122 protein-coding genes, 1 tRNA gene, 1 pseudogene and 1 riboswitch (2 of these 125 cut by a window edge) are annotated in these 109244 nt (G+C 65.1%); of the genes and pseudogenes, 40 read left to right on the top strand and 84 right to left on the bottom strand.

The genetic code is table 11. The features are described 5' to 3' along the window. The 4 genes from KUV65_RS12160 to KUV65_RS12145 form a co-directional block, all read left to right on the top strand. Positions 1–692: the 3' portion of a glucose 1-dehydrogenase gene (locus KUV65_RS12160; protein WP_222190952.1), read on the top strand. 49 nt of this gene lie to the left of the window's left edge; only the last 692 of its 741 coding nucleotides appear in the window; its start codon lies off the left edge, out of view; its stop codon occupies positions 690–692. Next, positions 692–1033 carry a hypothetical protein gene (locus KUV65_RS12155; protein WP_222190951.1) on the top strand — a complete coding sequence of 114 codons (342 nt, stop codon included), beginning with the start codon at positions 692–694 and terminating at the stop codon, positions 1031–1033. The genes KUV65_RS12160 and KUV65_RS12155 overlap by 1 nt, the downstream gene beginning before the upstream one ends. Beyond that, the gene (locus tag KUV65_RS12150) at positions 1030–2025 is read left to right on the top strand and encodes a P1 family peptidase (protein ID WP_222190950.1); all 996 of its coding nucleotides are present in this window, start codon (positions 1030–1032) and stop codon (positions 2023–2025) included. The genes KUV65_RS12155 and KUV65_RS12150 overlap by 4 nt, the downstream gene beginning before the upstream one ends. Before the next feature lie 107 nt (positions 2026–2132). Then, positions 2133–2696 carry a hypothetical protein gene (locus KUV65_RS12145; protein WP_222190949.1) on the top strand — a complete coding sequence of 188 codons (564 nt, stop codon included), beginning with the start codon at positions 2133–2135 and terminating at the stop codon, positions 2694–2696. Between the two features lie 82 nt (positions 2697–2778). Here the strand turns inward: KUV65_RS12145 and KUV65_RS12140 are convergent, their stop codons facing one another. The 5 genes from KUV65_RS12140 to KUV65_RS12120 all read right to left on the bottom strand — a co-directional run bounded on the left by KUV65_RS12140 (position 2779) and on the right by KUV65_RS12120 (position 5534). Continuing rightward, positions 2779–3354 (bottom strand): F0F1 ATP synthase subunit B, encoded by a 576-nt coding sequence (locus KUV65_RS12140; RefSeq protein ID WP_222190948.1) that lies wholly within the window; start codon positions 3352–3354, stop codon positions 2779–2781. Next, the gene (locus KUV65_RS12135; RefSeq protein ID WP_222190947.1) at positions 3351–3938 is read right to left on the bottom strand and encodes a F0F1 ATP synthase subunit B'; all 588 of its coding nucleotides are present in this window, start codon (positions 3936–3938) and stop codon (positions 3351–3353) included. Before KUV65_RS12135 ends, KUV65_RS12140 begins: the two co-directional genes overlap by 4 nt. A gap of 84 nt (positions 3939–4022) precedes the next feature. Then, a complete protein-coding gene (locus tag KUV65_RS12130; protein WP_222190946.1) occupies positions 4023–4259 on the bottom strand; it encodes a F0F1 ATP synthase subunit C in 237 nt (78 codons plus the stop codon). Between the two features lie 72 nt (positions 4260–4331). Beyond that, on the bottom strand, positions 4332–5180 hold the full coding sequence (locus KUV65_RS12125) for a F0F1 ATP synthase subunit A (RefSeq protein WP_308124661.1): 849 nt from the start codon (positions 5178–5180) through the stop codon (positions 4332–4334). 6 nt (positions 5181–5186) lie between these two features. Continuing rightward, entirely contained in the window at positions 5187–5534 is a 348-nt protein-coding gene (locus KUV65_RS12120) for an AtpZ/AtpI family protein (protein ID WP_222190945.1), read from the bottom strand. Positions 5535–5742: 208 nt separating this feature from the next. Here KUV65_RS12120 and KUV65_RS12115 point away from each other — a divergent pair, with 208 nt between their 5' ends. After that, a complete protein-coding gene (locus tag KUV65_RS12115; protein WP_222190944.1) occupies positions 5743–6090 on the top strand; it encodes an ArsR/SmtB family transcription factor in 348 nt (115 codons plus the stop codon). A gap of 110 nt (positions 6091–6200) precedes the next feature. On the opposite strand, the gene KUV65_RS12110 is transcribed toward KUV65_RS12115, so the two are convergent. Together KUV65_RS12110 and KUV65_RS12105 are read right to left on the bottom strand one after the other, a co-directional pair. Continuing rightward, a complete protein-coding gene (locus KUV65_RS12110; protein WP_222190943.1) occupies positions 6201–7103 on the bottom strand; it encodes a DMT family transporter in 903 nt (300 codons plus the stop codon). Next, entirely contained in the window at positions 7100–7978 is an 879-nt protein-coding gene (locus tag KUV65_RS12105; protein ID WP_222190942.1) for a LysR family transcriptional regulator, read from the bottom strand. Before KUV65_RS12105 ends, KUV65_RS12110 begins: the two co-directional genes overlap by 4 nt. 203 nt (positions 7979–8181) lie before the next feature. Between KUV65_RS12105 and KUV65_RS12100 the strand changes: the two genes are divergently transcribed. From KUV65_RS12100 to KUV65_RS12045, 12 genes and pseudogenes are all read left to right on the top strand, one after another. Continuing rightward, the gene (locus KUV65_RS12100; protein WP_222190941.1) at positions 8182–8772 is read left to right on the top strand and encodes an FMN-dependent NADH-azoreductase; all 591 of its coding nucleotides are present in this window, start codon (positions 8182–8184) and stop codon (positions 8770–8772) included. Between the two features lie 240 nt (positions 8773–9012). Continuing rightward, positions 9013–9531 (top strand): hypothetical protein, encoded by a 519-nt coding sequence (locus KUV65_RS12095; RefSeq protein ID WP_222190940.1) that lies wholly within the window; start codon positions 9013–9015, stop codon positions 9529–9531. A gap of 248 nt (positions 9532–9779) precedes the next feature. Next, positions 9780–11282: a signal recognition particle protein gene (gene ffh / locus KUV65_RS12090; protein ID WP_222190939.1), complete on the top strand. Its 1503-nt coding sequence runs from the start codon at positions 9780–9782 to the stop codon at positions 11280–11282. After that, entirely contained in the window at positions 11279–11827 is a 549-nt protein-coding gene (locus KUV65_RS12085) for a GNAT family N-acetyltransferase (protein ID WP_222190938.1), read from the top strand. Before ffh ends, KUV65_RS12085 begins: the two co-directional genes overlap by 4 nt. Positions 11828–11918: 91 nt before the next feature. Beyond that, the gene (locus KUV65_RS12080; protein ID WP_222190937.1) at positions 11919–12215 is read left to right on the top strand and encodes a chorismate mutase; all 297 of its coding nucleotides are present in this window, start codon (positions 11919–11921) and stop codon (positions 12213–12215) included. Between the two features lie 46 nt (positions 12216–12261). After that, positions 12262–12672, top strand: coding sequence for a 30S ribosomal protein S16 (gene rpsP, locus KUV65_RS12075; RefSeq protein ID WP_222190936.1), 411 nt, complete (start codon positions 12262–12264; stop codon positions 12670–12672). A gap of 114 nt (positions 12673–12786) precedes the next feature. Next, positions 12787–12966, top strand: coding sequence for a hypothetical protein (locus tag KUV65_RS12070; RefSeq protein ID WP_222190935.1), 180 nt, complete (start codon positions 12787–12789; stop codon positions 12964–12966). Next, complete coding sequence (rimM, locus tag KUV65_RS12065; protein WP_222190934.1) at positions 12959–13468, top strand: ribosome maturation factor RimM; 510 nt, start codon at positions 12959–12961, stop codon at positions 13466–13468. Before KUV65_RS12070 ends, rimM begins: the two co-directional genes overlap by 8 nt. Before the next feature lie 217 nt (positions 13469–13685). Beyond that, complete coding sequence (gene trmD, locus KUV65_RS12060) at positions 13686–14423, top strand: tRNA (guanosine(37)-N1)-methyltransferase TrmD (protein ID WP_222191276.1); 738 nt, start codon at positions 13686–13688, stop codon at positions 14421–14423. A 255-nt stretch (positions 14424–14678) separates the two neighbouring features. Next, positions 14679–15029: pseudogene (gene rplS, locus KUV65_RS12055) on the top strand (50S ribosomal protein L19); the annotation flags it as partial. 44 nt (positions 15030–15073) lie between these two features. Continuing rightward, entirely contained in the window at positions 15074–15295 is a 222-nt protein-coding gene (rpmE, locus tag KUV65_RS12050; RefSeq protein WP_222190932.1) for a 50S ribosomal protein L31, read from the top strand. 208 nt (positions 15296–15503) lie between these two features. Continuing rightward, positions 15504–16313 carry a division plane positioning ATPase MipZ gene (locus KUV65_RS12045; protein WP_259550422.1) on the top strand — a complete coding sequence of 270 codons (810 nt, stop codon included), beginning with the start codon at positions 15504–15506 and terminating at the stop codon, positions 16311–16313. Positions 16314–16607: 294 nt separating this feature from the next. On the opposite strand, the gene rpsA is transcribed toward KUV65_RS12045, so the two are convergent. The 5 genes from rpsA to trmB all read right to left on the bottom strand — a co-directional run bounded on the left by rpsA (position 16608) and on the right by trmB (position 23058). Continuing rightward, a complete protein-coding gene (gene rpsA / locus KUV65_RS12040; RefSeq protein ID WP_222190930.1) occupies positions 16608–18287 on the bottom strand; it encodes a 30S ribosomal protein S1 in 1680 nt (559 codons plus the stop codon). Between the two features lie 300 nt (positions 18288–18587). Then, positions 18588–19805, bottom strand: coding sequence for a hypothetical protein (locus KUV65_RS12035; RefSeq protein ID WP_222190929.1), 1218 nt, complete (start codon positions 19803–19805; stop codon positions 18588–18590). A 170-nt stretch (positions 19806–19975) separates the two neighbouring features. Continuing rightward, entirely contained in the window at positions 19976–20587 is a 612-nt protein-coding gene (gene cmk / locus KUV65_RS12030) for a (d)CMP kinase (protein WP_222190928.1), read from the bottom strand. Positions 20588–20807: 220 nt separating this feature from the next. Next, positions 20808–22154, bottom strand: a complete 1347-nt coding sequence (gene aroA / locus KUV65_RS12025; RefSeq protein ID WP_374107072.1) for a 3-phosphoshikimate 1-carboxyvinyltransferase — start codon at positions 22152–22154, stop codon at positions 20808–20810. Positions 22155–22353: 199 nt separating this feature from the next. Then, the gene (gene trmB / locus KUV65_RS12020; protein WP_222190927.1) at positions 22354–23058 is read right to left on the bottom strand and encodes a tRNA (guanosine(46)-N7)-methyltransferase TrmB; all 705 of its coding nucleotides are present in this window, start codon (positions 23056–23058) and stop codon (positions 22354–22356) included. Positions 23059–23279: 221 nt separating this feature from the next. On the opposite strand from trmB, the gene KUV65_RS12015 reads away from it, so the two are divergent. Genes KUV65_RS12015 through KUV65_RS12005 form a run of 3 tightly spaced genes read left to right on the top strand, consistent with a single transcriptional unit; the run spans position 23280 to position 26579 of the window. Then, a complete protein-coding gene (locus tag KUV65_RS12015) occupies positions 23280–24407 on the top strand; it encodes a site-2 protease family protein (RefSeq protein WP_222190926.1) in 1128 nt (375 codons plus the stop codon). Positions 24408–24444: 37 nt separating this feature from the next. Continuing rightward, the gene (gene cls, locus KUV65_RS12010; RefSeq protein WP_222190925.1) at positions 24445–25854 is read left to right on the top strand and encodes a cardiolipin synthase; all 1410 of its coding nucleotides are present in this window, start codon (positions 24445–24447) and stop codon (positions 25852–25854) included. 8 nt (positions 25855–25862) lie between these two features. Further along, positions 25863–26579 (top strand): endonuclease/exonuclease/phosphatase family protein, encoded by a 717-nt coding sequence (locus KUV65_RS12005; RefSeq protein WP_222190924.1) that lies wholly within the window; start codon positions 25863–25865, stop codon positions 26577–26579. Here the strand turns inward: KUV65_RS12005 and metK are convergent, their stop codons facing one another. From metK to KUV65_RS11970, 7 genes are all read right to left on the bottom strand, one after another. Continuing rightward, positions 26580–27761 (bottom strand): methionine adenosyltransferase, encoded by a 1182-nt coding sequence (metK, locus tag KUV65_RS12000; protein ID WP_222190922.1) that lies wholly within the window; start codon positions 27759–27761, stop codon positions 26580–26582. Positions 27762–27767: 6 nt separating this feature from the next. Continuing rightward, a riboswitch (SAM-SAH riboswitch) is annotated at positions 27768–27817 on the bottom strand. A 28-nt stretch (positions 27818–27845) separates the two neighbouring features. Beyond that, positions 27846–29393 carry an apolipoprotein N-acyltransferase gene (gene lnt / locus KUV65_RS11995; protein ID WP_222190920.1) on the bottom strand — a complete coding sequence of 516 codons (1548 nt, stop codon included), beginning with the start codon at positions 29391–29393 and terminating at the stop codon, positions 27846–27848. Next, a complete protein-coding gene (locus KUV65_RS11990) occupies positions 29390–30289 on the bottom strand; it encodes a hemolysin family protein (RefSeq protein WP_222190918.1) in 900 nt (299 codons plus the stop codon). The genes lnt and KUV65_RS11990 overlap by 4 nt, the downstream gene beginning before the upstream one ends. Positions 30290–30334: 45 nt before the next feature. Beyond that, on the bottom strand, positions 30335–30835 hold the full coding sequence (ybeY, locus tag KUV65_RS11985; RefSeq protein ID WP_222190916.1) for an rRNA maturation RNase YbeY: 501 nt from the start codon (positions 30833–30835) through the stop codon (positions 30335–30337). A 97-nt stretch (positions 30836–30932) separates the two neighbouring features. Further along, a complete protein-coding gene (locus KUV65_RS11980) occupies positions 30933–31940 on the bottom strand; it encodes a PhoH family protein (protein WP_261331739.1) in 1008 nt (335 codons plus the stop codon). Between the two features lie 179 nt (positions 31941–32119). Further along, the gene (locus tag KUV65_RS11975; RefSeq protein ID WP_222190914.1) at positions 32120–32455 is read right to left on the bottom strand and encodes a hypothetical protein; all 336 of its coding nucleotides are present in this window, start codon (positions 32453–32455) and stop codon (positions 32120–32122) included. A 5-nt stretch (positions 32456–32460) separates the two neighbouring features. Further along, positions 32461–33051, bottom strand: coding sequence for an OmpA family protein (locus KUV65_RS11970; RefSeq protein ID WP_222190912.1), 591 nt, complete (start codon positions 33049–33051; stop codon positions 32461–32463). Between the two features lie 445 nt (positions 33052–33496). Here KUV65_RS11970 and KUV65_RS11965 point away from each other — a divergent pair, with 445 nt between their 5' ends. Further along, the gene (locus KUV65_RS11965) at positions 33497–33829 is read left to right on the top strand and encodes a hypothetical protein (RefSeq protein ID WP_222190911.1); all 333 of its coding nucleotides are present in this window, start codon (positions 33497–33499) and stop codon (positions 33827–33829) included. A gap of 6 nt (positions 33830–33835) precedes the next feature. On the opposite strand, the gene miaB is transcribed toward KUV65_RS11965, so the two are convergent. Next, a complete protein-coding gene (gene miaB / locus KUV65_RS11960) occupies positions 33836–35161 on the bottom strand; it encodes a tRNA (N6-isopentenyl adenosine(37)-C2)-methylthiotransferase MiaB (protein WP_222190909.1) in 1326 nt (441 codons plus the stop codon). Between the two features lie 5 nt (positions 35162–35166). On the opposite strand from miaB, the gene KUV65_RS11955 reads away from it, so the two are divergent. Together KUV65_RS11955 and KUV65_RS11950 are read left to right on the top strand one after the other, a co-directional pair. Then, positions 35167–36207 (top strand): hypothetical protein, encoded by a 1041-nt coding sequence (locus KUV65_RS11955; RefSeq protein WP_222190907.1) that lies wholly within the window; start codon positions 35167–35169, stop codon positions 36205–36207. 18 nt (positions 36208–36225) lie between these two features. Continuing rightward, the gene (locus KUV65_RS11950) at positions 36226–37404 is read left to right on the top strand and encodes an MFS transporter (protein WP_222190905.1); all 1179 of its coding nucleotides are present in this window, start codon (positions 36226–36228) and stop codon (positions 37402–37404) included. A 54-nt stretch (positions 37405–37458) separates the two neighbouring features. Here the strand turns inward: KUV65_RS11950 and KUV65_RS11945 are convergent, their stop codons facing one another. Both KUV65_RS11945 and KUV65_RS11940 read right to left on the bottom strand, forming a co-directional pair. Beyond that, the gene (locus tag KUV65_RS11945) at positions 37459–37932 is read right to left on the bottom strand and encodes an Hsp20 family protein (protein ID WP_222190903.1); all 474 of its coding nucleotides are present in this window, start codon (positions 37930–37932) and stop codon (positions 37459–37461) included. Between the two features lie 148 nt (positions 37933–38080). Next, positions 38081–38884, bottom strand: coding sequence for a trypsin-like serine peptidase (locus tag KUV65_RS11940; RefSeq protein ID WP_222190901.1), 804 nt, complete (start codon positions 38882–38884; stop codon positions 38081–38083). A 232-nt stretch (positions 38885–39116) separates the two neighbouring features. On the opposite strand from KUV65_RS11940, the gene KUV65_RS11935 reads away from it, so the two are divergent. Further along, positions 39117–39533 carry a hypothetical protein gene (locus KUV65_RS11935; RefSeq protein WP_222190899.1) on the top strand — a complete coding sequence of 139 codons (417 nt, stop codon included), beginning with the start codon at positions 39117–39119 and terminating at the stop codon, positions 39531–39533. A gap of 21 nt (positions 39534–39554) precedes the next feature. On the opposite strand, the gene glcF is transcribed toward KUV65_RS11935, so the two are convergent. The 3 genes from glcF to KUV65_RS11920 form a co-directional block, all read right to left on the bottom strand. Further along, a complete protein-coding gene (gene glcF, locus KUV65_RS11930) occupies positions 39555–40883 on the bottom strand; it encodes a glycolate oxidase subunit GlcF (RefSeq protein ID WP_222190897.1) in 1329 nt (442 codons plus the stop codon). A 3-nt stretch (positions 40884–40886) separates the two neighbouring features. Beyond that, a complete protein-coding gene (locus tag KUV65_RS11925; RefSeq protein ID WP_308124659.1) occupies positions 40887–42011 on the bottom strand; it encodes an FAD-binding protein in 1125 nt (374 codons plus the stop codon). 82 nt (positions 42012–42093) lie between these two features. Continuing rightward, the gene (locus KUV65_RS11920) at positions 42094–43527 is read right to left on the bottom strand and encodes an FAD-linked oxidase C-terminal domain-containing protein (RefSeq protein ID WP_222191272.1); all 1434 of its coding nucleotides are present in this window, start codon (positions 43525–43527) and stop codon (positions 42094–42096) included. 137 nt (positions 43528–43664) lie between these two features. On the opposite strand from KUV65_RS11920, the gene KUV65_RS11915 reads away from it, so the two are divergent. Together KUV65_RS11915 and KUV65_RS11910 are read left to right on the top strand one after the other, a co-directional pair. Further along, positions 43665–44075, top strand: a complete 411-nt coding sequence (locus KUV65_RS11915) for a CopD family protein (protein WP_222190895.1) — start codon at positions 43665–43667, stop codon at positions 44073–44075. Positions 44076–44111: 36 nt separating this feature from the next. After that, on the top strand, positions 44112–44549 hold the full coding sequence (locus KUV65_RS11910; RefSeq protein ID WP_222190894.1) for a hypothetical protein: 438 nt from the start codon (positions 44112–44114) through the stop codon (positions 44547–44549). On the opposite strand, the gene KUV65_RS11905 is transcribed toward KUV65_RS11910, so the two are convergent. From KUV65_RS11905 to KUV65_RS11890, 4 genes are all read right to left on the bottom strand, one after another. Then, the gene (locus KUV65_RS11905; protein WP_222190892.1) at positions 44473–46545 is read right to left on the bottom strand and encodes a hypothetical protein; all 2073 of its coding nucleotides are present in this window, start codon (positions 46543–46545) and stop codon (positions 44473–44475) included. The two genes, KUV65_RS11910 and KUV65_RS11905, sit on opposite strands and share 77 nt — an antisense overlap. Before the next feature lie 2 nt (positions 46546–46547). Beyond that, positions 46548–49307, bottom strand: coding sequence for a DUF4159 domain-containing protein (locus KUV65_RS11900; protein WP_222190890.1), 2760 nt, complete (start codon positions 49305–49307; stop codon positions 46548–46550). Between the two features lie 103 nt (positions 49308–49410). Continuing rightward, a complete protein-coding gene (locus KUV65_RS11895; protein WP_222190888.1) occupies positions 49411–50304 on the bottom strand; it encodes a DUF58 domain-containing protein in 894 nt (297 codons plus the stop codon). Further along, entirely contained in the window at positions 50301–51323 is a 1023-nt protein-coding gene (locus tag KUV65_RS11890) for an AAA family ATPase (protein ID WP_222190886.1), read from the bottom strand. The genes KUV65_RS11895 and KUV65_RS11890 overlap by 4 nt, the downstream gene beginning before the upstream one ends. A gap of 61 nt (positions 51324–51384) precedes the next feature. Here KUV65_RS11890 and KUV65_RS11885 point away from each other — a divergent pair, with 61 nt between their 5' ends. Then, the gene (locus tag KUV65_RS11885; RefSeq protein WP_222190884.1) at positions 51385–52035 is read left to right on the top strand and encodes a DUF1285 domain-containing protein; all 651 of its coding nucleotides are present in this window, start codon (positions 51385–51387) and stop codon (positions 52033–52035) included. Between the two features lie 67 nt (positions 52036–52102). Here the strand turns inward: KUV65_RS11885 and KUV65_RS11880 are convergent, their stop codons facing one another. The 5 genes from KUV65_RS11880 to KUV65_RS11860 all read right to left on the bottom strand — a co-directional run bounded on the left by KUV65_RS11880 (position 52103) and on the right by KUV65_RS11860 (position 57025). Then, positions 52103–52930, bottom strand: a complete 828-nt coding sequence (locus KUV65_RS11880; RefSeq protein WP_222190882.1) for a cobalamin B12-binding domain-containing protein — start codon at positions 52928–52930, stop codon at positions 52103–52105. A 374-nt stretch (positions 52931–53304) separates the two neighbouring features. Continuing rightward, positions 53305–53381 (bottom strand) — tRNA-Arg (locus tag KUV65_RS11875). 72 nt (positions 53382–53453) lie between these two features. Beyond that, positions 53454–54845, bottom strand: coding sequence for a sensor histidine kinase (locus KUV65_RS18205; protein ID WP_222190880.1), 1392 nt, complete (start codon positions 54843–54845; stop codon positions 53454–53456). A gap of 34 nt (positions 54846–54879) precedes the next feature. After that, positions 54880–56298, bottom strand: a complete 1419-nt coding sequence (locus KUV65_RS11865) for a dihydrolipoyl dehydrogenase family protein (RefSeq protein ID WP_222190878.1) — start codon at positions 56296–56298, stop codon at positions 54880–54882. Position 56299: 1 nt separating this feature from the next. Next, positions 56300–57025 (bottom strand): TVP38/TMEM64 family protein, encoded by a 726-nt coding sequence (locus KUV65_RS11860; RefSeq protein ID WP_308124656.1) that lies wholly within the window; start codon positions 57023–57025, stop codon positions 56300–56302. Positions 57026–57217: 192 nt separating this feature from the next. Here KUV65_RS11860 and KUV65_RS11855 point away from each other — a divergent pair, with 192 nt between their 5' ends. The 4 genes from KUV65_RS11855 (at position 57218) to yidD (ending at position 58614) form a co-directional block, all read left to right on the top strand. Next, positions 57218–57703 carry a DUF523 domain-containing protein gene (locus KUV65_RS11855; RefSeq protein ID WP_222190874.1) on the top strand — a complete coding sequence of 162 codons (486 nt, stop codon included), beginning with the start codon at positions 57218–57220 and terminating at the stop codon, positions 57701–57703. Positions 57704–57839: 136 nt separating this feature from the next. Further along, the gene (gene rpmH / locus KUV65_RS11850) at positions 57840–57977 is read left to right on the top strand and encodes a 50S ribosomal protein L34 (RefSeq protein ID WP_025311815.1); all 138 of its coding nucleotides are present in this window, start codon (positions 57840–57842) and stop codon (positions 57975–57977) included. Between the two features lie 23 nt (positions 57978–58000). After that, positions 58001–58396: a ribonuclease P protein component gene (gene rnpA / locus KUV65_RS11845; protein ID WP_222190872.1), complete on the top strand. Its 396-nt coding sequence runs from the start codon at positions 58001–58003 to the stop codon at positions 58394–58396. Next, positions 58393–58614: a membrane protein insertion efficiency factor YidD gene (gene yidD, locus KUV65_RS11840; RefSeq protein WP_222190870.1), complete on the top strand. Its 222-nt coding sequence runs from the start codon at positions 58393–58395 to the stop codon at positions 58612–58614. The genes rnpA and yidD overlap by 4 nt, the downstream gene beginning before the upstream one ends. Positions 58615–58618: 4 nt before the next feature. Here the strand turns inward: yidD and KUV65_RS11835 are convergent, their stop codons facing one another. Further along, positions 58619–59566 (bottom strand): alpha/beta hydrolase, encoded by a 948-nt coding sequence (locus tag KUV65_RS11835; RefSeq protein ID WP_222190868.1) that lies wholly within the window; start codon positions 59564–59566, stop codon positions 58619–58621. A 106-nt stretch (positions 59567–59672) separates the two neighbouring features. On the opposite strand from KUV65_RS11835, the gene ttcA reads away from it, so the two are divergent. The 8 genes from ttcA to KUV65_RS11795 all read left to right on the top strand — a co-directional run bounded on the left by ttcA (position 59673) and on the right by KUV65_RS11795 (position 67808). Beyond that, complete coding sequence (gene ttcA, locus KUV65_RS11830; RefSeq protein WP_222190866.1) at positions 59673–60578, top strand: tRNA 2-thiocytidine(32) synthetase TtcA; 906 nt, start codon at positions 59673–59675, stop codon at positions 60576–60578. A 78-nt stretch (positions 60579–60656) separates the two neighbouring features. After that, positions 60657–62228, top strand: a complete 1572-nt coding sequence (locus tag KUV65_RS11825; protein WP_222190864.1) for a GGDEF domain-containing phosphodiesterase — start codon at positions 60657–60659, stop codon at positions 62226–62228. Positions 62229–62355: 127 nt separating this feature from the next. After that, positions 62356–64179, top strand: coding sequence for a membrane protein insertase YidC (yidC, locus tag KUV65_RS11820; protein WP_222190862.1), 1824 nt, complete (start codon positions 62356–62358; stop codon positions 64177–64179). After that, positions 64179–64916, top strand: a complete 738-nt coding sequence (locus KUV65_RS11815) for an MOSC domain-containing protein (protein WP_222190860.1) — start codon at positions 64179–64181, stop codon at positions 64914–64916. Before yidC ends, KUV65_RS11815 begins: the two co-directional genes overlap by 1 nt. Then, entirely contained in the window at positions 64913–65569 is a 657-nt protein-coding gene (gene yihA, locus KUV65_RS11810; RefSeq protein ID WP_222190858.1) for a ribosome biogenesis GTP-binding protein YihA/YsxC, read from the top strand. The genes KUV65_RS11815 and yihA overlap by 4 nt, the downstream gene beginning before the upstream one ends. Before the next feature lie 60 nt (positions 65570–65629). Further along, positions 65630–66490 (top strand): acetylglutamate kinase, encoded by an 861-nt coding sequence (gene argB, locus KUV65_RS11805; RefSeq protein ID WP_222190856.1) that lies wholly within the window; start codon positions 65630–65632, stop codon positions 66488–66490. 125 nt (positions 66491–66615) lie between these two features. Continuing rightward, positions 66616–67299 (top strand): hypothetical protein, encoded by a 684-nt coding sequence (locus tag KUV65_RS11800; protein ID WP_222190854.1) that lies wholly within the window; start codon positions 66616–66618, stop codon positions 67297–67299. After that, positions 67296–67808, top strand: a complete 513-nt coding sequence (locus tag KUV65_RS11795; RefSeq protein ID WP_222190853.1) for a SixA phosphatase family protein — start codon at positions 67296–67298, stop codon at positions 67806–67808. Before KUV65_RS11800 ends, KUV65_RS11795 begins: the two co-directional genes overlap by 4 nt. A 120-nt stretch (positions 67809–67928) precedes the next feature. Here the strand turns inward: KUV65_RS11795 and KUV65_RS11790 are convergent, their stop codons facing one another. The 30 genes from KUV65_RS11790 to rpmC form a co-directional block, all read right to left on the bottom strand. Then, on the bottom strand, positions 67929–68723 hold the full coding sequence (locus KUV65_RS11790) for an amino acid ABC transporter ATP-binding protein (RefSeq protein ID WP_222190851.1): 795 nt from the start codon (positions 68721–68723) through the stop codon (positions 67929–67931). 14 nt (positions 68724–68737) lie between these two features. Next, positions 68738–70063, bottom strand: coding sequence for an amino acid ABC transporter permease (locus KUV65_RS11785; protein ID WP_222190849.1), 1326 nt, complete (start codon positions 70061–70063; stop codon positions 68738–68740). Between the two features lies 1 nt (position 70064). After that, positions 70065–71603, bottom strand: coding sequence for an amino acid ABC transporter permease (locus tag KUV65_RS11780; protein ID WP_261331738.1), 1539 nt, complete (start codon positions 71601–71603; stop codon positions 70065–70067). Between the two features lie 145 nt (positions 71604–71748). Next, the gene (locus KUV65_RS11775) at positions 71749–72765 is read right to left on the bottom strand and encodes an amino acid ABC transporter substrate-binding protein (protein WP_222190847.1); all 1017 of its coding nucleotides are present in this window, start codon (positions 72763–72765) and stop codon (positions 71749–71751) included. A 240-nt stretch (positions 72766–73005) separates the two neighbouring features. After that, positions 73006–73719 carry an ATP12 family chaperone protein gene (locus KUV65_RS11770; protein WP_222190845.1) on the bottom strand — a complete coding sequence of 238 codons (714 nt, stop codon included), beginning with the start codon at positions 73717–73719 and terminating at the stop codon, positions 73006–73008. Beyond that, on the bottom strand, positions 73716–74396 hold the full coding sequence (locus tag KUV65_RS11765) for an HAD-IA family hydrolase (protein WP_222190843.1): 681 nt from the start codon (positions 74394–74396) through the stop codon (positions 73716–73718). The genes KUV65_RS11770 and KUV65_RS11765 overlap by 4 nt, the downstream gene beginning before the upstream one ends. After that, positions 74393–75433, bottom strand: coding sequence for an RluA family pseudouridine synthase (locus tag KUV65_RS11760; RefSeq protein WP_222190841.1), 1041 nt, complete (start codon positions 75431–75433; stop codon positions 74393–74395). The genes KUV65_RS11765 and KUV65_RS11760 overlap by 4 nt, the downstream gene beginning before the upstream one ends. Beyond that, positions 75430–75807, bottom strand: a complete 378-nt coding sequence (gene crcB / locus KUV65_RS11755) for a fluoride efflux transporter CrcB (RefSeq protein WP_374107077.1) — start codon at positions 75805–75807, stop codon at positions 75430–75432. Before crcB ends, KUV65_RS11760 begins: the two co-directional genes overlap by 4 nt. Positions 75808–75841: 34 nt before the next feature. Then, a complete protein-coding gene (locus tag KUV65_RS11750) occupies positions 75842–77158 on the bottom strand; it encodes a replication-associated recombination protein A (RefSeq protein ID WP_222190837.1) in 1317 nt (438 codons plus the stop codon). Positions 77159–77195: 37 nt separating this feature from the next. Further along, complete coding sequence (locus KUV65_RS11745) at positions 77196–77879, bottom strand: hypothetical protein (RefSeq protein ID WP_222190836.1); 684 nt, start codon at positions 77877–77879, stop codon at positions 77196–77198. A 72-nt stretch (positions 77880–77951) separates the two neighbouring features. After that, positions 77952–78539 (bottom strand): acyl-homoserine-lactone synthase, encoded by a 588-nt coding sequence (locus KUV65_RS11740; RefSeq protein WP_222190834.1) that lies wholly within the window; start codon positions 78537–78539, stop codon positions 77952–77954. A gap of 81 nt (positions 78540–78620) precedes the next feature. Then, complete coding sequence (locus KUV65_RS11735; protein WP_222190832.1) at positions 78621–79127, bottom strand: helix-turn-helix transcriptional regulator; 507 nt, start codon at positions 79125–79127, stop codon at positions 78621–78623. A gap of 292 nt (positions 79128–79419) precedes the next feature. Continuing rightward, positions 79420–79842, bottom strand: a complete 423-nt coding sequence (gene rplQ / locus KUV65_RS11730) for a 50S ribosomal protein L17 (protein WP_222190831.1) — start codon at positions 79840–79842, stop codon at positions 79420–79422. 134 nt (positions 79843–79976) lie between these two features. Further along, on the bottom strand, positions 79977–80993 hold the full coding sequence (locus KUV65_RS11725; protein WP_222190829.1) for a DNA-directed RNA polymerase subunit alpha: 1017 nt from the start codon (positions 80991–80993) through the stop codon (positions 79977–79979). A gap of 115 nt (positions 80994–81108) precedes the next feature. Further along, on the bottom strand, positions 81109–81498 hold the full coding sequence (gene rpsK / locus KUV65_RS11720) for a 30S ribosomal protein S11 (RefSeq protein WP_222190827.1): 390 nt from the start codon (positions 81496–81498) through the stop codon (positions 81109–81111). 15 nt (positions 81499–81513) lie between these two features. Continuing rightward, complete coding sequence (gene rpsM, locus KUV65_RS11715) at positions 81514–81882, bottom strand: 30S ribosomal protein S13 (RefSeq protein WP_222190825.1); 369 nt, start codon at positions 81880–81882, stop codon at positions 81514–81516. A gap of 231 nt (positions 81883–82113) precedes the next feature. Further along, a complete protein-coding gene (locus KUV65_RS11710) occupies positions 82114–82689 on the bottom strand; it encodes an adenylate kinase (protein WP_222190823.1) in 576 nt (191 codons plus the stop codon). Continuing rightward, the gene (secY, locus tag KUV65_RS11705) at positions 82686–84062 is read right to left on the bottom strand and encodes a preprotein translocase subunit SecY (RefSeq protein ID WP_222190822.1); all 1377 of its coding nucleotides are present in this window, start codon (positions 84060–84062) and stop codon (positions 82686–82688) included. Before secY ends, KUV65_RS11710 begins: the two co-directional genes overlap by 4 nt. Positions 84063–84194: 132 nt before the next feature. Next, positions 84195–84668 carry a 50S ribosomal protein L15 gene (gene rplO, locus KUV65_RS11700; RefSeq protein ID WP_222190820.1) on the bottom strand — a complete coding sequence of 158 codons (474 nt, stop codon included), beginning with the start codon at positions 84666–84668 and terminating at the stop codon, positions 84195–84197. Positions 84669–84860: 192 nt separating this feature from the next. Next, on the bottom strand, positions 84861–85049 hold the full coding sequence (gene rpmD, locus KUV65_RS11695) for a 50S ribosomal protein L30 (RefSeq protein ID WP_025311786.1): 189 nt from the start codon (positions 85047–85049) through the stop codon (positions 84861–84863). Between the two features lie 5 nt (positions 85050–85054). Further along, positions 85055–85636 (bottom strand): 30S ribosomal protein S5, encoded by a 582-nt coding sequence (gene rpsE, locus KUV65_RS11690; protein ID WP_222190818.1) that lies wholly within the window; start codon positions 85634–85636, stop codon positions 85055–85057. Between the two features lie 132 nt (positions 85637–85768). Further along, positions 85769–86128, bottom strand: coding sequence for a 50S ribosomal protein L18 (gene rplR, locus KUV65_RS11685; RefSeq protein WP_222190816.1), 360 nt, complete (start codon positions 86126–86128; stop codon positions 85769–85771). A gap of 11 nt (positions 86129–86139) precedes the next feature. Beyond that, entirely contained in the window at positions 86140–86673 is a 534-nt protein-coding gene (gene rplF / locus KUV65_RS11680) for a 50S ribosomal protein L6 (protein WP_222190814.1), read from the bottom strand. A gap of 12 nt (positions 86674–86685) precedes the next feature. Beyond that, positions 86686–87078 carry a 30S ribosomal protein S8 gene (rpsH, locus tag KUV65_RS11675; RefSeq protein ID WP_222190805.1) on the bottom strand — a complete coding sequence of 131 codons (393 nt, stop codon included), beginning with the start codon at positions 87076–87078 and terminating at the stop codon, positions 86686–86688. Between the two features lie 14 nt (positions 87079–87092). Continuing rightward, a complete protein-coding gene (rpsN, locus tag KUV65_RS11670; protein WP_222190803.1) occupies positions 87093–87398 on the bottom strand; it encodes a 30S ribosomal protein S14 in 306 nt (101 codons plus the stop codon). Positions 87399–87418: 20 nt separating this feature from the next. Then, a complete protein-coding gene (gene rplE, locus KUV65_RS11665) occupies positions 87419–87982 on the bottom strand; it encodes a 50S ribosomal protein L5 (protein ID WP_222190801.1) in 564 nt (187 codons plus the stop codon). Continuing rightward, positions 87975–88286: a 50S ribosomal protein L24 gene (gene rplX / locus KUV65_RS11660; RefSeq protein ID WP_222190799.1), complete on the bottom strand. Its 312-nt coding sequence runs from the start codon at positions 88284–88286 to the stop codon at positions 87975–87977. The genes rplE and rplX overlap by 8 nt, the downstream gene beginning before the upstream one ends. Further along, entirely contained in the window at positions 88286–88654 is a 369-nt protein-coding gene (rplN, locus tag KUV65_RS11655; protein WP_011567679.1) for a 50S ribosomal protein L14, read from the bottom strand. The genes rplX and rplN overlap by 1 nt, the downstream gene beginning before the upstream one ends. A gap of 83 nt (positions 88655–88737) precedes the next feature. Then, a complete protein-coding gene (gene rpsQ / locus KUV65_RS11650; RefSeq protein ID WP_038650285.1) occupies positions 88738–88971 on the bottom strand; it encodes a 30S ribosomal protein S17 in 234 nt (77 codons plus the stop codon). A 2-nt stretch (positions 88972–88973) separates the two neighbouring features. Further along, complete coding sequence (gene rpmC / locus KUV65_RS11645) at positions 88974–89183, bottom strand: 50S ribosomal protein L29 (protein WP_222190798.1); 210 nt, start codon at positions 89181–89183, stop codon at positions 88974–88976. Positions 89184–89395: 212 nt separating this feature from the next. Here rpmC and KUV65_RS11640 point away from each other — a divergent pair, with 212 nt between their 5' ends. Further along, positions 89396–90016 carry a 2OG-Fe(II) oxygenase family protein gene (locus KUV65_RS11640; protein WP_222190796.1) on the top strand — a complete coding sequence of 207 codons (621 nt, stop codon included), beginning with the start codon at positions 89396–89398 and terminating at the stop codon, positions 90014–90016. 134 nt (positions 90017–90150) lie between these two features. Here KUV65_RS11640 and rplP read toward each other — a convergent pair whose 3' ends face one another. From rplP to rpoB, 19 genes are all read right to left on the bottom strand, one after another. Then, positions 90151–90564 (bottom strand): 50S ribosomal protein L16, encoded by a 414-nt coding sequence (gene rplP / locus KUV65_RS11635; protein WP_222190794.1) that lies wholly within the window; start codon positions 90562–90564, stop codon positions 90151–90153. 12 nt (positions 90565–90576) lie between these two features. After that, entirely contained in the window at positions 90577–91281 is a 705-nt protein-coding gene (gene rpsC, locus KUV65_RS11630; RefSeq protein ID WP_025311774.1) for a 30S ribosomal protein S3, read from the bottom strand. Continuing rightward, complete coding sequence (gene rplV, locus KUV65_RS11625) at positions 91281–91661, bottom strand: 50S ribosomal protein L22 (protein ID WP_222190792.1); 381 nt, start codon at positions 91659–91661, stop codon at positions 91281–91283. Before rplV ends, rpsC begins: the two co-directional genes overlap by 1 nt. A 3-nt stretch (positions 91662–91664) precedes the next feature. Continuing rightward, on the bottom strand, positions 91665–91943 hold the full coding sequence (rpsS, locus tag KUV65_RS11620) for a 30S ribosomal protein S19 (protein ID WP_025311772.1): 279 nt from the start codon (positions 91941–91943) through the stop codon (positions 91665–91667). Positions 91944–91946: 3 nt separating this feature from the next. Then, on the bottom strand, positions 91947–92789 hold the full coding sequence (rplB, locus tag KUV65_RS11615) for a 50S ribosomal protein L2 (protein ID WP_222190790.1): 843 nt from the start codon (positions 92787–92789) through the stop codon (positions 91947–91949). 123 nt (positions 92790–92912) lie between these two features. After that, positions 92913–93209: a 50S ribosomal protein L23 gene (locus KUV65_RS11610; protein WP_222190788.1), complete on the bottom strand. Its 297-nt coding sequence runs from the start codon at positions 93207–93209 to the stop codon at positions 92913–92915. Then, on the bottom strand, positions 93206–93826 hold the full coding sequence (gene rplD / locus KUV65_RS11605) for a 50S ribosomal protein L4 (protein WP_222190786.1): 621 nt from the start codon (positions 93824–93826) through the stop codon (positions 93206–93208). Before rplD ends, KUV65_RS11610 begins: the two co-directional genes overlap by 4 nt. Next, the gene (gene rplC, locus KUV65_RS11600) at positions 93823–94662 is read right to left on the bottom strand and encodes a 50S ribosomal protein L3 (protein ID WP_222191270.1); all 840 of its coding nucleotides are present in this window, start codon (positions 94660–94662) and stop codon (positions 93823–93825) included. Before rplC ends, rplD begins: the two co-directional genes overlap by 4 nt. A gap of 17 nt (positions 94663–94679) precedes the next feature. Beyond that, positions 94680–94988: a 30S ribosomal protein S10 gene (rpsJ, locus tag KUV65_RS11595; RefSeq protein ID WP_025311767.1), complete on the bottom strand. Its 309-nt coding sequence runs from the start codon at positions 94986–94988 to the stop codon at positions 94680–94682. Between the two features lie 211 nt (positions 94989–95199). Then, positions 95200–96375 (bottom strand): elongation factor Tu, encoded by a 1176-nt coding sequence (gene tuf / locus KUV65_RS11590; protein ID WP_222190750.1) that lies wholly within the window; start codon positions 96373–96375, stop codon positions 95200–95202. Between the two features lie 75 nt (positions 96376–96450). Then, a complete protein-coding gene (fusA, locus tag KUV65_RS11585) occupies positions 96451–98574 on the bottom strand; it encodes an elongation factor G (protein WP_222190784.1) in 2124 nt (707 codons plus the stop codon). 30 nt (positions 98575–98604) lie between these two features. Next, a complete protein-coding gene (rpsG, locus tag KUV65_RS11580) occupies positions 98605–99075 on the bottom strand; it encodes a 30S ribosomal protein S7 (RefSeq protein ID WP_222190782.1) in 471 nt (156 codons plus the stop codon). Between the two features lie 12 nt (positions 99076–99087). After that, positions 99088–99459: a 30S ribosomal protein S12 gene (rpsL, locus tag KUV65_RS11575; RefSeq protein WP_025311764.1), complete on the bottom strand. Its 372-nt coding sequence runs from the start codon at positions 99457–99459 to the stop codon at positions 99088–99090. Positions 99460–99713: 254 nt separating this feature from the next. Further along, positions 99714–100544 carry a putative rhamnosyl transferase gene (locus KUV65_RS11570; protein ID WP_222190780.1) on the bottom strand — a complete coding sequence of 277 codons (831 nt, stop codon included), beginning with the start codon at positions 100542–100544 and terminating at the stop codon, positions 99714–99716. Next, on the bottom strand, positions 100537–101448 hold the full coding sequence (locus KUV65_RS11565; RefSeq protein ID WP_222190778.1) for a DMT family transporter: 912 nt from the start codon (positions 101446–101448) through the stop codon (positions 100537–100539). Before KUV65_RS11565 ends, KUV65_RS11570 begins: the two co-directional genes overlap by 8 nt. After that, positions 101445–102287 (bottom strand): glycosyltransferase, encoded by an 843-nt coding sequence (locus KUV65_RS11560; protein ID WP_222190777.1) that lies wholly within the window; start codon positions 102285–102287, stop codon positions 101445–101447. The genes KUV65_RS11565 and KUV65_RS11560 overlap by 4 nt, the downstream gene beginning before the upstream one ends. Positions 102288–102366: 79 nt before the next feature. After that, positions 102367–102657, bottom strand: coding sequence for an acylphosphatase (locus tag KUV65_RS11555; RefSeq protein WP_222190775.1), 291 nt, complete (start codon positions 102655–102657; stop codon positions 102367–102369). A gap of 183 nt (positions 102658–102840) precedes the next feature. Then, positions 102841–107037: a DNA-directed RNA polymerase subunit beta' gene (rpoC, locus tag KUV65_RS11550; RefSeq protein WP_222190773.1), complete on the bottom strand. Its 4197-nt coding sequence runs from the start codon at positions 107035–107037 to the stop codon at positions 102841–102843. 73 nt (positions 107038–107110) lie between these two features. Then, positions 107111–109244: the 3' portion of a DNA-directed RNA polymerase subunit beta gene (gene rpoB, locus KUV65_RS11545; RefSeq protein WP_222190771.1), read on the bottom strand. It continues 2021 nt past the right edge of the window; only the last 2134 of its 4155 coding nucleotides appear in the window; its start codon lies off the right edge, out of view; its stop codon occupies positions 107111–107113.

Below are 109244 nucleotides of genomic sequence, written 5' to 3'. Positions count from 1 at the left end.
TCGGCGCAGGCATCGCGCGCATCTTCGCCCGTGAGGGCGCCCAAGTGATGGTCGCCGACATCAACCCCGACGCCGCCCGCGCCGTGGCCGAGGAGGTGGGCGGCATCGCGCAAACTGTCGACGTGGCCGACGGCGCGTCTGTCGCGGCGATGACCCAGGCCGCCCTGACGGCATGGGGCAGGATCGACATCCTCGTGAACAACGCGGGCATCACCCACCTGCCGACCCCGCTGGAAGACGTCAGCGAGGAAGAGTTCGACCGCGTCCTCGCCGTCAACGCCAAGTCCGTCTACCTGACCGCGCGCGAGATCGTACCGCAGATGAAGGCACAGGGCGCGGGTGCGATCCTCAACATCGCCTCGACCGCTGGCCTCTCACCCCGGCCCCGGCTGAACTGGTACAATGCGTCGAAGGGATGGATGATCACCGCGACCAAGGCCATGGCGGTGGAGCTTGCCCCCGCGGGCATCCGCGTCAACGCGCTGGCCCCGGTGGCGGGTGAAACGCCGCTCCTGTCCAGTTTCATGGGTGAGGACACGCCCGAGATGCGGGCGAAATTCCTGTCGACCATCCCGATCGGGCGCTTCTCCACCCCCGAGGACATGGGCGAGGCGGCGGCGTTCCTGTGTTCCGACGCGGCCTCGATGATCACCGGCGTTGCGATGGAGGTGGACGGGGGGCGCTGCATCTGATGGCCCGGCTTGCGCGCCTACCGGCCGAGATCACCGTCTTCGCGGGCGATTTCGCCAGCCAGCCGCTGGCCTTCGCGCATCTTTGGGATGTCGCGCCCGAGTTGGACTTCGACCATGTCGAGGTGATCCCCCGGGCGGGCGCCGACAAACGCCTCGCCCCGTATTTCGACCCGGCCACAATCGCTCGGCTGACCGCCATCGCGCAGGACACGCTGATCCTTGTCCTGCCTGCCGCCCATGCGTCCCCCGATTGCCCTTTGGGCGAAACCGACCGTTTGACAGCGCTCGGGTCGCTTCGGGGTCACGTGCCCCACCTGATGCAGAAAGGCACCGCGCCATGATCCGCCCCGGCCCGCGCAACCTGATCACCGATATTGCCGGCCTGAGTGTCGGGAACGCCGAGGACGCCGCGATAAAGACCGGCGTCACCGTCCTTCTGGGGGCGCAGCCCTTTACCGCTGCCGTGCATGTCATGGGCGGCGCGCCCGGCACGCGCGAGACCGACCTCCTGGCCCCCGACAAGACCGTGCAGCAGGCCGACGCGCTGGTCCTGTCGGGCGGTTCCGCCTTCGGCCTCGACGCCGCCTCGGGCGTGGCCGATGCCCTGCGAGAGCGCGGGCGCGGCTTTGCCGTGGGCGACCAGACCGTGCCGATCGTCCCCGGCGCGATCCTGTTCGACCTGATCAACGGCGGCGACAAGGCCTGGCCCGAGAACCCCTACAAGCGCCTTGGCCGCGAAGCCCTTGAGGCGGCTGGCGACCGCTTCACCTTGGGGAGCGCGGGGGCGGGAACCGGTGCCCTGATCGCGGACCTCAAGGGCGGGCTTGGATCGGCCTCGGTCACAGTCGGCGGTTTCACCGTTGGCGCGCTTGTCGCCGTCAACGCGCTTGGGCGGGTGACCGTTGGCGAAAGCGCGCATTTCTGGGCCGCGCCCTTCGAGATGGGGGGCGAGTTCGGCGGCCTTGGTCCCGCGCCTGCCGACGCTTTCGACCCTGCCGCACATCCCGCGCTGAAAGGGGCCGAGCCGCAGAACACCACCATCGCCATCGTCGCCACCGATGCCAACCTGACGCAGGCCCAGGCGACCCGCATGGCCACCGCGGCGCATGACGGGTTCGCCCGCGCGATCTATCCCAGCCATACACCGATGGACGGCGACCTTGTCTTCGCGGCGGCGACCGGGGCCAAGCCGCTGGCGGACCCCGTGGGCGACACGTTAATGCTCGGCCATGCAGCGGCGCTGTGCATGGCGCGGGCCATCGCGCGCGGCGTCTACTCGGCCACCACACAGCCAAACGACGCCAAACCGACCTGGGCCGCGCGCCATGGCTAGGGGTCTGACGCATGACAGGCGCGCGGCGAAGGGCAGCATATCCTGACCTTCTGATGCCCGCGCCTTTGGACTAGACTGCGCGTGACTCAACTTGAAAGGAGCGTCCCATGCGCCGCCTCTCCCTTGTCTTCGCCGCCACCGCCTGTTTCGCACCGCTGTCCGCAGCGGCAGACGACATCACCGATGCGCTGAGCGCCGCCATCACCGCCTATGAGGCGGGCGAGATCCAGGATGCCTTGGGCGAAGTCGCCTACGCGACCCAGCTTCTGAACGAGCTACAGGCAGAGGGCCTGGAAACCTTCCTGCCCCCGGCGCTCGACGGCTGGACGCGCGAGGTCTCGGACGAGGCCGCCGCAGGTCTGGGCTTCATGGGCGGGGGCTCCGCCGCCGAGGCGAGCTATTCCGGCCCGGAGGGGAGTTTCACGATCACCTACGTGGCCGACAACCCGATGGTCGGCGCCATGGCCGGGATGCTGGGCAACGCGACTTTGATGGGCGCGATGGGCCGGATCGAGCGCATCAATGGCGAAAACTTCCTCGATGCCGATGGCGAGTTGTCGGCGCTGATCGGCGGGCGGGTTCTGGTTCAGGTCAGCGGCGCGCCGTCCGAGGCCATGATCGCGCATATGGAGCAGGTGGATTTCGACGCTTTGGGCAGCTTCGACCAATAAGCGAACCCACGCGCGCAAAAAAGAAAACGCCCCGAACCATGCAGGTCCGGGGCGTTTCTTTTTTGGTGTCAGTCGTCGCGTCTCAGTGCAGGCGCGCTTCGACCTCGGTGATCGAGTCGTCGATCAGCTTGTTGGCGTCTGCCGCGGCCATCTTGCTGGCGATCAACTCGCCCGCTGCGGCAACGGCCACCTCGACGGCGCGGTCGCGCACAGCGCGCACAGCCTTGGCTTCGGCGCTGCCGATCTGATCTTCGGCGGCTTGCAGGCGACGCTCGATCGAGCGCTCAAGCTCGGCCTTGGCCTGGTCGGCGGCGGCCTGCGCGTCGGCACGGGCCTGGCTGACGATCCGCTCGGACTGCTCGGCCACTTCGCGCTGCTTGCGCTCGTAAGCGGCGAGCAGGGTCTGGGCCTCTTCCCGCAGCGCGCGGGCTTCGTCCAGCTCTGCCTTGATGCCGTCGGCGCGCTTGTCCAGCATGCCACCGATCAGGGTCGGCACGTTGAAGTAGAACAGGATCGCCACGAAGAACAGGAAGCCGATCAGCACCACGAAGTTGGTGTTGAAGAGCGAGGTGAAGCCATAGTCACCACCAGCCGCCAGCGCGGGGCCGGCGGACAACAGGGCAATGGACAGGATCAGGGCCTTGCGCATGTCGCTCATCCTCTCATCCGGGCCGTGACGGCGGCATTCACCGCGTCGGCATCCACGCTTTGACCGGGCGCGATGGCCGAGACGATCTCGGCGGTCACGTCGCGGGCGACTTCTTCCACCGATTGCGCGGCGCTGGCCTGGATCTCTGCGATCCGGGCTTCGCTTTCCGCGGTCTTGGCGGCAATCTGTTCGTCGGCACGGGCCGTGGCCTCGGCCAGCCCGGCCTGGATCTCGGCACGGGTTTCGTCGGCGATGCGATGCGCCTCGGCACGGGCATCGGCGAGCGCCTGTTCATAGGCCTTTTCCGCTTCGGCGGCCTGACGCTTCAGGTCCTCGGCGGCGGCCAGGTCGTTTGTCAGGGTGCCCTGGCGTTCGGCCAGGACCGACGCGATGCGCGGCAACGCGATCTTGTCGAGGATCAGCCAGATGACGACCAGCGTGACCACCAGCCAGAAGATCTGGTTGGGGAAGGTCGCGATATCGAGCTGCGGCATCCCCGGCCCCGCGCTATGCGCGGCGTCGGCGGCGCCATGGGCGGCATCCGCGGCCCCGTGCGCTGCATCTGCAACGCTATGTTCGGCGTCTTCGGCCATGATGTCCTCCTGGAACCGGGGTTACTGCGGGGCGCGGCGATGTCTCGGCCACGCCCCGGCCGTAAGGAAGGTTCGGAAGATGCCTTAGACGGCGAACATCAGCAGCAGGGCGACGAGGAAGGCAAAGATGCCCAGAGCCTCGGCGAACGCGATGCCGATGAAGAGGGTCGCGGTCTGGCCGGCAGCGGCCGACGGGTTGCGCAGGGCGCCTGCGAGGAAGTTGCCGGCAACGTGGCCCACACCGATGGCGGCTGCGCCGGAACCGATTGCGGCGAGGCCAGCACCGATGAACTGACCCATTTCTGCGATATTACCTTCCATGGTCCTTGCTCCTTACGTTGGAAGTTCGAGAATTTCGGTGATCTGCGCGGGCCGTCCCGGCCCGGGCGCCGATCAGTGATGCGGATGAAGTGCGTCCTTGAGGTAGACGCAGGTGAGGATCGTGAAGACGTAGGCCTGGATGAAGGACACTAGCACCTCGAGGCCGTAGATCGCCATGATCCCGACGATCGGCGCGATACCGGCCACACCCATGACGCCCGCAAAGCCCGCGAACACCTTCAGCACGGCGTGACCTGCCATCAGGTTGCCCGCAAGACGAATGGAGTGGCTGACGGGGCGCACGAAATACGAGATCACCTCGATGATGGCGAGGATCGGGCGCAGCGCCAACGGCGCCGACGACACCCAGAAGAGGCTCAGGAAGCCTGCACCGTTCTTGACGAAGCCCACTATGGTCACCGTCAGGAACACGGCCATGGCCAGAACCGCCGTCACCGCGATATGCGAGGTGGTGGTGAATGACCCGGGGATCAGACCCAGGAAGTTGGCCGACACGATGAACAGGAACAGCGTGAAGATGTAGGGGAAGAAGGGCAGCGCGTCCTTGCCTGCCACGTCCTCGACCATCTTCCGCACGAACCCGTAGGCGAGTTCGGCAATCGACTGGCTGCGCGACGGGATGACGGCGCGGCCGCGGGTGCCCAGCACCATCAGCGCGAGGATCGACAGAACACCCAGCGCCATCCACAGCGTCACGTTGGTGGGCGTGTACCAATGCACCGGGCCATCCCCGAACAAGGGCGTCACGATAAACTGGTCCATCGGGTGGATCGCGAGGCCGCCCTCGTAATCGTCGGCGACGCCCAATGCGAACAGCACCAGCGCGATCGCGATCAGGGCGAAGAAGATCATGCGGCCCATGCCGCTCTTGCCGGTGGTATTGGTGCTTTCGGTCGCCACGTCCCGTTACCCCTTGTCTTGCCCATCCGCCGCGTCTGGTGTCGCGGCCTTTTCAACTTCGCTCCGCTGCACCTCTTCGGCCGAGCGGATCATCGTCTTGACCCCGGCGATGAAGCCCAGGATCGTGAAAACCATCATCAGCCAAGGCCGCGTCCCCAACAGGGTATCCAGGCCAAAACCGATCCCGAACCCGATGCCCAACCCGGCAACAAGCTCGATCACCATCCGCCAGGCCAGTTGCGCCTGGGAATAGTGTTCCTCCGTATGGGGCTTTGCCGGCGCCTGCCGGGCCTTCGCCTTAGCCAGCTTTTCCTCAAGCGCCTTGAGGCGGTCGCTTTCGGATGGCTCGGACATGGCTAAAGACACCCCTTGGGAAGTCGGGCGGAACCTAGGCAGAGGCCGCGCCGGAGTCAACGCGCATTGCAGCGACGAAAAAACGATCCAAATATCTGTTTTTGCGTCTATTTTTCAAATTCGGGCAAATCCGCCACACCGCCAGCCGCCCGAACCCATATTCAACCGTTTGGTTGACGATAAGCCCCAGCCATCGCTAACTGCCCTCATGTCCAGACAGCTCGATCAGGTCTTTGCCGCCCTCGCCGATCCCACGCGGCGGGCGATCCTGTCGATGTTGCTGGAAGATGACATGGCCGTCACCGACGTGGCCGAGCCCTTCGAGATGTCGCTGGCCGCGATCTCGAAACATCTCACCATCCTCGCCGCCGCCGGTCTCATCACGCAGGAGAAACGCGGGCGCGTGAAATGGTGCAAGCTGGAGCCTGACGCCCTGAAATCCGCTTCTGTCTGGATGCAGGGCTTCGGACAGTTCGAGCCCGTCAATCTCGATGCCTTCGAGGCCTTTCTCGAACGCGAACTGGGCAACGGTACGGGCGACATGCCCGAAAGTTAAACGATCCCTGCGAAGCGCAGCACGGCGAGCACGATCACGACCAACCCGACGAGATAGATGATGTTTCTCATGCGCCCGTCATACCGGAAAACGGCGGCTACCGCCACGATTCACTCTTTCAGCAGCAGCGCCACCGCGCCGAAACTCAAGCCAACCCCGACCAGCACCATCGCGGGCGGCACCGGCTGGCCCAGCGCCAGTTCCCACAACAGCACCCAGCTTGGCGTCAGGTAGGTATAGGCCATGACCTTGGCCGAGGGCAGGCGCATGGACGCGTATTGCACAAGGAACACGGTGGTCGAACTGGCGATAAGCGCAACATAGATCAGGGTCACCCAAACCAGCGGGCGCAGGCCCAGCCAGTCGGTCGCCAGAATGTCGCCCGCACCATAGACCAGCAGGATGCCCGCGCAGGCCGAGAGCGTCAGGAAGGTGAAGACCAGCACAGGCTCGCCCCGGTTCAGCCAGCGCACGGCGGGGGTGTAGGCCGCATGCGCGACGCAGCCCCAGAAGAAAATCGCTTCGCCCCGCCCGACCTCGAACGCCGTGAACGCCGCCCAATCCGCGCGGAAGATCACCCATAGCGCGCCCACCGCCCCGAGGCCCAGCGCCGCCACGATGCGCGGGTTGACCCCCTGGCGCAGCATCAGCCAGCCGAACCCCGCGCTCATCACCGGGGTCAGGGTAAAGACCGCCGCCGCCGACACGGGCGGCGCGGTTTTCAACCCTTCGAACATCGTCACGAAATAGACGGCGAAGAACCCGCCAAGGATCAGGTAGCGCCACGGCGCGGCCCAGGCGAAACTCGGCACCCCGCCCCGCGCTCTCACCACCGCCCAGATCGCGGCGGCGGCGATGACGAAGCGAATGGCGTTCAGCGCGGTCGGCGCGATCTCGTTCGCGATCTGCCCGCCAAGCGAGAATGACCCCGCCACCAGCGCGGAAAAGGCCAGCATGGCGATATGCCCGCGCCGCGCCTCTGCCGCTGGTTTGACAACTGCGCTGCCGGTCACTCCACGGGCCAGGTCTTCACCTGTTCCTTGAGGTGTTTGACGAAGGTCTGCACCTTGGCCGTGCGGTGCAAATCCATATGCGTGACCAGCCAGATCTTGGCCGACCAGTCCTCCATCGAGGGGAGCATATCGACAAGGTCATCCGTGCCGCGTTGATCCCACCCGGCGATAAAGCCGATGCCGATCCCCGCCAGCACCGCCTCTTTCACCGTTTCCATGTGAGAGGCACGGAACACCACGGCCCGGTCGGGCACGTTTTCCATAAGCCAGCGGTAGAAGGGCGCGCGGGGCGTATCCTCGTTCGGGCCGATGAACCTGTGCTGCTCGATCGTCTCTTCGGTCAGCATGCCATGTTTCTCGACATAGTCGGAACTGGCCACGAGCCGGATCGTCTGGGTGAAAAACGGCTGCACCACGTTGTCGGGCTGATCGGGCAGCTTGCCGGCGCGGATGGCGACATGCGCCTCGCCATATTCCAGCCGGAACAGACGCGCGTCCGAGATCAGGCGCACCCGCACGTCCGGGTGGCGGTCCTGAAACTGGGCAATGGTTGGCACCAGCAGCGGCGAGAGAGAGGCCAGCGACGTAACCAGCAGGTCGCCCGTCACCTCGTCGCCGCGCCCCCTGATGCGCCCGGCGAGTTGCGTGAACTGGTCATCGGCTTGGCCGGCCACCTGCAACAGGTCCTGCCCCGCTTCGGTCGCGGTGTAACCGCGGGCGTGGCGCTGGAACAGCTTTGCCCCCAGACGATTTTCCAGCGCGTCGATATGACGAATGACCGTGGCGTGATGGACGCCCAGAACTTCCGCCGCGCCCGAGACCGTTCCCATGCGCGCCACCTGAAACGCGGTGCGGATCTCGTCCCAATTGTCCATGAAGCCACCGTGCAGTTGCTCACAACTTGGCCGGAATGTCGCCTGTCCTGTTCGGCGATGCAATAGAGAAGCGCAGAGGGCATAGCCTGGCGAAGATCGTGCGAATTTGCAGAGTCTTCCGCGCCATTACGCAAATTGTACTTTTCTGCGAACGCTTCACATGTAGGGGCATCTCCAACCCATCACCTTCGAGGACCTCCAGGATGACCCAGACCGTGTTGCGCATCGACGCCTCCGCCCGCCGCCAAGGCTCCATCTCGCGCCAGTTGACCGACAGCATCATCAACCGCATCGCCCCCGATGCGGAGATCACCACCCGCGACCTTGCCGATGGCCTGCCCCTGATCAACGAAGCGTGGGTCGACGCCAATTTCACGCCCGCCGATGCCCGCACCCCCGAACAGCGCCAGACGCTGTCCCTGTCCGACACGCTGGTGGCCGAGGTGACCGCCGCCGACATCATCGTCATCGGCCTGCCGATCTACAATTTCGGCGTGCCCGCCACCCTGAAGGCCTGGGTCGATCTGGTCGCCCGCGCCGGCGTCACCTTCCGCTATACCGAGGCGGGCCCCGAGGGCCTGTTGACTGGCAAGCGGGCCTATATCGCCGTCGCCTCCGGCGGGACCGAGGCGGGCTCCGAGATCGACTTCGCAACTGGCTATATCCGCCACGTGCTTGGCTTCATCGGCATCACCGATGTGCATTTCGTGGCCGCCGACCGGCTGATGCTGGATGCCGAAAGCAGCATGAAAAAGGCCAACGCGCAGGTCGAAACCCTCGGAGTGGCCGCCTGATCCACGCAGCGCAGCCAAGGGGCGGGACTGTCCCGCATAGAGGAGTCATGCTCCCGCCCCCAAACCGTGCGCCAAGGACCCTGACAAAACCATGCCCGACCGCAGCGACCTGCGGTCGGCTGACCGGCGCGATCTTCTTCCGGCTCAGGCTGGCATGGCGGATCTTGGCGCCGCTCAGGGCGGTCTCGCGAAAGCCAGATCCCCGTTTGCGCAGGCGCCGCGCTTTGCTAGCCTGCGGCCATGCTCAGGGTCGCCGCCGTCATTGCCAGCCTGTTCCTGCACACCGCCCCCGTCGCGGCGCAATCCTGCACGATCGACTTCATCGTGGTCGTCACGCAGGGTGTCGGCAGCATCCGCCCCGGCGAGGAACTGACGGGCCATGCCAGCTATACCGTCGAAGGCCCCTCTTTCCGGCAGGAGGGCGGATCGACAGCGCATCTTGCGACCGGACAAATGTCCATCGGCGACAGCATCTCCGGCCCCATCTGGACCCTGATGATCACCTCCGAGGGTCCAACGGCCGACCTGATCGGGATCTACGCCAACCATGTCGAAGGCCTCACCGTGGCCGGGATCGAGTTCGAAGGCCCCATGACGATCAACCTCTTCGGCCGCCCCGGCACGCGCCCCGACCCGGCCCCGCCCACACGGCAGGAGGAATTCGACCGCATGGACCTGCGGCGCTCCTTCTCGCTCCAGGCGCATGGGCGCGACATGCTGGCGGGCAACGTCACGCGGCTGACCGCCGTCTGCACCTGATCGCCCGCGATGCTTGACTCGCAGCGCCCGCGCGCGTAACAGCCCGTCAACAACCCGGAACGCGCCAGCCTTCCGGTCCTGAGCCATTCGGCAGGATCGCCCCCCGTCAGCGAGGATTCGCCCACGGGGGTCAAGGTCCGTTTGGGCATCGCCCTTCGGATCAGCCGGATCGGCCCGCAGGGCCTTGGTGCAACCCGGAGCGCCCCTTACCTCAAGGGGGCAACCGAGACGAAAGGGGGCAATGGCCCATGTTCGAGAACCTGTCAGAACGCCTTGGTGGCGTCTTCGATCGCCTGACGAAACAGGGCGCGCTGTCCGAGGATGACGTGCGCACCGCCATGCGCGAGGTGCGCGTGGCCCTTCTCGAAGCGGACGTGTCGCTGCCCGTGGCGCGGCAGTTCATCAAGGCGGTCGAGAAAAAGGCAACCGGCGCCGCCGTCACCAAGTCGGTCACACCCGGGCAGCAGGTCATCAAGATCGTCCATGACGAACTGGTCCATGTCCTGACCGGCGACGAAGACCCCGGCAAACTGAAAATCGACAACCCGCCCGCGCCGATCCTGATGGTCGGCCTTCAGGGCTCGGGTAAAACCACGACCACCGCCAAGCTTGCCAAGCGTTTGAAAGAGCGCGAGGGCAAGAAGGTGCTGATGGCCTCGCTCGACACCAACCGCCCCGCGGCCATGGAACAGTTGGCGATTCTTGGCACCCAGATCGGCGTCGACACCCTGCCCATCGTCAAGGGTGAGGACCCGGTCGCCATCGCCAAGCGCGCCAAGACCCAGGCCAGCCTCGGCGGCTATGACGTCTATATGCTCGACACCGCCGGTCGGTTGCATATCGACGAGGAACTGATCGCGCAGGCCGCCGCCGTGCGCGACGTGGCCAACCCGCGTGAAACGTTGCTGGTGGTCGACGGCCTGACCGGCCAGGACGCCGTCAACGTGGCCGAGGAATTCGACGACAAGATCGGCGTCTCGGGCGTTGTCCTGACCCGGATGGACGGCGACGGGCGCGGCGGTGCCGCCCTGTCCATGCGCGCCATTACCGGCAAGCCCATCCGCTTCGTCGGCCTCGGCGAAAAGATGGACGCGATCGAGACCTTCGAGCCCGAGCGCATCGCCGGCCGCATCCTGGGCATGGGCGATATCGTGTCGCTGGTCGAAAAGGCGCAGGAAGTGCTGGAGGCCGAACAGGCCGAGCGCATGATGAAGCGCTTTCAGAAGGGTCAGTTCAACATGAACGACCTTAAGGGCCAGCTGGAACAGATGCTCAAGATGGGCGGCATGCAGGGCATGATGTCGATGATGCCCGGCATGGCCAAGATGCAGAAGCAACTGGATGACGCCGGCATGGACGACACCGTGATCAAGCGCCAGATCGCGCTGATCCAGTCCATGACGAAAAAGGAACGCGCCAACCCCGCCCTGCTGCAGGCCAGCCGCAAGAAACGCATCGCCGCCGGCGCGGGGCAGGATGTCTCCGACCTCAACAAGCTTTTAAAGATGCAGCGCCAGATGGCCGACGCGATGAAGAAGCTCGGCAAGATGGGCAAGAAGGGCATGATGAAAGGCGGCCTCGGCGCGCTGATGGGCAAGGGTGCGCCCTCTGCCCTCAAGGATATGGACCCGTCCAAGATGGACCCGGCGGAAATGGAAAAGGCCGCGCGCCAGATGGGCATGGGCGGCCTGCCCGGCCTCGGCGGCGGTGGCCTTCCCCCCGGCCTCGGCGGCTTCGGCAAGAAGAAATGATCCCGCATTTGACCGATACCCCGGTCCTCGAGACCGAGCGCCTGCGTCTGCGCGCGCCCAAGTCCTCGGATTTCGAGGTCTTGGCGCCGTTCGTCATGTCAGACCGCGCGCGCTTCGTCGGCGGCGGCGCGGACAAGGATATCGGACACGCCTGGCGCGTTCTGGCGATCATCACTGGCCATTGGCATTTGCGGGGCTTCGGCACCTTCGTTGCCGAGGTGAAGGAAACCGGCACGCCCATCGGCTCGGTCGGTCCTTGGTATCCCGGCGACTGGCCGGAGCATGAACTGGGCTGGACGATCTGGACCCCAGAGGCCGAGGGCAAGGGCTATGCCCACGAGGCGGTGACGCGCGCCCGCGCCCATGCCTATGACGATCTCGGATGGCGCACGGCGGTCAGCTATATCGACGCGCGCAACGACCGCTCGCTGGCGCTGGCCCGCCGGCTTGGCTGCACCCATGACACCGGTGCCGCCCTGCCCGACCGCGACGAGCCGCTTCAGGCCTGGCGCCACCCCGCCCCGTCGCAAGGGGGGCTGCAATGACCCGCTGCCAGCCGCACATGTATGTACAGCCTGTGTACGGGGTGTGTACGCCCTGTGACACGCTCTTTCCCGCCGTTTCCGAGGTTCGCCCATGACCGATGCCGCCACCCGCGCCGCCGAGATCCTGAAGGGACATCGCGAGTCGATCGACCGCCTCGACGCGATCCTGATCTACACGCTCGGCGAGCGGTTCAAGCACACGCAGGCCGTCGGCAAGCTCAAGGCCGAACACGACCTTCCCCCGTCCGACCCCACGCGCGAAGCCGCGCAGGTCGCACGGCTCGAAGACCTGGCGAAACGGGCCGACCTGGACCCGGTTTTCGCCAAGAAATTCCTACGCTTCGTGATCGACGAGGTCATCCGTCACCACGAACAACACCAATCGTAGGGCGGGATTGATCCCGCCTTCGCAAGCCATATCAAGGAGTTACATCATGGCAATGAAAATCCGACTGGCCCGCGGCGGCTCGAAAAAGCGTCCCTTCTACCGCATCGTGGCAGCCGACAGCCGCATGCCTCGCGACGGCCGCTTCATCGAGAAGCTCGGCACCTATAACCCGCTCCTGCCCAAGGACAGCGAAGAGCGCGTGAAGATGGACATGGAGCGCGTGCAGCACTGGCTCGACCAGGGCGCCCAGCCCACCGACCGCGTGAGCCGCTTCCTCGAAGCCGCCGGCGTTCTGGAGAAGAAAGAGCGCGCCAACATGAAGAAGGCCGAGCCCGGCAAGAAGGCGCAGGAACGCGCCGAGGAGAAAGCCGCCAAGGCCGCAGCCGCCGCCGAAGCAGCCGCCGCCCCCGCCGAAGAGCCGGCGGAAGAGGCAGCTGCCGAAGAAACCACCGAGTAATCAGGTGCTTGCGGGGTGCTGGCCCCTGTGCCCGCGCCCCGCTGACCTCGGCATGGTGATATCCTGCCACACCCAGGATCGGCCCGCGCCGATACCCCAGGCCCGGAGGATCGCATGATTCTCGCGGCACTCGGGCTTGGCGCGGTCGGCCTCTACTTCCTGATCTTCGGCGACGCGCCCGCGCGGGTCGTCGGGGTCGTCTTCATCGGCATCTCTGCGGTTTTCACCTTCCTGATGTGGGTCGCCCTCACGCAGGACCGCGCCGCCCTGCCCGGAGAACTGCTTCATGGCTGACAAGGTCTGCGTCGGCGCCATCGCCGGATCCTTCGGTGTCCGCGGCGAGGTGCGGCTCAAGAGCTTCTGCGCCACACCCGAAGACGTCGCCACCTATGGTCCGCTGACGACCGAGGATGGCAGCCGCAGTTTCGACCTCCGCATCACGCGCCCGGTCAAGGCGGGCTTTGCCGCACGCCTTTCAGGCGTCACCACCAAGGAAGAGGCAGACGCCCTGCGCGGCACCCGCCTCTTCGCCCCGCGCAGCGCCCTGCCCAGCCTGCCCGACGATGAATACTACCACGCCGACCTGATCGGCCTGTCGGTACAGGACACCGGCGGCCAGCCCCGCGGCAAGGTCTCCGCCGTCTTGAACCACGGCGCCAGCGACCTGCTGGAACTGCGTGTGCCGGGACAGAAGGGTACCGTCCTCGTCCCCTTCACACTCGAGGTCGTCCCCACCGTAGATCTCGCCCAGGGCCGTATCGTCATCGACCCGCCCGAGGGTCTCTTCGACGACTGATCCCATCTTTATCCCTCAAATATGCCCGCGCGGAACGCGCCAGCGTGCAACGGGGCTCGATGCCCCGTTGCACGCTTCCCCGGGCGACGTCGAAGACGGCGCAAACCCTGCCATTGCGAAACCCGTCGCCCCGCTCTAATCCCTCCCCATGTCCCAGCCGCCTTCGAAATCTCACGGCCGCCTCTCGATCTCGGCCAACCTGACGCCACGCGACTTGATGGCCGACACCAAGCGCCTTCATGGCGCGTGGTGCGCCAAGATCGTCACCCTTTTCCCCGAGGTGTTTCCCGGCGTGCTTGGCGCCTCGCTGACGGGCCGCGCTCTCAAGGACGGGCTTTGGGCGCTGGAGCCGATCGACCTGCGCAGCTTCGGCACTGGAAAGCATCGTCAGGTGGATGACACCCCCGCGGGCGGCGGCGCGGGTCTCGTGATGCGCCCTGATGTGCTGGGCCGCGCGCTGTCGATGGCGGCAAAGGGCACGCCCGACGATCCCACTCGCTGGCCGCGCGTCTATCTCAGCCCGCGCGGCAAACCCTTCACACAGGCCGACGCGCAGCGTTTTGCAAGGGCCGAGGGGATGACGCTCCTCTGCGGGCGGTTCGAAGGCGTGGACGAGCGCGTGATCGAGGAATATGCGCTTGAGGAAATCAGCCTTGGCGATTTCGTCCTCACCGGGGGGGAAATCGCCGCGCAGGCCGTGCTGGATGCCACCGTGCGCCTTATCCCCGGCGTCCTCGGCAACGCGGCCTCGACCGAGGAAGAAAGCTTCTCCGACGGGCTTCTCGAACATCCGCAATACACCAAGCCCGCCGAATGGAAAGGCCGCAAGATCCCCGATGTGCTGCTGTCGGGCCACCATGGCGACATCGAGAAATGGCGCCGGGCCGAGGCCGAGCGCCTGACGCGCGCGCGTCGCCCCGATCTTTGGGCCGACTACCAGAAACGAAAGGGTTGATCGCCCGCCCGCCCCGCCTTATACGGCGCTGGTCCGGGGCCGGAATCGGCCAGCCGGATCGTTGTTCTTTTGGCCGCGCACGCACCTTCGGCGACCGCAAAAGCCGGGACGACACCACAAGGCAAGGATTGGCCGCATCTCCGGCGGGCGCCCCCGAAACGGGATCAAGGCGGACCCGGTCGAAGTCCGGAGCTCTGGGTTGACGAGACACCTTCGCGGAAAAACCGCGAGCATTGATGATAGGAGACGGGTCCAATGGATCTGATCGCACAACTGGAGGCCGAGCAGATCGCTGAGCTCGGCAAGACCATCCCGGATTTCAAGGCAGGCGACACCGTGCGCGTCGGTTACAAGGTGACCGAGGGCACGCGCACCCGCGTGCAGAACTACGAGGGCGTCTGCATCGCGCGCAAGAACGGCAAGGGCATCGCCGGCTCGTTCACCGTGCGCAAGATCTCGTTCGGCGAGGGCGTCGAACGTGTGTTCCCCCTCTACTCGACCAACATCGAGTCGATCGAGGTGGTTCGTCGCGGCCGCGTGCGCCGCGCCAAGATGTACTACCTGCGCTCGCGCCGGGGCAAGTCGGCCCGGATCGCCGAGGACACCACCTACAAGCCCAAGTCGGGCGCCGAAGCGTAAGGAGCGGCGAGATGAAAAAGGATATCCATCCCGATTATCACGTCATCGACGTGAAAATGACGAATGGCGACATCGTGCAGATGCGCTCGACCTGGGGTTCGGAAGGCGACACCATGTCCCTTGACATCGACCCCTCGGTGCACCCGGCCTGGACCGGCGGCACCTCGCGCCTGATGGACCAGGGCGGCCGCGTGTCGAAGTTCAAGAAGAAATACGAAGGCCTCGGCTTCTGAGCCTGACGGCCTCGTCGAAACCAATGAACGCCGCCCTTCGGGGCGGCGTTTTCGATTCACCGGGCGGATTGGACACAAATCCAAGGGAAAGACCCATATCGCGGCCATTATCCCTTACTCCGCCCCGCATGCTGCCGTATATTGCGACATAGCAAACCGGCCCCACAAAATGAGGGCCGGTCCGCCGGGGTCAATCGAGGGTACGCGCGTGGCACACATCATCGTCTTGGGCAATGAAAAGGGCGGCTCGGGGAAATCCACGACCGCCATGCATATCGCCACCGCGCTGGCCCGGCTGGGGCATGTGGTGGGCGGCCTCGACCTTGACCTGCGGCAACGCAGCTTCGGGCGCTACATCGAGAACCGGCAGAACACGATCGCCAAGCGCGACCTGGACCTGCCCTGCCCCATCCTGATGGAATTGCCGAACCTCAGCCCGGACGACCTCGAACCGGGCGAGAACATCTATGACCGCCGCCTCTCGGCTGCCGTGGCCGAGCACGAGGCGCGCTGCGATTTCATCGTTATCGACTGCCCCGGAAGCCATACGCGACTGAGCCAAGTCGCCCACAGCCTTGCCGATACGCTGATCACGCCGATGAACGACAGTTTCGTCGATTTCGACCTTCTGGCGCGGATCGACCCGGACACCTACGAGATCACCGGCCCCAGCGTCTATTCCGAGATGGTCTGGCATGCCCGGCAGTTGCGCGCGCGCGCGGGCCTCTCGCCGATGGATTGGATCGTCGTGCGCAACCGCCTGGGCGCGCAGGAGATGCACAACAAGCGCAAAGTAGGCCGCGCGATGGAGGACCTGTCCAAGCGCATCGGCTTCCGCGTCGCACCCGGCTTCAACGAGCGGGTGATTTTCCGCGAGCTGTTCCCCACGGGCATGACCTTGCTGGACTTGCGTGAACTCGGGGTCGAGCGACTGAACATCTCGAACCTCGCCGCACGGCAGGAGTTGCGGGATCTTGTCCGCGCCTTGAACCTGCCCGGCGTCGACGTCGATTTCTGATCGGCGATCAACACCACGGATCTCACGACATCCTTGAGAGGAACGCGGCCCTGCACCAGGGGCTTTGTCGTGCAGGGCCGGTCCGTCTCGGTCGCGTTCGGCGGGATAAAGGGGACAAACCGAACGCCAGGGCGGGAAGGGACATTCCCCGCGCGCGGCGGAGGGAACACCGGGCGTGTAACACCCATGTGGCAGCGTCGCGCGCCCCGCCCGTTATCCACAGCTTTTTGGACCCCCAACGAAAAAAGGCCCCGCTGCTGCGGGGCCTTTCCAATTTTGCCGTTAGGCGCGGACTTAGTCGTCCTGCTTCAGCGCTGCGCCAAGGATATCGCCGAGCGATGCGCCCGAGTCCGAGGAGCCATACTGTTCGACGGCCTCTTTCTCTTCGGCGATCTCGCGAGCCTTGATCGACAGGCCGAGGCGGCGCGACTTGGCGTCCACGTTGGTGACGCGCACGTCGATCTTGTCACCGACCTGGAAGCGCTCGGGGCGCTGCTCGGCACGGTCACGCGACAGGTCCGAGCGACGGATGAAGGATTTCATGCCTTCATACTCGACCTCGATGCCGCCATCTTCGATCGCGGTGACTTCGACGGTGATAACCGACCCACGCTTCACGCCATCCACGGCCTCGGCGAAGGGATCGCCGTCAACCGCCTTGATGGAGAGCGAGATGCGCTCCTTGTCGGTGTCGACCTCGGTGACGACCGCCTGGACGACGTCGCCCTTGCGATAGTTCTGGATGGCATCCTCGCCGCGACCTTCCCAGGTCAGGTCGGAGAGGTGCACCATGCCGTCGATGTCATTGTCGAGACCCACGAACAGACCGAACTCGGTGATGTTCTTGACCTCGCCCTCGACCTGCGTGCCGACCGGGTACTGCTCTTCGAACACTTCCCACGGGTTGCGCATGGTCTGCTTGAGACCCAGCGAAACGCGACGCTTGGCGGTGTCGATTTCCAGCACCATGACCTCGACCTCTTGCGAGGTGGAGACGATCTTGCCGGGGTGCACGTTCTTCTTCGTCCAGGACATTTCCGAGACGTGAACGAGGCCCTCGACACCGGGCTCCAGCTCGACGAAGGCACCGTAGTCGGTGATGTTCGTCACGCGGCCGGTATGCACCGATTCCAGCGGGTAGCGGGCTTCGACGGCATCCCACGGATCGTCCTGCAGCTGCTTCATGCCGAGGCTGATGCGGTGGGTGTCCTTGTTGACCTTGATGACCTGCACCTTGACGGTTTCGCCGATGGACAGGACCTCTTTCGGGTCGTTGACGCGGCGCCAGGCCATGTCGGTGACGTGCAGCAGGCCGTCCACACCACCCAGATCGACGAAGGCGCCGTATTCGGTGATGTTCTTGACCACGCCGTCGACCACGTCGCCCTCGTTGAGCTTGGCGATGACCTCGGCGCGCTGCTCGGCGCGGGACTCTTCCAGGATGGCGCGGCGCGAGACCACGATGTTGCCGCGGCGGCGGTCCATCTTGAGGATCTGGAAGGGCTGCTTGAGACCCATCAGCGGGCCTGCGTCACGCACGGGGCGCACATCGACCTGCGAACCGGGCAGGAAGGCCACGGCACCGCCCAGATCGACGGTGAAGCCACCCTTGACGCGACCGAAGATGGCGCCTTCGACGCGCTCTTCGCTGGCATAGGCTTTTTCCAGACGGTCCCACGCGGCTTCGCGCTTGGCCATCTCGTGGCTGATGACAGCCTCGCCGCGCGCGTTCTCGACGTTGCGCAGGTAAACCTCGACCTCGTCGCCCACTTCGATCTGGGGCGCTTCGCCGGGGTTCGCGAATTCCTTGAGATCGACGCGGCCTTCCATCTTGTAGCCGACATCGATGATGGCCTGGCCTGCCTCGATGGCGATGACCTTGCCCTTGACGACAGATCCCTCGTCGGGCGTGTCGATTTCGAAGCTTTCGTTCAGGAGGGCTTCGAACTCCTCCATGGTTGCTTTAGCGCACATATGCGTATCGGTTCCTATTCGTTCGATATTGCTGGCCGCGCGGTTGTCTCCGCCGGTCTTGGGATGATCGTTGGTCTGACGCCCCGGAAAACAAAGAGGGCCGGTGAACCCGACCCTGCTCGATCTCTCTGTTTCCGGCGTTGCTCGCCGTGTTGACGTGCGCGCGTATACAGGGGCAAGGCCTGTTGCGCAAGGGGCTGGCGCGGTTCGGCCTTGGTTGGCGGCGCCAGTTGCGCCAAGGCACGCCGTCTCGGCGGTGAGGGCGTGTATGCCAGTTCCTGTGGCGGGTCGGCCTGCGGGTTAGTGTTCCTCCACCGGCTGCGTGAGCAGCGCCAAGCCACATGACCCAAGCCCCAACACGGCCACCAGCCCAAGCGCAAGGGTGTGCGGACCGGGCATGGCCGCCACGGTCACGGCCAAGGCCGCGATCGCAGCCAAACCCGTGATACGCACCGCCAAGGCAGACCGGGGCATCAGCGCAATAATGCCCGCGACGGCCAAGGCACCGGCAAGACCCCATTTGAGCCACGCCATCTCTTCGCTCCAAAAGAATTTCTGGATGTCCGCCCCGACCAGGGCCGAGACCAGGACCGCGGAAAAGGCGATTGCCCAGCCAAACGACCTGTGCACGCGCCCTTGCGACAGGGCGAGGACCACCAACGCGGACAGAAACAGCGGCGCACCAACAAACCAGTTTTCGGGCAGGCCATTGACGCCATCTTCCTCCAGCACGGCCAACCAACGCCGCGATGCATAGGCTCCGGCGGCCGCCAAGCCGACGACAATCAGATATGCGCCCGCCAAAACGGGCGGGCTCAGGCGCAGGCTGAGACGGGGGGCGCCCGACCCCGCCATCGGCCGGTGGGAGAACGTGGCCGCGAAGACCAGCGCCGCTGCCAGAAAGGCGATCATGCCCAACAACTCGGTGGTTTCTTCAGCCGCGGTCCAAAGGGCATGGCCGCTCCGCCCCGGAACGCCGGGCGCTGCCAGTCCCATGATTTCGAAGTGCTCGTAAACGGGGATCAGACTGAAGCAGGCCACGCCAAGCACGATCAAGCCCGCCCCCGCCCGGCTGCGGCGCAGTTGAACGAGGCCGAACCCGGTCATGTAAACGGGCACCACAAGAATGAAGCCCACGATCATCAGCCTCCATGCGGCGTCCGGCTGCCAAAGCGCCAACCTCTCGTGGAAGGAGCCGAGTTCGTCGAGCGACAAGCCGACGAACACCAGGCCGAACAACAGCCAACCGAAGCGGAAGACCGATTTCCCAGCGTCACGCGGCTCGGCGGCGAAGCACAGAAGAAAGGCCGCCCCGGCCATCAGAAGCAACATGGAGGAAAACCAGGCGCCCAGAACGTTTTCCTGCGCCAGGTTTCCTTGCAGCATCAGTTTGTAGGCCAGCGGCCAATCCCGCCAGTCGACGTCGTTGTGCAACCAGAAGTCGACGACCCGCCAGGTCGACACAAAGCAAAGGAGTGATACGAGAACCAGGGAAACGAACAGGACGCGAAGTGCCATCTTGTCGAAAGAGATCGTCACCCTGGCCAATCCGGGTTCCGCCAATGCGATATCGCCCGCTTGTCCCTGAGCCTCTGTCTGCCTGACCGCAGGTGCCAAGGCGTCTCCCTCCACTTCGACCACCTGATAGTGAACATGGCCAATGGAAGGGGCATCTGGCAAGCCGCATCCTAGTCGCGGTGCGCCGCGATTTCCCTGATCGCCTTGGCGACCGCCTCTTCGATACTCAGGTCCGAGGTGTCGATGATCACGGCATCGGCGGCAGGCAGCAGGGGCGCGGTTGCCCGATTGGCATCTCGCGCGTCGCGTTCGCGCACATCTGCCAGCACCGTGTCATAGTCGGACGCGATCCCGCGTTCGAGCAGTTCCTTGTGGCGGCGGCTGGCGCGCACCTCGGCGCTGGCAGTGACGAAGAGCTTGGCCTCGGCATCGGGGCAAATGACCGTGCCGATATCCCGCCCGTCGAGCACGGCGCCGCCTGCGCGCCGGGCAAAGGCGCGCTGGAAATCGACGAGCGCCGCGCGAACCTCGGGGATCACAGCGACTCTCGAGGCCGCCTGCGCCACGTCCGGCGTGCGCAAGGCGTCTGGATCGCCGAGGTCGTCCGCCGTCAGCGCCTGCGCCGCCTCGACCGGTTCCTTGCCCGTCAACATGCGCGCGCCCACGGCGCGGTAAAGCAAGCCCGTGTCGAGATGGGCAAAGCCGAAATGCTCGGCCACCGCGCGGCTGATCGTGCCTTTTCCGGCAGCGGCTGGCCCGTCGATGGCCACGGTAAAACTCATCTGCGTCTCCTTCCGGCGTGGATGGTCCGGCCCGCAATCGCAAAGATCAACATGGCCCCGGCCATGGCCACAAGGGCGAATTTGGCTGTCGTCAGGGCATTCGATTGATCCTGCGACCCGCCCCACTGTCGTTGCTTGAGGGCGTGGCTTTGTCCATCTGGGTCACCAGGCAGTGCCAACCAGAGTGCCCCCGATAGCCCCACGCCGTGCAAGCCAAGCGTCAGCCGCGTTCGATCTCGGCGCCCAGGTCGCGCATAAGCCCCTCGAAAATCGGGAAGCTGGTCGCGATCGGGCCGCCATCATCCACGCCGACCGGCTCTTGCGTCGACAAACCAAGGCAGAGGAAGGACATCGCGATGCGGTGGTCGAGATGCGTGGCGCAGGTCGCCCCGCCTTTCACCCCGCCCATGCCGCGCCCGTGGACGATCCACCAATCCGGTCCGTCCTCGACCTCCACCCCGCAGGCGCGCAACCCATCGGCCATGGCCGCGATCCGGTCGCTTTCCTTCACGCGCAATTCCTTGACGCCGCGCATGACAGTCGGCCCTTCAGCATTGGCCGCGACGACCGAGAGGATCGGGTATTCGTCGATCATGCTGGCGGCGCGGGCGGGTGGCACCTCGACCCCCTTCATGTCGGGCGAATAGCGCGCGCGCAGGTCGGCGACGGGTTCGCCCCCTTCCTCGCGCGGGTTCTCGTAGGTCAGGTCGGCGCCCATCTCGATCAGCGTCTCGAACAGGCCCGCGCGCGTCGGGTTCAAACCGATATTCGGCACCAGCACGTCCGACCCCTCGGTGATCAGCGCCGCACAGACCGGGAAGGCCGCGCTGGAGGGGTCGCGCGGCACGGTGATGGTCTGCGGCACCAACTCCGGCTGCCCGGTCAGGGTGATGACCCGGCCTTCGTCCGTGACCTCGGTCGTGATCTCGGCACCGAAGCCCGCCAGCATCCGTTCGGTATGGTCGCGAGTCGCCTCGGCCTCGATCACGACGGTCTGGCCCGGCGCATTCAACCCGGCCAGCAGAACCGCGGATTTCACCTGCGCCGAGGGGACGGGCACGGTGTAGCGCACCGGCAGCGGCTCCGCCGCGCCGACCAGCGTCATCGGCAAGCGGCCCCCGGCGCGGCCCACCGACCGGCAGCCGAAGAGCGCCAACGGGTCCGTCACCCGCGCCATCGGGCGCGAGCGCAGCGAAGCATCGCCGGTGAAGGTCACGGTGATCGGGGTCGTGGCCATCGCGCCCATAATCAGGCGCACGCCGGTGCCCGAATTTCCGCAGTCGATCACGTCCTCGGGCTCGGCAAAGCCGCCCGTGCCCACGCCGTGGACGTGCCAGGTGCCATCGTCGTCGCGCGTCACCTCGGCCCCGAAGGCGCGCATGGCCTTGGCGGTGTCCAGCACGTCCTGCCCTTCCAACAGGCCGGTGATCCGCGTCTCCCCCACGGCCATCGCGCCGAGGATCAGGGACCGGTGCGAAATCGACTTGTCGCCGGGCACATGGGCCTCGCCCGTCAGCGCACCGCCCTTGCGGGCCATCATCGGAACCGGATCGCCATGGCCGGACATGCGCCGCCCTCCCCTTTTGTCAGTCGCGGGGGTGATAGACGCGGGCGCGCGCCTCGTCCACACCCCGCACACGCGCCGCCTCGAAATAAGGGGGCCGACCATCCACACGGGCGAAAGGCGCGGGCGATCGCCCCAAAGGGGCGTGAGGCCGCCCCCCCCCCCCCGGGCGACGTCGCAGACGGCGCAAACCCTGAGGGGATCAGAGCCGACGGAAGGTCAGGTAGTGCGGCACACGCCCCTCGCGCAGCGCCTTCTGTTCGTAACGCGTCGAGATCCAGTCCCCCCACGGGTCGCGCCAATCCCGCGGCCCTTGGGCAAGCCACTCGAACCCCGCCCGTGGCACCTCTTCCAGCGTTTGGCGGACATAGTCGGGGATGTCGGTCGCCACGCGGAATTCCGCACCCGGCTTGAGAACTCGGGCCAGCGGCTCAAGGTGCTCGGGCGTCACGAAGCGGCGGCGGTGGTGGCGCTTTTTCGGCCACGGATCGGGATAGAGCAGGAAGGCCTTGGAAATGGATTGATCCGGCAGCACGTCGAACAGGTCGCGCGCGTCGCCGGGATGGATGCGCAGGTTCTGCACCCCGCTCGCCCGGATCTTGCCAAGTAGCATGGCCACGCCGTTGATATAGGGTTCAGCCCCGATGAAGCCGATCTGCGGGTTGCGCTCCGCCTGATGGATCATGTGCTCTCCGCCGCCGAACCCGACCTCGAGCCACACCTCGCGCCCGGCGAACAGGGCGGCAAGGTCCAGCGGTGTACGCTCGGGGTTTTCGTCCCAGCCCACCGGCCCCGGCGACAACGCGGCAAGGTCCTCTTCCAGATAAACCTCCTGGCTGTCGCGCAGGTGCTTGCCCTTGCGGCGGCCGTAGAAGTTGCGATGCGGGCGCTTGGGCAGGTCTTGCATGGTCACGATCCTCTGGCGCGGCGGCCCCGTCCTCTAGCCCATGCCCATCCGTGTCTCAATCCCCGGCTTGGGCCACAGGGGCGCATGGCGTGGCAAGCTCCCCGACCTCGCCCTGTGGTCAGGCGCCCCTGACAAGGGTCTTCCTTTCCGGGGGCAAGTGCTTACGTTTTTCAGGCGCACATCTCAGACGTGTGTGCGCGGCACGGAAAGGAGATACCTGGATGTTCTCTCACTCGGTCCGCCTGTTCGACCTGTTCGGCTTCGAGATCCGCATCGACGCGAGCTGGCTGCTGATCGCGGCCCTGATCGTCTGGAGCCTGTCCTCGGGCTATTTCCCCGAGGTTCTGCCGGGCCTTGATGCAAGCGGCTACCTGATCCTGTCGGTCGTGGCGATGCTGGGCCTGTTCGGCAGCCTGATCCTGCATGAACTGGCCCACTCCCTCGTCGCGCGGCGCTACGGGCTTGGCGTGGGTGGCATCACCCTGTTCCTTTTCGGGGGTGTGGCGCAACTGGAAGACGAACCCAAAAGCGCCGCCTCGGAATTCTGGATCGCGATTGCCGGGCCGGCCATGAGTTTCGCACTGGCCGGGGCCTTTGGCCTGCTCGCGATGGCCGCGGGTGGGGGCGTTGCCGGGATGGTCCTGTCCTACCTCGCCTCGATCAACCTGATCCTTGCGGTCTTCAACCTCGTGCCTGCTTTCCCGCTGGATGGCGGGCGGGTTCTGCGCGCGTGGCTCTGGAACCGCTCCGGCGATGTGCTGGAGGCGACGCGCAAGGCCAGCACGGCGGGGGTCGTCTTTGCGCTCGCCCTGATGGCGCTTGGTCTGTTCTCCGTCCTTTCGGGGGGCGGCGTCGGCGGCATCTGGATGGGGCTGATCGGCCTGTTCGTGTTGAACGCCAGCCGCGGCACCTACCAACACCTCGTCACGCAAACCAGCCTCAGGGGGTTGCGTGTCTCCGAACTGATGACGCCAAACCCGTTCTGCGCGACACCGGACATGACATTGGCCGATCTCGCCGACGAGGTGATGCTGGCCCATGGCATCAGCTTCGTTCCCGTGGTCGAGGCCGGTGTCCTGCTGGGGCATGTCGACACCGCCCTGATGCGCGAAGTCCCACGCACGGACTGGGGCGTCACGCAGGTCGGCGACATCTTCGCCGCGCTCTCCGAGGATACCGCCGTGCGCCCCGATCTGTCGGCCGAGGAGGCGCTGAACCTGATGGCAAGCGGACCGCAAAGGAAACTTCTGGTGGCCGAGGGGCGTTCCCTTGTCGGTGTGCTGAGCATCCGTGACCTGATGGCCCATATCGCCATCGTGCAGGACCTGGGACGCGGCACCCGACGCTGAGACAGACGAAAAACCGCCCTCTTGAGGAATTTCAGATTTGCTGACCGCCCTGATCGCCATCCTTTCAGCCCTGTCCCTGGCGCTGGCAATCTGGCTGAGCTGGCGGGCAGCACAGGCGGCCCGCACCCCGCAAGGCGCGGTCGGCTGGGTCGTGTTCCTGCTCTCGACGCCGCATATCGGCGTTCTGATCTACGCGATCTTCGGCCCACACAGGTACAAGCGGCAGACCAAGAACCGAAGGGCCAGCCGCCTTCTCTTCGATGACAAGCGCCCGGATCACGACGGGGAGGGGCCGCGTTTGATGGGCGGGATCGACCGCCGCCCGTTCGAGCGTATCGCGGGCCTGCCCTTCGTCGAGGGCAACTCGGTCGAGGTCTTGAAAGACGGCGAGGCCACCTTCAACGCCCTGTTCGAGGCCATCGACCGCGCCGAGAGATACCTGCTGGTGCAGTTCTACACCTTCCGCGACGACCGGATCGGAGAAGAGGTCGTCGACCGTCTGGTGGCAGCGGCACGGCGCGGGGTGAAGGTGCACCTCTACACGGACGCGGTCGGCTCGAAGGACCTCAGTTGGGCGGCCATACGCCGGATGGAGGAGGCTGGCGTCGCCGGGGCTGCCTTGCGCCGCCGGACACCGATCATGCGGCGGCTGCAGATCAATTTCCGAAACCACCGAAAGACCGTGATCGTCGATGGGCGCGAGGCCTTCATCGGCGGTCTGAATGTCGGCGATGAATACATGGGCCGTGACCCGGAGTTCGGGCCCTGGCGCGACACGTTCTGCAGGATCACGGGGCCGGTCGTGCCGCAACTCCAGCTGATCTTTGCCGAGGACTGGCATTGGCTGACCGGGACATCGCTGCGCAAGGACCTCGACTGGGCCGTGCCCGAGGCACAGGGCAGAACCGAGGCCTTGACCGTCGCCACGGGCCCGATCGATGACGAGGACGGCGGCTCGGCCCTGTTTTTCGCGGCCATCTCCTCCGCGCAGGAGCGGGTCTGGCTCAGCACGCCCTATTGCGTGCCGGACCTGGCGCTTCTGTCGGCGCTGAAACTGGCCGCCGCGGCAGGGCGCGACGTGCGCCTCTTGGTGCCCGAGACCATCGACCACTACCTGCCCTGGCTGGCGGCCTTTGCCTATTTCGACGAGCTGACGGAAGCCGGGGTGCAGATCTGGCGCTACAAGGAGGGGTTCCTGCATCAGAAGGCGCTGCTGATCGACGACCATCTCAGCGCGCTTGGCAGCACGAATTTCGACAACCGGTCCTTCCGATTGAATTTCGAGACGATGGTCCTGTTCCACGACCGGACCCTTGCCGCCGAGATGGCCGAGATGCTGGAAGACGACTTTGCCCGGGCCGAGCGGCTGGACCGAACCCTTGATGAACAGCCGCTGTCGATCCGAGTCGGCGCGCCCCTTGCCCGGCTTGTCGCCCCGGTGCTTTGATCGGACCGATGCGGATTCTCAGCTACAACATTCGTAAGGCCGTCGGATTGGACGGACGGCGCAATCCCGAACGGGTGCTGTCGGTGATCGCCCACAGCGGTGCGGACGTGGTGATCCTGCAGGAGGCCGACAAACGCCTCGGCGCGCGCCCCGCGGCCATACCCAAGCGGTTGATCGACCTGGAAAGCGATTATGACGTCGTTGACGTGGCCGCGACCGATGTAAGCCTCGGCTGGCATGGCAATGCCGTGCTGGTCAAAGCGGGCGTGACGGTTCTGGCGACCGAGCGCCTGCATCTGCCGGGGTTGGAGCCGCGCGGCGCGGTCCGGGTGACCGTCGACACCCCCGCGACGGGGCGTGTGGACCTCATCGGGGCGCATCTGGGGCTTTTGCGACGCTGGCGCCGACGGCAACTGGCGGCGATCCGGTCTCATGTCGAGCCGCACCACCGGCAGACCACCATCATCGCGGGCGATTTCAACGAATGGTCCGTCAGCGGCGGGTTCGAGCCATTGGGCCGCGATTTCATGGTGATGTCGCCGGGGCGCAGCTTTCATGCCAGCTACCCGGTCGCGCCACTGGATCGGTTCGCCCATGGATCGGGGCTGAGCCTGACGGATTGCGGTGTGATCCGGACCAGCGAAGCGCGGCGCGCCTCGGATCACCTCCCGGTCTGGGCAGAGTTCGCAACGGCCCCTGAACGGGCCGATGCGAAAGACGGGTGATCAGACGGCAGCCTTGAGCGCGTCGACCAGGTCGGTCCGTTCCCACGAGAAGCCGCCATCCTCTTCGGGCGCGCGCCCGAAATGGCCATAGGCCGCGGTGCGGGTGTAGATCGGTTTGTTCAGACCCAGATGCGTGCGAATGCCGCGCGGGGTCAGGCACATCGTGTCGCGGATGGCCTTTTCGATCTCGGACTCATGCACCTCGCCCGTGCCATGCGTTTCGGCATAGATCGACAGCGGCTCGGCCACGCCAATCGCATAGGAGAGCTGGATCGTGCAGCGCTTGGCCATCCCGGCGGCGACCACGTTCTTGGCAAGGTAGCGCGCGGCATAGGCGGCCGAGCGGTCCACCTTGGTGGGGTCCTTGCCCGAGAAGGCACCGCCGCCATGGGGCGCTGCCCCGCCATAGGTGTCGACGATGATCTTGCGACCCGTCAGGCCCGCGTCGCCATCGGGGCCACCGATCACGAACTTGCCGGTCGGGTTCACGTGCCAGACGGTGTTGTCGTTCAGCCAGTCGGTCGGCAGGACCTCGCGGATATAGGGCTCGACCACGGCGCGCACGTCATCCGAGGTCATGTTCGGATCAAGATGCTGGGTGGACAGCACGATCGACGTCACCTCGACCGGGCGGCTGTCTTCGTAGCGCAAGGTCAGCTGGCTTTTCGCATCGGGGCCAAGCGTCGGTTCCTGTCCCGATTTGCGCACCTCGGCAAGGCGGCGCAGGATCGCGTGCGAATAGAGGATCGGCGCAGGCATCAGTTCAGGCGTCTCGTCGACCGCGAAGCCGAACATGATCCCCTGGTCACCGGCGCCTTCGTCCTTGTTCTCGGCCGCGTCGACGCCTTGGGCGATATGCGCCGACTGCTCGTGCAGAAGGTTCGTCACCTCGACCGTCTCGTGGTGAAACTTCTCCTGCTCGTAGCCGATATCCTTGATGCAGGCCCGGGCGATGTCGCCGATATGGTCGATGTAGTCGTGGAGCTTGTCCTTGTCGGACAGGCCCACTTCGCCGCCGATGACGACGCGGTTCGTGGTGGCAAAGGTCTCGCAGGCGACACGCGCTTCGGGTTCTTCTGCAAGGAACGCATCGAGCACAGCGTCAGAGATGCGGTCGCACACCTTGTCCGGGTGCCCCTCGGAGACGGACTCGGAGGTGAAGAGATAGTTCGATCGGGCCATGAAGGTTGCTCCATTGAAAACATTGTCCCCACGCCAGGAAGCCGTTGCGGGGCCAAGTTGGCTTACGCCCTTGACAGGAAAGGTTCAATGGCGCGCGGACCGACGGCCTGCGACAATTGCGGCCAGGCTTCCCAAAAGGAACAGGGCCACGAGCGGCAGGTCACCCGTTCGGGCGTAAAAGGTCGGCGGCAGGGCAGGCGGCAACGCGGCGTCGAGAACGCCACCCTCGCCAAGCGGCAGCGCCGCGACCACCCGGCCGCGACCGTCGATGACGGCCGAGATGCCGGTATTGGCAGCCCGCAACAGCGGAAGCCCCTGCTCGGCCGCGCGCAATTGCGCCAAGGCGAGATGCTGGTAAGGCCCGGAGAGCGTGCCGAACCACGCATCGTTGGTGATGTGCAGCATCCAGTCGGGACGCGTGGCGACCTGGCGGATGTAGCCCGGAAAGATCGCCTCGTAGCAAATCATCGGGAAAGCCGTGCCGAGCGCCCCGCCAAGCTCGATCAAGTCCGGGCCTGGGCCGGGAACGTAGCCACCGGGCAGGACCTCGGCCAATCCGCGCAGGCCCCATCGAGACAAGGTCTCGGCATAGGGCAGGTATTCGCCGAACGGCACGAGGTGGTGCTTGTCATAAACCGCCTCGATCCGTCCCTCGGCATCGAGAAGGGCCATGGCATTGACCGGGCGCACCCCCTCGAAACGCTGCGCGCCGACGATCACACGGGCGGCTCCGGCGGCCCCGGCGATCTCGGCCCGCGCAACGTCGGAGCGATCGAGGATCTGCGGCAGGCTGGTTTCCGGCCAGATCACGAGGTCAGGTGTTCGCCCCTCGATCTCGGGGGCGGCGGCGGTCAGGGCCAGACCGCGCTGGAAAAAGATCGGGATCATGTCGCGCCGCCATTTGAGATGCTGCGGCGCGTTCGGCTGAACGAGGCGGATGACGGGCGCATCCGGGTCCGGGACCGACGGCGTGGGGGCGACGGCGATCAGTGCAACGGACAGACCCGCGGCGACAGCCAGGGAAAGAACGGCCCACCCCAAGCTGCGGAGCACCAGCCCGGCCATCAGGGCAGCGAAGCCGAGAACGATCAAGTTAAGGCCCAACCCTCCACCAAATTGCGCCGCGGACAGGAAAGGGCTGCCAATCAGGATGTGACCGGGGAAGGCCCAGGGGAACCCCGTCAGGACGACACCGCGCGCCGCCTCCGACAGCAGCACAAGCCCTGTCAGGGCCGCCAGACGCCAGCCGAGGGCGTCCTGCGGCAGCAGGCGGCGCGCCAGGTAGGCGGGCAGCGCCCAGAACAGGGCCAGACCGCCCGCCATGAAGAAAAGCGCAAAAGGCGCCATCCAGCCATGGCGCGCGGCATCGACGAAGAACGGCTCGACGATCCAATGCAGAGCGACGGCGAAATAGGTCGTTGCGCCAAACCACGCGATCCAGGCGGCCCGGCGCGCCGTCGTGGCGAGCGAGGCGAGCAGCAAAAGGCCCGCAAAGCCGACCCAGCCGAAGACCCACAGGTTGAACGGAGCCAAGCCAAGCGCCGCGATCGCACCGGACAACGCCGAGAGCGTCAGCCGTTCGCGATACGTGCGCGCCTCGATCCACTCTGCAATCGCAGGGGGGTGGATCACTCCGCCCTCTTGTCAGGCAACCGCACGCGCAGGCGCTTGATGCGGCGAGGATCGGCGTCGATCACCTCGAACTCCACGCCGGTATCCTCATGCGGAACAACCTCGCCCCGTGCCGGAACGCGACCGGTCAAGAGGAAGACGAGACCGCCGAGCGTATCGACTTCTTCCTCGTCCTCATCCTCGGTCAGGGACAACCCGATCTCGGCTTCGAACTCGTCCAGCGGGGCCCGCGCCAGCGCGATGAAGGAACCATCGCCCTCCCGCGTCCATGGCTGAGCCTCTTCGACATCGTGTTCATCCTCGATCTCGCCGATGACCTGTTCGATCAGGTCCTCGATGGTCACGATCCCGTCGACCCCGCCATATTCATCGATGACCAGCGCCATATGGGTGCGTTCGGTCTGCATCTTGGTCAGCAAAACGCCGATGGGCATGGAGGGCGGCGCATAAAGCAGTGGCCGCAGCATCTTGCGCAGCGAGAAATCGGTCGCCTTGCCGTTGAAGCCATAGCGCAGGGCCACGTCCTTCAGGTGGATCATGCCGATCGGGCTGTCGAGCGTGCCGTCATAGACGGGCAAGCGGGTCAGCCCGGATTCGCGGAACACCTCGACAAGATCGGGCAACCCCATGTCGCAGGGGACAGACACGATTTCGACCCGCGGGACGGCCACGTCCTCGACCCGCATGCGACGCAGGTTAGACATGCCGAAAGACCGCTGGCCCAAGGGCTGCGCCTCTGGATCGGGTTCGTGGGAATCAATGATTTCGGCCTCGTCCTCGGAAGAAGACGATCCGAATATTCGGGCGAGAAACCCCGGCCTCTGGGCGGGGGTGTCATCCTCGGAGTCCTGCGCGCCACGCGCCGCGGGAGACGAGGGGTCGGGGTTCGAGCTCATTGCTCCTTTCCAGATCTGCAAACCGGGCCTGAAACGCCCGTCAGGTCAATATGGGTCAGGGACCCCCAGTCTGGCAAGGATGCGCACCTCAAGATGCTCCATCAATTCGGCATCTTTGTCGGTTTCGTGGTCGAATCCGAGCAAATGTAGCAGCCCGTGCACCAAAAGATGGGCGAGGTGATCCTCGAGCGGCTTGCCAGCCTCGGCGGCTTCCCGCGCGCAGGTCTGGTAGGCCAGCGCGATATCGCCCAGTTCCTCGGGCGGACCATCGCCCGTCAGCGTCGGCAGGTCGGGCATATCGCCCGGGGTTTCGGCCCCGCGCTCGTCCGATGGCCAGGAGAGCACGTTGGTCGGCGTCGGCTTGCCCCGGAACTCAGCGTTCAGGGTCGCGATCCGGTCATCGTCGCAGGCTAGAAGGCTGACCGCAAAGCCATCCGGGGCGAGCGCGAGCTCAACCAAGGCCGCCTCGAAGGCCTTGGGCGCGAGGGTTTCAAGCGCGGTTTCGTCCCACGCGTCGGCCTCGATCAAGATATCCACGTCGATCATGGGCGCCCCATAGCACCACGCCGCGCAGGCGCGCCAGTCAGTACTGCGGCAGCTTCACACCCCGCGCGTGCCGGTCCAGCAAACCGGAGGGCGCCCTTTACGTGTCCTCGGCTTTCTCGTCATAGGCCTCGATGATCTTGGCGACCATCGGGTGACGCACGACATCCTTTGCGGTGAAGTAGTTGAAGCTGATGCCTTCGATCCCGCCGAGAATCCGCTCCGCCTGAACAAGACCGCTGAGTTGCCCGCGGGGCAGGTCCACCTGGCTTCGGTCGCCGGTGATGACCATGCGGCTGCCCTGCCCCAGCCGGGTCAGGAACATCTTCATCTGCATGGTCGAGGCGTTCTGCGCCTCGTCAAGCACGACATAGGCGTTTGACAGGGTCCGTCCGCGCATGAAGGCCAGCGGCGCGATCTCGATCGTCTTTTCCTCGATCAATTTGCCCAGTTGCTTGGCGGGCAGGAAATCGTTCAGCGCGTCGTAGAGCGGCTGCATGTAGGGGTCGACCTTGTCCTTCATGTCGCCAGGCAGAAAGCCAAGGCGCTCACCGGCCTCAACCGCCGGGCGCGACAGGATGATGCGATCGACATGGCCGTTGATCATCTGGTTCACGGCGACCGCCACGGCGAGATAGGTCTTGCCGGTGCCGGCAGGACCGATCCCGAAGGCCAGCTCGTTCTGGTAGAGGTTGCGGACATAGTCCTGCTGCGCGCGCGTGCGCGGCTCGATCGTTTTCTTGCGCGTGCCGATTTCCAGTGGCCCGGCGCCGAACATCTCCATCTGGTCGCCGTCGCGCGCACCGGTCTCCTCGGCGGAATCGCCAAGGCGCACCATGGCGTCGATATCGCCGGGTTCGACCGATTTGCCCGATTCCAGCCGCGCATAGAGGCGCTCCAGAACGCCGGCCGCTTCCTCTCGCGCCTCTCCCAGCAGGGCCAGTTCGTTGCCCCGGCGCAGGATATGCACGGAAAGGAGATGCTCGATTTGCGCGAGGTTGCGATCAAACTCGCCGCATAATTCGATCAATAGGCGATTGTCCGGAAATTCCAGCAGTCGTTCGACGGGCGGCTCGGCAGCGGGCTGCGGCAGCGTGGTGGTCGCCAAACGGGATCTCCCATCTTGAGGGTTCCGACTGGGATCAGAGTGACCGCGCCCCGCCTCGAACGCAACCTGTTGTGTGGGATGTCACGAAATTTTCTTTATCCTGTGTGTCAGGCGCCGGACCTTGCCCAAAACAAAGGCGGGCGCAAAACGCGCCCGCCGAGGAAAATTTTCGTTTGCCTTCAGAAGCCGGGAGTGAAGTCCGGAATGCCCGGATTGCGGCTGATGTCGCCGACGACGTAGTTCGGCGGCGCGATATCCGTGCAGACCGGCAGACCCGACACCGGGTCGAGGCGACGCGACCAATAGCCTTCGAGGCCATCGTCGATCATCCAGATGTGGCAGCCATCGGGATCGATATAGATGCCGGCCTCAAGCTGACTGAGGCTGCCCGAGTCGAACCCGGTATCTTCGCCGATGGCGATCAGACGGGCATCGTCCGAGCTTTGGCAGGCGGTCAGCGCGAACGCGGAAATGGCAAGGGCGACAGCCCCCCGAAGAGAGAGTTTACTGGTCATGGCGGTCACCTGTAGCACACGATTTCGACGCGACGGTTGCGCTGCATGTTCGCGGCGCTGTCATTGGGCGCAACCGGGCGGCGCTCACCGTAACCGATCTCGCGGGCGACGCGGGCGCCGACCGACCGGGCGACGTTGGCGACAGCGGCGGCGCGGCGCTGGCTGAGGCGCATGTTGTATTCGTCCGAGGCACGGCTGTCGGTATGACCGTAGATCGCGTAGGCAAAGGCCCCCGCCGACGAGAAGAACTGGCGCAGCTGCTCGCGGCCCGAAGTGGTCAGGCGCGCGCTGTCGGTGTGGAACAGCACGTCCGAGTTGGACACGGCGCAGGTGTTCACATCGAGGCAGACCGGCATCCCGGTCTCGGGGTTCACCCGGCCCTCCATGTATCCTTCGACACCCCCATCGGCGACCCAGTGCAGGCAGCCGTCGGGATCAACCCAGAGGCCCGGCTCAACCCGTCCGGTCACGATGACAGTATCCTGCGCCGCGGCCCTGTCCGCGGTCGCGATCCAGGCGCTGGCCACGACGGCGCAGAGGCCGACACCGCGCGCGATCGCGCGTGAAACTATGGCAATCACACAAACATCCCCCATTCAAACCGGTATGCGCTTTCGAAACGTTGGCAGCCGTTCAAGAAAACGCCTTTGATTTCTTGACGATAGCATCTTTCATCCACAAAGGAAGGGGAATCTGGCCTGCCCTGTTGCCGCCTCGGAAACAGCATATGGGTGATTCGAGCACTGTTGCGGCAATATGCTGTGAATTATCCCCACGAGTCCGATCTGCGACGAGACTCGGTTGCGCCAAGTCGGACCAAGACCCGCTTCGGAGGCCCTTTGGCCTGTCCTTTGTGCCAGCGAAAGCAACCAAGCGCCGGCGGGCCCGCGATTGTTTCCGCGTATGTCGAATCTTGGGGGCAAACACCTTGCGCGGTGGCGCTTCGTGATATGGTCGAACGGTCGCGGGCTTGAGGGAGTCGCGCGCGGCCCCAGTCAGGCCGTGGCGCAGCCCCTGATGACTGCCAACTGGGGGAAGACAATGACGTACAAGACACCACTGTTCGCGGCCATATGCGCCGCCGGCCTTCTGGGCCCCGTTCCATCCGCCGTTGCACAGGATCACGCCTACAACGTGCAGGCGCAACGGCAGGTCATCACGATCAGCTGCTATCGTGGGCCATGGGATGACGTGATCTGGGATCGACCGAACCCGCAATTCACCGACAGCCTGGTCGCCGCGGGCTACACGCTGCCCGAGGCCCACGCCATCGGCGAGCGGGTCTGCCGCGACCCGTCGACGGTGCATAACCCCGACGGCATGATCGCCGTCCTGAACCAGATCATCGCGCAAAGCCCGCCGGGCCGCCGTTGATCGGACTCAGCCGAGCAGACGACCGGACAGGGAATTCGGGCGGCTCTCCACGATCTCGACCCTGGCGATCTGCCCGGCAAGGCCCTCGGGTCCGTCCACATGCACCGCGTGGAGGTATTCCGACTTGCCGACCATCTGGCCAGGCATGCGGCCCGGTTTCTCGAACAGAACCGACACCGTGCGCCCCACCATCGCGTCCTGGGTCGCACGCTGCTGCTTGGTGATCAGGGCTTGCAGCCTTTGCAGCCGGTCGTCGGCTTCGGCTGCATCGACCATCGCGCGTTCGGCGGCGGGCGTGCCGGGGCGCGCGGAATACTTGAAGGAATAGGCCGTGCCGTAGCCCACGGTCTCGACCAGATCGAGCGTGGCCTGGAAATCCTCTTCCGTTTCGCCCGGGAAACCGACGATGAAATCGCCCGACAGGTGCAGATCGGGCCGCACCGCGCGAATACGCTCGATCAGGCGGATGTATTGCTCGGCCGTGTGCTTGCGGTTCATCGCCTTCAGGACCTTGTCCGACCCCGCCTGAACCGGCAGATGCAGATAAGGCATCAGCTTGTCGCAATCGCCATGGGCGGCGATCAGGTCGTCCTCCATGTCGTTGGGGTGCGAGGTGGTGAAGCGGATGCGATCCAGCCCGTCGATCTGCGCCATCTCGCGGATCAGACGTGCAAGGCCCCATTCCCCGCCATCCGGGCCTGCGCCATGATAGGCGTTCACGTTCTGCCCGAGTAACGTGATCTCGCGCACGCCCCGTTCGACCAGTTCACGCGCCTCGCGCAGCAGGCGGTCGGCCGGGCGGCTGACCTCGGCCCCGCGCGTATAGGGCACCACGCAGAAGGAACAGAACTTGTCACACCCTTCCTGCACGGTCAGGAAGGCGGTCGGCCCACGCTTGGGCAGACGCGCCTTGGGGAGATGGGCGAACTTGTCTTCCTCGGGAAACTCGGTGTCGAGCGCCTTTTCCCCACGCCCGAGCGCTTCCATCATCGACGGCAGGCGGTGATAGGTCTGCGGCCCCACGACCAGATCGACCATCGGCTGGCGGCGCATGATCTCCTCGCCCTCGGCCTGCGCGACGCAACCCGCCACCCCGATCTTCAGATCGGGGTTCGCCTCGCGCAGCGGCTTGAACCGGCCCAACTCGGAATAGACCTTTTCCGCGGCCTTCTCGCGGATGTGGCAGGTGTTCAGCAGGATCATGTCCGCGCCCTCGGGGCTCTCCACCTGCTCGTAGCCCTGCGCGCCCAGGGCCTCGGCCATGCGCTCGCTGTCGTAGACATTCATCTGGCAGCCGTAGGTCTTGACGTAGAGTTTCTTCGTCCCGGTCATGGCGCGTGTTCCGTAAGCATTCTTTGACCCGCGGCATGTATCGCATGGGGGCAAGGCTATCAACGCCCCTGCCCTCACACCCGGTTGAGCGATTGCAAATCGGCGCGCCCGGGGCCAATCTGCGCAAAACCGCGCAGGCCAGCGCGGGCGGGGCAGACACGGATCAGGCAGGCATGGATTTCGACACGCTGGATCAGTTCAAGGCAGCCCCCAAGGGGCAATACGGCAAAGGGCCCTTCGCCCTCGTCATTGCCGAGGACAGGGTCGAACTGGCCTCGACCCTCGATCACGTACAGAGCCTTGGCTTCAAGGCGATATTCGTGCTGGCCCCCGCGGGACTGGACGTGCCGCCACCCCCGGCCGGCGCCGAGAAGACACGTCACATCATCCGCCATCCGTCCCGCCAACCCGGCGCCGTGACCAAGGCTGTGAACGCCCTGGCCGAGAAGGTGCCGGGTGAATGGGTGCATTACTGTTTCAACGGCGAATACCTTTTCTACCCGTTCTGCGAGGATCGCACCGTCGGCGAGATGACAACCTGGGTGATGGAGGAACGCCGCAGCGCGATCCTGACCTATGTGATCGACCTCTATGCGCCCGACCTCAACATGCATCCCGATGCCGTATCCCTGGACACTGCGATGCTGGACGGTTCGGGCTACTACGCCCAAACGCGAAAGAACGCCGCCGGCGACGTGATGGAGCGGCAATTGGACTTCTACGGCGGCCTGAGATGGCGGTTCGAGGAACACGTCGCCCAGCCCAAGCGCAAGATCGACCGTGTCGGCCTGTTCCAGGCCCAGCCAGGGGTTCACCTGCGCGACGATCACACGCTGAGCGACGAGGAAATGAACACCTACACCTGTCCGTGGCACAACTCTCTGTCGGCGGCGATCTGTTCGTTCCGGGTGGCGAAGGCACTGCGCACGAACCCCGGTTCGCGCTACGACATCTCGGATTTCAGATGGCACAAATCGGTACCGTTTCACTGGTCGTCGCTGCAACTGATGGAACTGGGGCTGATGGAACCGGGGCAATGGTTCTGAGCCCTTGCGCCTGATCCCATGAGCGTTCTGCGCGATCCGCCCATCCTTGCGTTCATGCTCGCGCAAACCCTGATCTGGGCGGCAATCTTCTACAGCTTTCCCGCGCTTGTTCTGCACTGGCAGCAGGATTTCGGCTGGTCTGCGACGGCGGCCATGGGGGCCTTCAGCGTCGCGCTGGCGTTGCAAGGGCTGGCGGCGCCGTCCGTCGGTCGCCTGATCGACCGGGGCTTTGCGCCCCGTGGGTTTCCGATTGGCGCGGTGGGTGCTGTGGTTGGCCTTGTTGCGCTTACACAGGTTCAGGGCCTCTGGGGGTTCTACGCGGTCTGGGCGTGGCTGGGGGTGATGATGGGCTTCACGCTTTACGATGCCTGCTTTGCCATCGTGACACGGGCGCGCGGCGCGTCGGCCCGGCAGGCGATCACCGCCATCACGCTGGTGGCGGGTTTCGCCTCGACCATCGCCTACCCTTTGACCGCTGCCGTGACCGAGGCCGCAGGCTGGCGCGCTGCCGTTTGGGTGCTGGCTGGCCTCGTGCTGATCCTGAACATTCCGCTCGCCACATTCGCCGCCCGCCGGCTGGAGGCCGAGGCCCGCGACCGGACGCCGGTCCCGCCAGCGCAGACAAAAAGCAAGGGCCGCAGCCCGTTCGCCCGGGCAGAGTTCTGGCCGCTCGGGATCGGTTTCGCGTTCGGCGCACTTGGCACCGGTATTCTGCTCAGCCACCTTTTGCCGCTTATGGCATCGCTTGGCGTGGTGGATGCGATGGCGATCCTGGCGGCCTCTCTCATCGGTCCGGCGCAGGTGTCCGGGCGTATCATCCTGACACCGGCAGGCGCGCGCGTGCAGGCGCGGCACCTGTCGCAAGCAGCCTTCATCATGCTGGCCTTGGCGTCCTTGGCCTTGGCCGGGGCGGCAGCGTTTCCCTGGCTGGTCCTCGCCTTCGCGGTCGGACAAGGCCTTGGCTATGGCGTCATCAGCATCCTGCGCCCGGTCGTGACCCGCGACGTCATGGGCGACGCCGGTTTCGGCGAAAGCGCGGGGGCGGTCGCGCGCCTGTCGCTTTTTTCCTTCGCCTTGGCGCCGGGGCTCGGGGCGATCCTGGTCGATCTCGCGGGCTATGGCGCAGTGATCGCGCTGTGCGTCCTGGCCCCGCTTGCCGGGGTGTTCAGCCTGCGCCGCCTGCGCGTGGCCCCCTGACGCAAAAAGGGCGGCCCGATCGGGCCGCCCTCGCAACAGTCTCGCAACACGCGATCAGGCGGTTTCGGTATCGGCAGCCTTCTCGGCCTCGATGGCCGCCGGACGCGACGAGGTGATCTCGATCTGGCGCGGCTTCAGGGCTTCGGGCACTTCGCGAACGAGATCGACATGAAGCATGCCGTTCTCGTGGGTCGCACCGGTCACGCGGACATGGTCGGCCAGTTGGAAGCGCTTTTCGAACGCGCGCGTCGCGATCCCGCGATGCAGGAAGGTGCGCGGCTGCTCGTCCTTGGCCTTGCGCGCGGCGATCACCAGTTCGGTCTCGCGCTGTTCGACGCTCAACTCGGCCTCGGTGAAGCCGGCCACGGCGATCGAGATGCGATAGGCATCTTCGGCGGTCTTCTCGATGTTGTAGGGCGGGTAGGTGCTGGCCGCGGTGTCTTGCGTCATCACGCGGTCGAGCAGGTCGGCCATCCGGTCAAAGCCGACAGTGGCACGGTAAAGCGGCGAAAGATCGTAGTTTCGCATGGGTCATCCTCCATTGAGCGACAACTTATGTGGGCGACAGCCCCGAACCCGGGCGCTGCCTGAACGATACGCCGACCCGTCATTGGCGTCGGCATACGCAAAATTTGGGATCGTGGCGGACGGGTTTCAAGCCCGTTGCCATATCGGATCAGGGGCGGATGAAATGGCCTTCCAAGCGCCCGCGACCGGTCGCGCCGGGGCGGATGATCGTGACGGCCCCGCCGGATGCGTGGCCACCCTGCATGGCCATCAGGTCGTCCAACCGGCCCTCCAACGCGACAGCCAGGGACATCGCGCCACCCGCACTGTCCCGCCCGCTGGCCGCCATGACCGCGATGATCTCGGGTCCATCGACCGTCATCCGCATGACCGGCGCACCGGAACTGCCCTGGTCGACGCGACAGGAAAGCGACCGCACGCTGTCGCGCCGCATGAGGATTTCGCACCCCTCCTCGATGGAAGCGAAGGCCTCGCGATCCTGGCCGTAGGAAACCACGGTCACCTCCGTGCGCGGCATAGCCCCCCTGCCCGACGGGATGGGTGCAATCCGCCCCGTGCGCAACGGCAGGTCCAGTTCAAGTAACGCTAGGTCCAGCGCGATCATCGACAACTCGGTTCGGTTGGCCGCGACATAGCCCGGCGAGACGTGGCTTGCCCGCACGCCCCTCAGCGCCTCGGGGCGTCCGTTTCGCAAGCCGGCCTGAAACAGAAGCGCATCATCGCTGAGTCGGGCACCGGTTCTCGGATGATACAGGCAATGCGCCGCGGTCAGCACCAATTCGGGTGTGATCAACGTCGCGGTGCAGAAACTGACCCCGGTGTCCAGACGACCGACCGCTTCCCACCCCCGGATGTCGTCGCCGGTGGTCAGGCTATGCAAAGGGCCGTCCTGCTGCGCGAGTGCCGGAAACGCAGCAAGGACCGCCATGAGAAGGACCGAGAGGTATTTCATGCGCGGACAGGTCAGATTCGGGTGGCAAGGACGGTGCCCATGCAATCGGGCCGAATTACGGCACCAAGGGCGGTTGCGGCCATGGCAGCCCAAGCCCCCCGCCTTTGACCCGAATCAAGGCCATGTTTCGTGCTTGGGCTCAGGACTTTTCAGGACACGACCTGCAAGCGCCCTGATCACGCGAGAGGAGAACGAAATGGCCCTATCCAAATACCGCCCAACGTCATTTTCCGTGGCCCTTTTCCTGGCCTTCATCTGCACTGCCCCGGCCGTCGCGAACGATCTGTGCCAATGGGCGAATGACGGCGATTGCGACGATCCTTCGGTCTACGGGGCGGTTTCGGGGCTCTGCGCGCCGGGGACGGACAGCAGCGATTGCGCCAATTACACGGCGCCCGAGAACATCGACAACATCTGCCTCTTCGCCAATGACGGCGAATGTGACGATCCCACCGTCGAGGGCCACGTCACCTCGGCCTGCGCCCCCGGCACTGACAGCTATGATTGTGCAACCATCGCCATGGAGCCGCTGGAACCGATGGAGGAGGACCCCCTCAGCGACGCCTGCCCGCCGGGCACGATCATTGTCGACGGAAGCTGCGTCGATGAGGACCTCCTGATCGAGGAAGACGTACCCGATGAAAAGTGAGCGTCAGCCAAAATAGGACAACTAGCGCAGGATCGGCACCTCGGCCGCCCCCTCGCGCTGCAAGGCAGGCGGCTTTGGGCCACCCGTCGCCCAATCCAGCAACTCGACCGTGTGGACGATCGGAACCTCGGTGCCCGAACCGATCTGCATCATGCAGCCGATATTGCCTGCCGCGATCAGGTCGGGCTTGGTCATTTCCAGCGTCTCGACCTTGCGCTTCTTCAGTTCCTTCGAGATCTCCGGCTGCATCAGGTTGTAGGTCCCGGCAGACCCACAGCACAGGTGACTGTCCACCGGCTCCACGACCTTGAAGCCCGCCGCCTTCAGCAGGTCCTTCGGCAGCGTCTTGATCTGCTGCCCATGCTGCAAGGAACAGGCGGCGTGATAGGCCACCTTCAGGGGCGTGTCTCCGCCGACACCGGCCCCGTCCGGCAGGCCCAGCTTCGTCAGAACCTCGGAGACATCCATCGCGATACCAGCCACCGCAGCGGCGTCATCGGCCAACGCGTCCTCGCGGAACATGTGGCCGTAATCCTTCACCGTCGTGCCGCAACCGCTGGTGTTGATGACGATGGCATCGAGCCCCTCGCCCTGCATCTCGCGCGTCCAGGCGCGGATGTTCTTCGCCGCCGAGGCATGGCTTTCGTCGGATTTTCCCATGTGATGGGTCAACGCCCCGCAACAGCCCTGGCCATCGGCGATCACGACCTCGGCCCCCAGCCGCGTCAGCAGCCGGATCGTGGCGTCGTTGATATCGGTATTCAGCGCCCGCTGCGCGCATCCCGTCATCAGGGCGACCCGCATCCGCCGCTCGCCCACCGCCGGAAAGACCTGCGCATCGTCGTTGCGGCTGACCGGCGGGATCTGCTTGGGCGCCATCTCCAACATCGCCTTCAGCCGCGCATCTGGCATCAGGAACGCGAAAGGCCGCCCGATCTTGGCCCCGAGCAGCGCCAGACGGAACCGCCCCGGATACGGAATGATCCGTGCCAGCACCCAACGCAGCGCGCGATCCATGAAAGGGCGCTTGTAGGTCTGCTCGATATACTCCCGCGCGTGATCGACAAGATGCATGTAATGCACCCCCGAGGGGCAGGTCGTCATGCAGGCAAGGCAGGACAGGCAGCGGTCGATATGCTTGACGGTTTTCTCATCCGCGGGCCGCCCGGATTCCAGCATGTCCTTGATCAGATAGATCCGCCCGCGCGGGCTATCGAGCTCGTCGCCCAGGACCTGGTAGGTCGGGCAGGTCGCGGTGCAGAACCCGCAATGCACGCAGGTGCGCAAGATCTCGTTCGAGCGCGCGGTCGCCGCATCTTTCAACTGCTCGGGTGTAAATGTCGTCTGCATCGCTTACCCCATGAGACCGGGGTTCAGAATGCCCCGCGGATCGAATTTTTCCCGCAACCCCCGCGACAGCCGCGCCAGCGGCTCCGGTTCGGGTTGAAAGACCGGAAGCTTAGCGCGCGTCTCCACGCTGGCCCGGACCAGCGTCGCGTGGCCATCGAAGGCGCCGAGCCGACCGCGCAGGTCGGTGCCCTCGGGCACCAGCACCCAGATCAAGCCTCCGCCCCAGTCGAACATCACCTTGCCGCTGGTGCGCTCGGCGATCTCCGCGCCATCCGAGGGTTTGACGGACAGGCGCCAGACATCCCCGGGCGTCCCGGCGAACGCCTCCACATCGCGGATCGCGCGCCATGTCGCCGCAACCTCGGCGCTGCCGGTCTCGACATGGGCTGCCCCGAACCGCTTCAACGCGTCGCCCAGCTTGCCACTGCGATAGGCGACGCTGTCGGCAAACCCCTCCAGCCGCAGCACTGTCACCGGGCCGCCGTCGGCATCCGGCAGATGCGCCGCCCCGCTCACCTCGTAGGGCGATCCAAGCGCCACCGCCATCGCCTCCACCGCCTGCGCCGGGCTGAGCCCTGGCAGCGACACCGTGGCCTGGGCGGCGGGCGCGGGCAGGACCTTGAAGCTCACTTCCGTCAGCAAGCCGAGCGTGCCGTGACTTCCCGCCATCAGCTTCACGAGGTCATAGCCGGTCACGTTCTTCATCACCCGCCCCCCGTTCTTCAGCCGCGTGCCAGCCCCATCGACGAACCGCACCCCGATCAAGCTGTCGCGGCAGGCCCCTGCCTGGATGCGCCGCGGGCCAGAGGCATTGGTGGCCACGACCCCGCCGATGGTCGGCGTGCCATCCGTCCCCAGCAACGCGCGGTGATCCATCGGCTCGAAGGGCAGACGCTGGTTCTCTTCGCCCAGAACACGCTCAACCTCAGCCACCGGCGTCCCTGCCCCAACCACAAGGGTCAGCGCGCCCGGCTCGTAAAGCTCGACACCGGACAAGCGCGCAACCGATAGCGTATCCCCCTCCACGTGCCGTCCGATCGGTCGGGTCCCGCCCCCCGCGATCCTCAAAGGCCCGCTGGCGGCAGCCACCATTTCGCTCAGTTCCTTCTCGTCGGCAGGGGTCAGCACCACGCCCGCTCCTTCATCTTGGCAAGAAAACTCTCGGGGGAGCGCGAGGGGGCAGACAGCCCCCTCGCACGGGTCGCCGCCGTCAGGCGGCGAAACCCCTGCGTTCGGCAGAGACCGACAGCGGGAACACCTTGGCCGGGTTCAGCAACCACTTGGCGTCGAAAACGTCCTTCACCCGCATCTGCACCTCGAGGTCATCGGGCGCGAACTGGGTCGTCATCAGGTCACGCTTCTCGATCCCCACGCCATGCTCGCCGGTCAGGCAGCCGCCCACCTCGACACAGAGCTTCAGGATCTCGGCGCCGAAGGCTTCGCAGGTTTCCAGGTCGCCCGGCTTGTTCGCGTCGAACAGGATCAGCGGGTGCATGTTGCCGTCGCCCGCATGGAACACGTTGGCCACGTCCAGCCCGAATTCCTCGGACATCTCGCCGATCCGCTTCAGGACGTAGGGCAGAGACGACACCGGGATGGTCCCGTCAAGGCACATGTAATCGTTGATATTACCCATCGCACCGAAGGCCGATTTCCGGCCCAGCCAGATGCGCGCCGCCTCGTCCGCCGATTGCGCCTCGCGCAACTCAACCGGGTTGTGACGCCGCGCGATCTGCGTGATGACGCCAAGCTGCTCGGCGATCTCGGCCTCGGATCCTTCGACCTCGACGATCAGCAGCGCCTCGCAATCGGGATAGCCCGCCTTGGCGAATGCCTCGGTCGCGCGGATGCAGGGCCGGTCCATGAACTCGATGGCCACCGGCAGCACGCCCGCCTTGATGATGTCGCTGACGCATTCGCCCGCGACCTCGTTGCTGTCATAGCCGATCAGCACAGGCCGGGCGCCCTCGGGCTTGCGCAGGATGCGCAGCGTCGCCTCGGTCACGACGCCCAACTGCCCCTCAGAGCCACAGATCAGCCCCAGCAGATCGTAGCCCGCCGCGTCCAGATGCGCGCCCCCGATCTCGAGGATCTCGCCCTCCATCGTGACCATGGTCACGCCCAAAAGGTTATTCGTCGTCACGCCGTATTTCAGGCAATGCGCCCCGCCGGAATTCATCGCAATGTTGCCCGCGATCGCGCAGGCCAACTGGCTGGAGGGGTCGGGCGCGTAGAAGAAGTCTTCCTGCTCCACCGCACCGGTCACGCTCAAGTTGGTGCGGCCCGATTGAACGCGGATGAAGCGGTTGTCGTAATCGACCTCCAGCACGCGGTTCATGCGGGCCACGCCCAGGATCACGCTATCAGCCGTGGGCAGCGCCCCCCCGGCCAGCGAGGTCCCTGCCCCACGGGGCACAACGGGCACGCCTTCCCCGTGGCAGATCTTCAGAACGGCGGCCACTTCCTCGGTCGTAGAGGGCAGAACCGCCGCGAGGGGTGGGCATTTGTAGGCCGTCAGCGCGTCGCATTCATAGGCGCGCGTCTCGACATCGTCATGGATGACCGCTGTCTTCGGCAAAACTGTTTGCAATCTCTGCACGATCCGGTCCTTGCGGGACAGGATGTCGGTATCGGGTGCAGGCATCTCCATGGGCGGTCCTCCTCCGTGTCGCCTAGGAATTGGTAAAGAAATATAACCAATAACGCCTCAAGGCAACGAAAATCACCCTGGGACATTCTCGCATCTTGCAGATCGGGCCGCCCGGCGTCACTGGTGACGGCATGGAATGGATCAAAGTTCTGCATTTGTTGTGCGTTCTCGGGTGGATGACCGGCATCTTCGCGGTGCCGCGCGCCCTGATTTACTGGAAACGCGAGTATGCGAAGCTGGGTGAGTTCGGGCCCACGGGCGACCTGACAATACGCATCTACCGCTTTTCGCTCGGCCTTGGCGTCATCGCGATTCTGTCGGGCCTCTACCTGTTCTGGTGGTGGGGCTTTCCGACCTGGGCCTGGGTGAAACTGGGGCTCGTGACGGCGCTGGCGGTGCATTACGGCTGGACCGGGCGGTTGGTGCTGCGCGCGCGCCGGGGTGAATTCGACGAAAGCGATTTCTACCTGCGTGTTTTCAACGAGATCAGCGTTCTGGCCGTGATCGTCGTGCTCTACCTCGTGGTGTTCAAGCCGTTTTGATCCGGGCGGCTGAGGGCGACGTGCTAGGGTTCGCCCATGTTCCGCGCCTTTATGCTCAGCCTCGTCCTCTCTGCAACGGCCGCAAAGGCTGACCCTGCCGCAATCATCGATGTCATGGCCGAGCGCGGCGAAACCGGCTGGCGCTTCGCGGTCACGCTGCGCCATGGCGACACGGGTTGGGATGATTACGCCGATGGCTGGCGGATCGAGACCCTCGCGGGTGAGGTTCTAGGCACCCGCGAGTTGCTCCACCCGCATGTCGAGGAACAGCCCTTCACACGATCCCTGTCGGGCGTCGCGATCCCGGCGGAGGTGACCGAGGTCATGATCCGCGCCCGCACGACGGTCGAAGGATGGGACAGGGCCAGTTTTGGCCCGGTCCTTTTGGATGGACCCGCTACTGACGCCCTTCGCGCAGCCACCCCGCCAGCATCAGGCCCGCCGCGATCAGCAGGAAGAGCCATGCAGAGATAAGCGGCGTGACCGTGATATCCGTCGTCAAGTAAGCCTCGCGGGTTGTCAGCCCGATCCACCCCCGGCCCGAGGCGTTGCGCCCCTCGGAGACCCGGCGCAGGTCGGGCAGACCGTCTTCAAGCCGCAGGATACCGCCGGACAGGGGCGTGACCACCTCGGTCAGGCGATCGCCTGAGGCAATGGTCTCTTCGAATTCGCGCGGGGCCGCGGGGCCAAGCGCGATGACCGTGTCCAGAAGGCCGTCGGTCAGGCGATAGAGCCCCTGCTCAGCCCCCTCGATCTCGGCGGTGAATCGGCCCGGAGCAGTTTCCTCCAGCACCACGACCTCTTCGCTGCCATCGGGCGCCGTCACGATCACCTCGCCCACCGCGTTGGCGAGGGTCCGCCGCGTGATGGTGATGGTCTGACCGTCGGCCTCGGCCACCAGCGCCTCTTCCTCGAGGTCAGGCTCGCCCATCATCCAGTGGGCCAGCCGGCGCAGCAGTTCCAGCTGTGGACCGCCCCCCTCGTAGCCGCGATCCCAGAGCCAGGCATTGTCCGAGGCAAGCTCGGCCACGCGGCCTTCGCCGACGCGGTCCAGCATCAGAAGCGGCGCGCCCTCGGCCCCGATCATCACCGTCTGTCCACCACGTTCCTGCAACTCGATCTGGCGGAACCAACGCCCCCAAGGCGCCTCGCTATCGGGCAGCGGCGTGTGCTCGGCCTCCAGCCCCGCTGTCACCGGATGACGCTGCCCCAGCTCGGAAATCTCAGGCAGGAACGGGGCAGAGATCACGCGTGCCGTCGGCTCGCCCGGCAGGATATCGGCCAGAGGCGTTCGGTAGAGGGAGGCCGCAGAGGCAAAGTCCGGCCCCGCCGCCAGCAGGAGCGCCCCGCCGTCTTCGACGTAGCGCCGGATATTGTCGATATAGAGCATCGGCAGGATGCCGCGCCGCTGGTAGCGGTCGAAGATGATCAGGTCGAACTCGTCCACCGCCTCCATGAACAGCTCCCGCGTGGGGAAGGCGATCAGCGAGAGTTCCGATACCGGAACACCGTCCTGCTTGTCGGGCGGGCGCAGAATGGTGAAATGAACAAGGTCCACAGCCGGGTCCGACTTCAGGAGATTGCGCCACGTCCGCTGGCCGGGATGCGGCTCGCCCGAAACCAGCAGGACGCGCAGCCGGTCGCGGATGCCGTTGATTTGCACCACGGCGGCGTTGTTGCGGTCCGTCAACTCGCCCTCGGCCTCGGGCACCGTGAACTGCACGACGTTTTGCCCGGCATGGTCCAGCGTCAGGGGCAGTTCCAGCGTTTCACCAACCGGCACCAGGTAGCTTTGCGGTTCACCGCCATCGATGGCGATCTCGATCTCGGAGCGGCCGGCAAGCTCGGCAGGCACCGCGCCCTGATCCTCGATCCGCAGGCGCAGGGTGAATTCCTCGTCGATGATGGCGAAGGCCGGGGCCGTTTCGATGACGAGGCGCCGGTCCCAATCCCCTTCGCGCCCCGTCAGCAGGGCGTGGATCGGGGCGGGCATGTCGGGCACCAAATCGGCATCGTGGAGCTGCCCATCCGTCAGCAGGATGGCCCCGGCGATGCGCGCGCGCGGCTCCTCTGCCATCATGCGGCTGAGTTCGGCCATCAGAAGCGTGCCGGCATTGTCCGCGGCATCCCCCACGGATGAGACGCGCAGTTCCATCCCCAGACCGGCCACTTCGCGTTCCAGCCCCTCAAGCGCCTCGGCGGTCTGGGTTTCGCGGTCCGACAGGCGCTGGCTTGCCGATTGGTCGATCACGACCAGCACGATGTCAGAGAGCGGTTCGCGGTCTTCCGATTGCAGCGACGGGTTGAGAAGCGCCGCCAGCAGCGCCGCCCCGGCCAGCAGGCGATAGGGCCAGCCGGAAAGCCCCCGCCAGACGGACAGGGCCACGACCAACAGCACCGCCCCCCCGAGCGCATAAAGCACCGGCATCGGCAAAAGCGGGTCGATCAGGACTTGGCGTGCGAAATCCATGCTTACTGCCCCAACCGGTCAAGAAGTGCGGGCACATGCACCTGGTCGGATTTGTAGTTGCCCGACAGCACATGCATCACGAGGTTCACACCGAAGCGGTAGGCAATCTCGCGCTGGCGATCGCCCGTCATGCCCCGCCCGACCGGGAACATGGGACGGCCCATGTCATTCACCGCCCAGGCCGCGGCCCAATCGTTGCCGCCGATCAGCACCGGCGTCACGCCATCGTTGAGGTTGCGAAACGGCATGCCCTCTATCTGTTCGGCATCGGGCGGCGCGGCCTCGACCCAGACATCGGGGCTCGTGTGGCGGCCCGGGAAATGCTGAAGCAGGTAGAAGGTGCGCGTCAGAACATGATCCTCGGGGATCGGCTCCAGCGGCGGAATATCTAGCGGCGCGGCCAGCGCACGCAGATGCCGCCCCTCGGGCGTGCCCGACCCGAAGCCGCCGATATGCGCGTCGCGCGTGTCGAAGACGATCATTCCGCCCCCGCGCAGGTAGTCGTTCAGCCGTCGGTAGGCCTCGGGCGAGGGAAGCGGCTGATCGACCGATACCGGCCAGTAGAGCATCGGGAAAAAGGTCAGCACATCGCTTTCCAGGTCGACCCCCATGGGCGCGGCCGGTTCCACCGAGGTGCGTTGCCACAACACGTTCGAAAGGCCCGTAAGGCCCGCGCGACTGACCTCGTCCAATTCGGCATCCCCTGTCAGGACATAGGCGAGGGTGACTTCGGACGTCGCCAGAAGCGCCAACTCGTCCTCGATGGACAGGTCCTGCGCCTGCGCGTCAGGGGCCAGCAGAAGGCAGGCCGCTACGATGGCCGCGCCGCGCGACAGGCCCGATAGCCGCCCCGCCAGCCAAAGGGCGGCGATCGCGTCGATCAGGAGAAGGATCAACGCCCCTGTCAGGAACGCCGCCATCAGGTCGGTCGGGGCAATCATCGTCATCCCCTCGACCGGGATGCGCGCGGGCCATGAGGCAGCACGCAGCGTCATGCCGTCGGTGATGACGTTGCGCGCGATCCGGCGCTCTCCGTCAGAATAAAGCCCCGGCAGAAGGTTGGCGGTCAGAGGCGCATCAGCGAGGTCCTCTCCGGCCACGCCGGGCCGGGTCCCTGCATCGCGCAGGATGCCGAAGCCATCGAGCACCTCTTCCGGCACCCAGGTCGTGCCTTCGAGGTCCGCCGCATCCGGCACCGCGGGGCGGGTGGACACCGCCAAACGCTCCAGCATCTGCACGAACAGGCCGGACAGCGGCAAGGTCGACCATTCCGCATTCGCTGTGACGTGGAACAGGACCACGCTGCCCTGCCCCAGTGCGGCGCGCGTGACCAGCGGCGTACCATCCGAGAGCGAGGCAATGGTGCGCTCCGACAGGGTCGGATCGGGCTGTGCCATGACCTGCGAAGAGACGCGCACATCCTCGGGGATGGTCAGGCCGTAAAAGGGCGAGGTTTCGTCGAACGGCCGCAACGCCTTGGGCTCCCCCCACGACATCGCGCCGCCAACGGTGCGCCCCCCCGCACGCAATCGCACGGGCATCAGCGGCCCGACTTCCTCCCGCGCGAGGTCCGAGGCCGCGATCCGCGGTCCGGCAAAGCGCAGGAGCAAGCCGCCGTTCTCGACCCAGGCGATCAGGGCCTCTTCCACATCCGCCGAGATCGTTGCGACATCCGCAAGGATCATGACATCGGGGCTGGCCAGCAGCATGTCCGACAAAGTGCCTTCCATCAGGTCCGCCGTCGGGGCGAGGGCTTGGCGCAGGTAGTGCAAGGGCGACAGGAGCGCTTGCCCCTCGTCCTCGCCACCTGCCGCGATCAGGGCGACCTCGCGGCGTTGCAGACCGTCATCGGCCAGGGCCACGGCCCCGGCCGAACGTTCGCCCGCCACTTCGAACCGCGTGATGCGGTTGCGCAATTCCGGCGGCAGGTCGAACACCGCGTCGGTCTCCATCGCACCGCCCTCGAACGTGACCGTCTCGCGTGCCAGGTCACGGGGGATGCCCGCGGGGTCGAGGCCATGGGCGACCACCGTCACATCGCGCGGGCCCGTGCCGCCCTGCCGCATCAGGGGCGTGCGGATCGTGCCATCCTCGAACCGGGCGGGGGCCAGCGCCACCACGTCCCGAGCGCCTTGAAATACCGACACCGGGCCGAGGTCTTCGAAAGCGTCCAGCAGGTCATCGCGCCCGGCATGGTCCAGCCCGTCCGAGAACCAGAGCATCTCCAGCCCCGCATCCAGGTTTGCAGCCCAGTCTGCCGCCGCTTGGAAATCCGGGACGTAGGGGGCCGGCTCCAGGGAGGCCATGCGCGCGGTCCAGCTTGCCGCGGATTGCAGGGGCAGGTCCCCGGCCGGAAGGTCGGTGAGTTGGACAAGCGCCACCGTGCGTCCCGCGCGCCCGGCCTCTTCCAAGGCAAGGCGAGCGCGATCCAGCCGGGCCGGCCAATCGCGGGCGGACGCCCAGGAACTGTCCATGACGAGAAGGAGTGGTCCGTCTCCGGCGCGGTCCTGCTGTGGGTTCAGCACAGGCCCCGCGAAACCGATGATCGCGGCAGCCACGGCCAGCATCCGCAACAGGAGCAGCCACCACGGCGTCTTGTCCGTCTGGCTTTCGTCGTCTTTCAGACCCAGCAGAAGCGCGACCCCGGGAAAGCGCCGCCGGATTGGTGCGGGCGGCACGGCGCGCAAGAGCCACCACAGGACCGGCAAAGCGATCAGCGCCGTCAAAAGCAGCGGCGTGGTGAAGGCCAGCGACCCGATCATGCGCGCACACCCCTGCCCGACGCGAGGCACGTTTTTCTCGAGAAAAACGGCACGATTTCCTCAAGGAAATCGCCCCGGAAAACTCGAGTTTTCCGCCCCCCGCTCATGCCCGCACCTTTTCCAGTGCGCGGTAGAGCCATAGCAGCGTGGGTTCGGCGGGCTGGTCCGTGTGATGGATCGTGAAGCGCCAACCGGTGCGCCGCGTCGCGCGGTCCAGCCGGTCCTTACGCTCGGCCAGTCGCCCAAGATACTCCTCGCGCAGTGATTTCGCCTTGAGCGTCTCGAACCGGATCGCGCCGGACATGGATTCGAACACCGTGCGCCCGCCGTAGGGAAAGGCCTCTTCATCCGGGTCGAGGACCTGCACCAAGGCGCCCTTCACGCCGCGATCCGCCGCGCGGCCCAGAACCTCTTCAATCGGGGCCGGATCGCCGAGGAAATCGGAAAAGAACACCGCCCGGCTGCCCATCGGCATCACCCTGGGGCGCGGCACGCCGTAATCCCCGGCCTCGTGCCCATCCATCAGGGCCTGCGCCATCCTCATCAACTGGCCACGCCCGCCGCGGGGCGGCTCGTTCAGATGGGTCAGGCCAACCCGCTCGCCGCCATGCACGGCCAGAATGCCGACCGCCATGGCCAGTGTCTGCGCGCGGCGCAGCTTGGAGGGGCGCGACTTCGCCCCCGTGAAGGTCATCGAGGCCGCATCGTCGACACCCAGCATCACCGATTGCGCCGCCTGCCATTCCGTCTGACGCAGGAAATGCCCATCCGACCTGGCCGAGCGGCGCCAATCAATGGACCGCATCGCATCGCCCGCTTCGGCCGGACGGTATTGCCAGAACTCGTCGCCCGTGCCCGCCCGCTTGCGGCCATGCGTTCCCAGAAGGACCGTCGCCGCCAGATGCTGCGCATCGGCCATGAGCGCCGGCAAGGTGCCTGCCAGCGCCTCGGAGCGTGATCGCAGCGTGTCCGGCGTATGCAGGGCGGATTGGCTCAAGCCGCGGCCTCGACATGGGTGACGCGCGCCGTGACCTCGTCGATGACTTGCTCCAGCACGCGACCCTCGGCCCGCGCGGCGAAACTCAGCGCCATGCGGTGCGACAGAACCGGACGGGCCAGGGCCGCCACGTCGTCGACCGAGGGGGCAAGCCGTCCGTCCAAGACGGCACGCGCGCGCGCCGTCAGCATCAGGGCCTGTGCCGCCCGCGGCCCGGGGCCCCAAGCGACCGAGGATTTCACCACGTCGGGCGCTTCCTCGCTTTCGGGGCGACAGGCGCGCACCAGGTCGAGGATGGCCTCGACCACGGCCTCGCCCACGGGCATCTGGCGCACCAGTTTCTGCGCCGCGATCAGCGACGGGCCATCGAAGACTTGGTGGGCGGTCGCCTGCTCGGTGCCCGTTGTCGCGATAAGAATGCCGCGCTCCGTCTCGCGATCCGGGTAATCGACGTCGATCTTCACCAGGAACCGGTCAAGCTGCGCTTCGGGAAGGGGGTAGGTCCCCTCTTGCTCGATCGGGTTTTGCGTGGCGAGAACGTGGAACGGCGCGGGCAGCGGGCGATGCTCCCCGGCGATGGTCACTTCGCGCTCCTGCATTGCCTGGAGCAGCGCCGACTGCGTCCGAGGGCTGGCGCGGTTGATCTCGTCGGCCATCAGAAGCTGGCAGAAGATCGGCCCCTCGATGAAGCGGAAGGACCGGGTGCCGTCGGCGGCCGTTTCAAGCACTTCGGATCCGAGGATGTCGGCGGGCATCAGGTCTGGCGTGAACTGAATGCGGTTCTCGCTCAGGCCCATCACCGTCGACAGCGTATCGACCAACAGCGTTTTCCCGAGCCCCGGCAAACCCATCAGCAGCGCGTGACCGCCCGACAGCATCGCGGCCAGCGACAGGTCGACCACCTGCTCCTGCCCGATGATGCGGGTCGCGATGGACGTCTTGGCCTCGGCCAACCGCTGCCCCAACGCCTCGATCTCGGCCACGAGGGTTTCTGGCGACGAAGTGGGGGTGTCGACCATGGCAAAGCTCCGCGCAATGAATATGTAGCTACAGGTAACAGACCTATTCCGCCGATCACAAATGGCAAAAGCCGGAAGGGGACAAATCATCGTGACCCGCCAGAGCGACCAATCCGCCACTGCGACGACCGACACCGCCGCCAAGCCCGGCCCCGACAGCCTGATCGCCGCTGCGAAACAGGCGCAGAGGGACGGCAAGCTTCCGCCCGTCGATCAATGGGATCCACCGTTTTGCGGCGATCTCGACATGGAGATCAAACGCGACGGAACGTGGTTCTACGAGGGCACGCCGATCGGGCGCAAACCGCTGGTGCGGCTGTTCTCGACCATCCTCAAGCGCGAGGGGGACGCCTATTTCCTGGTCACGCCTGTCGAGAAAGTGGGCATCCAGGTCGAGGACGCGCCCTTCGTCGCCGTCGATTTCGAGGCCGCGGGCGAGGGCCCGGCGCAGGTCATCACCTTCAAGACCAATGTCGGAGACACCGTGATCGCGGGCCGCGAAAATGCGATCCGCGTGGTCCGTGACGCAAATGGCGAGCCCTCGCCCTATGTGCACGTTCGCGCCGGCCTTGAGGCCCTGATCGACCGCAAGAGCTTTTATCGCCTCGTCGATCTGGGAGAGGCGCACGAGGTCGAGGGCGAAGACTGGTTCGGTGTCTGGTCGACAGGCGAATTCTTCAAGATCATTCCCGTAGCCGAGCTCGATCTTTGAAAATCCCCGCCACGCTCCTGGTCCGATGCGGTCAGGAGTCTGCGCATGAGGTTGCGGGGGCAGCGCGCTAGGACGTGACGCGCCCTTCGATCCGCTGCAAGGCGGCCTCGGCCTCCTGGAACGACGCGACATAGCCATCGACCGTCGGCACTCCGGCCAATTCGCTCGGCTTCGTCACGATTTGTCCCGCCAATATCAGGTGGGCCGCCGGACGAACCCTGCGCAGGTCCTCGATCAACCGGATCAGCGCCGGGCGCGAATGCAGGCCCGAGCATGACAGGCCGATCACCCCGCGATCATCGCGCGTCAGACGGTCGATGAGTTCTTCGTGGCTCATGCCCACAAGCAGGCTGACATCCCATCCATTTCGGCGAAACAGGTCCGCGGCCATCATCACGCCAAGGGTATGCTCTTCACCGGGCACGGCGCAGAACACCGCGCCGCGCGACGGGTGATGCGTCACCCGCTTCCGCGGAGGGGGCAACTGGCGCATGATCGACTGGATACGCGCGCTCGCCATGGTGACCTCGGTGAAGGGCAGCGTATCCGATTCCCACATTTCGCCAAGGCGTCGGGCGGCGGCCGCAAGGTGATCGACGCAGATGTCTTCGACCGAGACCCCTGCCGCGATCAAATCGTTCACGATCGCCTCCGCCGACTCGTCATCGACATCGCACAGCGCGCAAACCAATGCGGCCGTCAGGGGGGAGCCAAGTGCGCGCTGGACCTCTTCGGATATCTCGCTGATCTCCTTGTCGCGGCAGATCCGTTTCATGGCGCAGGCCACCAACGCGGATACTGCATCTTCCCCCGGCATCGGCTTGGCCGTTGACCGAAGATCAGGTTTGCCGGCCCGTTGCACCGGGTCGAAACGGTCGTTCGAATGTAGCGTCACGGTCTGATCTCTCTGCGTGTGCGCGGCGCCGGGTTCCTGTCCGTGCGACCGCGCGCTGTCCTCCGAATTCAAGAGCAGCCTAATGCAGACAAAGTGTCAATCAATATTGACAGTGTGATTTTTTCTTTACACTCGGAAATTCCCACAGCCGGACACCGCCTATATCTTTGATTTAGATCAATCATTTCTGTGGAGACGCTTTGAAAAATCTTGTCCGACACACCCCGAATCGCGCGCCATGCCGCCGCTGACGGTGGAGGTGCTCGCACAAAAGTCGCGCAAGGGTTGTTGCCCGCGCACAATCCGCGATCAAAAGCGCCGGAGGAAGATGCCCGCCTCGGTTATCGGCAGCGCTCAGTCTTTATGAGGGGAAGTGGCGCACCGGGGAGGATTCGAACCCCCGACCCCTTGATTCGTAGTCAAGTACTCTATCCAACTGAGCTACCGGTGCGTAGGGGCGGCATTTAACCCCCGGCGCCGGGGGTTGCAAGGGCGAATTCTCGGGGATTTCGCTTTCGCTAGGTCAAGGCAGCGCTGCGACCTTGGCGGGCAGGGAGATGGAAAAGACCGTTCCCTCCGGCCCGGTCTCGGACAGTTCAAGCCGACCACCATGGCCGCGGATGATCTCGGCCGCGATGGCGAGGCCAAGGCCCGACCCGCCTTTGCGCGCGCCTCCGTGGAACGGCTTGAAGAGGTGGTCCAACGCCTTTTTCGGCAGACCCGGCCCGGTATCGGCCACGCGGATGCGCCAACCGTCGTCGGTTTCCATGCCTTGGATGCTGATCTCGCCCGGCTCGCCCTTGGCCGCGATGGCCTGCCGGGCGTTGCGGACGAGGTTGGACAGAACGCGGTGCAACTGCTCGGGATCGGCACGCACGACAAGACCCGCCGGCACGTCGCAGCCGTAGCTGACAAGCCCGTCCGAGTCGGTCAGGCGTTCGTTCTCGATCACGTCCTCGGCCAGGTGCGACAGGGAAAAGCGTTCCAGTTTGGGGGGCGGCTCCTCGGCGCGGCCAAAGGCCAGTGTCGCCTCGGTCAGGTTCACGGCCCGGGTGAGAGAGGCCACCAGCTTGGGCGTCGTGCGCTGCACCGCGGGGTCGGCGGACCCGTCCAGCCGGTCGGCCATCAGCGTCGCGGTGGTCAGGATATTGCGCAAGTCATGGCTGATCTTGGCCACCGCTTCGCCCAGTTGCGCCAGTCGCTCCCGTTGGCGCAGCGCGCCGGTCAACTGCGTCTGGAGGGTCTGGAGGGTTTCCTCTGCCTCGCGCAATTCGCGCACGCTGGCCCCCGGCTCGATGATGCGCGACGCATCTTCCGGCGCTTCGGCGTAGCGCGTCATCGCGTGGACCACCCGTTTGATCGGCGTCACCAGAAGACGCCGCACCGCGATGAACAAAAGCGCCGCCGTGAAGATCGAGATCATCGCCGACAAAAGCAGAATGCGCAGGCCGTAATCCAGCATCTCGGCCCGCAGCGGCCCGGTATACATGGTGACCTCGATCAACAGGCCCGCTTCGCGCACCGGTTCACCGATGACGCGGATCGTCTCGTCCTGCGGGCGAAACAGCCGCCGCATCGCATCGCGGATCAGCATGGCGGCGGGCGGGTCGCGCAGGTCGAAGGAAAAACTGACCGGCGGGATATTGTCCGAGGACAGGATCAACTGACGCGCTTCGTCGCGCCTGAGCACCACGTTCAGAACGCCCGCGTTCTCCAGCAACTCGGCCTCGAGCTCGTCGTCGATCATGCCGTCGGTCGCCAGAAGCGCCAGCGATGCGATCTGCGCCCGTTCCAGACGCGCAAGGATATAGTCCTCACGGAACCGCGCGATGGAGGGCACGAAAATGAACACCTCGGCCAGCATCACGAAGATGATGGTCAGGATAAGAAAACGCCCTGAAAGCGAATTGGCCACGCCGCGCGGTACTCCTTGCCGTTAGCCTCGGGGCTCAGGGAATGACGCGCTGGATCGTGCGCACCACCCGCTTGACCCAAGGGTTCTCGAACAGCTTGGGAGAGAAATAGGCCCCCGCAGCGCGTTTGTTAATCTCTCCCATCGTCGGATAGGGCGCGACCATGCTCGCGATGGCGGACATTTTCATGCCGTTGGCAATGGCCAGCGCCCAGGTCTGGATCAGGTCGCCCGCCCCTGCACCCACGATCGTTGCGCCGACCGGTTTGCCCTTCACCACCATGACCTTGGCGAAGCCCCGGGTCTGCCCCGTCGCGATGGCGCGGTCGTTATAGGCGAACTCGGCCCGCGCCACGAACAGCTTGTCGCCATGCGCCTTGCGCGCCTGCGCCTCGGTCAGGCCGACCTGCGCCAGTTCCGGATCAGTATAGGTCGCCCAGGGAATATGCGCGGTCTTGGCCTTGGCGGGAAGGCCGAACAAAAGCGGGCGGATCACCAGCCCGCCATGATAGCCCGCGACATGGGTGAACTGCATCCCGCCCGCCACGTCGCCCACGGCATAGACGCGGCGATTGGTCGAGCGCAGCCCCTTGTCCACGGTCACGCCGCGCGTGTCATACTTCACCCCCGCCTTTTTGAGGTCGAGCGTATCGACATTCGCCTGCCGCCCGACCGCGACCAACAGGTGCGAGCCGGAGAAACTGCGCCCGTCCTCGGTGTCCAGCGTGATGTTACCGTCACCCCCGGAGACGCGGGCGACTTGCGCACCCTCGACGATCTCGATCCCCTCGGCGCGCAGCGAAGCCAGAACGATCTCGGCCGCCTCGGGATCATCCTTTCCAAGGGCCTTGTCGCCCTCCAGCACGGTCACCTCGCAGCCCAGACGCCGATGCGCCTGCGCCATCTCCATCCCGATCGGGCCACCGCCGATGATCAGCAAGTGCCGGGGGCGGTCGCGCAGGTCGAAGATGGTTTCATTGGTGTGATGCGGCACCGCGTCGAGGCCCGGGATCGGCGGCACGAAGGGGCGCGATCCGGTCGCGATGACGAAACGGCGCGCCTTCACCACCGTGTCGCCGGCCTGAACCTCGGCCTCCGAAACGAACCGGGCCATGTCGCGGATGACGTGGACGCCCAGGCCCTCGAACCGCTCCTGGCTGTCGACGGGGGCGATTGTCTCGATTACCGAGCGGACATGATCCTTGGCAGCGTCGAAGTCAGGGGCTGGCTCGTGGCCCGCCACGCCAAAGGCCGTCTGCGCTGTATCATGCGCCTTGTGTCCGGCGGCGAGCAACGCCTTTGACGGGACGCAGCCGAAATTCAGGCAATCGCCGCCCATCTCGTGCCCTTCGATCAGGACCACGCGCGCGCCCATCTGAACCGCGCCCGCAGCCACCGAAAGCCCGCCCGAGCCTGCCCCGATCACGCAGATATCGGTTTCGAGTCGATTGGTCATGTCACAGGCCTTTCTTACCGCGCACCGCGCGCAGGATGATCGGAAGCAGAGCCAAGGCCGCAAGTCCCAGCAGCGGCAAGAGGATTTGAGGTTCGAAGATGATGCCGAGGTCCGGCGTCTCGCCCCGGGCGAAGACTTCGGACAGCCCCGCGCCGACCGAGGTGTAGACGACCGCGCCGGGGATGATCCCGAGGAAGGTCGAGATCACGAAGCGGGACAGTCGCACATTGACCAGAGCCGGCACGATATTGGCGACGAAGAACGGCACCGCCGGCACCAGCCGGATCAGGAACAGCATCGACCACTGGTTCTCGTCGATACCCGTCTTGATCCGCCGCACCATCCCGTCAGAGGCATCCATGCGGGCAGCCAGTTTCTCTCCCAGCCCCCACCGGGCGGCAAGGAAGATGGCCGTCGCGCCCGTGGTCGCGGCGATCACGTTGAACAGCGCACCGGGGAAGGTCGCGAAAAGGAACCCGCCCGTCAGCGTGGCTATGGTCGCGCCCGGCAGGGAAAAGGCCACGATGGCGACATAGACGGCAACGAAAACCAGCGCTGTCACCGCGTAGTTCGCGTCGCGAAAGTCGATGAGCCGCTCGCGATTTTCGGCCAGTGTCTGGAAATTCAGTGTATCCCGCAGGAAATACCAGCCAAGCCCGGCCACCGCCGCAATCAGCACCAGCGGCAAAAGCCGCCCCAAGGGGGATCTGCGTGTGTCGTCTGTCACAGTTCGGTCCATTGCAATCACCTTTTCCGGGGGTTGGCCAGTGCGTTGCCCCTTACATGCGCCCCTTGAGTGGCAGGCGACAGGCCGCTCACGGGTGAGTGATGCCCCGTGACGCACAGCACGTAAACCGTGACGGAACCATCCGTTTTCCGTAATACTTGGGCTGTCCCTGTAACGAGCGGAACGCCGATCATGCAGCCCATTCTTGTCAGTGCCTGCCTGATGGGCCGCCCCGTGCGCTACGACGGGCGCGCCAAGACGCTGCATGACCGGCTTCTGTCGCGCTGGAAGGAAGAGGGGCGCCTGATCCCCTTCTGCCCCGAGGTCGCGGCAGGGCTGCCGACGCCCCGCCCGCCCGCGGAGATCGCCCCTGGTGCCGACGCGGCATCCGTGCTGGACGGCCAGGGTACGATCCGGACGATAGATGACACCGACGTCACCGCCGCCTTTCTCACCGGGGCGCAGTTGACCGTTACGCTCGCCCAGCGCCATGGATGCCGTCACGCGCTCCTGATCGATGGCAGCCCGTCCTGTGGGTCCGGCTTCGTCTATTCGGGTCGCTTCGATGGCATCCGCCAGCCCGGGCGCGGCGTGGTGGCCGAGGCCCTGATCCGCGCCGGTGTCGCCGTCTACACACCGGCCCGGATCGAGGATCTTGCCGCCGCGCTGGAAAGCTGATTTTCGCGGCTCAGCTTTGTTGACATGTGGTCCGAGAGTCCGTATCAGCGCGTTTCATCACAGATTCCAGCCGTATCGTGAGACGCGCTTCCGCGCTCCCCGGCATGGCCCGAGACGCAAGACGCGGAGAGAGACGATGTCGAAACGCACCTTCCAGCCTTCGAACCTGGTTCGCAAGCGCCGCCACGGGTTCCGCGCGCGCATGGCCACCAAGGCCGGCCGCAAGATCCTGAACGCCCGCCGCGCCCGCGGCCGCAAGTCGCTGAGCGCCTGATCGCGCCCATCGGCTCTGGTGCCATGGCACCCGCTGAGGATATGCCCCTGCCGACCGATGGGTCGCCGGGGGCTTTTTCTGTTGCGACGCTGAGCAAGCGTCCCGATTTCCTGCGCGCGGCCCGGGCCCGCCGCGTCCCCTGCCCCGCCTTCCTTCTGCAAGCCCGCCAGCGTGCCCCGGACGAAGCGTCCGAGGCCCCGATCCGCGTGGGCTTCACCTGCTCGAAAAAGGTCGGCAACGCGGTCGCCCGCAACCGCGCCAAGCGCCGCCTGCGCGAGATCGCCCGCGCGGTTCTGCCGCTGGAGGGCAAGCCGGGTTGGGATTATGTTCTGATCGGGCGCAAGGACGAGACCGCCACGCGCGATTTCGGCGCCATGCAGGACGACCTGCGCCGCGCGCTGAGGAAACTGCACCGATGACCCCGCTCGCCTATATCGCCTCGCTGCCCGTCCGCTTTTACCGCGCGGTGTTCTCACCTTGGGTTGGCCATTCCTGCCGGTATCAGCCGACCTGCTCGGCCTACGCGATGGAAGCGCTGGAAAAACACGGCGCGATCAAGGGCGGCTGGCTGGCCGCGCGCCGCATCCTGCGCTGCCACCCGTGGGGCGGTTCCGGCATCGACAACGTGCCGGACTGAGGCGTCAGCCAAAGCGCAGCCACGTTCCCCCGTCCGAGGCGATCCGCGTCGGGATCTCGCGCCGGTCCACCGCGCCCCGGATCGTGTGCAAGACGTCTTCCATGAAAAGCGCATCCTCGAACCACCAGGTGTGCGCCGGGTAGTCGAGATGGGCGAAACCCTCCCGATTCGCGTCGAAATAGGGGCCGCAATTGATGTCGATCGCCTTTTGCGGCGGCTCGTCGATGATGCCGATCCGGCCCGCCCGCGGGGCGACCCCGATGCGCTTGATGTCGGAGAGGGACAGCACGTTGTCGAACGGGTTGTGGTAATTCGTCAGCCGCACGCAATGGCGGTAAAGCGACGAGGATTTCGAACTGTCCGCCGCCAGCGAGGCCGAGGAGACATCCGCCGAGATCAGCATAACCTGGCTGACCGACCAGCTGTGTGCGGCGACGCCGGGGCGGTCATCGGCATCGTCGAAGGCCTCGCGCACCACATAGGCGCCGGTCGAATGCGCGATCAGGTGCAGGTTCACGAAACAGTCGGGCCGTTGCAGCCGCGCGAAACTGGCGATGCCTTCGGTGACCAGCCGAAAGGCCGACATCTTCGCGTCCAGACGATCCTCCAGGTAATTCAGCGCCATGTTGGCCGCGGGCCAGTCGAAGCTGACCACCACGCCCTCGAAGCCCATCCCCTCCAGATGCGCGCGGATCTTGCGGTGACGGGTCAGCATCACCTCCTGCGGGGTGTTGAACCCGTGGATGTAGAACAGGATATCGCCGCGCGGCCCATCGTTCTGCTGGCCATGGCGCGCCGCCTCGAACACCGCGTCGACCCAGGCCGATTTGCGGATCACATGGTCGGGCGTCGGCGCTGGCTCATGCGCGGGCACGGCCAGGAAATGGCTCGCGCCCGGCTCGGCGATGAATGCCCCTTGCCGGATGGACCGGACGGAAAAGACGTAATCCATGCAGTGACCCTCCCTTCGGCCCATCCAGTATGCGCGAGGCTGGCGTCGCGGCGAAATGGTGGTTTTCCCCTAGGCAGAAGATCGCGCAGGGGATAGACGGGCGCCCATGCTGGACCGCGAAAACCAACCACAGACCGACGAGGCGGGGGACGATATTCACCCGCTGTTTTTCGGTGCGCCCAAGACGACCGAGTTCAAGAAGCTCCGCAAGCGGATCATCAAGGACACGCGCGAGGCGATCGACCGCTACGGCATGATCGAGCGGCGCGCGCCCGACGCCCCGCGCGAGAAATGGCTGGTCTGCCTGTCTGGCGGCAAGGACAGCTACACCCTGCTCGCCGCCCTGACCGAGTTGCAGTGGCGCGGCCTTTTGCCGGTGGACCTCTTGGCCTGCAACCTCGACCAGGGGCAGCCGGGGTTTCCCGCGACCGTCCTGCCAGAATTTCTCGAACGGATGGGCGTGCCGCATCGCATCGAATATGCCGACACCTATTCCATCGTGATGGACAAGGTCCCCCAGGGCCGGACCTATTGCGCGCTCTGCTCGCGACTGCGGCGCGGCAACCTTTACCGCATCGCGCGCGAAGAAGGATGCAGCGCGGTCGTTCTCGGCCATCATCGCGACGACATTCTTGAAACCTTCTTCCTCAACCTCTTTCACGGCGGCAAGCTGGCGACGATGCCGCCCAAGCTGGTGAACGACGAGGGCGACCTGTTCGTGCTGCGCCCGCTGGCCCATGTGTCCGAGGCCGATTGCGAGCGTTTCGCGCGGGCCATGGACTACCCGATCATTCCCTGTGACCTCTGCGGCAGCCAGGACGGCCTGCAACGCCAGGCGATCAAGCGCATGCTCGACGGGTGGGAGGAGAAGGCTCCGGGCCGCCGGCAAAAGATGTTCTCGGCCCTGATGAGCGCGCGCCCCTCGCACCTGCTTGATTCCGGCCTGTTCGACTTCGCTGGCCTGACGCGCGCAGATCGGAACAATTCTCAGGAACAATCCCGGCGTCTTTAAGCGCCTGTTTGGCTTTTGACGGTAAGCCTTGTCCGACGTCGCCGTGCGTTTGCGTCATCGGAGAAGGAAAGCGAGATCATGGTCAGCGGGCTGATTGCGGGCGCGACCCGGGCACAGCGCATTCTGCGCCGCGCACTGTCGCGGCTCGACGTTCTGGCCATCTTCCCGCTCTTGATCCTTGTTGCGCACGAGATCGGAGATGCAAGCCTGCTGCTGGCCACAAGCCTCCTGTTGCCCGCGCTTCTGGCCCTGCAATCCATTTCTCTCGGACACGCAGGGGCCACATGGGATCCGCCGACGCGCCCGCATGACAGCGCGCGCCTCCCCGGTCGGCAGGCGGTGCTGGACCTGCTGGAGCGGACAGCTCGAATGCCGCACCACGAGAGCGCCTGTATCCTTCTCGAAATCGACGACTGGCGCGACATCGCCGATCGGTGGGGGGCGGAAACCTCGGCCGATATCGCGCTGCACTGCCTCGACCGCCTGCGTAGCGTTCTGCGCCATGATGACGTGATCGCGAAGCTGGGCGATGCGCGCTTTGCCATTGCGCTGGCTCCGGTGCCGGCGGCCCGGCTGGGGATACGCGACGGGATCGTGTCGCGCCTGCGCGCCGCGATTGCCGAACCGATGGCCATTGACGGCACGTCCATCCGCATCACCGCCTCGGTCGGGCACGCCGCCCTGCTTCGCGATACCGCGGACCCGGCTGGCGCCACTATGGACGCGGCCGAAGCCGCCCTGGCCGACGCACATGGGGCGGGCGTCAACAGCGTGCGCGCCTTTGCACCCGGCATGCTGCGCGCCCGCCGTGCCCGCGCCCGCCTTACCGATGAGGTCGAAGGCGCTTTGGCCTCGGGCGATATCCGGGCCTGGTTCCAGCCGCAGGTCCGGGCGCGCACCGATGCCATCACCGGTTTCGAGGCGCTGGCGCGCTGGCACCATCCCAGGCTGGGTGTCCTGGGTCCGGCCGATTTCCTCGGGGCCATCGTCGATGCCGGCCAGATGCAGGCCCTTGGCCAAAAGATGCTGCGCGATGCGCTGGCCGCTTTGCAGGATTGGGATCTGGCCGGACTGAACGTCCCCACGGTGTCCGTCAATTTCTCGGCCGCCGAGTTGCGCGACCCGTCTCTCGCCGAGCGGATTCGCTGGGATCTGGACCGGTTCGATCTGCGCCCCGACCGGTTGGTCGTCGAAATCCTCGAAACCGTGGCCGCGCAATCGACCGATGATGTGGTGATCGCAACCCTGTCCTCCCTCGGATCCGAAGGGGTTCGCCTTGACCTTGATGATTTCGGCATCGGGCAGGCCTCGCTGGCCGCCGTGCGCCGGTTCGGCGTCAGCCGCTTCAAGATCGACCGGTCCTTCGTGATCGGCATCGACCACGACCCGGAACAGCAGTCCATGGTCGCCGCGATCCTTGCCATGGCGCGGGAACTGGGGGTCGACGCGCTGGCCGAAGGTGTCGAAACCGCGGAGGAGCGGGTCAAACTGGTCGAGATGGGCTGCACGCATCTGCAAGGCTTCGCCATCGCGCGCCCCATGCCCCGCGAAAACGTCATCGACTGGATCATCGCGCACAATGCGGCGCTTGCGTGCGGCCCGGGGCGGAGCGATCCGCGCACCAGCACGGCTGCGGCCAAACCCGGCTGAGCGCGACAACAGCGCGCGGCGCCGATTCGCCTTGGAAACAAGGCGGGCGCGCGGAAAACGCCCCTTGACCTTTGCACCCCCCTTCTGTTGAACCCTCCTGCATTGTGAACGAGGGATCTCGGCGACCATGGAAGACAACCGCAATCTCATTCTGGCCACCGGCCTCAGCATGCTTGTCATCCTCGTATGGTTTGTGCTGTTCCCCCCGCCCGAGCCGGTGGAGGACCCCAACGCCATCCCCGTGGCCGAGGAAAGCGCCGGTGGCGGCGTGGACATGGCCGTTGCACCGCCCGCGGCCGATACACCGGATGATCCGGTCGCCATCGACGCGACCGCGCTGACCGAGGTCGCGCTCAGCGAGGCCGCGCGCCTGCCCATCGACACCCCCTCGGTCGAGGGCACGATCTCGCTGCTTGGCGGCCGGATCGACGACCTGTCGCTGCGCAACTACGACGAAACCCTCGATCCCGACTCGCCCATCGTTCGGCTTCTGTCGCCCGTCGGCACCGCCGAACCCTATTACGCGCTCTATGGCTGGGCCCCCGGTGGCGACCTCGGCTTTGACCAGGTTCCCGGCGCCGACACGCCCTGGACCGTGGAAGACGGGGAAACCCTGACACCGGACAGCCCGGTCACCTTGCGTTGGGACAACGGCGAAGGCCTTATTTTCCGCCGCGTGATCGAGATCGACGAAGATTACATGTTCACGGTCACGCAGTCGGTCGAGAACAGCACCGAGGCCGAAGTGCGCCTTGCGCCCTATGGCATTGTCGCCCGCCACGGCCTGCCCGAAGACCTGCAGAATTTTTTCATCCTGCACGAAGGCGTGGTCCGCAAGGTCGATGGCGAGTTGGACGAGATCGCCTATGACGACATGCCCGATCTCGACCTGGTCGCGCGCGAAGGTGCCCCGGCCGAGGTTGTCAACGTCACCGAGAATGGCTGGATCGGCTTCACCGACAAGTACTGGATGACCACGCTGATCCCGGGTGCGGGCCAGGCCTTTACCTCGGTCACGAAATACGTCGCCTCCGCCGACATCTACCAGACCGAGGCGCGCATGCCCGCCGTCTCCGTCGCGCCGGGCGAAACCGCCGAGATGACGACGCAGCTGTTCGCCGGAGCAAAGGAATGGGAAACCATCCGCGAATACCAGGACGTGGGTGGCATCGACCGCTTCGTCGACTCGATCGACTGGGGCTGGTTCTACTTCCTGACCAAGCCGATGTTCTGGCTACTGCACACGCTCAACCAGCTGATCGGCAACATGGGCCTCGCGATCATCGCGCTGACGCTCATCGTCAAGGCCGTGCTCTTCCCGCTGGCCTACAAGTCCTACGTCTCGATGGCCAAGATGCGCGAGCTTCAGCCCGAGATGGAGAAGCTCAAGGAACGCGCTGGCGATGACCGCGAAGCGCTACAGCGCGGGATGATGGAGCTCTACAAGAAGAACAAGGTGAACCCGGCCTCCGGCTGTCTGCCGATCCTGTTGCAGATCCCGATCTTCTTCTCGCTCTACAAGGTGATCTTCGTCACGCTGGAACTGCGCCATGCGCCCTTCTTCGGCTGGCTGAACGACCTGAGCGCGCCCGACAGCTCGTCGATCATCAACCTGTTCGGCCTGCTGCCCTACGCGGCGCCCGAACCGGGCACCATCATGGCGCTGATCTTCATCGGTATCCTGCCGCTGCTGCTTGGCATCTCGATGTGGTTCCAGCAAAAGCTGAACCCGGCCCCCACAGATCCGACGCAAGCCGCGATCTTTGCGTGGCTGCCCTGGGTCTTCATGTTCATGCTGGGCAGCTTTGCCTCGGGCCTGCTGGTCTACTGGATCGCGAACAACACGATCACCTTCATCCAGCAGTACACGATCATGCGCAGCCAAGGGTACAAGCCCGACGTGTTCGGAAATATCCGCAGCAGCTTCAAGCGCAAGAAATCCGATAGCTGATGCAGGCCCGGCTGGCCCATATCTGGCGGCACCCGATCAAGGGCATCGGGGCCGAGCCGCTGGAGCGGGTCAGCCTGTCACCGGGCCGGCCCCTGCCGCTGGATCGCGCCTGGGCCGTGCTCGAGGATGGCGGGGAATCTGGCCCCGGCTGGCGCTCTTGCCGCAACTTCCTGCGCGGGGCCAAGGGGCCGTCGCTGATGGCCATCACGGCACGGGTCGAGGGCGAGACGATCCATTTGTCCCACCCGGACCGACCCGACCTGTCGATTGCGCCGCCGCATGATGCGGATGCCCTGTTCGACTGGCTCCGCCCGATCTACCCGGCCGATCGCCGCCCCCCGGCTGCGCTGGTGCAAAGCCCGCCCGAGGGGATGTCGGACGCGCCCTTCGCCTCGGTCGCAATCCTCAACCTGTCTTCGCTCCGCGCGCTGTCGCAGAAGGTCGGCCAACCGCTCGACCCGCGCCGGTTTCGCGGCAATCTCTGGCTCGACGGCCTCGCCCCGTGGGAGGAGTTCGACCTGGTCGGCAAGACGCTCGCCATCGGTGATGCACGGCTCGAAATCGTTGAGCCCATCGGACGCTGCCGCGCGACCGAGGCCAATCCCGACACAGGCCGCCGCGACGCCGCCACCTTGCAAGCCCTGGAAGAGGGCTGGGGCCATACCGAGTTCGGCGTTTATGCGACGGTGCAAACGGGCGGTGACATCGCCCTTGGCGACGAGGCGACATTGGCATGAACACGCCCCTCCCCTTCCCACTGGCCGAAGACCCCGATGCGCCGACCGCCGAGGCCGCGCGCAAGCTCTTTGCCGGGGGTGCAGAGTTCCTGAAGGGCGTCGTCGCGATGGACGGCCTGCCCCCGGATGACCGGGCCGAGGTCTGCTTTGCCGGCCGCTCGAACGTGGGCAAATCCACCCTCATCAACGCGCTGACGGGCCGCAAGGCGCTGGCGCGGGCCTCGAACACGCCGGGGCGGACGCAGGAAATCAACTACTTCACCCTTGGTGACAGCCACTACCTCGTCGACCTGCCCGGTTATGGTTACGCCGAGGCGCCCGTCGACGTGGTCCGCCGCTGGCAGACGCTGCTCAAGGCTTACCTCTCGGGCCGCGCCACCTTGCGCCGCGCCTTCGTGCTGGTCGACATGCGCCACGGCATCAAGCCCGTCGACGAAGAGATCATGGCGCTTCTCGACACCTCGGCGGTGACCTTCCAGGTCGTCCTGACCAAGGCCGACAAGGTGAAGGAAAAGGACCGCGAAAAGGTGTTGCGACAAGTCCGCGAGAAACTGTCCAAGCACCCCGCCGCCTTTCCCGAACTGGTCCAGACCTCCTCGGAGAAGGGTCAGGGCATCACGACCCTGCGCGCGATCATCGCCGGGCTGGCCTGAGCGACCTTCACAATCGGGCCGGTCGCGCCTATGCAGGTGTGACGCTCTTTCGGTGCAGCCATGAAGACCCAGGATATGACCCGCGATTACCTCGGCACCGCCCGGACCCTGTCCGAGGCTCTCCCCTACCTCCAGCGCTATGACGACGCGACCGTCGTCATCAAGTTCGGCGGCAACGCCATGGGCGATGACGAGGCGATGGCCAGCTTCGCCCGTGACATCGTTCTGCTGCGACAGGTGCGGGTGAACCCGGTGGTGGTGCATGGCGGCGGTCCAATGATCAACGACATGCTGGCAAAACTCGGCGTCACCTCGGACTTCGTCGGCGGCAAACGTGTGACCGATCAGCAAACGGTCGAAGTGGTCGAGATGGTCCTGTCGGGCCTTGTGAACAAGCGGATCGTGCAGGCGATCAACGCGCAGGGTGGTCGGGCCGTGGGCCTGTCGGGCAAGGATGCCAACCTGATTGTGTGTGATCCCGCCGACCCCAAGCTTGGCTTTGTCGGCGAACCGAACGAGGTGAACCCGCAGGTGCTGACCAACCTGTTCGGGGACGACATGATCCCCGTCATCGCCCCCTTGGGGGCAGGCCGAAACGGCGAGACCTTCAACATCAATGGCGACACCGCCGCAGGCGCCATCGCGGCTGCCTTGAAAGCCGATCGCCTGCTGCTGCTGACCAATGTCGCGGGCGTGAAGAACGAGGCGGGCGAGGTCGTCACCGCGCTCAGCGCCGCCGAGGTCGAGGAGATGACCGAGAAGGGCATCATCTCGGGCGGCATGATCCCCAAGACCGAAACCGCGCTTCAGGCGGTGCGTAACGGCGTGCGTGCCTGCACCATCGTCGATGGCCGCGTGCCCAATGCCGTGCTGCTGGAGCTTTTCACCGAGCATGGCGCGGGCTCGATGATCCGCGCCTGACGGGGCCGGATCGACAGGTCACACCCCGTACACATCCTGTACACACCCCGCGCATACAGCGTGTCGGGCACGGCGCGGCCCTATCGCCTCTCGCCAGAGCGGGGCCGCTCGCCTACCGTCGCGGCATGGTCACCTATTCCGACATCGCGACTCGGGTCGCGCGCGATCAGTTGGAGGTCTTCGGCGGGTTTCATCCCGGCCCGAATGACGGCGCGCCTGCGGGCTGCGGAACGTTGCTGTTGCTCGGGCCCCGCGAGCCGGGCTTCTGGGACACGCTCCTGAGCGCCCCCGAGGCGACCGAATCGCAATCGCACGACGCGTCCAGCCTGAACCCCGATCTCGACACCATGGATCGCTGGTCGGCCCGGGTGATCGGTGAGATCGCCACTGACCTCGGCGGGCGGGCCGTGTTCCCCTTCGGCGGCCCGCCATCCTACCCGTTCTTCGCCTGGGCGACGAAATCCGGGCGGGCCTGGGCCAGCCCGGTGACGCTCTTGGTGCATGACGTTGCGGGGCTGATGGTGTCCTACCGCGGCGCCCTCGCCCTGCCGTTTCATGTCGATCTGCCCACGCAGACCGATGCGCGCCCGTGCGCGCGCTGCGACCAGCCCTGCGTCACCGCCTGCCCCGCCGCTGCCCTGACCGCCGCGGGCTACGATACCGGGGCCTGCCACGCGGCGCTCGACACACCGGCCGGGGCAGGGTGCATGACCCAAGGCTGCGCCGTGCGCCGTGCCTGTCCGGTAAGCCAAACCTATGGCCGCGACCCAGCCCAATCAGCCTATCATATGCGAGCGTTCCATCCATGACCCGAACCCTGATCCTGATCCGTCACACCAAGTCCGATTGGGGCGATGCCGGCCTGTCGGACCATGACCGCCCGCTGAACGAGCGCGGCCAACTCAGCGCGCCGCGCATCGGCCATTGGCTCGCCCGGACCGGCCACACGCCGGACATGGCCATGATCTCCAGCGCGCGCCGGACACAGGAGACGTGGGCAGGGATCGCCGGGCAGCTTGAAAACCCGCCCGATCCGATCATCAGCCATGGCCTCTACAATGCCGCGCCCGCCGATCTGCTGACCGCGATCCGCAGCGCCGAAGACGCCAAGACACTGGCCATCGTCGCGCATAACCCCGGCATCGGCAGCCTGGCCTGGTCGCTCTGCGCGATGCCGCCGGATCATCCGAAATTCGGCCTGTATCCGACCGGCGCGACACTGGCCCTGTCCTTCCGCGAGGCCTGGGCCGAGGTCGCGCCGGGTCGCGGGCGGGTGCTGGATTTCGTCGTGCCGCGCGAACTGCCCGATCCCGACTGACCCACCCCTTCATCTTGGCAAGAAAACTCCCGCCGGAGGCAAAAGGGCCGCAAGGGGGTCAATCCCCCTTGCGGCCCTTGCCCGGTCGTCCCGCGCGACAGCGCGAGGGCGCGAAATATCTCAGTGACCGAGGATCTGGCTGAGGAACAGCTTGGTCCGGTCGCTTTGCGGGTTGTTGAAGAACTCTTCCGGCTCGTTCTGTTCGACGATCTGGCCCGCATCCATGAAGATCACGCGGTTCGCCACCTGGCGGGCAAAGCCCATCTCGTGCGTCACGCAAAGCATGGTCATGCCTTCCTCGGCGAGCTGGATCATGGTGTCGAGCACCTCCTTGATCATCTCGGGGTCCAGCGCCGAGGTCGGCTCGTCAAACAGCATGATGCGCGGGCGCATGCAGAGCGAGCGGGCGATGGCCACACGCTGCTGCTGACCGCCCGAGAGCTGGCCGGGATACTTGTCGGCCTGTTCGGGGATCTTCACCTTGTTGAGGAAATACATCGCCGTTTCCTCGGCCTCTTTCTTGGGCGTCTTGCGCACCCAGATCGGGGCCAGCGTGCAGTTCTCCAGGATCGTCAGATGCGGGAACAGGTTGAAGTGCTGGAACACCATTCCGACCTCGGACCGGATCTTGTCGATGTTCTTGAGGTCGTTCGACAGAAGCGTGCCATCGACGGTGATGGAGCCCTGCTGGTGTTCCTCCAGCGCGTTGATGCAGCGGATCAGCGTGGATTTCCCCGAGCCCGAAGGCCCGCAGATCACGATGCGTTCGCCCCGGTTCACCGTCAGGTTGATGTCGCGCAGAACGTGGAACGTGCCGTACCACTTGTTCATGTTGCGGATCTCGATGGCGACCTCGTCCGAGACCGTCATCTGCGAGCGGTCGATTTCGCGGGCTTCTGCGGTTGCGTCGGTCATGTGTCAGACCTCCCTCAGCGGTGATCGGTGCGCAGCTTGCGCTCCAGGTATTGCGAATAGCGGCTCATCGAGTAGCAGCTGATGAAGAAGCAGAGCCCGATGAAGATGAAGAGCTCCCAGTAGACGCCGTTCCAGTCGGTCGAGGCGCGAATGGCGTTCGAGAACCCGATCGGGTCCAGCAGGCCGATGAAGACCACCAGCGTCGTGTCCTTGAACAGGCCGATGAAGGTGGAAACGATCCCGGGAATGGAGATCTTGAGGGCCTGCGGCAGGATGATCAGGCGCATGGATTGCCAGTAGTCGAGGCCGAGGCTGTCGGCGCCTTCATACTGGCCACGCGGCAGGGCCGCGAGACCGCCCCGAACCACCTCGGCGATATAGGCCGAGGAGAAGAGCGTCACCATGATGATCACGCGCAGCATGAGGTCGAAATTCGTGCCCGGCGGCAGGAAGTAGTTCAACAGCAGCGACGCGGTGAAGAGCCACACGATCAGCGGCACGCCCCGGATCACTTCGATGAAGATCACCGAGAACTTGTTGATGATGAACAGGTCCGACTGGCGCCCAAGGGCAAGGACGACCCCCAGCGGCAGCGACAGGATGATGCCCGCGATCCCGATGACGAAGGCCAGCATGAAGCCGCCGAAATCGTCCGAGGGCACATACTCGATGCCGATGGGCAGGATGCCGTCGATCACGCCCGCCAACGGCCCGGCCAGGAACATCCAGTAGAGGATCGGCACCACGACGGTTGCGATGATGGCCCCCAGCTGCCCGATGATCGGCACGGCGGTCTTGAAGACCAGCCAAGCGATGATGAAGCCGGCGGCAACCGCGATCGGGCCCCAGATCGAGCCGCCCCAGAGCAGCCAATACAGGATGAAGGGCGACGCGGCCGTGAAGGCCAGGAGCTTGCGCGGCAGTTCCGCGTAGAGCACCGGTGCGATGGCCCCAAGGAACAGGATCAGCGCAAGAACCGGGCGCCAGTAGAGTTCGGAGGGGTAGAAGCCGAAGGTCAACTGATCCCACCGGTCGGTCAGGACGGCCCAGCAGGCAACCTCCATCCCTTCGCCGTAGCGCTCGTCGCGGATCTCGCGGCATTGCGTCAGGCTATCGGCGTCCCAGATGCCGTAGAAGATCCAACCGAGGACGTGGCTGAGAACCCAGTAGATCACGAAAACCGAGAGCACGGTCAGGATGCTGTTCAGCACCGAGGAAAACAGGTTTTCCCGCAGCCATTTCACGGCCCCCTTCTCCGCCACGGGCGGTTCGCGTTCGGGCAGCATGTCCTTGCGGACAAAGGCGGTCGCAAGCGCGCTTTCTGCGTGTGTATCGCTCATCTCACCGCTCCTTCAGTTTGACGGAGTTGTTGTAGATGTTCATCACGCCCGAGATGATCAGCGAGGTCAGCAGGTAGAACAGACCCAGCAGAAGCATCCCTTCAAGCTCGCGTCCCGTCTGGTTGATCGTGATCCCGCCAAGGGTCGAGCGCACGTCCATGTAGCCCACGGCGATGGCCAGCGACGAGTTCTTGGTCAGGTTCAGATATTGCGAGATCAGGGGCGGAATGATGACCCGCAAGGCTTGCGGCAGGATGACAAGGTTCATCGTGCGGTTCGGGCGCAGGCCCAGGGCGTAGGAGGCCTCGGTCTGGCCGCGCGACACCGACAGGATACCGGCGCGCACGATCTCGGCGATGAAGGCCCCGGTATAAAGCGACAGGGCGAACCACAGCGCGATCAGCGAGTTGCGAAGCTGCACCCCGCCTTCGAAGTTGAAGCCGGCCAGTTGCGGGCGCTCGAACTGAAGCGGGCGGCCGCGATCGACCGTGTCGGCCAGGGTGGCAACCTCGACCCCGTCCACGGCGCCGGTGAACTCATCGACCATGTCCGGCGGCATCGCGGCGATGATACAGTCGCCGGACGCGACGCTTGCCTGCAACTCGGCCGCGGAGCCGACGCGCAGGATATCCGCACGCTGGTCCAGCCCGCGCAGCGCGCTGGACAGGTTCACACCGGCGGTGGAGGGCAAGGCACAGATCGCGGGGTTTCGGTTCTCGGCGACGTAATCCTCAAGTGTCATGCCCTGCTCGGCCCCGACGGCGACAAGCGGGTACTGATCGCGCGCGATCGCGGCGGAGAAGGCGAGGTAGACGGCGAGCGTGGGAATGATGAACAGCCCCAGCGACACCCAGAAAACCGGCAGGATGTCCCCGGTCGCCTCTTGCCGTTTCCTCGCGTAGCGGCGGAAGGCCCAGATCCCCACGAGGGAGGCAAGGAAGACGGCCACCACCAGAAGGGTGCCATCCCCCCAGACCGGGGCGGGAATGAAGATGCCGCGGTTGGTGATCGCGACCGAGTCGAACAGGAGCATCGATGCCTCGGCATCCTCCCCTCGGAAGTCGCGCGGTTGCGGGGTGGATTCCGTCATGATCGCGAAGATCACGATGATCCACAGAAGCAGCGGAATGTTGCGGAAGCCTTCGACGTAAACGCTCATCAGCTTCGCGACGAGCCAGTTGTTGGACAAGCGCAGGACACCGGCGAACACGCCAAGGATGGTGGCCATGATGCAGCCAAGGAAGGCCACGAGCAAGGTGTTCAGGATGCCGACCAAGGCGGCCCGGCCATGCGTGGAGTCGTTCGAATATTCGATCAGGCGCTGGTTGATGTCGTACCCGGCGCGATTGAACAGGAAGCCGAAATCGAAATCCTTGCCCAGCGCGCCGAGGTTGATGACCACGTTGCGCGCCAGAATCACGAGCGCGAGCATCACTAGGATGAATGCGACCACCTGGATGGTCATCGACCGGTAGCGCGTGTCGTAAATCAGTTGGCTGAGCCGGAAGGACTCGGTCGGTGGGTCCGTGTAGGTCGCCATGTCTGCCCCCAATCGGATATAGGTATCCCGTGTGACGACCCTGTCCCCTTGGATCGCCCTCGATGGTCCGTTTTTCAGCTAGGGTTTGGCGCAAGCGCCAAGAAGGTGAAGGGCGCGACAAGTGCCGCGCCCTTCGACTGTTCGATTAGCGGAACGGGGGCGAGTAGAGCAGGCCACCGTCGGTCCACTGCGCGTTCAGGCCGCGTGCCAGACCGATCGGAGTGTTCTCGCCGATGTTGCCTTCGAAGATTTCGCCGTAGTTGCCGACCGACGAGATCACGTTGACCAGCCAGTCGCTTTCGAGGCCGAGCATCGCGCCCAGTTCACCCTCGGTGCCGAGCATACGGTTGATCTCGGGGTTCTCGGTGCCTGCGGCCAGTTCCATGACGTTGGCCGAGGTGATGCCCAGCTCTTCAGCCGAGATCAGGCCGTTCAGCGTCCAGCGGACGATGTCGCCCCATTCGTTGTCGCCGTGACGGACGAGCGGGCCGAGCGGCTCTTTCGAGATGATCTCGGGCAGAACGACATGCGCCGACGGATCTTCGAAGGTGGCGCGCGTTGCGGCCAGGCCCGAGGCGTCGGTGGTGTACACGTCGCACGCACCGGCAAGGTACTGCTGCTGCGCTTCTGCGTTCGTCTCGATCGGCACGGGCTCGTAGCTCATGTTGTTCGAGGCGAAGAAGTCGGCGAGGTTCAGTTCGGTCGTGGTGCCGGTCTGGATGCAGACGGTGGCGCCATCGAGTTCCATGGCCGAGGACACGCCGAGGTCACGCGGGACCATGAAGCCCTGACCGTCGTAGTAGTTCACACCGACGAATTCGAACGACAGGTCAACGTCGCGCGAGAAGGTCCAGGTGGTGTTGCGGGCCAGGACGTCGATCTCGCCCGAGGCCAGCGCGGTGAAGCGGGTCTGACCGGTGGTCGGAACGAATTCGACGGCCATCGGGTCGCCGAGAACAGCAGCAGCAACCGCACGGCAGATAGCGACGTCGAAACCGGCCCATTCACCATTCGCGTCGGGCGCGGCGAAACCGGTCAGACCGGTCGTCACGCCACAGTTCAGTGCGCCGCGCTCTTGCACTTCGGCGAGCGTCTGCGCCGATGCAAAGCCGGCAGCAAGGCCGGCAACGGCGAGCGTGCCGAGAAATACGGATTTCTTCATGTTTACCTCTTCCTGGTGGACAACCCTTGGGGGTCGGTTTTTTTGAGCGCCCCTTGGGCATTGGCATTGGTCCGTGAGAGTCTTTCACCCCCCTCACTGCCTGTAAAATGGGCAAAGAAGCCGCGATAGGTCAAGGGAAAGGGTCCCTTAATTGACCCTGCGTAACCCTTGAAGCCGCCAAAGCGATGTGCATCTGCCCTGAAATTGTGCAACTGCGCCTGAGGCGTGGACAGTCAGGCGTCACTCACCGGATGCGAGGCGCCAGAAGCGAACGGCATGCGCAAATTGCGCTGCTCGATGGGCCGTTTGCGCCGCGGCTTCCTCGTCCGGGCCCCACTGTTCGATCTGCCAATCCTCATCGATTCGGCTCAGTCCCCAGGCCGCGTCGGGGTCGAGGCGGCCATGCGCAACCGCAAGGCCAAGCAGAACGGAGCCGGACAGCGTGACGAGGTCGTGCAGGGCCGTCAGGCGGAACGGCTCGACCCGGCCAAGCTCATCGGCGATTCGCGCGAGGCTGTTGGCGGGTTGGGTGACCGGCAGAACGCCCTCGGTCGCCATCAGCCGCGCCCCAAGCGCCTCCGCCGCCCAATCGAGAACGGGGTCCCACCCCTCGGCCTGCCGGATCGCCAGCGCCTCGGGGTGCCCGGCGCGGTGGCAGAGCAGATCGGTCTCGGCATAGGCGGCGAGCATTTCGGCGACTTCGGCCTGTTGCGGGGCCACCCGGTCGATCGCGGCATTTGCCGAGCGGGTCACGGGCATCGACAGCGGGTCGATCTCGCCCTCTTGCGACGCCCATTCCTCGGCAATGGCCTGGGCCATGGGTTCGGTCGGCAGGATCATCGCGGCCTTGGCCGGCGTGCGCACGGGGCGCTGGTCGAGCAGCACCTGCCAGCCGTCCCCTTCGGAGGCGACGGTGGTCTCTTTCCAGAAACGTTTGGCTTTCCATTCGGTCATGCGGGTTCAAATACCTCTGCGAGGGCTGCCGGCAAGGCCGCGAAATCGTCGAGGACAGTGCGCGCGCCTGCCTGCCGCAGAGCGTCGGCCGGGTGGTATCCCCAGCTGACGCCGATGGCGTGAATGCCGGCAGCGCGGCCCATCTCGATGTCGAAACTGGTATCGCCAAGGATCACGGCGCGGTCGGGCGCGACCCCGGTTTCCCGCAGGCAGGCTTCGATCATCGACGGGTTCGGCTTGGACGGGTGATCGTCGGCCACTTGCACGGTGTGGAAGATCTGGGCGATCCGGTGGATCTCGAACAGGTGGGTCAGGCCGCGCCGCGATTTGCCGGTGGCGACGCCCAGAAGGGTGAAATCCTCGGCGGCAAGCCGGGTGAGGTGCTCCATCGCGCCGGGAAAGAGCGGCGACAGGGCGGCGCCGTCTCCGGCCACCCGCAGGCTTGCGAAGGCGTCCTTGTAGGCCTCGACGAGCGGGTCGACCGACTGCGGATGATCCGGCGCAAGGCGCGCCATGGCGACCGGCAGGGACAGGCCCACGATCTGCAACACGGCCTCGCGCGGCGGCATCGGCAGGCCATTGGCGTCAAAGGCCCGCGCCATCGCGGCGAGGATATGGGCCTGGCTGTCGACCAGCGTGCCGTCGACATCGAAGATCACAAGGCGAAGGTCGCTCATTCGAGATCCTCGAACGGGTCGGTCGGCACGTCGTTTACATGCCAGCCCAGCGTGTCCCATGTCCGGACCATGTGATCGGGCAAGGGCGCGGTCAGGTGCAGATGCGCGCCGGTCATCGGATGGGTCAGCGTCAGAGAGCGCGCGTGAAGATGCAGCTTGCGGCTGATCTCCCCGCCCAGTTGCGCGCCCCAGCCATCGCCAAGGTTCTCCTGACCCGAGCCGCCGTATTTCCCGTCACCGATGATGGGATGTCCCATCTCGGCCATATGCGCGCGCAACTGGTGGGTGCGCCCGGTGACGGGAACCAGCGCGCACCAGCTGACGCGACCGCCGAGGCCGGAAAGAACCGCGTAATCCGTCACGGCGCGCTTGGCGTCGGGGGTGCTGTCCACCTCGTTCGGGTGGATGCAAAGCATCTTTTCCCCCTCGCCGCCCTTGCCGTGACCCGGCGCCTTGACCAGGCCATAGCGGATCGTGCCCATGCGCGGGGCGGGCACACCGGCAACGGCGGCCCAGTAGATCTTGCGCGTTTCGCGGGCACGGAAGGCGGCGGTCAGGGCCTTGGCCCCTTCGCGCGTGCGCGCCAGCAGCAGGATGCCCGACGTGTCCTTGTCGAGCCGGTGCACGAGGCGCGGTTTGTCTTTGAGCCCGAATTTCAGCGCCTCGGCCATGCCATCGACGTGCCGCGTCTGCTTGCTGCCGCCCTGGGTGGGCAGGCCGGGCGGTTTGTTCAGCGCGATGATATGATCGTCGCGGTAGATCACGCAGGAGCGGATCAACTTGGCGTCCGCCTCGGGCACGGTTTCACGCACCGGCGCGGGGGCCTCGGCCTCGGGCAAGGGCGGCACGCGCACCTCTTGCCCGACCTCGACGCGGGTCGAGGCCTTGACCCGCCCGCCATCGACGCGGATCTCGCCCTTGCGGCAGCCCTTTTCGATGCGGCCTTGGGTAATCTGCGGGAAACGCCGCTTCAGCCAGCGGTCAAGGCGCTGGTCGCCCTCCCCCTCGGCCACGGTGATGGTCTGAACGCCGCTCATGCTGCGAAACTCCGCGATAGGGCGAGGCCGAGAAACAGCGCCGCGATGGACAGGACGACATTGCCAAGCACATAGGCCGCCGCAAGGCCCAACGCGCCCCGTTCATAGAGCGTCACCGCCTCGAGCGAGAAGGCCGAGAAGGTGGTGAAACCACCCAAAACCCCCGTCGCCACGAAAGGCGACAGGTGGGTCAGGCCGCGCTGCGCGGCCGCGCCGATGAACAGGCCCATGGCGAAGGAGCCGAGGACGTTGACCGTGATGACCCCAAGCGGAAAGGCGAGATGGCCGAAGGCCCGCACCAGGCCGACGCCGGTCAGGTAGCGCAGGCTGGCGCCGATGGCCCCGCCGAGGGCGACTTGGAAAACCGTTGCAATCATGGCGCGGGGATGGGCGCGCGCGGGGCGCTTGTCAACCGCGCTGGCGCTTCTTGCGCAGGCCTTCGAACCAGTCGAGGCGCTTTTTCAGGTCGCGCTCGAAGCCGCGTTCGACCGGGTGGTAGAAATGCGCCCGGCCCATGCGTTCGGGGAAATAGTTCTGCCCCGAAAACCCGTCTTCGGCATCGTGGTCGTAATCGTAGCCCGCGCCGTAGCCCTGCTCTTTCATCATCTTGGTGGGCGCGTTCATGATGTGCTTGGGCGGCGGAAGGGAGCCGGTGGATTTCGCCGAGGCGCGCGAGTCCTTGTAGGCGACATAGGCCGCGTTCGATTTCGGCGCGAGGGCGAGGTAGATGACCGCCTGCGCCAGGGCCAATTCGCCTTCGGGGGAACCGAGCCGTTCAAAGGTTTCCCACGCATCGAGGCATTGGCGCTGCGCCTGCGGGTCGGCCAGCCCGATATCCTCGACCGACATGCGGGTGATGCGACGGGCGAGGAAGCGCGGGTCTTCGCCGCCCTCCAGCATCCGGGCCAGCCAGTAAAGCGCCGCGTCCGGGTCCGAGCCGCGCACGGATTTGTGCAGCGCCGAGATCAGGTTGTAATGCGCCTCGCCCGATTTGTCGTATTGCGCGGCGCGGCGTTGCAAGCGGTGGGCCAGCGCCGAGGTATCGAGCGGCGCGCCCGTGTCCCAGGCCGCGACCTGTTCCACCAGGTTCAGCAGCGCGCGCCCGTCGCCATCGGCCATGTCGCGCAGGGCATGACGCGCCTCGGGCGTCAGCGGCAGGGTCTTGCCAAGCTCCAGCTCGGCGCGTTCCAGCAATTGATCCAGCGCGCCCTCGTCCAGCAGGTTCAGGACCAGCACCTGCGACCGCGACAGAAGGGCCGCGTTCAACTCGAAAGACGGGTTCTCGGTCGTGGCGCCAACCAGCAGGATGGTGCCGTCTTCCATATGCGGCAGGAAGCCGTCCTGCTGCGCCTTGTTGAAACGGTGGATCTCGTCCACGAACAGCAGCGTCCCCTGCCCGTTCGCGTGGCGATGGCGCGCGGCCTCGAACACCTTGCGCAGTTCCGGAACGCCGGTGAAGATCGCGCTGATCTGGACGAAATGCAGGTCCGTTTCATCGGCCAGCAGACGGGCGATAGTGGTCTTGCCCACGCCGGGCGGGCCCCAGAAGATCAGCGAAGGCAGGCTGCCGGCATCGAGCATCACCCGCAGGCTGCCCTCGGGGCCAAGCAGATGATCCTGCCCGATGACCTCGGACAGGGCGCGCGGGCGCAGACGGTCGGCCAGGGGGCGCGGGCCCTTTTGCGGCGTGTCGGTCTTGGAGGGGGCGGTGTCGAACAGGTCCATTTTCCCAAGGTAGGCGCGCGGGGCCGCGGACGCCAGATCAACCGGGCGGCAGACACACCCCGCGATAGCCGCGCCCGGTGACATTGCCCCAGCGCGAGGGCCGGTCCGGCGGGCGGCAGGCGACCACGGTCAGGCCGTTGGGATTACCCGGCACGCTGGACAAGCGCGTGTCGCCGGGGTCAAGAACGGCACTCTCGCCGGGCGGGATCGTGAAGGCCTGGGCGCAGGGGGTCGGGTTGACCTCTCCGGGCATACAGAGGCCGACCACGATGTCGAAATCGCAGAGGTTGCTGACCTCGCGCGGCTGAACCTGCCCTGTCATGCCACGCGTGCAGTGGTTCACGTCGGCCCTTAGCGAGGCATTCTGATAGCGGCCCGTCGCAAGGTCCAGCAGCGGTGGCACCAGGAAAGTGGCCAGCACGCCGGAAACAACCCCGGCCCAGATCGGCACACGCCGGGGTTGGCCTTTGCGCTCGGCGATGGTCAGAACCAGCAGGCCGACCCAGCCCCCGATGAAGGCCGCGCCGAAGGTGACGGTCGGAAGCCAGGTGGCACGGTGCAGGGCGTCCGCTATCCCGGCGAGGGAGGGCGGCACAACGAAGGCCGCCCCAAGCGCGATGGGAACCAGCAGCCAGCCGGGGACCGGCCGACCGCCCGGCCGGATGAACAGGCGCACGACGACCGCCGTGGCGATGCCGATCAGGATATCACGGTCTGTCACGTTGGCCTGCCCCACTGCCGCGGGTCCAATACGGACCCGCGGGCGTAGCTTTGCCGACAAGCCGGGGGATGCTCAATGCATCTTCGACGCCATCGAGACAAAATAGACCCGGTGCGGCACGCCGTCGAAGCTCATCTCCGGGCCAGCGGGGGCCATGTCGATCCCGAGGCGGCGGGCAAGGCGCGGGATGAGCGTGGGCAACAGGCCGATCAGGATGGTCGCGCCTTGTGCGCGGGCCGACCGGATCATGTGCCCCATCAGCGACATCTGCACGCGGCGGCGAATCTCGGTCGGGACGTCGTTCACGACGAAGAGGCGGTTGGCGTCCCAGATATGCGGCGCGATGGGGGCGGGTTCCCACAGCAGGTTGCCGGGGATCGTGTCGAGCAGCCCGCGCTGCGCATCGCGAACCATGTAGGTATAGATGCCGCATTTGGCCGTCGTCGGCGTCAGGCGCACACCGGCCATCACGCGGCCGTTTTCGTGCACGCAGACCCAGCGGCTTTGCGCAGTGTCGTACTGGTCGAATTCCATGCCGCCCTCTTCCGGCAGGTCCCAGTTCTTTTCCTCGATGAAGGTGCGGTGGCGCGCTTTCAGCATGTTCGCGAAGAGCGGGCCGTGGGTGTGCATGTTGTCGAAGGAGATCGTTGCAGTTTCCATGTCAAAAGGTCCTTTCCGGGTGGTTGTGGTCAACAAACGCACCGCGGTGAGGATCCTTTGCCTCTGCTGTCATCCAGGCCCCTAGATGAACCCGTACTCCTTGGCCCGTTGGACCGCTTCGGCCGTGGTTCGGGCCATCAGCTTTTGGCGGGCGGAGGTCAGGCGCGCCTTGAGGGCACTTTCGGAAATTCCAAGTCTGGCTGCGGCAGCTGCATGGCGGTCCCCCTCCGCGATACATTTCAGGGCGTCGGCCTGCGCCTTGGACAGGCGGGCCGGCGGTTCGGACAGGTCGTGCATGCGCTGCACGATCCTGAGTATGTGTTCCATCTCGTCCTCGGCGAACTCGCGATCCGCCCGGCTGGCGCCGGCGATGGTGCGAGAAGACATCGGACCGATGGAGGCGATCATCCCGTATTTCAGCCCGTACTCGGCCGCCTCATCCATCATGCCGAAGGGATCGGGCAGTCCGATCTCGCTCCAGCGGCGGGTGCCGGTATGGCTGAGACCCCAGGCAAGGGTCGGGTCGCGCAGACCGTAAAGTTTCGCTGTGTACACCTCCTGCCAGGCATCCGGGTAGGTGTTCACCATGATAAGGGGGGAGACGTATCTAATGTGTAAACCGACCGCGAACCCCGCCGGAGCCGCCAGCGAAAGTTCGTGCAGAAGGAGATCGAGAACGGGTGCTTTAGACATGAACCTGACCAAAAGGACATGTCTTTTTAGACAGGTTCGCGAAACCGTGGTCAACGCGTTTCGGAGGCTGACCCCGCGGCAAAAATGCCGCAAGCGCATGATCGCAAACCGATGAAACAAAAAGAAAACCCCCGCCATTGGCGGGGGTTTCGGTCCGTTCGAAGCGGCCGTTTGGGCCGCGATCGGATCATTCTTCGTCGAACTCGGCCATGGCCTCTTCGCGGGCACGATCCGCGGCGCCCTTGGCGTCCACGTCGCGATCCACGAATTCGATAATCGCCATCGGCGCCATGTCACCGTACCGGAAGCCGGCCTTCAGTACGCGGACATAGCCGCCCTGACGTTCGGCGTAGCGGGGCCCGAGCACCTCGAACAGCTTGGCGACATGCATGTCCTGCTTGAGCTGCGACGCGGCCTGACGGCGGGCGTGCAAATCGCCGCGCTTGCCCAGCGTGATCAGCTTTTCGACGATGCGGCGCAGTTCTTTCGCCTTGGGAAGGGTCGTCTTGATCTGTTCATGTTCGATCAGCGACCCGGCCATGTTGGCGAACATCGCCTTGCGGTGTTCGTGGGTCCGGTTCAGGCGGCGGTATCCGCGAGCGTGACGCATTTTCTATCTCCTGGTCTCGTTTTGCTTTGTCCGGGGTTCCATGCGTGGCGGAACCCTCTCCTTGGGGCGGGATTGCCCGTGTCGTCCCCGGCAGTCCGGGCATTGGCGGGGGCGGCGGGCCGCCCCCGAAACCGTCAGAAGTTGTCTTCGTACTTCTTGGCCAGTTCCTCGATGTTGTCGGGCGGCCAGTCGACGATATCCATCCCGAGATGCAGGCCCATGCCCGAGAGCACTTCCTTGATCTCGTTCAGCGACTTGCGGCCGAAGTTCGGGGTGCGGAGCATCTCGGCTTCGGTCTTCTGGATCAGGTCGCCGATATAGACGATGTTGTCGTTCTTCAGGCAGTTCGCCGAGCGGACCGAAAGCTCCAGCTCGTCCACCTTCTTCAGCAGAAGCGGGTTGAACTCCAGGTCGTCCTCGTCGTCCTGGCGGCCGGCGGCCTCGGGTTCGTCGAAGTTGACGAAGATCGACAGCTGGTCCTGCAGGATGCGCGCGGCATAGGCCACGGCGTCATCCGGCGTGACGGAACCGTCGGTTTCCAGCTTGAGCGTCAGCTTGTCATAGTCGAGCACCTGGCCCTCGCGGGTCGGCTGCACGTCATAGGACACTTTCTTGACCGGCGAGTAGATCGCGTCGATCGGCATCAGGCCGATGGGCGCATCCTCGGGGCGGTTCTTGTCGGCCGAGACGTAGCCCTTCCCGGTGTTGACGGTCAGCTCCATGTAGAGTTCCGCGCCGTCATCGAGGTGGCAGATCACGTGTTCCTTGTTCAGGATCTCGATGCCCGCGCTTTCCGAGATGTCACCGGCGGTGACGACCTTGGGCCCCTTGGCCGAGATCGACAGACGCTTGGGACCGTCGGTTTCCATGCGGATCGCCACGCCCTTGAGGTTCAGGACGATGTCCGTCACGTCCTCGCGCACACCGGCGACCGAGGAGAACTCGTGCAGAACGCCGTCGATCTGGACGCTGGTGATGGCCGCACCCTGAAGCGAGCTCATCAGCACGCGGCGCAGGGCGTTGCCGAGCGTCAGGCCGAAACCCCGCTCCAACGGCTCCGCCACGACGGTGGCCTTGCGGGCCGGGTCGGTGCCGGGGTTCACCACCAGTTGGGTGGGTTTGATCAGCTCTTGCCAATTCTTATGGATCATGCGTCGCCTCCATACTTGTACCGGGTGGATCCAGTGGCCCGGCACGCCCGAGGGTCAAAATGACGTTGACGGGCCGCGTGCAATTCACACGCAGCCCGCCTGAAAATGGTGTCGCTTACACGCGGCGGCGCTTGGGCGGACGGCAGCCGTTATGGGCAATCGGCGTCACGTCACGGATCGACGTGATCTGGAAACCGACAGCAGCCAGCGCGCGCAGCGCCGACTCGCGGCCCGAACCGGGGCCCTGCACTTCGACTTCCAGCGTTTTCACGCCGTGTTCCTGTGCCTTGCGGCCCGCGTCTTCGGCGGCCATCTGCGCGGCATAGGGGGTCGACTTGCGGCTACCCTTGAACCCCATGGTACCGGCAGACGACCACGAAATGGCGTTGCCCTGCACGTCGGAGATCAGGATCTTGGTGTTGTTGAACGAGGAATTCACATGAGCAACGCCTGCGGCGATGTTCTTGGAAACCTTGCGCTTGGCGGGACGACGATCGCGTGCCATTGAACCAGCCCTCCCTTACTTCTTCTTGCCTGCAATGGCCTTTGCGGGGCCCTTGCGCGTGCGTGCGTTGGTGTGGGTGCGCTGACCGCGCACAGGCAGGTTGCGACGATGGCGCAGGCCACGGTAGCAGCCGAGGTCCATCAGGCGCTTGATGTTCATCTGCGTCTCGCGGCGCAGGTCGCCTTCCACGGTGTAGTTCGCGTCGATGTGCTCGCGGATCTGGAGCACTTCGGAATCGCTGAGTTCGTTCACGCGGCGGCTCTGGTCGATGCCGACGGCTTCGCAGATCTCCTTGGCCGAGGCATGGCCAATTCCGGTGATATAGGTGAGCGCGATCGGAACGCGCTTGGCGGTGGGGATGTTCACGCCGGCAATACGTGCCACGTCATATGTCCTTTCGTTGCGAGCCCGTAGCTCCAGGCCCTTTTTTCACAACGTTAGCCCAGTGCGTCACGCGACCGGGCCGCAGTCATCATTCAGGTGTTCTGTCGCGGATCGGAAAACCCGAATCGACGACGTTCTTTCCTTGCGGAAGTGGTGCGCATATTGGGGATTGCTGACATCGTCAACCCCAGCAGCGGCAATCGGTCCCAAGACGCGCGTTTTCGGACAACTTCAGCCGAGGATCGCCTTGATCGCGCCCGCGACCTCGTCGATCTGGCCAAGCCCGTCGATCGAGTGCAGATCGCCCTTGGCGTAGTAGTACCCGATCAGCGGCGAGGTCTTCTTGTAGTACTCCATCAGCCGGACCTTCATGCTTTCGGCATTGTCATCCGCACGCACCGGCTGGCCTGCGGCGGCAGCCTCCTTCGCGCGGTTCACGATGCGCTGGACGAGAACGTCGTCGTCCACCTGCATTTCAATCACGGCATCGAGGGCCTGCCCCTCTTCTTCCAACAGCTCCGCCAGCGCGTCGGCCTGGGCCAGGGTGCGCGGGAACCCGTCGAAGATGAAGCCAGCGGCTTTCACCGTTTTCAGCTTTTCACGGATCAGGCCGATAACGATCTCGTCGGTGACCAACTCGCCCCGCGCCATGACCTCGGCCACGCGCTTGCCCATGTCCGTGCCACTGTCCTTGGCTTCGCGCAGCATGTCCCCTGTGGACAGCTGAACCATGCCACGCTCTTTCACAAGAATACCCGCCTGGGTGCCTTTGCCGGCCCCCGGCGGTCCGAGAAGAATGATGTTCATCGACGCGCAGGCCCCCTCCTTGCCTTCGACTTCGCTTTACCACCTTTTCGCCCACGCAGCTGCGATTTTTCAAGCAGCCCTTCGTACTGGTGCGCCAGGAGATGCGATTGCACCTGCTGCACGGTGTCCATGCCGACCGACACGATAATCAGGATCGACGTGCCGCCGAAATAGGCCGTGATGGCAAGGTTCGTGCGGACGATCTCGGGCAAGAGCACGACGAGCGCAAGATAGGCCGACCCGAGCACGAGGATACGGTTCACGACGTATTCGAGATACTCCGCCGTCCGCTTGCCCGGGCGGATGCCCGGCACGAACCCGTTCTGGTTCTTCAGGTTGTCGGCCACGTCCTCGGTCTTGAACGAGACGTTGAGCGTATAGAAGTAGGTGAAGAAGACGACCATGCCCGCGAAGAACGCGAGGTAGAGCGGCTGCCCTGGGCCGAAATTCGCCAGCACCCACGACATCACCGGACCCTGCGCCTGGCCGCCCGAGAAGGTGGTCAGCGTGGTCGGCAACAACAGAAGCGACGAGGCGAAGATTGCCGGGATCACGCCCGCCGGGTTCACCTTGATCGGCAGGTGGCTGGAGCCGCCGTCATAGACCTTCATCCCCACCTGGCGGCGCGGATACTGGATATGGATCTTGCGCAGGCTGCGCTCCATGAAGACGACGAAGAACAGCGTCGCGATCAGCATGAAGATCACGCCTAGAACGGCCGGGGTGGTCAGCGAGCCGGAGCGGCCGGATTCAAAGAACTGCGCCAGGGCGGCCGGGATCTCGGCGATGATGCCGACGAAGATGATCAGCGAGATGCCGTTGCCGATGCCGCGCTGCGTGATCTGCTCACCCAGCCACATCAGGAACATGGTGCCGCCCACCAGCGTGATGACGCAGGCCGCGCGGAAGAACCAGCCCGGATCGGCGGCAAGACCGCCGGATTCCATGCTGATCGCCAGGCCATAGGCCTGCGCGGTCGCCAGCGCCACGGTGCCGTAGCGGGTGTATTGGTTGATCTTCTTGCGGCCCTGCTCGCCCTCTTTCTTGAGCTGTTCGAGCGCGGGAACCATCGAGGCCATGAGCTGTACGATGATCGAGGCCGAGATGTAGGGCATGATCCCCAGGGCGAAGACCCCCATCCGGGACAGCGCACCCCCCGTGAACATGTTCAGCACGCCGCCAAGGCCCGCTGCCGCCTGTTCGAAGAAGTTGCGCAACTCGACGCCGTCGATGCCCGGCACGGGAATATAGGTGCCGACGCGGTAGATGATCAGAAGGCCAAGGGTGAACCAGATGCGCTGGCGCAGTTCGGTTGCTTTACCGAACGCCCGCCAGCTCATGTTCGAGGCCATTTGCTCCGCTGCTGATGCCATGCCGCCTCTCTTATGCGCGATGCGCCGCAAGACCGGTCGATGCGGTCCTGCGGCGCGAAATTCCTGAGCTAGGATGTAGGCGGCTGGACCGCCGCCCACAAGCACCGAAGGGGGCAGCCGCCCCCGACCGGGTTATTCCGCCGCAGACGCCGCAGCGGTCTTGAGCGAGCCGCCAGCCTTTTCAACGGCCTCGACAGCCGCCTTGGAGGCGCCGGTGACCGAGATGTTCAGCTTCGAGGTCACGTCGCCCTTCGCCAGGACACGGACACCGTCCAGCTTGCGGCGCACCAGGCCCGATGCGACGAGCGCGTCTTCGGTGATCTCGGCTTTCGCGTCCAGCTTGCCCGCCTCGACGAATTTCTCGATCAGGCCGAGGTTGACGACAGCGTATTCCTTGCGGTTCGGCTTGTTGAAGCCACGCTTGGGAAGACGCTGGTAGAGCGGCATCTGGCCACCTTCGTAGCCGGCGATGGCCACACCCGAGCGCGACTTCTGGCCCTTGATACCACGGCCGGCGGTCTTGCCCTTGCCCGAGCCGGGGCCACGGCCCACGCGTTTCTTGGTTTTCGTTGCGCCGGGATTGTCGCGCAGTTCATGCAATTTCATGTCGCTTCTCCTTAGCCGGAACCGCCCCCGAAGCGAGGTGGGACGCACACGGCATGTCTTGAGTGTCAGATGTGGCCCGGTCGACCACCGGGCGCGTATAGGCGGAGTCGGATGCCATGGCAAGACCCGCCCTTAAAAGCGAAACGCCCCCGGGATGCGGGGGCGTCGCGTTCTTGTAGAGGAAGGGCGGACTTAGCCGCGCTCTTCCACGATCTCGACCAGATGCGGGATCTTGTTGATCATGCCGCGGACCGAGGGGGTGTCCTCCAGTTCGCGGGTCTTGTGCATCTTGTTCAGGCCCAGGCCGATCAGCGTTTTGCGCTGGATCTCGGGGCGACGGATCGGCGAGCCGATCTGCTTGACGACGATGGTCTTTGCCATGGGTCTCAGGCCTCCTCAGCGACTTGGCTGGATTCGGCCGGCGCTTCGTCGCGCTTGGGCAGGATGTCAGCCACTTTCTTGCCACGACGCGCGGCCACCATGCGGGGCGAGCTCTCGTTGCGGAGGCCGTCCAGCGTGGCGCGGATCATATTGTAGGGGTTCTGGGTGCCGGTCGACTTGGCGACCACGTCCTTGATGCCCAGCATCTCGAACACGGCGCGCATCGGACCACCCGCGATGATCCCGGTGCCTTCCGGCGCGGTGCGCATGACGACCTTGCCAGCGCCGTGATGGCCCTTCACGTCGTGATGCAGCGTGCGGCCTTCCTTAAGCGGCACGCGGATCAGGTTGCGTTTGGCCTGCTCGGTCGCCTTGCGGATCGCCTCGGGGACCTCCTTGGCCTTGCCCTTGCCGAAGCCGACGCGGCCACGCTGGTCACCAACCACGACGAGAGCGGCGAAGCCAAAGCGCTTACCACCCTTCACGGTCTTGGAGACGCGGTTGATCGCGACCAGACGGTCGGCGAATTCGGGGGTTTCCTCGCGGTCATCGCGGCGGCGGCCCCGGCGTTCGTTACGTTCTGCCATATTCGGCATCCTTTCACTGTCTGGCGCGTCTCGCGCCCTTTGGTCCGATCGCAGTGGGCGCAATGCCCCCCGATCATCGAGGCGGCGAGAGGGCCCGCCGCCTGCACATCTCTCACGTCGCCCGGTGGGCGATCAGAACTTCAGGCCACCTTCACGCGCGGCATCGGCCAGAGCCTTGATGCGCCCGTGATAGAGGAAGCCGCCACGGTCGAAGAAGCATTCCTCGACGCCCTTGGCCTTGGCCCGCTCGGCGATAGCCGCGCCGATCTTGGCCGCGGCTTCGGCGTTGTTCTTGCCGACGACGCCGAGATCCTTCTCGAGCGACGAGGCCGAAGCCAGCGTCACACCGTTGGTGTCGTCGATCAGCTGAACGCTGATGTTCTTGTTCGACCGATGGACGGACAGACGCGGACGCCCACCCGCCAGGGTGCGAAGCTTGTTCCGGTTGCGCAGACGGCGCTTGAGGAACAGTTCTCTTTTGCTGAGTGCCATATCCGTCGCCCTTACTTCTTCTTGCCTTCCTTGCGGAAGATGTACTCATCCTTGTACCGGATGCCCTTGCCCTTGTACGGCTCGGGGGCGCGCCATTCGCGGATATTCGCCGCGACCTGGCCCACCAGCTGCTGATCTGCGCCTTCGATCACGACCTCGGTGTTCTTCGGCGTGGTCACGGTGACCCCGGCGGGAACCTCGAAATCGACGTCGTGGCTGTAGCCGAGCGACAGCTTCAGGGTGTTGCCCTGCATCTGCGCGCGGTAACCGACGCCCTGGATCTCAAGCTCTTTCTTGAAGCCGTCGGTCACGCCGGTCACCAGGTTCTGAACCATGGTGCGCGACATGCCCCACTGCTGACGGGCACGCTTCGACTTGCCGCGCGGGGTGACCGACACGGCGTTGTCTTCGACCGCGATGGTGACATCGTCGGTCGCGGTGAAGCTACGGGTGCCTTTCGGCCCCTTCACCTCAACGGTCTGGCCGGACACGGTGGCGGAGACGCCCCCGGGCAGCTCGACCGGTTTTTTACCAATACGAGACATTGCCAAACCTCCTTAGAAGACGGTGCAGAGCACTTCGCCGCCAACATTGGCTGCGCGCGCCGCGGAGTCGGACATCACGCCACGCGAGGTGGACACGATGGAGACGCCCAGGCCCTGGCGGACCTGCGGGATGTCGCTGACGCCCATGTAAACGCGGCGGCCCGGCTTCGAGACGCGCTTCAGTTCACGGATCACCGGGGTGCCCTCGTAATACTTCAGCGAGATTTCGAAGGTCGGATGGCCGAGCGCGTCGGTGCCGCTTTCGTAGCCACGGATGTAGCCTTCGTCGGCCAGCACATCGAGCACGCGGGCGCGCTGCTTGGAGGCCGGGGTCGAGACCACGGATTTGCCGCGCATCTGAGCGTTGCGGATGCGGGTCAGCATATCACCAAGAGGATCATTCATTTTTCAAACCCTCCTTACCAGCTCGACTTGACCATGCCGGGGATCTGGCCGTTCGAGGCCAGGTCACGCAGCTTGATCCGCGACATTTTCAGCTTGCGGTAATACGCCTTGGGGCGGCCGGTCAGCTGGCAACGGTTGTGAAGGCGCGTGGGCGAGCTGTTGCGCGGCAGTTTCGCCAGCTTGAGGCGGGCCTTGAAACGCTCTTCCATCGGCTTGTCTTCGTCGTTTGCGATCTCTTTCAGCGCGGCGCGCTTGGCGGCGTATTTGGCCACCAGCTTCTGCCGCTTGAGTTCGCGCTCAACCATGGATTTCTTAGCCATGTGTCACTCTCCTCCCGCGATCAGCTGTTGAAGGGCATGTTGAAATGCTTCAACAATGCCTTCGCTTCCGCGTCGGTTTTCGCGGTGGTGCAGATGATGACGTCGATGCCCCAGACTTCGTCGACCTTGTCGAAGTTGATCTCGGGAAAGACGATGTGTTCCTTGATGCCCATGGCGTAGTTGCCACGGCCGTCGAATGCGTTGCCCTTCACGCCGCGGAAGTCGCGGACGCGCGGCAGGGCCACGGTGACCAGACGGTCAAGGAAGTCGTACATGCGGTCGCCACGCAGGGTGACCTTGGCGCCGAGCGGCATGCCTTCACGAACGCGGAAGCCGGCGATCGACTTCTTTGCCTTGGTGATGACGGCCTGCTGGCCCGCGATCGCGGTCAGGTCTTCCTGGGCCGATTTGGCCTTCTTGGAATCCTTCACGCTTTCGGCCCCGGCGCCGATGTTCAGGACGATCTTGTCCAGGCGCGGGATCATCATGTCGTTCGAATAGCCGAACTCTTCCTTCATCGCGGCCTTGATCTGGTCGCGGAAGAGCGTCTTGAGGCGCGGGGTGTAGGTGGCGGTATCAAGCATCGATCACGTCCCCCGTGGTCTTGGCGACACGCACCTTCTTGCCGTCTTCGATCTTGAAGCCGACGCGGGTGGGTTTGCCGTTGGCGTCCAGCAGGGCCAGGTTCGACAGCTGGATGGGCATCGGCTGCGGAATGCGGCCGCCCTGGCTGGTCTGGCTTTGCTTGGTGTGGCGGATGGCGATGTTGATGCCGTCGACGATGGCCTTGCCGTCCTTGGGCATGACGGCGGTGATTTCGCCTTCTTTACCCTTGTCCTTGCCGGCCAGAACGACGACGCGGTCGCCTTTTTTCAGTTTCGCAGCCATCAGAGCACCTCCGGCGCCAGCGAAATGATCTTCATGAAGTTCTTCGCGCGCAACTCGCGAACCACCGGCCCGAAGATACGGGTGCCGATCGGCTCGTTGTTGTTGTTGAGGATGACGGCGGCGTTGCGATCGAAGCGGATCGCGGTGCCGTCTTCGCGGCGGACTTCCTTGGCGGTGCGCACGACGACGGCCTTGCGGACGTCACCTTTCTTCACGCGACCGCGCGGGATGGCTTCCTTCACGGATACGACGATGATGTCACCCACCGACGCGTATTTCCGCTTGGACCCACCCAGAACCTTGATGCACTGAACACGGCGAGCGCCGGAGTTGTCAGCGACATCCAGATTGGTCTGCATCTGGATCATTTGGTTTCTCCCGACCTTTGGAGCCGCCTGATCAGGACATGAGGCTCCAGGGTTTCGCTAAAACAGGGGGATGTGCGGGCGCGTCAGACGCGCTCGACCACCTCCCAGCGTTTCGTCTTCGACATGGGTGCACATTCTTGAATGCGCACGGTATCCCCGACCTTGTACTGGTTGTCAGCATCATGGGCGCGGTACTTCTTCGACTTCCGGATCGTCTTTTGCAGAACCGGGTGCTTGAAGCGACGCTCGACCGACACGGTGACGGTCTGGGCGTTGGTGTCCGAGGTGACGGTGCCTTGCAGGATACGCTTGGGCATTCTCAGGCCTCCGTGCTTGCGGCAACTGCCGCTTTCTCGTTCAGGATCGTTTTCACGCGCGCGGTGTCGCGCTTGACGGCGCGCATGCGGGCGGTGTTCTCCAGCTGGCCGGTGGCCTGCTGGAAGCGGAGGTTGAAGGCCTCCTTCTTCAGCTGGACGAGCTGATCACGCAGCTGGTCCGGCGTCTTGTCACGCAGTTCATTGGCGTTCATCGCCTGTGTTTCCTCTCAATAACACCGGGGCGCCCCAAGGGAATCGGGTCACGCCAAATCCGGTGGATTTCGGAATGAGGGCGCCGGATACTCCGAGTCCCCCGATAAAGCAACCCCCGATGCCGGGTTGTGCCTGATTTTCTTGACTTGCCCCGACGCCGGCGGCGTCAAACGCCCTCGCGCAGCGGATTGGCTTGGGGTATCACGCGGCCATGGCACAGATCAAATCGCTCTTCGCGACCCGTCTCTATCACGCGCCCCTCTCCGAATTCGGCCAGCCGATCGACGCGGAGGAACTGGAAAACTCCTGCCTTGTCATCGCCGAGGATGACGAGGCGGGCCAGGATTGGTGCGAGGCCAATGGCTATCCCGGCTATACCTCTTACGCTTCGCTGACCGACCTGCCCTGGCGCTTCCCGATCTTCGCCGACCTGGTCAAGGTTCTGGATGCCCATGTCGCGGCCTTCGCCGAGGACCTGGAATTCGACCTTGGCGAGGGCAAGCTGGTGCTGGAGGATCTTTGGATCAACATACTTCCCGAGGGCGGGATGCATGCCAGCCATATCCACCCCCATTCGGTGATTTCCGGCACGACTTACGTCGCCATGCCCGAGGGCACCTCGGCGCTCAAGCTGGAAGACCCGCGTTCGGCCATGATGATGGCCGCCCCCACCCGCCGCAAAGGCGCGCGTGAGGAGTTGCAGCCCTTCATCTACGTAAAGCCCGCCGTGGGCGACGTGCTGCTCTGGGAGAGCTGGCTGCGCCATGAAGTGCCGATGAACATGGCCGAGGACGACCGCATCTCGGTCAGCTTCAACTACAAGTGGGAATGAACCACCCCCACCCGTAGGGCGGGGTTCACCCCGCCGCCCCCCTTGAATGACAAAACCCCCGCCGATTGCTCGGCGGGGGTTTTCTGTTTCTTCACCGGGGTGCTGCCCGGAAAACGCCGGAGGCGTTTTCGACCTTACCAGTCCTCGCGGACCACGGTGCGGGTCTTGATCGGCAGCTTCATCGCGGCGAGGCGCAGGGCTTCGCGGGCGACGGTCTCGGACACGCCGTCGATCTCGAACATGATCCGGCCCGGCTTGACCTTGCAGGCCCAGTAATCGACCGACCCCTTACCTTTACCCATCCGAACTTCGACGGGCTTCGAGGTGACGGGCAGATCGGGGAAGATCCGGATCCAGACGCGGCCCTGACGCTTCATGTGACGCGTCATGGCACGACGGGCGGCTTCGATCTGACGGGCGGTGACCCGCTCGGGCTGAAGCGCCTTGAGGCCATAGGTGCCGAAGTTCAGATCCGACCCACCCTTGGCTTCGCCACGGATACGGCCCTTGTGTTGTTTGCGGAATTTCGTGCGCTTGGGTTGCAGCATCTCTCAAACTCCTCAGCGGTCGCGGCGCGGACGAGGCCCGCCGCCTTCCTGGAGCTCCGCATGACGGCGATCGCGGGCACTGGGATCGTGCTCCATGATCTCGCCTTTGAAGATCCAGACCTTGATGCCGATGATGCCATAGGGCGTCTCGGCCTCGGACAGGGCGTAGTCGATGTCGGCGCGCAGGGTGTGAAGCGGCACGCGGCCTTCACGATACCACTCGGTGCGCGCGATCTCGGCGCCGCCAAGACGGCCGGCAACATTCACGCGGATGCCGAGGGCACCCATGCGCATGGCGTTCTGCACGGCGCGCTTCATGGCACGGCGGAACGACACACGACGCTCGAGCTGCTGCGCGATCGACTCGGCCACCAGCTGGGCGTCCAGCTCGGGCTTGCGGACCTCGACGATGTTGAGGTGCAGCTCGCTGTCCGTCATCTTCGCCAGCTTCTTGCGCAGGGTTTCGATGTCTGCGCCTTTCTTGCCGATGATGACACCCGGACGGGCGGTGTGGATCGTGACGCGGCACTTGCGGTGCGGGCGTTCGATGATGACTTTCGACACGCCAGCCTGCTTGCACTCTTCCTCGATGAATTCGCGGATCGCGATATCCTCGAGCAGGAGATCACCGTACTCTTTCGTGTCGGCGTACCAGCGGCTGTCCCAGGTGCGGTTCACCTGGAGGCGCATACCAATCGGGTTGACCTTGTGACCCATTATGCTTGCTCCTCGACCTGGCGAACCGTGATGGTCAGCTCGCTGAACGGCTTGTGAATACGGCCGAAACGACCGCGGGCGCGCGGACGGCCGCGCTTCATCACCAGGTTCTTGCCGACCCAGGCTTCGGCGACGATGAGTTCATCGACGTCGAGACCGTGGTTGTTCTCGGCATTGGCGATGGCGGACTGAAGGCATTTCTTCACGTCCACGGCGATGCGCTTCTTCGAGAAGGTCAGGTCCGACAGGGCCTTTTCAACCTTCTTGCCGCGGATCATCGCCGCCACCAGGTTCAGTTTCTGGGGCGAGGTGCGCAGCATACGCAGCTTGGCCATCGCCTCATTGTCCGCCACGCGGCGGGGATTCTTATCCTTGCCCATGGCTTACTTCCTCTTGGCTTTCTTGTCGGCGGCGTGGCCGTAATAGGTCCGCGTCGGTGCATATTCACCGAACTTCTGACCGATCATGTCCTCGGTGACGTTCACCGGGATATGCTTCTGGCCGTTGTAGACGCCGAAGGTGAGCCCCACGAACTGGGGCAGGATGGTCGAGCGGCGCGACCAGATCTTGATGACCTCGTTGCGGCCCGACTCGCGGGATTTCTCAGCCTTCTTGAGGACGTAAGAGTCGACAAAAGGCCCTTTCCAGACGGAACGCGACATGTCTTAGCGCCCTTTCTTCTTGGCGTGCCGCGAGCGGATGATCAGCTTCTGGCTCGCCTTGTTCTTGTTGCGGGTGCGCTTACCCTTGGTGTCGACACCCCAGGGCGAAACCGGCGTACGGCCACCCGAGGTCCGACCCTCACCACCACCATGGGGGTGATCGATCGGGTTCATTGCGACGCCGCGAACGGCGGGGCGCTTGCCCATGTGGCGGGTGCGGCCGGCCTTGCCGAAATTCTGGTTCGAGTTGTCGGGGTTCGAGACCGCGCCAACCGTTGCCATGCACTCCTGGCGGACCATGCGCAGCTCGCCCGAAGACAGGCGGATCTGGGCGTAGCCACCGTCGCGACCGACGAACTGGGCGTAGGTGCCCGCGGCGCGCGCGATCTGGCCGCCCTTGCCGGGCTTCAGCTCGATGTTGTGGACGATCGTACCGATCGGCATGCCCGAGAAGGGCATCGCATTACCGGGCTTGATGTCGACCTTCGAGCCGGCAACGACCGTGTCGCCAATGGCGAGGCGCTGCGGCGCAAGGATGTAGGCCTGCTCGCCGTCCTGGTAGCGGACCAGGGCGATGAAGGCGGTGCGGTTGGGGTCGTATTCGATACGCTCGACCGTGGCCGGAACGTCGAACTTGGTCCGCTTGAAATCGACGACGCGATAAAGACGCTTCGCCCCGCCGCCGCGGCGGCGTGCGGTGATCCGTCCGGTATTGTTCCGGCCGCCCTTCTTGGTCAGACCCTCGGTGAGGGACTTGACCGGGCGACCTTTCCAAAGCTCCGAACGGTCGATCAGAACCAGCCCACGCTGGCCCGGCGTCGTCGGTTTGTACGACTTGAGTGCCATGCTTTCTGTCTTCCGTAGCTTTGCGGGGGGTCAGCCCCGGTGGTGAAGGGCCCCGAAGGTCCCCGATTCTCTCAAAAACGACGGCCCCGGATGGTGCCGGGGCCGAAGCGATGTCGCCGTCTATTAAAGACCGGTCGACACGTCAATGGTGTTGCCCTCTTCGAGGGTCACATAGGCCTTCTTGACGTCCTTGCGGGTGCCGGTCTGGCCGCGGAAGCGCTTGACCTTGCCCTTGGAGACGACGGTGTTGACCGCCTTCACCTTCACGCCAAAGAGCGTTTCGACCGCTTCCTTGATCTGCGGCTTGTTCGCGTCGATCGCCACTTCGAAGACGACGGCGTTGTTCTCGGACGCCATCGTGGATTTCTCGGTGATGATCGGCTTGCGGATCACGTCGTAATGTTCTGCCTTCACGCTCATTTCAGTCGAGCCTCCAGAGCTTCGACACCCGCCTTGGTCAGCACGAGCGTGTCGCGCTTGAGGATGTCATAGACGTTGGCACCCACCGACGGCAGCACATCGAGACCTTCGATGTTGCGGGCTGCCATGGCGAAGTTCTCGTTCACCTCGGCGCCGTCGATGATCAGGGCACGCTTCCAGCCCAGTTCCTTGACCTGCTTGGCCAGGGCGCTGGTCTTGGGCGCATCCATCGCGGCCGTCTCGATCACGACCAGTTCGCCCGCCGCCATCTTGGCCGAAAGCGCGTGCTTCAGGCCCAGCTTGCGGAACTTCTTGGGCAGGTCGTGGGCGTGGCTGCGCGGGGTCGGACCCTTGTAGATACCACCCTTGCGGAAGATCGGCGCGTTGCGGTCCCCGTGGCGTGCGCCGCCGGTGCCCTTCTGGCGATAGATCTTCTTGGTCGAGTAGCTGGTCTCGGACCGGGTCTTGACCTTGTGCGTGCCGGCTTGCGCCTTGTTGCGCTGCCAGCGGACGACGCGGTGCAGGATGTCGGCGCGCGGCTCGAGTCCGAAGACATCGTCGCCGAGCTCGACCGAACCGGCCTTGCCGCCGTCGAGTTTGATCACGTCGAGTTTCATTCCTCACCGTCCTTCTTCTCGGCTTCGATCTGTGCCTCGGCCTCTTTCAGCGCGGCCTCTTCGGCGGCGGCTGCTTCGGCTGCGGCGGCTTCTGCGGCTGCGGCTTCTTCGGCGGCTGCTTCGGCAGCGGCGGCTTCGGCGGCCTTGGCGGCCTCTTCAGCGGCCGACTTCAGCGCGGCGGGCAGAATGGCGTTCTCGGGGAACGGCTTTTTCACCGCGTCCTTGATCGTCACCCAACCGCCCTTGGAGCCGGGAACGGCGCCCTTGACCATGATCAGGCCCCGCGCGGCGTCGGTCTTGACGACTTGCAGGTTCTGCGTGGTCACGCGGGCAGCACCCATGTGGCCGGCCATTTTCTTGCCTTTGAAGACGCGGCCGGGGTCCTGACACTGACCGGTCGAGCCGTGCGAACGGTGGCTGATCGACACGCCGTGCGAGGCGCGCAGACCACCGAAGTTGTGCCGCTTCATGGCACCGGCGAAACCTTTACCGATCGAGGTGCCCGAGACGTCCACGAACTGACCTTCGAAGTAATGGTCGGCGGTGATTTCCTCACCAACGCCGATCATGTTGTCGGGGTCGACGCGAAACTCGGCCAGCTTCCGCTTGGGCGCAACCGATGCCTTGGCGTAATGGCCACGCATCGGCGCCGAAACGCGCTTTGCCTTTGCCGTGCCGGCACCCAGCTGCACGGCGGTGTAACCGTCCGTGTCGGGGGTGCGCTGCGCGACGACCTGGCAGCCGTCCAGCGACAATACAGTGACGGGAACCTGACGCCCGTCTTCCATGAACAGCCGGGTCATGCCCAGCTTCTTGGCGATCACTCCAGAGCGCAACATCGTCGTTACCCCCCTCAGACCTTGATCTCGACATCCACGCCGGCGGCGAGGTCGAGCTTCATCAGCGCGTCCACCGTCTGCGGGGTCGGATCGACGATATCGAGAAGACGCTTGTGGGTGCGGATCTCCCACTGGTCACGGCTCTTCTTGTCCACGTGGGGACCACGCAGAACGGTGAACTTCTCGATCTTGTTGGGCAGCGGGATCGGGCCGCGCACCTGCGCGCCGGTCCGCTTGGCGGTGTTCACGATCTCCTGCGTGGAGGCATCGAGAACCCGGTAATCGAACGCCTTGAGGCGGATCCGGATGTTCTGGCTGGCAATCGCCATATCATGTTCCTTTCAGTTGAGAGGAGGGGACGGGCAATCCGCCCCTCGTCGAACCGGTTTCGTTTTGGCCGGGCTGGTTACCGGCGAAGGCCGCGCAATATCGCGCGACCTTCGGCGTTTCAAGTCATCATCGGGACCGCTTTCATGGTTTTTTGAAAACCACTGTCACGGCGATGAAAGAGGGCCGGCTTGCGCCGGCACCCGATCACTCGATGATTTTGGCGACGACGCCTGCGCCGACGGTGCGGCCGCCTTCGCGGATGGCGAAGCGCAGGCCGTCTTCCATGGCGATCGGGGCGATCAGTTCGACCGTGAACGACACGTTGTCGCCCGGCATCACCATCTCCGTGCCTTCGGCCAGCGTCACCGTCCCGGTCACGTCCGTCGTGCGGAAGTAGAACTGCGGGCGGTAGTTGGCGAAGAACGGCGTGTGACGGCCACCCTCTTCCTTCGTCAGGATGTAGGCCTCGGCCTCGAACTTCGTGTGCGGCGTCACCGAACCCGGCTTGCAGAGAACCTGGCCACGCTCGACACCGTCACGGTCCACACCGCGCAGCAGCGCGCCGATGTTGTCGCCCGCTTCACCGCGATCCAGCAGCTTGCGGAACATCTCGACGCCCGTGCAGGTCGTCTTGGTGGTGTCCTTGATGCCGACGATCTCGATCTCGTCGCCCACGTTGATCACGCCACGCTCCACACGGCCGGTCACAACCGTACCGCGGCCCGAGATCGAGAACACGTCTTCGATCGGCATCAGGAAGGGCTGGTCCACGGCGCGCTCGGGCGTCGGGATGTACTCGTCGACAGCGGCCAGAAGCTCCTTGATCTTGTTCTCGCCGATCTCGGGATCACGGCCTTCCATCGCCGCCAGCGCCGAGCCGGCGATGATCGGAATGTCGTCGCCCGGGAAGTCGTAGGAGCTCAGCAGCTCGCGCACTTCCATCTCGACCAGCTCGAGCAGCTCCTCGTCGTCGACCTGGTCGACCTTGTTGAGGAACACCACCAGCGCGGGAACGCCAACCTGGCGCGCCAGCAGGATGTGCTCACGCGTCTGCGGCATCGGGCCGTCGGCCGCGTTCACAACCAGGATCGCGCCGTCCATCTGCGCCGCACCCGTGATCATGTTCTTCACGTAGTCCGCGTGGCCGGGGCAGTCGACGTGCGCGTAGTGACGGTTCTCCGTCTCGTATTCCACGTGCGCCGTCGAAATCGTGATCCCGCGCGCCTTCTCTTCCGGCGCACCGTCAATCTGGTCATACGCCTTGAAGTCGCCGAAATACTTCGTAATCGCCGCCGTCAGCGTCGTCTTGCCGTGGTCAACATGGCCAATCGTGCCGATGTTCACGTGCGGTTTGTTACGTTCAAACTTTTCCTTTGCCATGATGGCCTCCTTGTCTGGTGCAGGTCGCCTGGGCGACCCCTACGGTTTGGGGCGGGCGGCGCGACCGCCCCGCCGTTATGCGTATTTCGACTGGATCTCTTCCGAGATGTTCTGCGGAACCGGCTCGTAATGGTCGAACTGCATCGTGAACTGCGCACGGCCCGAGGACATCGAGCGCAGCGTGTTGATGTAGCCGAACATGTTGGCCAGCGGCACGAAGGCGTTGATCGCGATGGCGTTGCCGCGCGGCTCCTGCCCGGTCACCTGACCGCGGCGGGAGGTGAGGTCGCCGATGATGCCACCGGTGTATTCCTCGGGCGTGACCACCTCGACCTTCATCATCGGTTCGAGCAGCTTGGCGCCGGCCTTTTTCAGACCTTCGCGCATGCACATCCGCGATGCGATTTCGAAGGCGAGAACCGACGAGTCGACGTCGTGGAACTTACCGTCGATGAGCGCCACCTTGAAGTCGATCACCGGGAAGCCCGCGAGCGGACCGGAGTCCATCACCGACTTGATGCCCTTCTCGACGCCGGGGATGTATTCCTTCGGCACGGCACCGCCGACGATGCGGCTTTCGAACGAATAACCTTCGCCCGGCTCGGTCGGCGAGATGATGAGCTTGACCTCGGCGAACTGACCCGAACCACCCGACTGCTTCTTGTGGGTGTAGGTATGCTCGATCTCGTGACCGATGGTCTCGCGATAGGCCACCTGCGGGGCGCCGATGTTGGCTTCGACCTTGAACTCGCGCTTGAGGCGGTCGACGAGGATGTCGAGGTGAAGTTCGCCCATGCCCTTCATGATGGTCTGACCGGACTCGAGGTCGGTTTCGACGCGGAAGGACGGGTCTTCGGCGGCCAGACGGGCCAGACCCTGGGACATCTTCTCCTGGTCGGCCTTCGTCTTGGGCTCGACTGCGATCTCGATCACCGGATCGGGGAAGGTCATCGTTTCCAGAACGACGGCATCCTGCGCATCGCACAGCGTGTCACCGGTGGTGGTCTCTTTCAGACCTGCCAGCGCGATGATGTCGCCAGCAAAGGCTTCCTCGATCTCTTCGCGGTTGTTGGAGTGCATCATCATCATACGACCGATGCGCTCTTTCTTGCCCTTGGTCGAGTTCAGGATCGAGTCGCCCTTCTTGAGCACGCCCGAGTAGATGCGCGTGAACGTCAGCGAGCCGACGAACGGGTCGTTCATGATCTTGAACGCGAGGCCGGCGAAGGGCATGTCGTCGTCCGCGCGGCGGGCGATGTTACGCTCTTCGTTTTCGTCGCCGGGCTTGAAGCCCATGTAGTCGACCACGTCCAGCGGGCTGGGCAGGAAGTCGACAACGGCGTTCAGCAGCGGCTGGACACCCTTGTTCTTGAAGGCCGAGCCACCGAGAACCGGAACGAATTTCAGGTCGAGACAGCCCTTGCGAACCAGCTTGCGCAGGGTTGCGACGTCGGGCTCTTCGCCTTCGAGGTAGGCCATCATCGCGTCGTCGTCCATTTCGACGGCGTTCTCGATGAGGTTGGCGCGCCATTCGTCGGCGGTGGCCTTGAGGTCGTCACGGATCGGGCGACGCTCCCACGATGCACCGAGGTCTTCGCCCTGCCAGACCCACTCTTCCATGGTGATCAGGTCGACGATGCCTTCCAGCTTGTCTTCGGCGCCGATCGGGAAGTTCACGGGCACGGGTGTCGCGCCGGTGCGGTCCTTGATCATCTTCACGCAGTTGAAGTAGTCGGCGCCGATCTTGTCCATCTTGTTGACGAAGACGAGACGCGGAACCTTGTAGCGGTCGGCCTGACGCCACACCGTTTCGGTCTGCGGCTCGACACCGGCGTTGCCGTCCAGCAGGGCGACTGCGCCGTCGAGAACGGCCAGCGACCGTTCGACTTCGATGGTGAAGTCGACGTGGCCGGGGGTGTCGATGATGTTGAAGCGCACCTTGGTGTCCGACGTGCCCTCGGCGGTCGGATCTTCCTGCCACTGCCAGAAGGTGGTGGTCGCAGCCGAGGTGATCGTGATCCCCCGTTCCTGCTCCTGCTCCATCCAGTCCATGGTGGCGGCGCCGTCATGGACTTCGCCGATCTTGTGGGAGCGGCCGGTGTAGTAAAGGATGCGCTCGGTCGTCGTGGTCTTGCCGGCGTCGATATGCGCCATGATCCCGAAGTTTCGGTAGCGCTGGAGCGGATAGTCGCGTGCCATGGGGATGTCCTCAGGCTTGGAGAGAGAGATTTACCAACGGTAGTGGCTGAACGCCTTGTTGGCGTCGGCCATCTTGTGCGTGTCTTCGCGCTTTTTCACGGCGGAGCCGCGCGAGTTCACGGCGTCAACCAGTTCGCCGGCCAGACGCTCTTCCATGGTGTTTTCGTTGCGGGCGCGGGCCGCGTTGATCAGCCAGCGGATCGCCAGGGCTTCACGACGCTCGGGGCGCACTTCTACGGGAACCTGGTAGGTTGCACCACCCACACGGCGCGAGCGAACCTCGACGGCGGGCTTGATGTTGTCGAGCGCCTCGTGGAACACCTCGACGGGTGCGCGCTTGAGCTTGCCTTCGACGCGATCGAACGCGTTGTAGACGATGGTCTCTGCGACCGACTTCTTGCCGTCGATCATCAGGTTGTTCATGAATTTGGTCAGAACGCGGTCGCCGAACTTGGCGTCGGGCAGAACTTCGCGTTTCTCTGCGCGGTGACGACGGGACATGTCTGTATCCTCTTACTTCGGCTTCTTGGCGCCGTATTTCGAACGACGCTGCTTACGATCCTTGACGCCCTGGGTATCCAGAACACCACGCAGGATGTGGTAGCGCACACCGGGAAGGTCTTTCACACGGCCGCCACGGATCAGGACAACCGAGTGCTCCTGAAGGTTGTGGCTTTCACCGGGGATGTAGCTGATGACCTCGTAGCCATTGGTCAGGCGCACCTTGGCCACTTTCCGCATAGCCGAGTTCGGCTTCTTCGGAGTGGTGGTGTAGACGCGCGTGCACACGCCACGCTTTTGCGGGCAGCTTTCCAAGTGCTGGGACTTGGACCTTTTTACTTTGGGCTGCCGCGGCTTGCGGATCAGCTGTTGAATCGTCGGCATTCGGTTCCCCGTTTTGCTCACTCATGTCAGATGGCGTTTCGCATGCACGAAAACACCAAACCCGCATGCATCCCTTCCCTACCTGGAGGACGCTGCGGCGGAATTCTCAGAGGATCGGGGCACCAAAACGGCCCGGATCGTGACCACTCATTCTGTATTCAGGCCATGCAAAGCGCCCGGGGACGCCCGGCCAAGTGGCGCGCGGTATAGGGGGAGTCGGGGCAGGTGTCAACAGTGCCGCGGCGCGGCGCGTGTCACCCGTTGGCAAGACCCTGCCACGCGCGGTCGAAGCCGTCCAGATCAATGTCGAAGCGGCGGCGCAAAAGCCTGGGCAGGTCAGCCGGGTCATGGGCGACGGGGGCGGTCGCCTTCCACGGGGTCTGGGCGTCGTTGGTCGTGTGATGGCCCCGGATGAACATGACCTGCTCGGTCAGGCTGACGAAGGGCAGACGCTGCCAGATCTTGTGATGCGGGAAATCCATGATGATCCCGGTATCCTCGGGGCGCAGGTAGACCGCGAGGGCGGGCGTCCAGCACATGGTCAGGGAAAGGTGCGGGACGATCCCCTGCCCCGCCCGCGCCTCAAGCACCATGCCCTTGCCCTGGTCCAACGCGACGCGACCGGTCGAGGACGCCAGCCGGTGCACCCGCGACCAGTTCCGGCGCAGCGACTGCACGTAATTCACGGCCACGGCGTCGTCATCGTCGAGGCGAAACTCGGCCACCGCGTCGGCCTTGGGGTCGCGGCCCGACAACAGCACCTCGCGGCAGACGGCGCGGTGATCGCCCGGCGGGCGAAAGGCCGGCACGATCTGCGGCACATCGGCGATCATGGCCAGCAACGCGTCTCGCCAGGGTTGGGGAAAATCTTCGCCCAGCAGGAGGTGCAGGGTAAAGTCCTTGTCCGTCTGCGCCCGCAGCCCCGGCAGGCCGACATGGCGGAACCAGGTCATCCGCTGGTTCAGGCGGTCGGGCGCGTAGAGGGCGGCGCGACGTTCCTCAAGGCTATCGTGGTATTTCTTGAAGCCCCCCGTGCAGGGAAAGGAGAAGCGGCACAGCCCCTGGACCTGCACCCGGTCAGCCATGGGCGCTGCCCTTGACGGTCGCGCGTGCCGCCGCCGCGCGGCGCAAGGCGCGTTCGCGCAGAAGGGTATAGATGCCGGTCCCCATGACCACCGTCGCCCCGGCCAGCGCGAGGGTGTTCGGCAACTCGTCGAACAGCACAAGGCCCAAGACCAGCGCGAAGACCAGCGCGGTGTAGCGGAAGGGGGCGGTGAACCCGACCTCGCCCACGCGCATGACCATCACCGAGAAGACGTAGCCGCCAATGATGAAGACCGAGGCCATCGCGATCAGCCCGACCTCGCGCCAGCCAAGGGCCACCCATGGTTCGAACAGCGACGCGACCCCGCCGAAGACACAGACCGAAGCGGCGGTGATGACCGCCACGGTCATGCTGGGCACCTCGGGGCTGAAGGCCCGGGTCGTCATTTCGCGCCCGGTGATCAGAAGGACCGCCACCAGCGCGACGAGGGAATAGACGTTGAATCCCTCGGTCCCGGGCTGGACGATCATCAAGACGCCGGTGAACCCGACGCCCACGGCGGTCAACCGGCGCCAGCCAAGCGGTTCGCGAAACATCACGGCGGCTGCGACCGTCACCAGCAGCGGCAAGGCCGACAGGATCGCGGTGGCGTTGGCGATGGCCATGTTCACCAGCGCAGTCAGGAAGGCGACCATCGCCGCCACCTCGAAGAAGGTTCGCAGCGCGACCTTGCCCCGGTCCCCCTTGGGAATGCGGAACGACAGCCTGCCGAAGGCCGCGACGGTCACCACCATCAAGGCGGTGGTCAGAAGGCCCCGAAGAAAGACAATCTGGAACAGCGGCACATCATCGGCCAGCAGCTTCACGCAGGCGTCGTTCAGGGTGAAGGCGACCATGCTGCCCATCATGAACAGCGCGCCGCGCAGGTTCGATGCCGCGTTCATTCGTCTTCCGTCTGAAGCTCCGCCATCTGCGGTATGATCTTTTTCGGGGCGAGGGAAAAGCGGTTCCGCAGCAGGGTGCGGGCCTGCCAGTCGGGAAGCTGGCGTGCCCCCGGCGGGATCGAGCGGTCGCTGTCGTTATGACCATGCAGCGTGCGCACGAACATGTAGTCGTTCGGGTCGATCCAGCAGCGCACATGCGCGGCGAGCTTTCGGTGGTTCCAGCGAAAGATGTTGGACGTGCTGTCGAGCGTCGTGACCATCGCGCTAGCCAGACCGAGGGGTTCTTTCTCGGAGAAATCGTAGAACCGCTCGTTCTCGGGGCGGTTCATGTCCCAGTAGATGCCGCGATGGAAACAGACCGCGGCGGGCGTTTCGGCGTCGGCCCATCCAAGCTCGATCAGCTTGTCGGAGATTGCGCGTGTGCGTTCGATGTAGTCGACCGCCACCGCATCATCATCGTCGATGCGAAAGCCGGTGATGAAATCGGGCTCTCCGTCCACGCCCCGGCGAAAGGCGCGGCGCGTGGAATTGAGCGGGCCGGCGGCCTCGAGCGTGCAGACCTCGAGGAACGGATAGACGCCCATCAGCCCTTTCAGGCGCTTGCGCCACCGATAAGGCATCGTGTCCCCGATCAGGGCCACAAGGCGGAAATTCTGGTCGGTCTGCGCGGCGAGCGAGGGAAGGCAGATATTCTCGAAATAGGCAAAGCGACGGCGCATGCGCGGAATGGCATAAAGTTCTTCCTGCGCTTTTTCGAAGCCGCCTTTCTGCGCCTGGAATCCCCCCTCCCCGAGGTAGGAGAAGCGGCACACGCCCACGATCTGGTTTTCCGCGCCCATGTGACCCCGTGTTCCGACACACCGCTTACGCCCGGACAGTAGGACAAAGCGCATGCCGGGGGAATCCCCGCAGCCTGTTTCAGAAATCGGGCTCGGTGATGTCGAAACCCTGGCGTTCTGTCTGCGCGCCGGGCATGGAACTCAGCCGATCGACGCGGGCGCCGATAGGGCCGGATTGCATCGCGTCGACCATCGCGTCTACGGTGTCGGGTGGCCCCTCCAACAGGGCCGAGACCGAGCCGTCGAACTCGTTGCGGACCCAACCGACCAATCCGCGCCGTGTCGCCTCGCGCTGTGTCCAGGCGCGGAACCCCACGCCCTGAACCCGTCCGGTGACACTGACCATCAAGGATTTCGGTTCTGCCGTCATGTCCGGTCCTCGCGGGTGGTTTCCAATCCTACCCCCAACTTGGTGTTCAAGGTCGCTTTCTCAAGCGGGCAAGCCTTGAAGGCGGCCCGTCGTTCCGGGGACCAGCGGGCCGGAAAGGTGAGCCACACAAACGCAAAACGCCCCGTCGAAACGGGGCGTTTTCCAATCTTTCAGAAGATCCGATCACTCGGCGGCGTCGCCCTCTTCCGGGGCGGCCAGTGCCGCGGCGGCTTCGGCCTCGGCACGCGCAGCCTCGATCACCTCGGAATCGCGCGTCTTGGCAATGCGCTCGACCCGCTGGGTCGCGCCACCGGTGCCCGCCGGGATCAGGCGGCCCACGATGACGTTCTCTTTCAGGCCGACCAGCTTGTCCCGCTTGCCCTGAACCGAAGCCTCGGTCAGCACGCGCGTGGTTTCCTGGAAGGACGCGGCCGAGATGAAGGACCGGGTCTGCAACGACGCCTTGGTGATGCCCAGAAGGATCGGCTCACCTTCGGCCGGACGACGGCCTTCGGCGAGTGCCTTCTCGTTCATCGCGTCGAACTCGGCCTTGTCGACATGCTCACCCTTCAGCAGCGTAGTCTCGCCGGAGTCGAGGATCTCCCACTTCTGCAGCATCTGGCGAACGATCACCTCGATGTGCTTGTCGTTGATCTTCACACCCTGCAGGCGATAGACGTCCTGCACCTCGTCGATGAGGTAATCGGCGAGCGCCTCGACCCCCATGATCCGCAGAATGTCATGCGGCGCCGGGTTGCCATCCATGATGTAGTCGCCCTTCTGGACGAAATCGCCCTCGGCAACCGGGATGTGCTTGCCCTTGGGCACCATGTATTCCACGGGCTCCAGGCTGTCGTCGGCGGGCACGATGCCGATCCGGCGCTTGTTCTTGAAGTCGCGGCCGAATTTCACGTAGCCATCGATTTCGGCGATGATCGCGTGATCCTTCGGACGACGGGCTTCGAACAGTTCGGCCACACGCGGCAGACCACCGGTGATGTCCTTGGTCTTGGCGCCTTCACGCGGGATACGGGCCACCACGTCGCCGGCTTCGACCTTCTGGCCGTCCTCGATCGACAGGATCGCATCCACCGACATCGGGTAGGTCACCGGGTTGCCCGCATCGTTGCGGACCGGTTCGCCATCCTCGCCCACGATCAGGATCTCGGGCTTGAGCTCGTTGCCCTTGGGGGCAGTGCGCCAATCCGAGACGATCTTCTGGGTCATGCCGGTCGCGTCGTCGGTATCCTCGCGGATCGACACGCCCGAGATGAGGTCGACGAATTTCGCCGTGCCCGCCTTCTCGGCGATGATCGGCAGCGTGTAGGGGTCCCACTCGAACAGGCGGTCGCCGCGGTCGATTTTCTGGCCGTCCTTGACCATGACCTTGGTGCCGTAGCCCAGCTTGAAGCTGGCCTGCTCGTTGCCCTGATCGTCGTTGATGATCAGCTGCATGTTGCGGCCCATGACGATCTGCTCGCCCATGGTGTTTTCCAGCAGGTTCGGGTTGCCGAAGGCGATGGTGCCGCCGATGCCCGCTTCCTGGAAGGACTGCTGGCCCCCCTGTGCAACGCCGCCGATGTGGAAGGTCCGCATCGTCAGCTGCGTGCCGGGTTCACCGATCGACTGCGCCGCGATGATGCCGACGGCCTCGCCGGTGTTCACCTTGGTGCCGCGGGCAAGGTCGCGCCCGTAGCAGGTGGCGCAGACGCCTTCCTCGGCCTCACAGGTCAGCGGGCTGCGGATGAACATCTGCTGCACGCCGGCCTGCTCGATCGCGTCGGCCTTGCGTTCGTCGATCAACTCGCCCTTGGCGCAGATCACCTCGTCGGTGCCCGGCACCATCACGTCCTCACCGGCGGTGCGGCCCAGGATGCGTTCGGCAAGCGAGGCCACGACCTCACCGTCATTGACGGCGGCCTTGGCGGTGATCACGCGGTCGGTGCCGCAATCGTCCATGCGAACGATGCAGTCCTGCGCCACGTCCACGAGACGACGGGTCAGATACCCCGAGTTCGCGGTCTTGAGCGCCGTGTCCGACAGACCCTTACGGGCGCCGTGGGTCGAGTTGAAGTATTCAAGAACGGTCAGACCTTCCTTGAAGTTCGAGATGATCGGCGTTTCGATGATCTCGCCCGAGGGCTTGGCCATCAGGCCGCGCATGCCGCCCAGCTGTTTCATCTGGGTGACCGAGCCACGCGCCCCGGAGTGGGCCATCATGTAGACCGAGTTCGGCTCCATCTCGGCGCCGTTCTCGTCGCGCTTGGCCGCCGAGATCGTCGCCATCATGGCGTCCGTCACCTTGTCGTTGGCTTTCGACCAGGCATCGATGACCTTGTTGTACTTCTCACCCTGGGTAATCAGGCCATCCATGTACTGCTGTTCGAATTCCTTGACCTGTTCGCGGGTCTCGTCGACCAGCGTCCACTTGGTGTCAGGGATGACCATGTCATCCTTGCCGAAGGAGATGCCGGCCTTGAACGCCTCGCGGAAGCCCATGGTCATGATCTGGTCACAGAAGATGACCGACTCCTTCTGACCGCAATAGCGGTAGACGGTGTCGATGACCTGCTGCACCTCTTTCTTCCGCAGAAGACGGTTGACCAGGTCGAAGGGCGCCTTGGCGTTCAGCGGCAGCAGGTCGCCCAGCAGGACGCGACCGGGGGTCGTGTCGAAACGCTGGTAAACCTCGTTGCCTTCCTCGTCGATCTGCTTGACGCGGGCCTTGATCTTGGAGTGCAGGTGCACTTCGCCAGCGTCCAGCGCATGGCGCACCTCGTCCACATCGGCAAAGACCATGCCTTCGCCCTTCATGCCCTCGCGCTCGAGGGTCACGTAGTAGAGGCCGAGGATCATGTCCTGAGACGGAACGATGATCGGCGCGCCGTTGGCGGGCGACAGAACGTTGTTCGTCGACATCATCAGGACGCGCGCTTCCAGCTGGGCCTCGAGGCTCAGCGGAACGTGCACGGCCATCTGGTCGCCGTCGAAGTCGGCGTTGAAGGCCGAACAGACCAGCGGGTGAAGCTGGATCGCCTTGCCTTCGATCAAAACGGGCTCGAACGCCTGGATGCCGAGACGGTGCAACGTGGGCGCCCGGTTCAGCATCACGGGGTGTTCGCGGATCACCTCGTCGAGGATATCCCACACCTCGGGGCGCTCTTTCTCGACCAGCTTCTTGGCCTGCTTGACCGTCGAGGACAGGCCCTTGGCCTCAAGCCGCGAGTAGATGAACGGCTTGAACAGTTCGAGCGCCATCTTCTTGGGCAGGCCGCACTGGTGCAGCTTGAGTTCCGGGCCGGTCACGATGACCGAACGGCCCGAGAAGTCGACGCGTTTCCCCAGAAGGTTCTGGCGGAAGCGGCCCTGCTTGCCCTTGAGCATATCGGACAGCGATTTCAGCGGGCGCTTGTTGGCACCCGTGATGACGCGGCCGCGACGGCCGTTGTCGAAGAGGGCGTCGACCGATTCCTGCAGCATCCGCTTCTCGTTGCGGATGATGATGTCGGGCGCGCGCAGCTCGATCAGGCGCTTCAGACGGTTGTTGCGGTTGATGACCCGGCGATAGAGGTCGTTCAGGTCCGACGTCGCGAAGCGGCCGCCATCCAGCGGCACCAGCGGGCGCAGTTCCGGCGGAATGACCGGGATCACCGTCATGACCATCCACTCGGGGCGGTTGCCCGACTCGAGGAAGTTCTCGACGATTTTCAGACGCTTGATGATCTTCTTGGGCTTCAGTTCGCCCGTGGCTTCCTTGAGGTCTTCGCGCAGCTGCGCGGCCTCGGCCTCAAGGTCGATCTGGCTAAGCATCTCGCGGATGGCCTCGGCCCCGATATTGGCCTGGAAGGCGTCGGCGCCATAGGCGTCCTGCGCGTCGAGGAATTCCTCTTCGCTCATCAGCTGGCCATAGGTCAGGTCGGTCAGGCCCGGCTCGATCACGACGTAGTTCTCGAAGTAGAGAATACGCTCGAGGTCACGGAGGGTCATGTCCAGCATCAGGCCGATGCGGGAGGGCAGCGACTTGAGGAACCAGATATGGGCGACGGGCGCGGCCAGTTCGATGTGGCCCATACGCTCGCGGCGGACCTTTTGCAGGGTGACTTCCACGCCGCATTTCTCGCAGACGACGCCGCGATACTTCATGCGCTTGTATTTGCCGCAAAGGCATTCGTAGTCCTTCACGGGGCCGAAGATGCGCGCACAGAACAGGCCGTCACGCTCGGGCTTGAACGTGCGGTAGTTGATCGTCTCGGGCTTCTTGATCTCGCCGTAGGACCAGCTGAGGATCCGCTCGGGCGAGGCCAGCGACACCTTGATCTCGTCGAAGGCTTTCGGCGGGGTCAGCGGGTTGAACGGGTTGTTGGTGAGTTCCTGGTTCATATCGAATCCTTAAAAGACAGGCGCAGAGGGGCGGGGGCGACCGCGAGGGGCCGCCCCGGACAGGGCCGGGCGGTTATTCCGCCGCGATCCCGTCTTCGTCGTCCTCCGCATCCAGGAGTTCCATGTTGAGGCCCAGACCCCGGACCTCCTTGACGAGAACGTTGAACGATTCCGGCACGCCGGCCTCGAAGTTGTCCTCGCCCTTGACGATCGACTCGTAGACCTTGGTCCGACCGGCCACGTCGTCCGACTTCACCGTCAGCATTTCCTGCAGGGTGTAGGCGGCGCCGTAAGCTTCGAGGGCCCAGACCTCCATCTCGCCGAAGCGCTGACCACCGAACTGCGCCTTACCACCCAGCGGCTGCTGCGTGACGAGCGAGTACGGGCCGGTCGAACGCGCGTGGATCTTGTCGTCGACCAGGTGGTGCAGTTTCAGCAGGTACTTGACCCCGACCGTGACCTGGCGGGCGAATTTCTCGCCCGTGCGGCCATCGAACAGGTCCGACTGGCCCGACTGGTCGAAGCCGGCGCGCACCAGCGCGTCGTTGACGTCGGGCTCTTTCGCGCCATCGAAGACCGGGGTTGCGATCGGCACACCGCGCGTCACGTTGCCGGCGGCTTCCAGAACCTGGTCCTCGTCCATGTCGGCGAAGGCGCTGTCATAGACCTCGTCGCCATAGGCGATCTTCAGGGCATCCTTGACCGGGGTCATGTCGCCCGAGCGGCGGTAGTCGTCCAGCGCCTCGTCGATCTGGATGCCGAGACCGCGCGCGGCCCAGCCCATATGCGTTTCGAGGATCTGACCGACGTTCATCCGCGAGGGCACGCCGAGCGGGTTCAGCACGAAATCGACCGGGGTGCCGTCGGCGAGGAACGGCATGTCCTCCATCGGCACCACTTTCGAGATCACACCCTTGTTCCCGTGACGGCCGGCCATCTTGTCGCCCGGCTGCAGCTTGCGCTTCACGGCGATGAAGACCTTGACCATCTTCATCACGCCCGGCGGCAGGTCGTCGCCGCGGCGGACCTTCTCGACCTTGTCCTCGAACCGGTGATCGAGGGCGCGCTTCTGCGCCTCGAACTGCTGGTTCAGGGCCTCGACATGGGCCGCGTCCTGCTCGTCGCCCAAGGCCAGCTGCCACCACTGGCCGCGGCTGAGGCTGTCGAGCAGCTCTTCGGTGATTTCCGAGCCGGACTTGACGCCCTTGGGCCCCTTCACCGCGGTCTTGCCGAGGATCATGGTCTTGAGGCGCGCATAGATGTTGCGCTCCAGAATGGCCATTTCGTCGTCGCGGTCACGGGCGAGGCGTTCGACTTCTTCGCGCTCGATCTGCAGCGCGCGTTCGTCTTTTTCAACGCCGTGGCGGTTGAAGACGCGCACTTCGACGACCGTGCCGAAGTCACCCGGCGGCAGGCGCAGCGAGGTGTCGCGCACGTCCGAGGCCTTTTCCCCGAAAATGGCGCGCAGAAGCTTTTCTTCCGGCGTCATCGGGCTTTCGCCCTTGGGGGTGATCTTGCCCACGAGGATGTCGCCCGGCCCCACTTCGGCGCCGATATAGACGATGCCCGCCTCGTCGAGGTTGCGCAGGGCTTCCTCGCCGACGTTCGGGATGTCGCGGGTGATTTCCTCGGGCCCGAGCTTCGTGTCGCGGGCGGCGACTTCGAATTCCTCGATATGGATCGAGGTGAAGACGTCGTCACGCACGATGCGTTCCGAGATCAGGATCGAGTCCTCGTAGTTGTAGCCGTTCCACGGCATGAAGGCGACGACCACGTTCTTGCCGAGCGCCAGTTCCCCCATGTCGGTGGACGGGCCGTCGGCGATGACTTCGCCTTTCGAGACGCGATCGCCCACCTTCACCAGCGGACGCTGGTTGATGCAGGTGTTCTGGTTCGAGCGCTGGAACTTGCGCAGGCGATAGATGTCGACACCGGCATCGCCGATCTCGAGATCCTCGGTGGCGCGCACGACGATACGCTGCGCATCGACCTGGTCGATGATGCCCGCGCGGCGGGCCTGGATGGCCGCGCCGGAGTCGATGGCCACCTTGCGCTCCATGCCGGTGCCCACGAAGGGGGCGTCGGCCTGCAGCAGCGGAACCGCCTGACGTTGCATGTTCGAGCCCATCAGGGCGCGGTTGGCGTCGTCGTTTTCGAGGAACGGGATGAGCGAGGCCGCGACCGACACCAACTGCTTGGGCGACACG

The sequence above is a fragment of the Maritalea mobilis genome, assembly GCF_019800885.1.
Classification (GTDB): Bacteria; Pseudomonadota; Alphaproteobacteria; order Rhodobacterales; family Rhodobacteraceae; genus Roseibacterium; species Roseibacterium beibuensis.
The sequence above is the reverse complement of the archived record's forward strand: the minus strand, read 5'-3'. Positions and strand labels throughout refer to the sequence as shown.

Excerpts from the sequence above, each read along its gene's own strand:
- miaB (WP_222190909.1), bottom strand. The coding sequence starts at position 35,161 with ATGACCGGGACGAAGAAACTCTACGTCAAGACCTACGGCTGCCAGATG.
- rpoC (WP_222190773.1), bottom strand. The coding sequence starts at position 107,037 with ATGAACCAGGAACTCACCAACAACCCGTTCAACCCGCTGACCCCGCCG.
- KUV65_RS11905 (WP_222190892.1), bottom strand. The coding sequence starts at position 46,545 with ATGGATTTCGCACGCCAAGTCCTGATCGACCCGCTTTTGCCGATGCCG.
- KUV65_RS11920 (WP_222191272.1), bottom strand. The coding sequence starts at position 43,527 with ATGCCTGCACCCGATACCGACATCCTGTCCCGCAAGGACCGGATCGTG.
- KUV65_RS12155 (WP_222190951.1), top strand. The coding sequence starts at position 692 with ATGGCCCGGCTTGCGCGCCTACCGGCCGAGATCACCGTCTTCGCGGGC.
- tuf (WP_222190750.1), bottom strand. The coding sequence starts at position 96,375 with ATGGCAAAGGAAAAGTTTGAACGTAACAAACCGCACGTGAACATCGGC.
- KUV65_RS12005 (WP_222190924.1), top strand. The coding sequence starts at position 25,863 with ATGCGGATTCTCAGCTACAACATTCGTAAGGCCGTCGGATTGGACGGA.
- rpsQ (WP_038650285.1), bottom strand. The coding sequence starts at position 88,971 with ATGCCCAAGCGTATCCTGCAAGGCACCGTCACCTCGGACACCAACGCC.
- KUV65_RS11965 (WP_222190911.1), top strand. The coding sequence starts at position 33,497 with ATGACGTACAAGACACCACTGTTCGCGGCCATATGCGCCGCCGGCCTT.
- KUV65_RS12095 (WP_222190940.1), top strand. The coding sequence starts at position 9,013 with ATGCTCAGGGTCGCCGCCGTCATTGCCAGCCTGTTCCTGCACACCGCC.
- rnpA (WP_222190872.1), top strand. The coding sequence starts at position 58,001 with ATGGCACCCGCTGAGGATATGCCCCTGCCGACCGATGGGTCGCCGGGG.
- rplQ (WP_222190831.1), bottom strand. The coding sequence starts at position 79,842 with ATGCGTCACGCTCGCGGATACCGCCGCCTGAACCGGACCCACGAACAC.
- KUV65_RS12105 (WP_222190942.1), bottom strand. The coding sequence starts at position 7,978 with ATGGACAATTGGGACGAGATCCGCACCGCGTTTCAGGTGGCGCGCATG.
- KUV65_RS11940 (WP_222190901.1), bottom strand. The coding sequence starts at position 38,884 with ATGAAATACCTCTCGGTCCTTCTCATGGCGGTCCTTGCTGCGTTTCCG.
- ybeY (WP_222190916.1), bottom strand. The coding sequence starts at position 30,835 with ATGATCGACGTGGATATCTTGATCGAGGCCGACGCGTGGGACGAAACC.
- KUV65_RS12140 (WP_222190948.1), bottom strand. The coding sequence starts at position 3,354 with ATGAGCGACATGCGCAAGGCCCTGATCCTGTCCATTGCCCTGTTGTCC.
- KUV65_RS11725 (WP_222190829.1), bottom strand. The coding sequence starts at position 80,993 with ATGATCCATAAGAATTGGCAAGAGCTGATCAAACCCACCCAACTGGTG.
- KUV65_RS12120 (WP_222190945.1), bottom strand. The coding sequence starts at position 5,534 with ATGTCCGAGCCATCCGAAAGCGACCGCCTCAAGGCGCTTGAGGAAAAG.
- KUV65_RS11750 (WP_222190837.1), bottom strand. The coding sequence starts at position 77,158 with ATGGACCTGTTCGACACCGCCCCCTCCAAGACCGACACGCCGCAAAAG.
- KUV65_RS11835 (WP_222190868.1), bottom strand. The coding sequence starts at position 59,566 with ATGGATTACGTCTTTTCCGTCCGGTCCATCCGGCAAGGGGCATTCATC.
- rpsG (WP_222190782.1), bottom strand. The coding sequence starts at position 99,075 with ATGTCCCGTCGTCACCGCGCAGAGAAACGCGAAGTTCTGCCCGACGCC.
- KUV65_RS11610 (WP_222190788.1), bottom strand. The coding sequence starts at position 93,209 with ATGAGCGTGAAGGCAGAACATTACGACGTGATCCGCAAGCCGATCATC.
- fusA (WP_222190784.1), bottom strand. The coding sequence starts at position 98,574 with ATGGCACGCGACTATCCGCTCCAGCGCTACCGAAACTTCGGGATCATG.
- secY (WP_222190822.1), bottom strand. The coding sequence starts at position 84,062 with ATGGCATCAGCAGCGGAGCAAATGGCCTCGAACATGAGCTGGCGGGCG.
- aroA (WP_374107072.1), bottom strand. The coding sequence starts at position 22,154 with ATGTCCGGCCATGGCGATCCGGTTCCGATGATGGCCCGCAAGGGCGGT.
- KUV65_RS12035 (WP_222190929.1), bottom strand. The coding sequence starts at position 19,805 with ATGGCACTTCGCGTCCTGTTCGTTTCCCTGGTTCTCGTATCACTCCTT.
- rpsC (WP_025311774.1), bottom strand. The coding sequence starts at position 91,281 with ATGGGTCACAAGGTCAACCCGATTGGTATGCGCCTCCAGGTGAACCGC.
- ttcA (WP_222190866.1), top strand. The coding sequence starts at position 59,673 with ATGCTGGACCGCGAAAACCAACCACAGACCGACGAGGCGGGGGACGAT.
- KUV65_RS11785 (WP_222190849.1), bottom strand. The coding sequence starts at position 70,063 with ATGAGCGATACACACGCAGAAAGCGCGCTTGCGACCGCCTTTGTCCGC.
- yidC (WP_222190862.1), top strand. The coding sequence starts at position 62,356 with ATGGAAGACAACCGCAATCTCATTCTGGCCACCGGCCTCAGCATGCTT.
- KUV65_RS11900 (WP_222190890.1), bottom strand. The coding sequence starts at position 49,307 with ATGATCGGGTCGCTGGCCTTCACCACGCCGCTGCTTTTGACGGCGCTG.
- yidD (WP_222190870.1), top strand. The coding sequence starts at position 58,393 with ATGACCCCGCTCGCCTATATCGCCTCGCTGCCCGTCCGCTTTTACCGC.
- KUV65_RS12015 (WP_222190926.1), top strand. The coding sequence starts at position 23,280 with ATGTTCTCTCACTCGGTCCGCCTGTTCGACCTGTTCGGCTTCGAGATC.
- cmk (WP_222190928.1), bottom strand. The coding sequence starts at position 20,587 with ATGAGTTTTACCGTGGCCATCGACGGGCCAGCCGCTGCCGGAAAAGGC.
- KUV65_RS11910 (WP_222190894.1), top strand. The coding sequence starts at position 44,112 with ATGTTCCGCGCCTTTATGCTCAGCCTCGTCCTCTCTGCAACGGCCGCA.
- KUV65_RS11790 (WP_222190851.1), bottom strand. The coding sequence starts at position 68,723 with ATGACCGACGCAACCGCAGAAGCCCGCGAAATCGACCGCTCGCAGATG.
- glcF (WP_222190897.1), bottom strand. The coding sequence starts at position 40,883 with ATGCAGACGACATTTACACCCGAGCAGTTGAAAGATGCGGCGACCGCG.
- KUV65_RS12080 (WP_222190937.1), top strand. The coding sequence starts at position 11,919 with ATGACCGATGCCGCCACCCGCGCCGCCGAGATCCTGAAGGGACATCGC.
- rpsP (WP_222190936.1), top strand. The coding sequence starts at position 12,262 with ATGGCAATGAAAATCCGACTGGCCCGCGGCGGCTCGAAAAAGCGTCCC.
- rpsN (WP_222190803.1), bottom strand. The coding sequence starts at position 87,398 with ATGGCTAAGAAATCCATGGTTGAGCGCGAACTCAAGCGGCAGAAGCTG.
- rpmE (WP_222190932.1), top strand. The coding sequence starts at position 15,074 with ATGAAAAAGGATATCCATCCCGATTATCACGTCATCGACGTGAAAATG.
- KUV65_RS12150 (WP_222190950.1), top strand. The coding sequence starts at position 1,030 with ATGATCCGCCCCGGCCCGCGCAACCTGATCACCGATATTGCCGGCCTG.
- KUV65_RS12130 (WP_222190946.1), bottom strand. The coding sequence starts at position 4,259 with ATGGAAGGTAATATCGCAGAAATGGGTCAGTTCATCGGTGCTGGCCTC.
- rplX (WP_222190799.1), bottom strand. The coding sequence starts at position 88,286 with ATGGCTGCGAAACTGAAAAAAGGCGACCGCGTCGTCGTTCTGGCCGGC.
- KUV65_RS11760 (WP_222190841.1), bottom strand. The coding sequence starts at position 75,433 with ATGAGCGGCGTTCAGACCATCACCGTGGCCGAGGGGGAGGGCGACCAG.
- KUV65_RS11710 (WP_222190823.1), bottom strand. The coding sequence starts at position 82,689 with ATGAACATCATTCTTCTCGGACCGCCGGGGGCCGGCAAAGGCACCCAG.
- KUV65_RS11735 (WP_222190832.1), bottom strand. The coding sequence starts at position 79,127 with ATGGTGAACACCTACCCGGATGCCTGGCAGGAGGTGTACACAGCGAAA.
- metK (WP_222190922.1), bottom strand. The coding sequence starts at position 27,761 with ATGGCCCGATCGAACTATCTCTTCACCTCCGAGTCCGTCTCCGAGGGG.
- rplF (WP_222190814.1), bottom strand. The coding sequence starts at position 86,673 with ATGTCTCGTATTGGTAAAAAACCGGTCGAGCTGCCCGGGGGCGTCTCC.
- KUV65_RS12145 (WP_222190949.1), top strand. The coding sequence starts at position 2,133 with ATGCGCCGCCTCTCCCTTGTCTTCGCCGCCACCGCCTGTTTCGCACCG.
- KUV65_RS11555 (WP_222190775.1), bottom strand. The coding sequence starts at position 102,657 with ATGACGGCAGAACCGAAATCCTTGATGGTCAGTGTCACCGGACGGGTT.
- KUV65_RS11825 (WP_222190864.1), top strand. The coding sequence starts at position 60,657 with ATGGTCAGCGGGCTGATTGCGGGCGCGACCCGGGCACAGCGCATTCTG.
- rpsL (WP_025311764.1), bottom strand. The coding sequence starts at position 99,459 with ATGCCGACGATTCAACAGCTGATCCGCAAGCCGCGGCAGCCCAAAGTA.
- KUV65_RS11765 (WP_222190843.1), bottom strand. The coding sequence starts at position 74,396 with ATGAGCGACCTTCGCCTTGTGATCTTCGATGTCGACGGCACGCTGGTC.
- argB (WP_222190856.1), top strand. The coding sequence starts at position 65,630 with ATGAAGACCCAGGATATGACCCGCGATTACCTCGGCACCGCCCGGACC.
- KUV65_RS11770 (WP_222190845.1), bottom strand. The coding sequence starts at position 73,719 with ATGACCGAATGGAAAGCCAAACGTTTCTGGAAAGAGACCACCGTCGCC.
- KUV65_RS11890 (WP_222190886.1), bottom strand. The coding sequence starts at position 51,323 with ATGGTCGACACCCCCACTTCGTCGCCAGAAACCCTCGTGGCCGAGATC.
- KUV65_RS11815 (WP_222190860.1), top strand. The coding sequence starts at position 64,179 with ATGCAGGCCCGGCTGGCCCATATCTGGCGGCACCCGATCAAGGGCATC.
- rpsS (WP_025311772.1), bottom strand. The coding sequence starts at position 91,943 with ATGTCGCGTTCCGTCTGGAAAGGGCCTTTTGTCGACTCTTACGTCCTC.
- KUV65_RS11565 (WP_222190778.1), bottom strand. The coding sequence starts at position 101,448 with ATGAACGCGGCATCGAACCTGCGCGGCGCGCTGTTCATGATGGGCAGC.
- rpmC (WP_222190798.1), bottom strand. The coding sequence starts at position 89,183 with ATGAACGCCAATGAACTGCGTGACAAGACGCCGGACCAGCTGCGTGAT.
- yihA (WP_222190858.1), top strand. The coding sequence starts at position 64,913 with ATGAACACGCCCCTCCCCTTCCCACTGGCCGAAGACCCCGATGCGCCG.
- rplN (WP_011567679.1), bottom strand. The coding sequence starts at position 88,654 with ATGATCCAGATGCAGACCAATCTGGATGTCGCTGACAACTCCGGCGCT.
- KUV65_RS11560 (WP_222190777.1), bottom strand. The coding sequence starts at position 102,287 with ATGGGCGCGGAAAACCAGATCGTGGGCGTGTGCCGCTTCTCCTACCTC.
- KUV65_RS12070 (WP_222190935.1), top strand. The coding sequence starts at position 12,787 with ATGATTCTCGCGGCACTCGGGCTTGGCGCGGTCGGCCTCTACTTCCTG.
- KUV65_RS11970 (WP_222190912.1), bottom strand. The coding sequence starts at position 33,051 with ATGGGGGATGTTTGTGTGATTGCCATAGTTTCACGCGCGATCGCGCGC.
- rpmH (WP_025311815.1), top strand. The coding sequence starts at position 57,840 with ATGTCGAAACGCACCTTCCAGCCTTCGAACCTGGTTCGCAAGCGCCGC.
- KUV65_RS12135 (WP_222190947.1), bottom strand. The coding sequence starts at position 3,938 with ATGGCCGAAGACGCCGAACATAGCGTTGCAGATGCAGCGCACGGGGCC.
- rplP (WP_222190794.1), bottom strand. The coding sequence starts at position 90,564 with ATGCTGCAACCCAAGCGCACGAAATTCCGCAAACAACACAAGGGCCGT.
- KUV65_RS11795 (WP_222190853.1), top strand. The coding sequence starts at position 67,296 with ATGACCCGAACCCTGATCCTGATCCGTCACACCAAGTCCGATTGGGGC.
- KUV65_RS11640 (WP_222190796.1), top strand. The coding sequence starts at position 89,396 with ATGGCACAGATCAAATCGCTCTTCGCGACCCGTCTCTATCACGCGCCC.
- KUV65_RS11740 (WP_222190834.1), bottom strand. The coding sequence starts at position 78,539 with ATGGAAACTGCAACGATCTCCTTCGACAACATGCACACCCACGGCCCG.
- KUV65_RS11885 (WP_222190884.1), top strand. The coding sequence starts at position 51,385 with ATGGCAAAAGCCGGAAGGGGACAAATCATCGTGACCCGCCAGAGCGAC.
- rpsA (WP_222190930.1), bottom strand. The coding sequence starts at position 18,287 with ATGTGCGCTAAAGCAACCATGGAGGAGTTCGAAGCCCTCCTGAACGAA.
- trmD (WP_222191276.1), top strand. The coding sequence starts at position 13,686 with ATGGCCGACACCAAGCGCCTTCATGGCGCGTGGTGCGCCAAGATCGTC.
- rplR (WP_222190816.1), bottom strand. The coding sequence starts at position 86,128 with ATGGCACTCAGCAAAAGAGAACTGTTCCTCAAGCGCCGTCTGCGCAAC.
- rpsH (WP_222190805.1), bottom strand. The coding sequence starts at position 87,078 with ATGAATGATCCTCTTGGTGATATGCTGACCCGCATCCGCAACGCTCAG.
- rpsK (WP_222190827.1), bottom strand. The coding sequence starts at position 81,498 with ATGGCACGCGATCGTCGTCCCGCCAAGCGCAAGGTTTCCAAGAACATC.
- rimM (WP_222190934.1), top strand. The coding sequence starts at position 12,959 with ATGGCTGACAAGGTCTGCGTCGGCGCCATCGCCGGATCCTTCGGTGTC.
- rplO (WP_222190820.1), bottom strand. The coding sequence starts at position 84,668 with ATGAAATTGCATGAACTGCGCGACAATCCCGGCGCAACGAAAACCAAG.
- rplE (WP_222190801.1), bottom strand. The coding sequence starts at position 87,982 with ATGCTTGATACCGCCACCTACACCCCGCGCCTCAAGACGCTCTTCCGC.
- KUV65_RS11775 (WP_222190847.1), bottom strand. The coding sequence starts at position 72,765 with ATGAAGAAATCCGTATTTCTCGGCACGCTCGCCGTTGCCGGCCTTGCT.
- KUV65_RS11800 (WP_222190854.1), top strand. The coding sequence starts at position 66,616 with ATGGTCACCTATTCCGACATCGCGACTCGGGTCGCGCGCGATCAGTTG.
- rpsE (WP_222190818.1), bottom strand. The coding sequence starts at position 85,636 with ATGGCAGAACGTAACGAACGCCGGGGCCGCCGCCGCGATGACCGCGAG.
- KUV65_RS11570 (WP_222190780.1), bottom strand. The coding sequence starts at position 100,544 with ATGGCTGACCGGGTGCAGGTCCAGGGGCTGTGCCGCTTCTCCTTTCCC.
- rplD (WP_222190786.1), bottom strand. The coding sequence starts at position 93,826 with ATGAAACTCGACGTGATCAAACTCGACGGCGGCAAGGCCGGTTCGGTC.
- ffh (WP_222190939.1), top strand. The coding sequence starts at position 9,780 with ATGTTCGAGAACCTGTCAGAACGCCTTGGTGGCGTCTTCGATCGCCTG.
- KUV65_RS11780 (WP_261331738.1), bottom strand. The coding sequence starts at position 71,603 with ATGGCGACCTACACGGACCCACCGACCGAGTCCTTCCGGCTCAGCCAA.
- KUV65_RS12085 (WP_222190938.1), top strand. The coding sequence starts at position 11,279 with ATGATCCCGCATTTGACCGATACCCCGGTCCTCGAGACCGAGCGCCTG.
- KUV65_RS11950 (WP_222190905.1), top strand. The coding sequence starts at position 36,226 with ATGAGCGTTCTGCGCGATCCGCCCATCCTTGCGTTCATGCTCGCGCAA.
- trmB (WP_222190927.1), bottom strand. The coding sequence starts at position 23,058 with ATGCAAGACCTGCCCAAGCGCCCGCATCGCAACTTCTACGGCCGCCGC.
- KUV65_RS12100 (WP_222190941.1), top strand. The coding sequence starts at position 8,182 with ATGACCCAGACCGTGTTGCGCATCGACGCCTCCGCCCGCCGCCAAGGC.
- rplV (WP_222190792.1), bottom strand. The coding sequence starts at position 91,661 with ATGGGCAAGGATAAGAATCCCCGCCGCGTGGCGGACAATGAGGCGATG.
- rplB (WP_222190790.1), bottom strand. The coding sequence starts at position 92,789 with ATGGCACTCAAGTCGTACAAACCGACGACGCCGGGCCAGCGTGGGCTG.
- KUV65_RS12115 (WP_222190944.1), top strand. The coding sequence starts at position 5,743 with ATGTCCAGACAGCTCGATCAGGTCTTTGCCGCCCTCGCCGATCCCACG.
- KUV65_RS11945 (WP_222190903.1), bottom strand. The coding sequence starts at position 37,932 with ATGCGAAACTACGATCTTTCGCCGCTTTACCGTGCCACTGTCGGCTTT.
- KUV65_RS11990 (WP_222190918.1), bottom strand. The coding sequence starts at position 30,289 with ATGAGCTCGAACCCCGACCCCTCGTCTCCCGCGGCGCGTGGCGCGCAG.
- KUV65_RS11975 (WP_222190914.1), bottom strand. The coding sequence starts at position 32,455 with ATGACCAGTAAACTCTCTCTTCGGGGGGCTGTCGCCCTTGCCATTTCC.
- KUV65_RS11865 (WP_222190878.1), bottom strand. The coding sequence starts at position 56,298 with ATGACCAATCGACTCGAAACCGATATCTGCGTGATCGGGGCAGGCTCG.
- KUV65_RS11855 (WP_222190874.1), top strand. The coding sequence starts at position 57,218 with ATGCAGCCCATTCTTGTCAGTGCCTGCCTGATGGGCCGCCCCGTGCGC.
- rpmD (WP_025311786.1), bottom strand. The coding sequence starts at position 85,049 with ATGGCAAAGACCATCGTCGTCAAGCAGATCGGCTCGCCGATCCGTCGC.
- KUV65_RS11915 (WP_222190895.1), top strand. The coding sequence starts at position 43,665 with ATGGAATGGATCAAAGTTCTGCATTTGTTGTGCGTTCTCGGGTGGATG.